Origin of the sequence: Corynebacterium sp. KPL2895, assembly GCF_040225815.1 — a bacterium.
GTDB lineage: Bacteria > Actinomycetota > Actinomycetes > Mycobacteriales > Mycobacteriaceae > Corynebacterium > Corynebacterium rhinophilum.
In genome coordinates this window covers 1-114,619 of the sequence record NZ_JBEHFY010000006.1, presented here as the reverse complement: position 1 = coordinate 114,619, position 114,619 = coordinate 1, and the positions used below count along the sequence as shown (strand labels likewise).

Genomic DNA, 114,619 nt, shown 5'->3' with positions numbered 1-114,619 from the left:
AGGTGGGGTGTATCGTCGCCCCTCGTGAAAATTATCGATCAGTTAAGCCCGCGCAGCGCCCATGAACACCGCATTCACCGTCGGCCTTTGCCCCGCCAGACGGAGATTTCTACTGCGCGCCGCACCATCGTCATGGTGGCGATGGCCCTTGGTGCGTTTGCTATCGGTACTACCGAGTTCGTCTCGATGGGCCTGCTACCGCTGATCGCGGAGGATTTCGGGGTTTCTGAGGATACCGCCTCCACGCTGATTACCACCTACGCACTCGGTGTAGTGGTCGGTGCGCCCCTGATTGCGGCCTTTACCGGCAAGCTCCCGCGCCGCCGCCTCATCCTCTTGCTCATCGGCTTTTTGGTGGTGGGCAACCTGCTCTCGGTCCTCGCGCCGAATTACTGGGTGCTCATGGTGGCTCGATTCATCGCCGGCATGCCCCACGGAGCGTACTTCTCCGTGGCTAACCTGTCCGCGGCGTCGATGGCCCCTCCCGGCGGGCGCGGCAAGGCCATGGCTTTTGTGGGCATGGGGCTTGCCATCGCCACGGTTATCGGCGTGCCCGCGGCACAGGCCCTGGGTTCCGCGCTGGGGTGGCACGCGGCATACCTAGTGGTTGTGGTCATCGGTCTTATTACCGCCGTGGCCCTGTTCTTCCTCATGCCGCACATGACGGAGATGAAACAGACCGATATCCGCACCGAGTTCGATGCCTTTAAAAACAGCCAGGTGTGGCTCACCGTCATCATGGGCGTGGTGGGTTTCGGCGGCATGTTCTCCGTCTACACCTATATCTCCTGGACCATGACCGAGGTCGCTGGCCTGAGCGATAGCCTGATTTGGGTCGTGCTCATGGCCTACGGCATTGGCATGACGATAGGCAATGCCTTCGGCGGTTGGTTGGCGGACCGCAATCTCGAATTCGGGATCATCTTCGCCCTGGCCAGCCTGATCATCATTCTTACGGCCTTCTATTTCCTCTCCAGCCACGCCATCCCCGCCACCATTTGCTTTGGCATGGTGGCGTTTATGGGTTCCACGTTGGTGCCGTCGCTGCAGCTGCGTTTGGTCCACGTGGCAGGCGATGCCCAGACCTTATCCGCCGCGCTCAACCAGTCCGCGCTCAATATCGCGAATGCAGCCGGTGCGACCATCGGCGGCATTGTCGTCGGCGCGGGTCTGGGCTATTCCGCCCCGGCGCTGGCGGGCGCCGGTTTGGCGGCCGCGGGTTGCGTTGTGTGGGCGATAACAATGTGGGATAAAAAACGCCTTGCAGGCCGCAGCTAGAAGTACCACCGCACACGCCTATATTCTGGAGCACCATGAGCCTTACCATCGCTAGCGTCAACGTCAATGGAATCCGCGCCGCGTGCAAGCAGCGCAACGAAAACAACCCCGGCATGAATGCCTGGTTGGAACAAACCCCGGCCGATATCGTGCTGATGCAAGAGGTACGCGCCACCCCGGATCAAGCCAGAAAGGCCCTGGCACCCGCCCTGGAAGCAGGCTGGCACTTGGAGCTTGCCGATGCCGCCGCCAAGGGCCGCGCCGGAGTAGGCATCCTCTCTCGCACGCCGCTTGCCGATGTCGAAATCGGCTTCGGCTCCTTTACCGATGCCGGCCGCTGGATTGCCGCTACCACCCGCGATATCCGCGTGGCCTCGCTGTATCTGCCTTCCGGCGATACCGATTCGCCGAAGCTGGATGAAAAGTACCGCTTCTTGGATGAATTCGATTCCGTGCTGGCAGAAAACGCCGATAAGGACATGGTCATCGGCGGTGACTGGAATATCTGCCACCGTGCCCAGGATTTGAAGAATAATAAGGCCAACGAGAAGAAGGCCGGCCACCTGCCAGAAGAGCGCGCCTTTATGGACCATATCTTCGGCAGCTTTCCGGATGAGGCGCCGCAGGAGAAAAAGAACCTGGGCGAGTGGCTCGGCGTCGTGGACTACGCGGGCACCACCCCGTGGGAGCCGGCCACCGCGCCGCAGTGGTTCGACGTGGCGCGCCGGCTCCACCCAGAGGCCGACGGCCCCTATACCTGGTGGACCTATCGCGGCCAAGCCTTCAATAACGATGCAGGCTGGCGCATCGACTACCAAGCCGCAACTCAGCCGCTGCTCGATCGCGCGCAGCGCACCTGGGTGGATAAGGCCCCGACCGTAGAGCAGCGCTGGTCCGATCACTCGCCACTGCTGGTGGAATACGTCTGATGTCGCCGCTATTTAGCGTCCTGTACGTCATCGGCATTACCGCCGAGTCCATGACGGCTGCGCTATCGGCCGGCCGGCAAAAACTCGACCTTTTCGGCGTGACGATGATCGCCGCCATTACCGCACTAGGCGGTGGCACCGTCCGCGATATCGTGCTGGCGGATCCGCCTCTGACCTGGGTAGAACACCCCATCTATCTGGTCATCGTCATCGCTGCCGCCATCGTCACGGTGGGCATGTCCTTCCTCATGCACTATTTCCGCCACCTCTTCCTCATTCTCGATGCCTTGGGGCTGGCGGTCTTTTCCGTGCTGGGCACCCAGATTGCCGCACACTTGGGTTACGGCTTCATCATCGCCTCGGTATCTGCAGTCATTTCCGGCGTCTTCGGCGGTGTGCTGCGCGATCTGCTTTCGGACCGCATTCCGCTGGTATTTTCCGGCGAGTTTTATGCGGCCATCTCGATCCTTGCGGCCGGGCTCTACATGATCCTCTTGCGCGCCGGGCTATCGGAGGAACCCACGGCGATTATTACTGCCTTGGTCTGCTTTGCCGCGCGCCTTGCGGCCATCTACTTCAAGACGGGCCTGCCCGTCTTTGAATACCGCGATGGTGAGCAGCAGATGGATCCGCGCCTGCGGCTATCGGCGCGCATCGTGCGCGATGGCGCCCGTCGTGCCAAGCGGAAGGCGGGTGCAGCCACCCGCTACGCCAGCCCCATCACCCGGCCGCTGGGCCGCAGCAAGCGCACCGCAAGCGATTTTTCCTCCCCGCTAAGCCTCGAAGAGTTAAATAGCAACCGGATTGCACGGCCGACTGTTCACTCATCGATTACCCGCCCCAGTGGCAAGCACTCGCCTGGGGCGAGGGGAGTGGATGTGCAGCAGCAATGGACCTTCAACAAGGAGGATGTGGGCAGGCAAAGGACCCCCAAGCACAAGCAGTAGTGCTAGTATTAACACGTTAAAAATTTCGAAATCTGCAACGGAGAAAGTTCATGGCTCGCGCAATTATTCCTTTTGTCCTTGGCGCCGTAATCCTCGCCCTGAGCATCTGGTGGTGGACTGCTGTCGGACCGTCCTTCGCCTTCCTCGGCCCCATCGTCCTCATGGGCGTCGGCGGTGCCTTCATGGTGACCGGTTTCGCCATTTTCATGGATATCGTCAGCCCTACCTCCCGCAAGGTCTAAGGGGCCGGTCCAAGGATGAAGGCTATCGATCTCCTCACGGACATGGCGCAACGCCCGCTCGATGCGCTCGCTGCATTGCCGGAGCTCAGCAACGAGACCGCCAATGCGCACTTTGGTGATCATCCGAATTCGATCACGTGGCTGCTGTGGCACACCGGCCGCATGGCAGACCTGCAGCTTGCGCAGCTGACTGGGGAAGAAGAGCTGTGGCAGCGCTACGACCTCGACCTGCCGGATGCCATGGGCTATGGCCAATCGGCGGAGGAAGCGCGTGCGGTAACCACGCAGGACATCGGCAAGCTCCGCAGCTATACCCAGGAAGCATTGGAGCAGGTCAAGGCGTATGTCGCCTCGCTGGAGGATGACAACCTCGATGACGTGATCGATACCTCGTGGACGCCGCACGTTACCCGAGGTGTCCGGCTGGTCTCGATTTTTGATGACGCCGCGCAGCATCTTGGGGCGGCCAATCAACAAGCAAAAATGACGGAGTAATATTACCTGACATGACTGATTCCACTGCATCTAATTCCGCATCCCGCGTACTTTCCGGCATTCAGCCCACCGCTGATTCCTATCATTTGGGAAATTACCTGGGAGCGCTCAAGCAGTGGATCGACTTGCAGGAAGGCTACGATGCCTTTTACTTCATCCCGGATTTGCACGCGATTACCGTGGAGCAGAATCCGGAGGAACTGCGCAACCGCACCATGGCCGGTGCAGCACAGCTCATCGCGCTGGGCATCGACCCGGAGAAGTCCACCCTCTTCGTCCAGTCCCACGTGCCCGCCCATGCGGAGCTGACCTGGGTATTCCAGTGCCTGACCGGCTTTGGTGAGGCCTCCCGCATGACGCAGTTCAAGGATAAATCCGCCAAGCGCGGCGCCGATCGCACCTCGGTGGGCCTTTTTACCTACCCCATCCTGATGGCTGCCGATATCCTGCTGTACTCGCCGGATTACGTGCCGGTGGGCGAGGATCAACGCCAGCACTTGGAGCTCACCCGCAATCTGGCAGAGCGCTTCAATAACAAGTACGGCGAGACTTTCCACGTGCCGGAACCATTCATTCCGGAGGGCGCGGCGAAGATCTATGACCTGCAGGACCCGACGTCCAAGATGTCTAAGTCCGGCCCAAACCCCAAGGGCTTGGTCAACCTGCTCGATGCCCCGAAAACCTCTGCCAAGCGCATCAAGTCCGCCGTCACCGATGACCTGGGCACAGTCGCCTTCGACCGGGAAAACCAGCCGGGCGTATCGAACTTGCTGGTCATCCAGTCCGCGCTGACTGGTGAGTCCGTCGACTCCTTGGTGGAAAAGTACGCCGGCCAGGGCTACGGGCACCTGAAGGTGGATACCGCGGAGGCGCTCGAGGCCTTTACCACCCCGCTCAAGCAGCGCTATGACGAGCTCATGGCGGATCGCGGCGAGCTGGAGCGCATCCTGGAGCGCGGCGCCCAGACCGCACAGGAAGTAGCGCAGCCGCTTGTCGATGCCGTCTATGAAAAAGTCGGTTTCCTTCCCCGCCCGCGCAGGTAGTAGATACCCCTTAACCCACCCCACCAAGGGACAAGTGGGTGTTTGCCAGCTACGCTATACGGGATAAACGCTGTGCGAACAAGAAGGGAAGCACGTGTCCACCACCACGCAATCCTCCTCTAAGAAGACGGACCACTACGGCATCGAGCGCGCGAACGCCGATGACCCGGGAGCGATAGATAAAGTCCGGCGCAAGTCGCCCTTTGTTGACCATCTCATGCGCATGCAGGAGCGCTATGCCGCAGAGGGTGGCAACCAGTTTTCTGCTGGCATTACCTATTACTCGGTGCTGTCCATCTTCCCGTTGGCGATGCTGCTGGTGGCCACCATCGCCGCTGTCCTTGCTAACCGCGAAGACCTGCTCAATGATCTCCAGTCCTATATCACGGACTCCATTGACGGGAATCTCAGCGAATCGGTCAATGAGATCTTGGATACGGCCATCGACCAGCGCGGTGCCATGTTCGGTATTGGTGGTTTGACCACCCTGTGGTCCGGACTGGGGTGGATGAACCACCTGCGCATCGGCATTTCTGCCATGTGGGGCATCGATGCCAACGACGGCGGCTCCTTCCTGAAGAAGAAGTTCTCGGATCTTCTGGGCCTTATCGGCCTGATCGTCGCCTTCGTCGTGGCCTTCAGCGTGACCGCGGCGGGTTCCTCTGGGCTTACGCAGAAGGTATTTGACCTCTTAGGCATCGATTCCTTCCCTGGCATGGGCTACGTGTTCTTCTTTAGTGGCCTGCTGCTGGGGCTTATCGCCAACTTCATCGTCATGTGGTGGCTGATTATGATCCTGCCGCGCACGAAGGTGCCTAAGAAGTCCGGCTTTATCGGCGCCGCCATTGGTGCGGTGGCATTCGAGGCCATTAAGCAGCTGTCCACGGTGATTATGTCCTCTGCCACCGGCAGCCCTGCCGGCGCGGTTTTTGGCCCGGTCATCGTCCTGATGATTGTCATGTACCTGGTGTGGCGCGTGGTGCTGTATATCTCCGCATGGACCGCGACGACCGCAGAATCCCTGAAGTACGCGCACCCGCCGGTTCCAGAACCCGCCGTTATTCGCGTGCGCAATGAGGTGCGCGAGGGCGCACCAGCAGGTGCGGTCTTCGGCGTGGGCGCGGCGCTGGGCGCTGCGGCCGTGGGTGTGGCGAAGCTTTTCCGCCGGAAATAAAAATCCTCCCTACGGGTGAGGATTGCCGCGCTCTTTACCTTTAAGATAGGACACTATGAACGCCGATGATATTGCCCCAGACTTCTAGGAAAAGTGGGACCTCGACCGCAGTGGTGGCGAGGATGAGCTTTCCGTTTTATTGGAAGCAAAAGATATCAAGCTCGGGCAGCAAGGATATAACTCCGATGAGCCGCGGCGCGTACAGCTACGCATAGCGGCCAGCATCTTGGGCTCGGCGAAAAAGAGGGCCGAATATGATGAAGCATTGCGCACCGGCCTTCGCCCGACGTGGGGCGATCTCGGCACGCTGAGTTCGGTGGGGCAGTGGTCTCCGGCACCGCGCTCGCAGAAAAGCTTCCACGATCAACCGCAGGGTGGTCCGGAGCAGGCGCCGGGTTTTGCCCAGCCCAGCCCATATAGCTCCCCGTACGCGCAAAACCCATTTGGTCAGCACGCATCATCGCAGCAGCAGCAGATGTCGCCGTCGTTCGCTGCCCCGCCGGTGCCCTTCCAACAACAGGCACAGGAACGGCCTTCGCAAAGCACGCGCATTGGCATGGGCATCTTGGATTTCTTCTTGGCCGGTAGCATCAGCAGTGCGTTTGGCGCGGGTGTTGACGAGCTCGTGGATGTAGACGCCCTGTCCTTTGTCGTTTTCTGCATCGTCATGGTGGTCTACGTTCTGGGCAGCGAAGTTTGGTTGGGAGCTAGCCCGGCAAAGATTCTTGCCGGCTATACCGTGCGGGATGTGGATACGAAGGAAAAGCTCAGCCTCAGCCAGTCCGCCAAGCGCCAGTGGTGGCGCCTAATTAACCTGATTCCTGGTATCGGGCAATTGGTGGGCTTGGTGGGCGCGGTGGTGCACGCGACCACCATTAATGAGGAAAACAACCTGCGCGGCTCGCACGACGATCTCGCAAACGCAGAAGTGGTAAAGAGGAAACCGCGCAAGTAGAACGCGGGCATGGCGCAACTTCGGGCAGATACCTACGATGGTGCGCATGCACGATGCACCATTAATTAGCCCCGAAAATAAGGATTCCGCCGAGAGCGTGGTGGAACAACTTCCTAAGGTATCCCTGTGGGAGCCGGTCCGCTCGCAGGCCAGCACCGCAGAAGAATTGAACGCGGATATTCGCGAGCAGTGTGCCCAGCTTGCCGATGACCACGTGGTCTACGCCGAGCTGCAGCTCAACCCCGCGGCTTATTCTTTCGATACGTCAGCGGTCGTACGCGAGGTGGCCGCAGAACGCTTCGGCGACCTTGAGGTTCGGTTTGTCCTCGAGGCAGCAGAGCCGGCGGCTAATGCCGAGGACACTGCGGGCGTTGCGGGCTACACCCTGCCGGAAGGTAGCGCTGCCGCAGCGGCGGAATTCCGCGCGAAGTACCTGCCTACCCAGACCGCGGTGGGCGAGGATTTCGCCGATACCGAAAGCGCGGCGCAGGCCGGCGTCAACCGCTTGCTGCGCCCGGTGAATATGATCGATGATTTCACCGCCGATGTCGATGGAATCCGCCCGGGCAAGGCCTCCGGATGGATCCGCGACCGACACATTCCATTGGTATTTTCGCCCGTGGACGACGTTGAGGAACTGACGGATCATCCGCTGCCGCTGTTGCAGCAGCTTGGCTTTACCTGTTCCGTTTCTTCCGGCGATTCCACGCTGAGCAGCCAATTTCTCGCCTTGAGTGAGACCTTTGGATACGGCTTGGAGGAGTTTTTCGATCTCACCGTAAAGGCGATTGAAAATATTTTCGACACCGAAGAGACAAGGCAGCGTATCCTTGAGACCGTTGTCCTTCCGGCCTACGAGGACCTCTCCGATCCGGAACTTGCCGGCCCCGATACTGAGGAGTCGCTCCAAGATTCCGGGTTCTCAATGAACCTGAATGACAACGCTTCCGAAGAGTAATAGATACTTAATCTACATAAAGGAGGAAGACATGCCTTCCGCACTATTCGTTGTTACCGCCGCTGATAAGTGGACGCTGGCTGATGGCAGCGCCCGTCCTACCGGTTACTGGGCCGAGGAGCTCATCGCTCCGCACCGCGTGTTTAAGAACGCTGGTTGGGATATCGACTTTGCTACGCCGAACGCAAAGGCACCCGTGGTAGACGAGTATAGCCTCGAGGTATTGTCTGAGGGCGACCGCGCCGAGCAGGAGAACTACCTCGCAGAAATCGGTCCAGATCTGGAAGACCCACTGAACCTGGCCGATGTTAAGGAAGCCGATTACGACCTTGTCTTTTACCCCGGCGGCCACGGCCCGATGGAGGACTTAGCTTATGACCAGGACTCCGCCAAGCTGCTGCAGGCGCGCATCGACTCCGGCCGCGCGCTATCCCTGGTCTGTCACGCACCGGCTGCATTGCTCGCGCTGGACAATGACAACTGGCCGCTTAAGGGCTACACCATGACCGGCTTTACCAACGCCGAAGAGGGCGAGGAGACCATCGCCGCCGCCAAGTGGGTTGTTGAGACCCGCCTGCGCGAGCTCGGCGCTGATTTCAAGCAGACCGACCCGATGCAGCCTTATGTTGAGGTTGACCGCAACCTCTACACTGGCCAGAACCCGGCATCCTCTGAGCCTTTGGCACAGCGCATCCTGCGCGACTTTTAATGCGGGTGCTGAAAGCTCTCGCTGCAGGTAGCGCGGTAGTAGGGGCGGCGGCATATATAAAGAGCCGTCGTCCTTATCTGCGCAGCGTTGCACCCGAGCTTCGCAGCCCATTACTGTACCTGCCGCTGCACCTGCTCTCGGGCGATCGATTTGCTCGAACGAGCAGGCTATTTGCCAATATGGACGTGGCACGCCCGAAGTGGCGTCCGGTGGATATCGAAGAGCTATCTTGTTCTTTTAAAGACCAACCATTCCGTGCCCGCGTTATTACTCCACCCGAAGATGGAGCGTCAGCCGAGCAACGTCCCGTGGTGATGTGGATTCACGGCGGAGGTCACCTGCTCGGTGGTCCTGCGATGCATGATCCCCAAACTTCGCTCATCGCATCGGAGCTGGGGGCCATCGTCATCGCACCGCGCTATCACAAATCCACGCAGGAACCTTTTCCTGCGGATCTGGAAGAGTGCTATGCCGCTTTGCGCTGGATGCAGGAAAACGGCGAGCTGCTAGGCGCGGATACTTCGCGCATTGCGGTCGCTGGTGATAGCGCCGGCGGCGGCTTGGCCGCTGGCCTCGCCCAACGCACGGTGGATGAAGGTCATTCCATTCGAGCGCTTGGATTGGTCTATCCAATGCTTGATCACCGCACTATTGCTAAAGAGGGTGCGGTGGGGCAGTTTATTTGTCCTCCGAATTTAAATCGCGGCGCTTGGGATATGTACTTAGGCAAGGACCATTTACGAACCCCGCTGCCACCGTATGCATCGCCGGTGACGCGTTCGGATCACTCGGGGATGCCGCCCACGTGGATCGGCGTGGGAGACATCGATCTTTTTCATGATGAATCCGTGGCCTTTGCTACCGCACTGCAGGACGCCGGAGTCGAGACCACACTTGATGTATATGCAGGTGCCTATCACGGCTTCGATCAGGTACGCCCGCGCGCGCCCCAATCGCGCAGAATGCTGGCAGATCTTATCGAGCACCTCGGCTCTCACCTTTAGCCGCACTGTATTCGGAATGAGATGTGGGTGAAAATGCAGCAACCGCCCCAGTCCACGCTCCACTATGAGGAGTGGTTGGACTGGGGCGGTCTTCGGTTAGCGGCGGCTCCCGGCAGCTGACGTAGCTAGAGCCGGTAGACCGCAGGGCAGAGTAAAAACTTAAAAGCGGGAGAAGCGCTTAATCAGCATGTTCTCAAGACCCTTCCAGGACTCGGCATGCTCGTTATAGGGCTTCGACGGCACGTAGCCTGCGTGCTCGGTGGAACCGAGCATGTAGCCGAGGTAGTCCTGCAAGCGTGGGTTCGCCAGCATATAGGAGTTAATGGAATCGTCCCCGGCCCAGTCCGCGGCATCGGCGCAGACCTCGTAGCAGCGGGCTAGTTGGTCGGAGTCGACCGCTTCCGGTCCCTTTTCAATATCGCGCACGATGCCATTAAAGGAATACTGGTTATCCGGGTGGACCTGGACCTCGAGTTCACCGGCATTGGCGGCGGTGACAACGTCCTGCCAGGTGGATACGCGCGCCAAGTCGTGGTCATCATTATCGATGAGCCACCGCACCAGCGTCTTGGAGGAATCGAAGGTAAAGATTTCGCCCCATTTGCCTAAGAAGATGGGCTTGCCGTCCAAGTAGGTGCGCAGCGTGTAGACGGACTTGGACTGTGCGGTGATTTTAATCGGGTCGATTCCGGCGGCGGCCCAAGGGGACTCGTCATAAGGGTCGGCGGCTTCCGCCGCGGCCTTACGCTTTTCTTCAGCTTCCTTGGCGGCAGCGTCGGCGGCGTCCGCGGCCTCGGAGATGCGGGTTTCGGCCTCGGAGATAGCGGAGGCATCGAATTCATCGCTAGGAACGACGCGGACGCTTTTATCCAAATCCGCGATAACCTTCTTCCAATTGGTCAAGATGACCCGTCCGACGCCGGTCCACTCATTCAGCCCCTGCTCACCGGAGTAGTGATCGGCGCCGCGGGAGACGTTGCGCAGGATGGAGTGGGTGGCGAAGAAGATGGTGGTTTGTTCGGCAGCGGCGACATCGGCAAGCGCAGATGCCACCTCGAGGTTGCGCGCCACGGTTGCGACATTGGCGTGGCCGGGGCGGCCAGCGAGGGCTTCCGGCATGCCAATGAGATCGTATTCATCGCGCTTGGCTGGGGTAACGCGGTGCGCTGGGCGGGCGGCAAATTGTTCCCACTGCGGGTGATCTAGCAGGTCATGCTTGGCATTGGACTCCAGGTAGCACAGCAGCTCAGCGGGGGAGTCAAAGACCAAGACGGAGTCATCGTCGCCCAAAAAGGCTTGCCATTCGGAGCCGCCTTCGCGCCACTTGGGCGCCCAGAGGGTATAAAAATCGCCCTCAGTCAGGGAGAGCTTAATAGGCACAATCGCACGGGTACTCATGGCCTTTTAGCATACCCAACGCCCCTGCGGCCCTGCGGAATTGCCGGGCGCTTGTCAGGCAGTCGGCCGCCAAAAGCCCTTAAATTGCATGCCCATATTATTCGTCCGCAGCGGGTTAGTCTGCACGGGGTCGCCGGCCTCCACGATCTCGCCATTGCCGGAATACATCGCCACATGGCCATCCCAAACCACCAGATCGCCGGGCTGGAGCTGATCGGCGCTGACCTGCTTGCCGATGGCCTGTTGGTCCGCCGTGCGCGGAATATCCACCCCTGCCTGGGAATAGGCCCATTGTGTAAGCCCCGAGCAGTCAAAGCCGCCGTTGCCTGTTCCGCCCCAGGTATAAGGTTGGCCCAATTGGCTCTTGGCCGCGGCAACGGCCGCCCGGCCTGCGTCCGATCCAGCTTCGGTACTCGCCGGCGGGTTCGGTGTGGGAGCAGCGGCCAGTTCTGCTGGAGGGGCCACGGCCGTGTGCGTCGCCGCGGCAGCCATGGCTTGCTGGGGCTGGCCCACGGCGGATTCCACCGGGCGCTGGGAGATAGGCAAAAGGGCCGCAGTGGCATTGGTGAGCTCGTCTTTTAGTCGGCTGACCCGGACCATCGCCAAGCCAATATGCTCATCTATCACGGCGCGAAGTGAGGCAAGTGCTGCGGCGCGAGAGGCGGGGTCGAGGGAGATAAGTCCCATCGCGATGGGCGCAGCGGCGCGGATGAGCTGCGTGCCGATGCCGAAGATATCGCCGGCGGCCGCTGCGATAAGGCTGCGCGCCTGGCCAAGTACGGCGGAGACGGTCTCGTTATCGCCGGTGAGGAGATCCGCGGCGGCGATAAGTTGGGAGGCGTCACCGTGCGCGATATCCGCAAGTGGCGGTACGGCGGAGATATCTGGGACGCGGGGAAGCTGGACATCGGGAAGCGGCGAGGGCTGCAGCGCGGCAATATTCTTAATGGCAGTAGCAAGCACTTAAATCGCCGCCTCGAGGGAGTCGCGCAACGCCGCATCGGAGTCTTCCGCCTCGCGTGACATCTGGAAGGAAGACTGCGCAATATGGCCCATATCGCGGCGCAGCATGGTCATCCGCGCCCCAATATTGTCCAAGGCGGCATGAACGGCCTCATTGAACCCGGTAAAAGCCGGATCTTCGGGCAATGCCGGGTGGGGCGGGTTGTCTCCTTGCGCGTTTGAATGCAGGTCACGGGCTAAATGGCGGGCGTGGGCGGTATCGATCTGAAATGGTCTCATGCTCTATTGGACTGGCCAATGGCCCAAGTGGTTCCCAAAAAGTTTAAAGTAGTGGGCATGGATATCCACGTCGTAGACCACCCGCTTGCCGCTTCCCGCCTGACCCTGATGCGCGATGCGCGCAGCGATAACTCCGCTTTTCGCGCCGCGCTCAATGACTTGGGAACCATGCTCGTATATGAAGCCTCCCGCGAATTGGCGGTAGAAAACTTCGATTGCGAAACCCCGGTTGCCACAGCACAAGGCACCCGCCTGCAGGATCCGCCCATCATCGTGCCCATTATTCGCGCCGGGCTCGGCATGGTGGATCCCGCCCTGTCGATGATTCCTGATGCTCAGGTTGGCTTCATTGGTATGGCGCGCGATGAAGAAACCCACGAACCCGTGCCGTACTTGGAGGCGCTGCCGCAAGACCTGACTGGGCGCACCGTCTTCGTCGTTGATCCCATGCTGGCCACCGGCGGTTCCTTGTTGCACGCGTTGCGCCTCCTGGCCGCCCGCGGCGCTACCGATATCACCGCTATCTGCATGGTCTCGGCGCAAAATGGCGTGGATGCGCTGGAGGAATCGGGCCTTCCCGTCCGCCTCGTCACCGCCGCCATTGACCCCGAGCTCAATGCGGATGCCTATATCGTGCCGGGGCTTGGCGATGCTGGCGATCGCCTCTACGGGCCGCGCAATATCGATCTTTAAGCTAGTATTTCTCCCTGAAAGCCCGAAGGTGGCTTTCAAAAAGGGGGAAAAAGATCGTGAGTTTTATTCAACTAATGTGGTCGAGCTACGGCTACGGATTTTCGCAACAACTGCGCCGCGTGCGCGAGCGGCGCGGGGTATCCCAGCAAGTGCTTGCGGATATTTCGGGGGTATCGCGCAGCCAGATCTCCAACTTGGAACGCAACGAAAATGGCATACACACCATGGCGGACCCGCAATTATCCACGGTGTACAAGCTGGCGTTGGCCTTAGAAATCCCGCCGGCGGTCCTCTTGCCGGCCGGTGGGGACGTGGTGGAGGGCCACTTAGCGGATTCCGCGGTGCTCGGGGTAGAAGACGTGGCGCCCTTTCCGCAGGACTACATCAACCAGCGGCGCTTTAGTGATGCGCGGGGCTAACTACCCTGACTTACTGAACCGCATGGTCTAGTTGTAGACTGCCTCCAAGAGATAGTCCAGCAACAGGGAGGCGTGCGCGTGATCTCGGAGTTTATTAACGAGTGGTTCGATGCTCACCGTGCGGAGGTCATCGCGTGGCGGCGCCATATCCACCGCAATCCGGAAACGGCGAACCAAGAGGTGGAAACCACCAATTATATCGCGAATATCCTTGCGGATTATGGGCTCGAGCCGCAGCGCTTCCCGCACACTGGTCTCATGGTGGACATCGGCCCAGACACGGAGCTTGGCCGCCTGGCCTTCCGCGCCGATATCGATGCCCTGCCCATCACGGAGGTGACCGGGCTGGAGTTTACCTCTGAGAAGCCCGGGACCATGCACGCGTGCGGCCACGACGTACATACCACCGTGGCGCTCGGCCTGGCCTGCGCGCTGGCGGATTTTCAGCGGGTTAATGAGCTAAAGCTGGGCGTTCGCGTCATCTTCCAGCCGGCGGAAGAAGTGTGGGTCGGCGGGGCCACCGACGTTATTTCTTGGGGTGCGTTAGAAGGCGTGCATTCCATCTTCGCCATCCACGCCGAGCCGAAGCTGCGCGTGGGGCGCATTGGCATCCGCGCCGGGGCCATAACCTCCGCAACGGACGTGGTGGAGCTCAAGATTAAAGGCCCGGGCGGGCATACCTCGCGCCCGCACCTTTCCGCGGATGTGGTCTATGCGCTGGGCAAGGTTATTACAGAGCTGCCGGCGCTGCTGTCGCGCCGGGTTGATCCGCGCACCGGCACGGTCCTGGTCTTTGGCCAGGTCAATTCGGGCTACGCCCCCAACGCTATTCCGGAAACCGGTCTGCTGACCGGCACGATGCGCACCGCCGATATCACCATCTGGCGCCAGATGCAGGAACTCTTCGCGGAGTTGGTGGAGCAGATCCTCGCGCCGGTGGGGGTAGAACACGAATTGTCCTATAACCGCGGCGTGCCGCCGGTGCTTAACGATGACGTGGCGACCGCCATGCTCGCGTCTGCCGCACAGTCCATCGACCCGCAAGCCGTGGTTCAGGCCCCGCAGTCTTCCGGCGGGGAGGACTTTTCCTGGTATTTGGAAAAGGTGCCCGGTTCCATGGCGCGCCTTGGTTGCTGGTCCGGTGAGGGGGAGCAGCACGATCTGCACATGGGCGATCTCATCGTGGATGAGCGGGCGATTGGTGTGGGCATTAAGCTTTTCGGGGCCGTCGTCGAGCAATTTATGGGGGAGAATGCGCAGGCGGACTAACGCGCTGGGGTTACCTACGGGTTAGACTCGTAGGCGACTTTAAAAGTGGAGCCTATAAAGGAGCAATTGCGTGTTGAACCAGACCAAGCGAATTGTCATCATCGGCGGTGGCCCGGCGGGCTACGAGGCAGCGCTGGCTGGCGCCAAGTACGGCGCGGAAATCACCATCATCGAAGACCAAGGCATGGGCGGCAATAGCGTGGTCTTGGACTGTGTTCCCTCCAAGTCTTTTATTGCCGGCGCTAATATTAAAACGGACTTGCGCCGCGCGGATGACATGGAGCTGAACGAGGGCATCGGCAAGGCGCAGCTTTCCATCAGCGCGCTGAACCAGCGCGTGCAGGACTTGGCGGCTAAGCAATCCGGTGATATCCGCAATACCATGGATTCCCTGGGTGCCCGCGTTATCGATGGCCGCGCGCACTTCCCGGAGGATCAGCAGGCCGATGCGTTTGGTGGGCACAAGGTCACCGCGGTTTTCAATGAGGACGGCCACGAGGAGACGCTGGATGCAGACCTCGTTTTGGTGGCTACCGGCGCCACCCCGCGTATTTTGCCCGGCGCCCAGCCGGATGGCGAGCGCATCCTGACCTGGCAGCAAGTTTATAACCTCACCGAGCTGCCGGAGCACCTGATTGTGGTGGGTTCCGGTGTCACCGGTGCGGAGTTCGTATCCGCCTTTGCCGAGCTGGGTGTCAAGGTCACGATGGTGGCCTCGCGCGATCGCATTTTGCCGCACGATGATGCCGATGCCGCCGACGTCCTCGAAACCGTGCTGAGCGAGCGCGGCGTGGAGCTGGAAAAGAACTGCCGCGTGGAAACCGTTAACCGCACCGAGGACGGCAACGTGCTGGTCACCACGCAGGATGGCCGCGAGATCCACGGCTCGCACGTCATTATGTCCATTGGTTCCGTCCCGAATACCAAGGATTTGAAGCTGGAAAATGTGGGCGTGGAGACCGCGAAGTCTGGGCACATCCAGGTAGACCGCGTCTCGCGCACCAATATTGCCGGCATCTACGCCGCCGGTGACTGCTCCGATCTCTTCCCGCTTGCCTCCGTGGCCGCAATGCAGGGCCGTGTGGCGATGTACCACGCGCTCGGTGAAGGCGTCTCGCCGCTGCGCCTGAAGACCGTGGCTAACGCGGTCTTTACCCGCCCGGAGATCGCGGCGGTGGGCTTTACCCAGGCCGAAATCGAGGCCGGTGAGGTCGCCGCCCGCGCCATTACTATGCCGCTGAATACCAACCCGCGCGCGAAGATGCGCTCGCTGCAGCACGGTTTCGTCAAGCTATTCTGCCGCGCTACCTCCGGCCGCGTGATCGGTGGCGTCATCGTCGCGCCGACCGCCTCCGAGCTCATCCTGCCCATTGCAATGGCGGTGACCAACCAGCTCACGGTGAACCAGTTGGCAGATTCTTTCGCGGTCTACCCATCGCTGTCCGGCACCATCACCGAGGCCGCCCGCCGCTTGGTGGCCCACGATGACTTGGAGTAAACCTCGTTCCTAGAACGTGGAGTAGGCCTGTTCCGCAGTGCGGTTGAGCTCGACTTTGATCGGTCTATCTGCCTCCGGCAGGGCGCGTTGCGGACAGAACTCGCGGGGGCAGGCCGTGCAGCCTGGGCCAATCGGGGTGGCGGCGGACATGTCCAGGTTCAGGGCATCGGCATAGACGATGCGATCCGCCTGGGTGATATCGCAGCCTAGGCCTACCGCGAATTCCTTGCGCGGCGTACCCCAAGACTTGGCCGTTCCCTGCACGAAACGCCCGATCCACAGGTAGGCGTGGCCATCCGGCATGGCCGCGACCTGCCGGGTAATGCGGTTCGGGGTTTCAAAGGCGCGGTGGACCACCCACAGGGGGCAGGATCCGCCAGAGCGCGCGAAGTGAAAGGCAGTAGAGGACTGCCGCTTGGAAATATTGCCCGCACGGTCGGTGCGGATGAAGGAAAAGGGCACGCCCTTCAGCCCTGGGCGCTGGAGCGTGGCGAGGCGCTGCGCCGTTGTTTCAAACCCGGTTCCAAAGTAGTTGCACAGCAGATCGATATCGTAGCGGGTATCTTCTGCCATTGTGAGAAAGCGCTGGTAGGGCATGGTGACAGCCGCTGCGAAATACTGCGCAAGGCCCAGGGTGGCCAAGTCCTGGGATTCGCCTTCGGGCAGTTCAGACACGAGGTTGTCACAGATATCGCCGTAGGCCAGCAGGCAGTATTGCAGGGCCATTTCAAAGACCAATTGGGCCTCAGATAGCCCATCGCGTAGCGAGAGTTCGCGCGTATCCGGGTCGAAGCTACGCCGGGGGCCGGGCCGGGAAAAGCGCACGGTAACACCCAGGTCTTCGTGCATGCGGGAGGCCAGTCGGCCGCGGCGCAGGACGCGATCGCCCAACTGGCCGGCGAGTTCTTCTGCGAGCACATCGAGCTCGTGGATGTAGTTATGCGCGTCATAAAAGAAGTCGCGCACCACTTCAAAGGGGGAGGGGTCCGCGGCAGGGGCGCGCGAAGCAACGTCAACAAACCGCGGCATCAACTCGGGAAAGCGGGAGGCGAGATCCGAAAGCGTTTCTTCAGAGGCATCGGGGAAGATGTGGCGGAGCTCGGTAATCGTATGGATATCGCGGTCTTCGGCGAAGTAGCTGGGGTCCACGGTAAAGCGTTGGGCTAGCTGCATTAACACGGTCACGGTCAGCGGGCGCTGGTCGTTTTCCAACTGGTTGAGGTAGCTCGTGGATAACCCCAACTTCTTCGCCATCGCCACCTGGGTGAGACCGCGTTGCTTGCGCAAAGCGTGAATCCGTGCCCCCGCATAGTGCTTGGTCATGCGTCCTCGCCCTTCCTTTACTGCCCATGCGCTGTGAAAATCACAAGTTTTGCAGATTTCACAAAAGAAGTCCGCTAATTTCCACAAACGTTACCTATAGCGTGCACCACATGCAAGCATTTACTGTGATGTGCAACGCATTCTTGATGAAGGAGGACGCAACTAGTGAAAAACCATGAGGTACGCACTCATAAATCCGCCGAGGACTTCCCGTACGAGGAGCACCTGGCGTACAAGGTGGCCGAGGTGGCCGCGGACCCCGTAGAAGTCCCGGAAGAAACCACCGAGATGATCATCAACCGCATCATCGACAACGCCGCCGTAGCTATGGCCTCCGTTGCCCGTGGCCCCGTCACGTCTGCGCGAGTGATGGCAGAAGCCCACCCCGTGGACAAGGGCGGTTCCACCATTTTCGGCATCGATGGCACGTATTCCGCGGAGTGGGCCGCACTGGCCAATGGCACCGCGGTCCGCGAGTTGGACTATCACGACACCTTCCTCGCCGCCGAATATTCCCACCCCGGAGACAATATTCCGCCGCTTCTTGCCGCAGCGCAGCACAAGGGGCTGAGCGGCCGCGATCTTATCCGCGGCATCGCGACCGGCTACGAAATCCAGGTCAACCTGGTCAAAGGCATATGCCTGCACGAGCACAAGATCGACCACGTGGCGCACTTGGGGCCATCGGTAGCCGCAGGGCTTGGCACGATGTTGGGCCTGGATAAGGTCACGATTTACCAGGCAGTCGGCCAGGCGCTGCACACCACCACGGCAACCCGTCAGTCCCGCAAGGGCCTGATTTCCTCGTGGAAGGCCTACGCTCCAGCCTTCGCGGGCAAGATGGCCATCGAGGCCGTTGACCGCACCATGCGCGGCGAAGGCGCCCCGGCACCTATCTGGGAGGGCGAGGACGGGTTCATCGCCTGGATGCTGCATTCGCCAGAGCGCACCTACACCGTGCCCCTGCCAGAAAACGGTGAGGCCAAGACCGCCATCCTGGATACCTACACCAAGGAACACTCCGCGGAATACCAGGCGCAGGCTCCCATCGACATGGCCTTTGCGCTGAAAAAGACGCTGGAGGATAAGGGACTGAAGACGGCGGATATCGAGTCCATCGTGCTGCACACCTCCCACCACACCCACTACGTCATCGGTACCGGAGCGAACGATCCGCAAAAGATGGATCCATCCGCCTCCCGCGAAACGCTGGACCACTCTGTGATGTACATCTTCGCGGTCGCGCTAGAGGATGGCGTTTGGGACCACGAAACCTCCTATTCCCCTGAGCGCTCCAACCGCCCGGAGACCATCGAGCTGTGGCAGAAGATCTCCACCGTCGAGGATCCCGAGTGGACGCGCCGCTATCACTCCAACGACCTTGAGGAAAAGGCTTTCGGCGGCAAGGCCGTTATCACCTTCAAGGACGGCACCGTCATCGAGGATGAGCGCGCCGTGGCGGACGCCCACCCGCTGGGCGCCCGCCCCTTCGCCCGCGAGCAGTACATCGCCAAGTTCAAAAAGCTTGCCGATGGCGTCGTCGACGAGGCCGAGCAAGAGCGCTTCCTCACCGCCGTGCAAGACCTAGAAAACCTCACCGATCTAACCGAACTCAACGTGCGGGTCAGCGATGAGCACCTCGCCACCGCGCCCGAGAAACCGGAGGGAATCTTCTAATGGCTGGACTATTTGGTTCTACAATCAGCAACGCAGAAAAGCGCGCGAATTTCCGTAAATCCATCGAATCCGGATCGATCACCACGCTGCCGGGCGCGTTTAACCCGCTGACCGCCCGGCTTATCCAGGACATCGGCGGCTTCGACGGCGTCTACGTATCCGGCGCGGTGTTGGCCAATGATTTGGGGTTGCCCGATATTGGCCTGACCACCTTGACCGAGGTGGCCCAGCGCGCCGGGCAGATTGCGCGCGCTACGGACTTGCCCGTGCTTGTCGATGCCGATACCGGCTTCGGCGAACCCATGTCCGCCGCCCGCACCGTCGCCGCGCTCGAGGATGCCGGGCTGGCCGGCTGCCACCTAGAAGACCAGGTCAACCCGAAGCGTTGCGGGCACCTCGACGGCAAGGAAGTGGTGGACAAGGAGGTTATGGTCCGCCGCATCAGCGCAGCCGTCAACGAGCGTCGCGATCCTAATTTCATCATCTGCGCCCGTACCGATGCCGCCGGTGTCAATGGCATCGATGACGCCATCGACCGCGCCAAGGCCTATGCCGAAGCCGGCGCGGACCTCATCTTCACCGAGGCGCTGTATTCCCCCGCGGACTTTGAAAAGTTCCGCGCCGCCGTGGATACACCGCTTTTGGCGAATATGACGGAGTTTGGAAAAACCGAGCTGCAATCAGCGAAAACCCTCGACGGTTTGGGATACAACGCTGTGATCTGGCCAGTCTCCAGCTTCCGCGTGGCCATGGGCGCTACCGAAGAATTCCTGCGCGACTTGCAGGAAACCGGCATCCAGACTGAGTGGCTAGAGCGCATGCAGCACCGCTCCCGCCTGTATGAGCTGGTCCGCTACCAGGAATACAACGAGTTCGACCAGTCCGTATTCACCTATTCCAAAGACAACTATCAACCCACTTTTGAAAGCTAAGGAGCCAGTGACCATGTCCGATAAGAAAAACGAAACCCCAGAAATCCGCAAAGGCCTCTACGGCGTCGTCGTTGATGAAACTGCCGTTTCCAAGGTCGTTCCTGAGACCAACTCCTTGACCTACCGCGGCTACCCGGTCCAAGAACTGGCCCGCTACTGCTCCTTCGAAGAGGTTGCGTACCTCTTGTGGAATGGCAAGCTGCCGGGCCAAGAATCCCTCATCCGTTTCTCCGCGCGTGAAAAGGCATTGCGTCACCTGGACCGCCATCTCATTGACCTCATCATGTCCATGCCACAAAGCTGCCACCCCATGGACGTGCTGCGCACGGCGATTTCCTTCATCGGGGCCCAGGACGCGGAGGAATACACCAGGGACTCCGAGCACGTCCGCCGTACCGCGCTCGAACTCATGGCGAAGATCCCCACCATCATCGCGCTCGACATCCGTCGCCGCCGCGGTGAAGGCTACATCGAGCCTTCCCGTAAGAAGGGCTTTGCCGAAAACTTCCTGTGGATGGTCTTCGGCGATGAAGAAGGCTCCCCAGCGGTAAATCGCGCCGATATCGAGGCCTTTGATAAGTCCCTCATCCTTTACGCCGAGCACTCCTTCAATGCCTCCACCTTCTCGGCACGCGTGGTTACCTCCACGATGTCTGATACCTACTCCGCCATCGTTGCCGCCATCGGCGCGCTCAAGGGACCGCTGCACGGCGGCGCCAACGAGGCCGTCATGAAGAACTTCCTCGAGGTAGACGATCCTGCCAAGGCAGAGGAGTGGACCAAGAACAAGCTGGCTAATAAGGACCTGGTCATGGGCTTTGGTCACCGCGTGTACAAGAATGGCGACTCCCGCGTTCCCACCATGGAGGCCGCCTTCAAGGAGCTTGCCGAGCAGCACGACCAGACCAAGTGGATCGAGATGTACGACATCATGGCCAAGACCATGGAGGAAAACACCTCGATCAAGATCAAGCCGAACCTGGACTTCCCGGCCGGCCCTGCTTACCACATCCTCGGGTTCGATATTCAGTTCTTCACCCCGATCTTCGTCATGGCCCGCATCACCGGCTGGACCGCACACATCGTGGAGCAAAACGAAAACAACTCGCTGATTCGCCCGCTGTCCGCCTACGTCGGCGAAGACCAGCGCTCCGTTCCGCCGAAGTCCTTCTAAACACTTGGCTTCCCGCGCGGTTCGTCCCGCGGCGGACCGTGTAACCCGGGTAAGTGGAACGTAGATGCTCCCCACGCTTGCGTGGGGAGCATTTGTGCATCCCTCCTGCGGTATATCCGCATACATCTGCGTCAAATGTGCATCCTCCTACGGTATAACTGAGCAAACCGCGCCCTTAGATGTCGCATTTTCGCCTCAGATATTGCATAGGAGGATGCACATGTAGCGGCTGCGGCAGCAGATATGGCTGCAGCTGCGGCATCGGTTTCGCCTACGACTCCGGTACCGACTACGGCTGCGACTGCGACACCGACTGCGAAAAATTTGCCAGATGGAAATTTGCAGACTTTGCAGAATTGTTAGGACTGTTATTACTGGTTGGCTGGCAGAAATCGCCTAGGCGGGGTTTAAGTTGCAGGTGAGTGTAGAAAACTCCGTTTTAAAAAAGGGATGATAAAAACTATTCTGATCTCTAAACTGAGAGACGGATCACCCCAGTGGGGACGTTGCAACGCAGCGTCTTCCAAGTTGAAAGGAACACCCAAGTGGCCAATTCCGCCCTTCCATCGTTCGACAAGATTTTGGTAGCCAACCGCGGTGAAATCGCCGTGCGTGCCTTCCGCGCTGCCTTTGAAACGGGGGCGAAGACCGTCGCCGTCTATCCTCGTGAAGATCGCAACTCCTTCCACCGCGCCTTTGCGGATGAGGCAGTGCGCATTGGTGACGAGGGACAGCCCGTCAAGGCATACCTCGATATCGAGGAAATCATCCGCGCTGCCAAGAAGTCTGAGGCGGATGCTATCTATCCGGGTTACGGCTTCTTGTCCGAGCGCGCCGATTTGGCCCGCGCCTGCGAGGACAATGGCATTAAGTTCATTGGTCCTACCCCGGGCACGCTGGATCTCACCGGTGATAAATCCGCTGCGGTTAACGCCGCGAAGGAAGCAGGGCTGCCGACGCTGCAGGACTCGGAGCCGACCACGGACATCGATAAGCTGGTGGCAGACGCCGGTGACTTCAGCTTCCCAGTCTTTGTCAAGGCCGTCTCTGGCGGTGGCGGGCGCGGTATGCGCTACGTGGAATCGGAATCTGAGCTGCGCGAACGGGCGGCAGAAGCCTCACGCGAGGCCGAGGCGGCGTTTGGCGATGGCAGCGTGTACCTCGAGACCGCGGTGATTAATCCGCAACACATTGAGGTGCAGGTGCTCGCGGACTCTCAGGGCAATGTCATCCACCTTTTTGAGCGCGATTGCTCCGTGCAGCGCCGCCACCAGAAGGTCGTGGAAATCGCTCCGGCGCCATCGCTGGATCCGGAGCTGCGCGATCGCATCTGCCAGGATGCCGTGAACTTCTGCGAGCACATCAACTATGAGGGTGCCGGCACGGTGGAGTTCCTCGTAGACGAGCGCGGCAACCACGTCTTCATTGAGATGAACCCCCGCGTGCAGGTGGAGCACACGGTGACTGAGGAGGTTACCGGTGTGGACATCGTCAAGGCGCAGATGAATATCGCCGCCGGGGCTTCCTTGGAAGACATCAACCTGTCGCAAGAAAATATCACCATTACCGGCTCTGCATTGCAGTGCCGCATTACTACCGAAGACCCGAATAACGGCTTCCGCCCAGATACGGGTACGTTGACCGCGTACCGCTCGCCGGGCGGCGCTGGTGTGCGCCTGGATGGTGCGACCTCCGTGGGCGCTGAGGTATCGCCCAACTTCGACTCCCTGTTGGTGAAGATGACCTGCCGCGGCACCACCTTCGAGCAGGCTGTGCACCGCGCTCGCCGCGCGCTGAACGAGTTCCACGTCTCCGGCGTGGCCACCAATATTGGCTTCCTGCGCGCATTGCTCAATGAGTCCGACTTCGTCAACACCCGCGTCGATACCGGATTCATTACCGAGCACCCAGATCTGCTCAAGGCCCCACCGGCGGTAGATGAGTCCGGACGTATCCTGGACTACATCGCGGATATCACCGTGAATAAGCCCAATGGTGATAGGCCCACCGCGTTGCGCCCGTTTGATAAGCTGCCGAAGTTCAATGCGGAAGAGCCGCTCCCGCGCGGTTCCCGCGATGACCTCTTGGAGCTGGGGCCGCAGAAGTACGCGGAAAAGATTCGCGCTCAAGAGCCTTTGATGGTCACGGATACGACGTTCCGCGATGCCCACCAGTCCCTGCTTGCTACCCGTGTGCGCAGCACCGCCTTGGTGTCTGCGGCAGAGGCCGTGGCGCGCCTGACCCCAGACCTCTTCTCGGTGGAGGCGTGGGGCGGTGCTACCTACGATGTGGCCATGCGCTTCCTCCACGAGGATCCCTGGGTGCGCCTGGATCTGCTGCGCGAGGCCATGCCGAACCAGAACATCCAGATGCTCCTGCGCGGGCGCAATACCGTGGGTTATACCCCGTACCCGGATTCGGTCTGCCGCTCCTTCGTGCAGGAAGCAGCCAAGTCTGGTGTGGATGTCTTCCGCATTTTCGATGCACTTAACGATGTCTCCCAGATGCGCCCCGCCATCGACGCCGTGCTCGAGACGAATACCACCGTGGCCGAGGTGGCCATGGCGTATTCCGGTGACCTTTCTTCGCCGAAGGAAGACCTCTACACCTTGGATTACTACTTGAAGCTCGCCGAGCAGATCGTAGAATCCGGCGCGCACATCCTGGCCGTTAAGGACATGGCGGGACTGTTGCGCCCAGAGGCCGCGCACACCCTGGTCACGGCGCTGCGCAAGGAATTCGACCTGCCGGTCCACGTCCACACGCACGATACCGCCGGTGGACAGATCGCTACCTACTTCGCGGCGGCGCGCGCCGGTGCCGATATTGTCGATGGCGCCTCGGCGCCGCTGGCTGGCACCACGTCGCAGCCTTCGCTTTCCGCGCTCATCGCCGCGTTCGCCAACTCCAAGCGCGATACTGGAATCGACCTGCAAGCGGTCTCGGACTTGGAGCCGTACTGGGAGGCCGTGCGCCAGCTGTACGCCCCGTTTGAAAACGGCATTCCTGGCCCGACCGGCCGCGTGTACAAGCACGAGATTCCGGGTGGTCAGCTGTCGAACCTGCGCGCGCAGGCTGTGGCTTTGGGCCTCGCGGATCGCTTCGAGATCATCGAGGATAACTACGCCGCCGTCAACGAGATGCTGGGTCGCCCCACCAAGGTCACCCCGTCCTCCAAGGTGGTGGGTGACTTGGCGCTCCACCTCGTGGGCACCGGCGTTTCTCCGGAAGACTTCGCAGCCAACCCGACGAAGTACGATATCCCGGATTCCGTGGATCAATTCCTCCGCGGCCAGCTGGGTACCCCTCCGGGTGGCTGGCCGGAACTGCGCGATAAGGTTCTCGATGGCCGCGCCGAAACCGGTGCGCAGATTACCGATGTCCCAGCAGAAGAGCAGCCGCACTTGGAATCGGACAACTCGGATGAGCGTCGTGCGAGCCTGAACCGCCTGCTTTTCCCCAAGCAGTTCGAGGAATTCAACGAGTTCCGCCGCAAGTACGGCAATACCGAGGCGCTGACGGATACGACCTTCTTCTACGGCCTGACCGAAGGCGAAGAAAAGGTGGTGCACTTCTTCCCAGAAGATTCCACCGATCGCTCCGACCTTAAGCAGATCGTGGTGCGCCTCGATGCTGTGGGTGAGCCGGATGAGAAGGGGATGCGCAATGTCGTGCTCAACGTCAACGGCCAAATCCGCCCGATGAAGGTGCGCGATGAAAACGCCGAGTCCACCGTGGCTACGGTGGAGAAGGCGGACCCGTCCAACGACGGCCACGTAGCGGCCCCGTTCGCCGGTGTGGTCAACCCCACGGCAGAGCCAGGCGACGAGGTCAAGGCCGGCGACCAAATCGCGGTCATCGAGGCCATGAAGATGGAAGCCTCCATTTCCGCCACCAAGGATGGTGTGGTGGACCGCGTGGCCATTGGCCAGGCCACCAAGGTGGAAGGCGGCGACCTCATTGCCGTAATCAACTAGTCTGCACACTCAAGCGCCCCGCTTCCCTCGATTTATCTCGAGGCAGCGGGGCGCTTTGGTGTCTAGCTGTGCTAAAAATCAACGATTTCGTCCATCCAAATGACCGCAACCGTCGACGAAATCCTTGCTCTAGATGGACGAAATCGTTGATTCGCGAGGATGGCGGAGGCTCGCCTTAACCAAGGATGACGGGCAATGCTAACGAGCCGACCAAGATGAGTACCACGAGGCCGAAAAAGACTTTGGCCTGCCACCGGGCATAATTAAATGACATTCCCGTACCGAAGCGCTTATCTACCAGTACCGCCGGATCATCCGGGTTGTAATATATTACTCCCCATTTATAGAGGTGGTCATTGTCCGGTGATTCTGTGTCTTCATCAGCGAAGTGAATACCGCGCAATTGTTCGGATAACCGGGATTGCTTGTAGAGAAGAAATACAACTAAACCGATGCTGCCACCAATGGTGAGAATCAGCATTGTGGTGATCGCGGCGCCGTTGAAGCGTTGATAATGCGGGATAGGGCCGGTTACCTGCATCAGCGCCATCCCGGCGCTGATGAGCAGGGTGAGGACTCCCATGCCGGTGTTCGTCAGGGCGAGGTTTGCTTCGTTACGCAGCCGCGCTTTAATGCTGCGCTCAGAGCGTGGGGACACCTCACTATGCGCGATAAAAGAGCAGATAATGGCAAATAGGCCCAGCAATGCTAAAGCGACGAATGAGGAGAAAAATACGCTCCCAATTGATTTGTCGCTCCAATTGTCGGCCTCCATGGATTCATTCCAGTGCACGGGAACGGGGTCCGGAATGGCGGACCAGTGGGAAGCGACGATGATGGCACCGGCCGCGATGCACAGCAGGGAAGAGAGCATGGTTACCCACGGAAAGGTCGGGGTAGGGATGCCGCGAAATTCGGGCGCATCAATGGCTGTGGTGGAAACACGGGCAGCGATGCTGGTTTCAACCTCGTCGAACCAGCCGCCCGCCTTTTTAGCCGCGATGATACGGCGGCGTTGGGACGCATAAGCCCACATGCCACCGAGCGCCACCACGAGGGAAGGTAGTGCGGCTAATAACGGCAGTTTCCAGGCAAAGAGGGACATGGCCGTTGCCACGATGCCGCAGCTCCACGTGCGTATCTTGAATCCGGCGAGGGCGGAGGTAACCGCAGGATCAGAAAGATAAGCCTTGGGCACGCGCACTCCGAGCGGTGTGCCAGGTGAGGCCAGGGAGGGGGCTGTGGCCATGATCCAGGTGATAACCAGGGTGGTGGCGGCCATTATGAGTGTGAAAATCATGGTGATACTTCCAGGTCATTAAGGGTGGAGCTGAGTCGAGCGTGGAGCTCATCTGGGCTAAAGCCTTGGGCGCGGGCGAGTGCGACTATGCGGCTTAATTGCTCTTCCAGTTGTTTTTCTTGCGCGGTGGTGCGAGCACCAGGCCTGACGATGGAGCCGGAGCGTCCGGCGGTTTTACAAGGTCCTCGGAAACCAAGAGGTCGTATGCCTTCTTCACGGTGGCAGGGTTAATGCCTATATCCTTGGCAACGCGGCGGACGGGATCTAGCTTGTCGCCATCGGAAAGCTGTCCGCGAGCGATAGCCAAAACGATTTCATCGTGAATCTGTTGAAAACGGGGACGTCAGATTCGGGGTGAAGGGTAATGAACATCTGTCACCTCCAATCTTTTTCTGTATTACTTGCTGTAACACAAGCTGTATTATTTTATGTGGTACAGAAAAGAGGGCAAAAAGAATCCCAGGTACCTGCGACTTAATGCAGTGACGTACCTGGGTTGCGGGGCAGGGAGACTAGAGAAAAAGGGCCCCAGCGATGGCAGCAATACCGTAGCTCCCGCGCATGAAGTAACCGAAGACCTCGGGAGAGAAGGAGGCGCCGAAGCCGCCGGTATCGATGATATTCATGGTGGTAACGCGTGCGGGACGGGAGCGCTTAAAAGCGGTGTAACTAAGCCCCAAACAACATGCTGCGAGCGTGAACAGGGACAGCTTCCACACGGTGGCGATGAAGGCGGTGCCGACAACGGCAGCACCTGCGGTGGCAGCCAGTGGCAGTCCCCAGTCGGGCCACGCACCATCGACGATGCGGCCGAAGGAGGCGGCGCGGCCAGTAGCGGCGCCGACAATGGTCCAAGCGGCAGCAAATCCAATAAGAGCAAGGCCGCCGAGCTGAGGTGCTAGCGCTAGGGTCAGTCCCATGACGGCGACCGCACCGAGGGGGATGTACCACCGGCGAAACAGGCGCCGAGCAAAGAGGAGACTGAGCGAAGCCGTGGCATGTGAGCGCGGGCGCAGGCGAGCGGATTGGGAGGCGATAGCATCGGCAGAAACCTCAGAATCCAGTAGCCCAAAGGAGGACGAGCCGATGGCACGGGTACGGCCCGCGCGGAGGAGCGAGGCGAGTTCGAAGGATCGCCAGCCGATGGCAAACCGCAGCAGGGGGAGGGTTATCGCCGCATAGAGTGGAAGATGCAGCGATGCACACAGGGCAAGACCTAGGAGGCTCACGCCGGCGAGCTGGGCAATAGACAGCTTATCGACGCCTCCCATGCGCCCCCGCGGCCTATCCGCATAGACCCAACGCCCGAGCGAAAGGCTGCGCAGCGGATAGAGCGCCTCGAGGAGGACGATGAGGGCGAGCGAGCCGAGCCCGGCACCAATGGTCGCGGTTGCGGGCAGAGCAGCGGCCGTGCGCTGTGCTAGCGAGGGCAGAAGCGCTGCAGCATTGTGCCAGGCGTAGACGCTGACGCTCGCGATAAGTGCCGCGATGAAGGCGTAATAGATGGCTGAGGAAGCTGTGGAGAGAAGTTTCATGAAATCTTCACTACTTCGTCGCAGGCAGCGAAGATGGCCGGAGAATGGGAAGCGAGCACCACACAGCGGCCATTGGCTGCCAGGTGGCGTAGCTCCTCGGCCAAGAAGGCGGTCCAGGTGTGGTCGAGGTGGCGCTCGGGTTCGTCGATAAGCAAGGCTTTGGCCGGCTGATAAAGCTGGGCTGCGAGGTAGACCCGCTGGCGCTGGCCAGAAGAAAGGCTGCTGACAGTGGAGTTCCGGATGGCGTCGTCGATGGCCCAGAGCTCATGGACCTCGGCAAAGTTTACGCCGGAGCGGCGGGATAGCAAGCTAAAGTGCTCACCCACGGTGAGATCGGGGAGGAAGACTGGGTCCCCGACGGAGATGACGGAACCGGCCGCCGCAGCGCTACCGGGCGCGGCACCGTCGATGAAAACGGTGCCATTTAGTGGGGCAATCTCGCCGCTCAACGTCTGCAGCAGCGTAGATTTACCCGCACCATTCGGGCCTTTTAGGCCGTATACGCGACCGGCATTAAAGCTGCGATTGAGGTGCCCCAAGGCGGCGGAATGTCCGTAGTCTGCATCTATTGTCAACATCGTTGCCAGGTTAGCAGACAGGTGGCTGGCCCTAGGGGGCGGTAGCTTTGATGCGATTCAATTGTTTCAGGAAGTAATCTTGGATTAAAACCTTGGGTATGATTGTGCGTTCCTGTTCTATTGATGGGCTTGGCTCCTTGTGCCTGGCATGTAAGTCACAAGAGCCTGTCTAGAGGTTTTAGGGTGCCGTAATCTCTCATGGCGAATCGGATCACAGGTTTCTCTTTCTCGTCGAGCCCAGTATTTGATTCGGGATAGATTGCCACACACAAACCATTAGACACTCCCACTGCCGAGGTTCTTTTAGGCCGGTGGGGCAAAATGAGCGCGAACGCCGAGGATCCTCCGATGGGCTAAGCTAGCCCGATCTTCGCGCTGAGAATGCTCGTCTGCGCCGTGAGCTGACACAAACTCCGTACGGTTCAAGGTGTATAAAGCTAGAGGACGCAACCAATTAATTGTGTCGCTGCATACCTAGTTCGCGGAAACGTCTAAAAGCAACCGCGTTTGGCCATTTTCGGCCCTGATTTTTGTGGAAACGCGGTTGCTTTTGGGAAATTTTGGCGTGATTAGTTATCGAATCTGGCCGGGCGGGTTAGAGAACCATTGGTGCAACGATGACGCCGACGATGGCGGCATTGAGCATATTGGTAAGGAAGCCACCGAAGAGTGCGCGCGGGCCAAGTTTTGCTACTTCACCGCGGCGCTCAGGGATGAGGCCACCGATGGAGCCAATCTGGATGCCGATGGACGACAGGTTGGCGAAGCCAGCGAGGGCGAAGGAGGAGATCAAGACGGCCTTATCGCTGAGCTCATCGACGCTTTCACCGAATGCGGTGTAGCCAACGAACTCGTTGAGGATGGTCTTTTGGCCGATGAAGTTACCCACCTCGAGGGCCTCGTTCCAAGGCGTACCGATAAGCCAGGCCACTGGGGCGAAGATGATGCCGAAGAGGCCTTCCAGCGACCAGTTATCTTGACCGAAGAGGGAACCAATGCCGCCGAGGATGGCAGAGAGCATCACGATCGAGGCGATGAAGGCGATGAGCAAGCAGGCAACCGAGATGGCGATCTTACCGCCGGCCATGGCACCGCTACTGATGGCGTCAATGATGTTTTTAGATTCGGTATCGCGGACGTCTTTAACGGTGGCGTCGAGGTTCGTCTCTTCCGTCTCTGGCATAAGGCCCTTGGCGACGAGCAGGGAGCCCGGCGCATTCATGAGCGATGCGGCGAGCAAGTATTCCAGGGGCGCGCCCAAGAGCGAATAGCCGATCAACGTGGATCCGGCCACGGAGGCAAAGCCGCCGACCATACAGGTATAAAGCTCGGATCGGGTGAGCTTGGGAAGGTAGGGTTTAATCACCAGTGGGGCCTCGGATTGCCCGAGGAAGATCACGGTGGTGGCCCAGACGGATTCCACCTTGGAGGTGCCCATGAGCCACTTGATGGCGGAGCCGACGTATTCCACGAAGTACTGGATAACCCGGAGGTAGTACAGGGCGGCGATGATGGCACCCAAGAAGATGATCACGGGCAGTACATTGAGGGCAAAGACGAAGTCGTCACCGAAGAGTCCACCGAAGACGAATTGGGTGCCCTCGTTGGTAAATTCCGTGAGCTTTGTCAGCCCATTGGCGATGCCCTTGAGGGCTTTGAATCCAGGATCCCACGCGAGGACTAAGAAACAGAAGACCACCTGCAGGACAAGGCCCACACCAATGGTGCGCCACTTGATATTTTTACGCGAGCTCGACAGGACGTAGATCACTGCAAGAATGGCAATGATGCCGAGCAATCCTTGTAAGCGTTCCATATTTTCTGACCGTTCTTTGAAGGGACTTTTTAGTTAGAGTGACTCTGGGCCAAAGGAATGGGGGAGGATCTCGGCAAAGTCATGGCTACGGGGCTTTCCATCTACGGAAACGATGACGCGCTCGCAGTTAAACTCCCGCAGGACCTGGCGGCAGGCGCCACAAGGGTAGCAAGGTGCAGACTTTAAGCCGATAATAGCGACGGCTTTAATCTGCGGAATGCTGGGCAAGTGGCCATCGGTAGCCGTCACGTCGGCGGTGGTGACCACGTGGGCGGCGGCATTGCGCTCGGCGCAAATGCCTAGCGGGCTGGAGGCGTTTTCGACATTGGAGCCGGTGACAATGCGGCCATCGGCAAGCAGCAAAGCCGCACCGACTGGGAAAGAGGAATAAGGCGCCCAGGCGTGGTGGGCTGCTTCTTCTGCGAGGCTGAGCAATTCGGCATCGGTAGGGGGGCGAATCCGGGGTGGCGTTCATTGCGGTATGGACTTTCTTTCTACGGGGGAAGAGAGATTGGGTTAATCCTCTATTAGAACAAAAAGAAAAACACTCATTGACATCTGTTCTATAGGGAATGATAATTGGACGTGGTGGAGTGTACAACCACTATATATAGTGTGGTAAATCACATCATGTGCTTGTATGTTTCGGTGTCCAAATCATTACAGGAGGAGTCGTCATGGCTGAGAAATTCGATGCGGTAGATGTTATTCGTACCAAGCGCGACAAGGGGGTATTTAGCCCGGAGGAAATCGATTGGGTCATCGATGCCTATACGCGCGGGGTCGTGGGCGATGAGCAGATGACCGCACTCAACATGGCGATTTTCCTCAACGGCATGAACCGCGAGGAAATCTCGCAGTGGACTAAGGCGATGATTGCCTCCGGTGAGACGATGAGCTTTGAGTCCTTGTCCAAGAAGACCGCGGACAAGCACTCCACCGGTGGCGTTGGCGATAAGATCACGCTGCCGCTCGCGCCTCTCGTTGCCGCCTTTGGCGTGGCGGTCCCGCAGCTTTCTGGCCGCGGCTTGGGCCACACCGGTGGCACCCTGGACAAGCTGGAAGCCATCCCGGGCTGGCAGGCGGATATTTCCAATGAGCGATTGATGGAAATCCTGGAGGATCCGGGCTGCATCATCTGCGCGGCAGGCTCTGGACTAGCGCCCGCGGACAAGAAGATCTATGCCCTGCGCGATATCACCTCCACCGTTGAGGCCATTCCGCTTATTGCTTCCTCCATCATGTCGAAGAAGATCGCGGAAGGTACCTCGTCGCTGGTCCTCGATGTCAAAGTGGGCTCCGGCGCCTTTATGAAGGATGAGACCTTGGCCCGCGAGCTGGCGCAGACCATGGTGGACTTGGGCAATGATGCCGGCACCGCCACCACTGCACTGTTAACGGATATGTCCACCCCTTTGGGCCGCAAGGTGGGCAACGCGCTCGAAGTTGAAGAATCCGTCGAGGTCCTAGCCGGCGGCGGGCCAAGCGATGTCGTCGAGCTGACCCTGGCACTTGCGCGCGAGATGCTGGAAGCAGCTGGCGTGCACGATGCCGACGTGGAAAAGGCGCTCAAGGATGGCCGCGCTATGGACAAGTGGAAGCAAATGATTAAGGCACAGGGCGGCGACCCAGACGCCAAGCTTCCTGTGGCGACGCATACCCACGATGTCATTGTTGAATCCGATGGCTACCTGACCGAACTCGATGCCCTGTCCGTCGGTGTAAGCTCCTGGCGCTTGGGCGCGGGCCGCGCGCGGAAGGAAGACCCAGTACAGGCGACCGCGGGCATCGAATTGCACGCAGTCAAGGGTGAGAAGGTATCTAAGGGTCAAAAGCTTTTCACCCTGCACACGGAGACTCCGGAGCGCTTCGAGCGTTCCCTCGAGACTTTGCAGCAGAGCTTTAAGATTACGGACGCCCCGCTGGATAAGGAGCGCCAGATCATCCTGGACCGCATTGGTTAAATCAGAATTAACGGAAGCGCAATCGACCCGATGATGATGATCGCCATGACGGCGAGGAAGACCTTCGCCTGCCACGTGGCGTAGTTGAAGGACACTCCGACGCCTAGGCGCTTGTCCACCAGCACCGCTGGGTCATCGGGATTGTAGTACAGGATCCCCCACTTATAATGCTCGTCATTATCGGGGGATTCTTTGTCGCTATCCGGAAATTTCACCCCGCGCAGCTGTTCCTCGAGCTGCGATTGGGCGCGCAGGATCATCGCCACGATGGCTATGGTGCCGCTAATGGTCATCACCACCATGGTGATAAAGGAGAGCCCAGCCAGGTCCTGGTAGCCGGGTACTGGGCTGGTGATCTGTATAAACGACAGCCCGAGAGACATGAGAAGCAGCAGGGTGCCCATCGCTTCGTTGGAGGCTGCAAGGTTTGCTTGATTCCGTAGCCGCGCCTTGATGGAGCGCTCCGAGCGTGGCTGAACCGCGGTGCGTTGGATAAGCCAGCAGATGCCGGCGAAAAGCAGCCATACTCCCAGCGCGATGAACGTGATGAAAAAGACGCTGCCGATGGATTTATCGCTCCAGCTATCGGGCTCCATAGAGTCATCCCAGTGTACTGGGACGGGATCGGGGATATCGGACCAGTGGGCAGCGACGATGAGCGCGCCGGCGATGATGACCAACAAGGAACCTAGCATGGTGAGCCAGGGAAAAGATGGGGTTGGTACATCAATATCCTGCACAGCGTCGGCGTCTCGCCCCGCTACTCGGGCACTGACCGCGGTTTCTACCCCGTCGAACCAGCCACCGTCCTTCTTAGCCGCGATGATGTGGCGGCGCTGCGAGAGATAGGCCCACGTGCTGCCGATAATGACCAACAGGGAAGACAAGGCCGCCACCCATGAATGGTTAACGTAGAAAAGCGAGATAACCGTCGCGGCGATGCCCACAATCCACGTCCGGGTTTTGAAACCGGAAATTGCGTCGACCACAACCGGATCAGAAAGGTGGCTTTGGGGAACGCGAACGCCGAGCGGGGCACCTTGTGCCGCCAGCGCCGGGATTGTGGTCATTATCCACGTTATGGCCAGCGTAGTGGCGGCCATGAGGATGGTGAGAATCATGATAGCTCCTTCAGTGTGGAGTCGAGATAGCCGTGGAGCTCATCGGTGGAAAAGCCCTGGGCGCGGGCAAGCGCCGCCACGCGGTGAAGGCGTTGCCGTACCTGCTGTTCTTGCGCCGCGGTGTGCGCGCCGAGTCGAACGATTGACCCCGACCGGCCCGCAGTTTCGACGAGGCCATCAGCCACGAGCAGGTCATAGGCGTGTTTCACGGTGGCTGGGTTGATGCCAATATCCGCGGCGACATGGCGCACGGGATCGAGCTTTTCGCCAGCAAGCAGTTGCCCGCGGGCGATGGCCAACACGAGTTCATCGTGAATTTGCTGGAAGACCGGCACATCCGTGTCAGGGTTGAGAGTGATGAGCATGAGCTACCTCCTTCCACTATTTTTTGTACTACTAATAGTAGCACAATCTGTGTCAGTAAAAGTAATACAGAATGGAGGCTAAGATACCTAGATATGAACCTGCGAGGTTAAGTTGAGTTCCTTGCAGAAACCCTCATCGTGGCTGACCAACAAGTATGCGCCCTCGTAGGACTCAAGAATCTGCACGAGCCACTTTATGGTGGTGATATCCAAATTATTGGTGGGCTCATCAAGCAAGAGGAATTGAGGGCTGGGCTCGGCCAAAAGCACCCGGGCAAATTCCGCGCGGAAGCGTTCGCCGCCGGATAGCTGGCCGGTGCGGCGGTGCACTTGGTCATCGCGAAATAGTAGCTGTGCCAGTTGATCGCGGAGAAATTGTGGGTGAGCAGTGGGATTGGCCTCCGTGACCATCTCTAAAAGAGTGCGATCTTCTGGCAAGGTGATTTTCTGCCGCAAATATCCACAGTCCAAGCTGTACTCAACGTCACCGCGCACAACCTTATTAAGAAATGTGGTTTTCCCGCTGCCATTTGGTCCCATAAGGCGTACATGTTCAGGGCCGGTTAAGTCCACGATGCTGCTGGTGAGCACACGTGTGCCATTGGGCAACTGAGTGCCCGGGAGGTCGAGGTGGACGTGTTCGTCTGGGCGGATCTTATTTTGTGCAGCTTGATAGGCGTCAAATGCTTCCTTCACTGACCCTGATGCCTGAGCTGAGCGCTTAGCCGCGGTATTTTGGGAGCGATTCTTGTCGTTTCCCATTGCTAGCCCGGGTTTCCGGTTGTTGTGGGAAAAGGCTTTGCCGCGGCGCTTATCCCTGGAAATGCGCACCTGCATTGCCTCGCGCTCGCGCACTTGCTTGCGGTGTTCGGCTTTGGCCTCGCGAGTTTCTGCTTCAGCAACGCGCTGTTCGTTGTCTATCGCCTCCCGGTAAGCGTGATAATTTCCGGAAAATAATCTCAAATCTCCCGCGTAGAGCTCTGCAATGTACTCGACATGGGAGAGCAGGTCTAGGTCATGGGAGATGACGAGCATGGGCGTAGAAGAACTGGAAATAAGCTCGGTGACCTTGGACTTTCCTTCCGCGTCAAGGTTATTGGTTGGCTCATCGAGGATGACAAAGTCCGGGTGATCAAAAAACGCGGCGTTTAACGCGATGGTCACCGCTTCGCCCCCGGAAATCGTGCCGATGGTGCGATCTAGTGGGTAGGGGATGCCAGCATTATGAAGGCACGCATGAATCCTGTCTTCGATATCCCAGTCGGTGCCAATAATCTTCAGCAGCTCCTCGGAGTAATTTCCCGCTTCTAGTGCGTGGAGCGCGGCAATCGTTTCCGCTGCGCCAAAAACGTCGGCGATGGTTAAAGAGTCATGTAGACCAAGATCTTGGTCTAGGTACGTGACTTCTGGTGCCGAGAATGTGCCCGAGGATGGTGCGATCTGGTGGGACAGGACCTTAGCAAGGGTTGATTTTCCGGATCCATTATCGCCAATCATCCCAGTAACCGAGTCAGGGATTGTTGCGGAAAGTTGAGAAAAGCAGGGCGTGCTGTCTGGCCAGGACAGGCTGAGTTGAGAAAGAGAAATCGGCATGAAGAATCCACCTTTAAAGAACGAGTGTGCAAGGGACGTCGTATTAGGCGGAAATCTTCATAGCTTTCAACAATAGCAGCTGTGGTGCAGAACACAAGAGCCCTAGCTAAAATTCATCTCTTGCAGGAACCGGAGGCCTGCAAGAGACAGACGCCAGATTAGAAGCGGCGGAAGAACTTACCCTGGGTGAGCTCCTCGAACCCCGGTAGTGGCGTGGCGGACGCGATGCCGGGGGCGGTTTGCTCGGCCGCGAGGTCTGTAGCGTTGGCAACGAGCAGGTCGTGGGCGCGGGAAGCCTCGTCGTCGGTGCCATTCGTGGCGACGATGAGCTCGGGGATGTCCTCGGGATCGAAGGGGGTGAGCCAGGTGGCATCGTCAAGCGGGTCAGCGCCCGAGTCCCCAAGGAAGGCTGGGCCCTTGGTGGCGGCGGGGTAGTAGCGCAGGAGCGCGGCCCCCACGGGCTCTACAGTTGGATCCTCATTGGCGGCAAGGGGCAAGGCGATGACGCCGCCATCAACGATGGGGGACCAGTCTGCGATATGGGAGGGGAAGAGGCCCGCAAGGTAGTCGCGGTCCTTTTCCTTGGCCAAGCGAACACCAAGAGAAGAATCAGTCATTCTACCAGGCTAGCTGGCGCGGCTACTTAATTTCCAGCAGCTGCGCGCCCTTGGTGGTGGACGAGCCGGCCTCGACCGCCAAGCCGGTCACGGTGCCGGACTTGTGGGCCTTGACGGGGTTTTCCATCTTCATTGCCTCAAGGACCAGGACGATATCGCCCTCTTCTACCTCTTGGCCCTCTTCTACGTTGACCTTGATGACTGTTCCCTGCATCGGTGCGGTCACGGCATCGCCGGACACTGCGGCCTTGGCGCCGGCACCCTTGCGCTTTTTCCGCTTGCGCGCGCCAGTAATGCCAAAGGTGGCGGGCAAGGCCACCTCGATGCGGCGGCCATCGATTTCCACGGTGTGAACCTGGGAGGCCTCGGGCGCGCCGGCTTCCGCATCGGTGGAATCATCGTGCGGCGGCAGCTGGTTATCCCAGGCCTCCTCAATCCACTTGGTGTAGACATCGAAGGAACCATTTTCCGCGGTAAAGGCGGGATCGGCGACGATGGCCCTGTCAAAGGGCAGCACGGTGGGCAGGCCCTCAACCTGGTATTCAGACAGGGCGCGGGCAGAGCGCCGCAGGGCGGTTTCGCGGTCCGGACCCCAGACAATGAGCTTGGCCAGCATGGAATCGAATTGCCCGCCGATGACGGAGCCCTCGATGACGCCCGAATCCACGCGCACTCCTGGGCCGGCCGGCTCGGAGTACTTGACGATGGTGCCAGGGGCAGGCATAAAACCGGCCGCGGCGTCTTCGCCGTTGATGCGGAACTCAAAGGCGTGCCCGCGCGGCGTTGGGTCCTCGCTTAGCGAAAGCTCTTCGCCCTGTGCAATCCGGAATTGCTCGCGCACGAGGTCCAGCCCGGTAGTTTCCTCAGAAACGGGGTGCTCTACCTGCAGGCGGGTATTGACCTCGAGGAAGGAAATCAGGCCATCGGCACCGACCAAATACTCCACGGTGCCGGCGCCACAGTAGTCAGCCTCACGGCAAATGCGCTTGGCGGATTCGTGGATGGAGGCGCGCTGCTCGTCGCTTAGGAAAGGCGCCGGTGCCTCCTCTACGAGCTTTTGGAAGCGGCGCTGCAGGGAGCAATCACGCGTGCCGACGACCACAACATTGCCGTGCTTATCCGCCAAGACCTGGGCCTCAACGTGGCGGGCCTTATCGAGGTAGCGTTCGACAAAGCACTCGCCGCGGCCAAAGGCAGTGGTGGCCTCGCGGGTAGCGGATTCAAAAAGCTCCGGAATCTCTTCAGTGGTGTGTGCCACCTTCATGCCGCGGCCGCCGCCACCAAATGCCGCCTTGATGGCTACGGGCAAGCCGTGCTCATCCGCGAAGGCTTTGACCTCGTCTGCGTTGGCTACCGGGTCCTTGGTGCCGGGGGCCATGGGGGCTTCGGCCCGCTCGGCGATGTGGCGGGCGGTGACCTTATCGCCCAACGCGCGGATGGATTGGGGAGGCGGTCCAATCCAGGTCAGTCCGGCATCGATAACCGCCTGGGCAAAATCGGCATTCTCGGACAAGAAACCATAGCCGGGGTGGATGGCATCCGCGCCGGATTTGTGGGCGGCATCCAGAATCTTGTCAAAGACAAGATAAGAATCCGCAGAGGTAGAACCGCCGAGGGCAAAAGCTTCATCTGCCAGCGTGACGAATGGTGCCTGCGCGTCCGGCTCGGCATAAACGGCGACTGAGGAGATCCCGGCATCGCGAGCAGCACGAATAACGCGTACGGCGATCTCACCTCGGTTCGCTACGAGAACCTTGGAGATCTTCTTGGTTTCTACTGCCACGGCAGTAACCTCCTGAATACACTTCGTTTACTACGGGATCTATTGTTGCACACCAAAATATTAATTCGTCCGTTTGGCAATAATTGTTACGTTTAAACAAAAATAAACCCACATCGTCACGATGTGGGTAATTAATGACCGGACGAAAATCTACTTTTCAATCGGCATATTGACCATGTTGCCCCACTCAGACCATGATCCATCGTAGACCTGCGCCTTTTTAAAGCCCAAAAGGTAGGTCAGCACGAACCACGTAAACGCGGCCTGCGCGCCCACGTGGGAATACAAAATGGTGGGGGTATCCGGCTCCAGCATGCCGTAGTTGACCTTGAGGTCATCAATGTTGCGGAAGCAAGAATTGGGGTAGGTTGCGCGGTCCCACTCCAAGTTGATCGCACCCGGAATGTGGCCGTGGCACATGGTCGTGCCATACGGCGAGTTTCCATTCGGGTCGAACTCCGTCGCCTCACCCGCGAATTCCTCCGGCGGGCGGGTATCAACCAGGGAACCAGTTGCCTCGCGGACATCGGAAACAAAGGCGCGCAGGACGGAATCGTCCCGGGTTACCTCGGGATAATCCGACTCCGGGAATTCCGGGACCATGAAGGAGGTATCGCGTTCTTCTGACATCCACGCATCGCGCCCGCCATCGAGAAGGCGAACATCCTTGTGTCCAAAGAGGGTAAATACCCACAGCGCATAGGCCGCCCACCAATTGGACTTATCGCCATACAAAACAACGGTATCGTCTTCGTGGATGCCCTTTTCCCGCATCAAGCGGGTAAATTCCTCGCCGCTGATAAAGTCGCGCGTCAGCGAGCTCAACAGCTCGGTGCGGAAATTAATCCGCGTGGCCGTGGGAATGTGCCCGATATCGTACAAAAGGGAGTCTTCATCGACCTCGATGACGCGCAGCCCTTTAACGCCCAGGCGCGCAGACAGCCACGGAGCGGAGACAAGCCGCTCTGGGTGCGCATATTGCTGGAATGGGGGATAGGGGTCTACTTCTGCCACTGCCCGCCTGCCTTTCTAATAAAACGGGATGATTCGCTCCCACCACTCTAACCCGATGAATGCCAAATTGATCACTTGGGAGGCCGTAGTGTGGTATTCCATACAATAAAACAGCCAAGTGGGGGCGGGAAAGCATTAAACATAATAGTGCTTTTACTTGGAGCCGCGATTCTACAAGTTTTCCCGCTGCATTACTTAAGGAGCGCACCCAGCAGCTCTCGAAGATTAATCGGGGCAGCGAATTTTAATCATGTTTACACCGCGCCACGCGCTGAAAAGGTCTATAGTCAGATCGTTCTGTTTCTCCCTAGACCTAGGAATATGGGCTGCGATTATGGCTGATCATAGCGACAACACCACTAACGACAACGAGGAATTCTCGAAGGGCTTCGTTGCCCGTGATTTCTCTGAGGGTCCGCGCAATGACACTACCGAGGATTTCGGTGCTTTTGCGGACAATGACGCGCGAGCTTTCGGTTCCCATGGCACCCCGCAGGCTGGCCAGGAACAAGGCTCGCAAAGCAGCCAAGAGCAGCACCCGCAATCGGGCCAGGAACAGGCGGCTTATCAGCACCCCGAGTACTCGCAGCAACCGGGTCCAGCGCAACCGGGGCCCGCGCAGCCGCCGCATTCCTATCCAGAACAGGGCAATTCTTGGCAGGGACAGCAGGCGTGGAACGCGCCGAATGGGCAGCAGCCAGGATTTACTGCGTATCCGAATAACAGCGGGCAGTTCCCGCCACAGGCTCCGCGCACGAAGACGCCAACCGATGGCTTCTTCTCCGGCCTCTTGGACTTCAGCTTCGATAAATTCATCACCGTAGGCTATGCTTCGGCGATTTATGTCATCGGCATGATCATCCTTGGCTGCACGTGGTTGTTGGGCCTACTTTTAGGATTCGTTTTCTTTGGTCCGTTCGGGATTATCACCGCCATCTTGGTTACGCTTATCTGCTTTGGCGAGCTCATTGGCTTGAGGCTCTTTTTAGAGTTCGCAGTCGCAAATATCCGGACGACGCAATATACCCGCGAAATCCTGCACCGGCTGAACTAGGCATAAGCTACAAGAAAAGCACATTCTCCTCTGGGATTGAACAGGGAGAATGTGCTTTTTATATTGGCCTAATAAGCCGCAGTGTGGGCTTAGTCGAGCAGCTGGGCAACGCTATCGGGGTCGGCATCGGAAAGCATCTGGCGGATGCGGTCGTACTCATCGTCCTCGCCGATGGCCTTGGCGGCGCGTCCGAGGGCGGCAATGGCGCGCAGGACACCCTGGTTGGGCTCGTGGGAGAAGGGGACTGGGCCCCATCCCTTCCAGCCGTTGCCGCGCAGGCGGTCCAAACTGCGGTGGTAGCCGGTGCGGGCGTAGGCATAAGCGGTGATGTACTCGTTGGGATCCGCACCCTCTAGCTTGTCGAGCTCCTGCTCCGCGAGCATGGCCCACAGCAATGGGGAATCCGGGTGGTCTACGATGCCGGTGGCAGGTGCGGCCGCGTCCTTGGTGCCGGGATCGGCGGGCAACTTTATAGGTTCTGGGGCAAGCATGTCTTTCATTTCCATAAGACACACTCTAGCGATGCTCGTGCGGGCCTACCAGAAATCAGAAACGTTAAGCCCAAAAGAGTAGAGCGCGCGGCGCACCACCGGCAGGGACAGCCCGATGACAGAAGAAGGATCGCCGTCGATGCTATCGATAAACCAGCCGCCCATGGCCTCCAAGGTAAACGCGCCTGCGCACTCCAAGGGCTCGCCGCTGCGGGCATAGGCTTCGATATCGGTGGCAGAAGCCTCCGCGAACCGGATGGTCGTGGTGGAGGTTTCCACGTGGCGCTGCGTGCCAAAAATCAGGCAATGGCCGGTAAGCAGTTGCGCGGTGCGGCCTGCCTGTTGGTGCCAGCGCTCGATGGTGGCGTCGATGGTGTGCGGTTTGCCCTGCAAGTGGTCATCCAATAGCAGCATGGAATCGCCGCCGATAACTGGCTCGTCGGGGTACTGGGTGGCTACCTTCTCGGCCTTGGCGGTGGCAAGCTTTGCCACGGTATCGGCAGGTGAGCGTCCCGCCAATTGGGCTTCCAAGGCGCGCTCGTCAATATCGGCGGGCTTGAGCACCGGTTCCACGCCGGCCCCGCGCAGGATGGAGGCTCGCGAGGGGGACTGTGAGGCCAAAATGAGGCGCATTAGTAATACCGCACGGTGTGGAAGGCGGAAGGATTAAAGACGCGCTGCGCGCCGTAGTGGTCGAAACGCTCACCGGGCCTGCCCCAGTGGTTGCGATCCCCAAAGGCGCCGGAATGGTCCTTTTGCATCTGCTTGAGCACCGTCGATAGCGCGGCGCGCTCTTCTTCCGTGGGGTTTCCCTTCAGGACTTTGATTTCGGGTTCAGACATCTTTTCCTAAACAGTTCCGTGCTTCTTTGGTACTTGTGCCACGACCTTGCGCTCTAGCAGGCGCAGGCCTTCAACCAGGTAGTGGCGGGTGGCGGAAGGCTCGATGACATTATCGGCCAGGCCGCGCTCGGCGGCGGCGTAGGGGTGCAAGAAGAGCTCGTCCATTTCTTCCTGCTTGTCCGCATCGCCGTAGATGGCCAGCGCGGTTTGGGCTGCTTCGGCGACGGCGATTTCTGCGGTCGGCCAGGCATAGACCAAATCCGCGCCCAGATCCTTAGAGCCCATAAACGCGTAAGCCGGGCCAATGGCCTTGCGGGTTACCACCGTAAGCTTGCCGACGCTCGCTTCCGCCTGCGCATACGCAAACCCCGCCGCCCGACGCAGAAGACCGGCCCTTTCTTCCTCCGGCGTGGAAACGAAACCGGGCGAGTCCACGAACTCGATGATCGGCGTATTGAAGGCATCGCACAGGCGCACAAAACGCGCCGCTTTTTCCACCGCGGCTGAATCCAGCGCGCCATTGAGGGACAGCGGTTGGTTGGCAACGATGCCCACAGCGCGGCCATCCACGAAGGCAAAGCCCGTGATGATATTGGGCGCGGCCTCTGCCGAAAGCTCAAAGAAGGAGCCCTTATCGACGACCGCGTTGACCACCTCGCGCATGTCATAGGCATCCGCTGCTGAATCCGGGATGACGGAATCCAGATTAAACTCGGCGACCTCGCGCGTATCGATGCGCGTTGCCTCGGCGCGGTTATTAGCCGGCAGGTAAGCCAGTACGTCGCGGACCAAGGCGAGGGCTGCTTGCTCGCTTGGGGCGCTGAGCTGCGCGGTGCCCGATTGCGCGTGGACTGCGGCACCGCCAAAGGTGTCCGGTTCCGCTTGGGCCACGTCGCTGGCTGCCTGGTGCAGGCTGGTGCCGTGGGTGACAATGAGGACATCGGCAAGCGTGGGCGCAAATGCCGCAATGCCGCTGGTATCCCCGGCCACCACGGAGATCTGCGGGATAAGACCGGAGGCCTCGGTCGCGCGGGCGAGGATGCGGGCGTAGCCAGCCAGCGTGACGATGCCCTCTTGTACGCGCGGGCCGGTGGAATCATAGATGCCGACGATGGGCACGCCGGTTTTCAGCGCAAGGTCATAGACCTTGGTGAGCTTTTCCGCATAAACCTCACCCATCGTGCCGTCAAAGACGGTGGCATCCTGGCTGAAGATGCACACGCGACGCCCATCAATCGTGCCGTAACCGGTCACGATGCCATCGGTGTACGGGCGATCGTGCTCGCGGCCAAAGTCGGTGGAGCGGTGGCGGGCTAGTGCATCGGTTTCTACAAAGGAACCCTCATCGAGCAGCTGATTCACGCGAGTGCGGGCGGCTGGCTCGCCTTCCCCCAACGGCGCGCGGGACTCGGCGAGCTTGTTGTCCAGGTCCTCAATCTTGCCAGCGGTGGTCTTCAGGTCAGTCATAGGCGCTGAGTTTACTAGTGGAAGGCCAAAGATGCGGAAATCGTGCGGTTTGGGCATCGTCACAGTGTCGGTGGCGGCGCGCTATCGGTGCGGCATTAGCGCGACCGGAGTATCTGCCAGGCGTTAGGAAATATTAGCTCCCCTTTATGGGGGTAAGGGTGAAATGTGTTGTGCAGCGTTCGTTACCGGTAAGGGGCGTTTTCCCACCGTAACGACGATAAATGCCATAAAGAGAGATAGCTGTAACTGTTGAGGAGCTATAACGAAGAGCTTAATATCAGCTGTGTCTTCATGAATTTTTCTCGTATCCTTAAACAACCACAAGGACGGTCTTCTGGTGATTTCAAAGGGACTGCGACTTGTCGCGCCGCTTGCCATCGCGATACTTCTCGCGCCCGCGGCACATGCGCGCGATATTCCCCCGATGCCACAGGCATATCCCATTACCAACCTCTATAAAAGCTGCAGCGCCGCCGGAGATAACACCGAACGCGAATGGCGGTTTGCTGAAACAGGACGTCGCTACATGAGCGACGGAACCTTGCAATTCAAAAACACCACCGACCAGGAGGTGCCGTACACCGCAGAGGTAGAAACCGGCACCAATCACGAAATTGATGCCAACTCCAAGGCCAAGTTGCCCTCTGGTTGGGACACCACCGCCAAATCCGATATTGGCCTAAAAATGGCCAATGGCTGGCGAGATAAAGAAACCTTCGGGCCCGTCAAACTCAAGCCGGGTGAATCCTTCCGCGTGGAATACGGCGTGGTGGAAAAGGACTTTATTTCCATGTTCGTCGGCTGCAATGATGACCGCCTCGAAAACATTCCCGGCGCCAACGTCATCCGCGGTAAAGGCCCAGCAGAGCGCTATGCCTTTGCCTATATCATCAAGGCCGATGGATCCGTATCGGACCTGGCAATGGAAATTCCGTCTCGATCCGGCAGCACTAATTCTAAGCCCATCGAAGGTAGCTACACTGCGGTTTCCGGCCCCAGCTTGGAAAAGATTGCTGATCCGAACAAAGACGAGATCATGCAACCAGCCGCTGAACCCCAACGCGATCCTGCTTGGCCCAAGGAAGGCGAAAAGTGCGAAGCCAACGATAACTCCTGGTATCCGCTGGATATCACCGCGGTGAAGCCAACCTTCCGCAAGCCCGGTTATTCCACCGACTTCCTCAACTGGTCTCAGGGCGACTATGAATTTGCTCCGGTAACGGACTTCGTGGTTGGTGCCCAGCACGATCCATATACCAATTGGCGAGGCAATAGGGGCGATATCCCTCAGGGGTGGCTCGAGTCCGTGGGCGCCATCAAGCGTGCCTACATGCCGGTCGGTACTGAACTCAAACATGTAAACCTTGCACCCGGAGAGCGCGTTCGCGTGGAGTACGGCACCACCATGACCCGTATCAACTATCGCGAAGTGCACTGCGGAAAATCCGGCAAGTACGACCTCACCTCGAACTATAAACAGACCACCGCCCCGAGCGGTTTCTGGGCCGAAGCCACAATCACTTCCAAAGACGGCAGTACCCGCACCGTAGACGTCACCCCTGACGAATACCGCGATCTGCCCGTACCCACCCAAACCATCTACTAAATACCTGCTAGGAGTACATCTCATGCGCATTTCCAAGATTGCGTCCACCACCGCGGCTTTAGCCGTTGCCGCCGGCGTATTCGCTGCCCCAGCCGCCAATGCATTGCCGCAGCGCGACCTGGGCCCTGCAAACCCCACTACGATTGGTGAACGTTGCGCCAATCCTGGCGATACCGGCCAGACCATTGATATTAAGCGCACCTATTTCGACGGTTCCGCCGGTACCTGGACCGTTTCCAACTACAACGACGAGCCGCTTCCCGTAACCCGCTCCATCAAGGAAACCAAGTCCAAGACCTGGAACGTTTCTGCTGGTGTGGACTTCAAGCTGTTGGATCTGATTCACTTCACCTTCTCCTCCAGCTACACCTCTAGCCAGACCTACGAGGTAGGCGAGCAGGTTGGCCCATACGATATCGCCCCGGGAAAGACTGCCGTGCTGAAGGCTGGTTGGGTAGTCTCTGACTTCGAGGGTCAAAAGACCGTGTGCGGTTCCGACCACACCTGGCAGGCCAATGGCGGTAAATTTACCGCAACTCTGCCCAAGGAACGCCACGTCGCAGTCTCCACCCGTGATAACAACGATTGGGGTTAAACCGTGAAGGTGAAGACCATCGCTAGTGCAATCGCAGCGCTGAGCTTGGTGGCCGTTCCCGTAGCCCATGCCTCTGACTTCGGCGGAGACTTTGAACTGCCCCAGCGCTGGAACGATGACTTTAAGCCCGGCACGCATTGCGCAACGCCGGGGGAGAACTCAACCTATGTCACCGCGAAGCGCCGCTGGTTCAAGCAAACCGATGCCGCAAGCGTGGCAAACCACAATGCTGAGCCGGTGCCGGTCAAACACACCGTATCCAAAGCGCGGACGGAAACCGTTGAGGTTTCCGGCTCCGTGCAGGGAGAGGGAGATTTGGCCAAGATCCTGACTAAGACCTACGGATTCAACTATGTAAGCGAACAACACTGGAAGATTAACCAGGTAGTTGGGCCATACACCTTGCCTGCAAATTCCCAAGGCAAGTTGGTGTGGGGCTTTACCATGCTGGATACCGATGGCCAGGATGTGCGCTGCAACCGAGATCAAGTATGGGAAACGGTAGGAAAACCATATTCGGCCACTGTCCCTGAAGCTCGCTATTCCGAGCTGCGCTTAGAAGACGCTCCGGACTGGAGTTAGTTCATCAGAAAATGAGCCCAGCCGCACCCTGTGAATGGGGTGTGGAGCTGGGCTCTTTTTTGTAGCAGCTACGGCGCGCACTGCTTGGTTTGTAGAAGTGCATCCTCCAAAGTGCATCCTCCAAAGTGCAGGGTCCTCTGCAACATTTGAGGAAGATTTGCGATATCTGAGGGCCGGGTTTGCTCAGTTATCGCAGTGGAGGATGCACAAATTGCAAAAGCAGGCCCATCCACCGGCATGGCTGGCCGTGCAGCGGTCATGCCGGGCCAAAGACAGCCGCTCTAGGCCGGCAACCAGGCGTATCCGTAAGGTCCGAGCTCGACGGGGCCTAGGTCAACGGAGCGGTCGCTGAAATTGTGCAGGCACAACAGGTCGCCGCGCTGGTAACCGAGCACACTTTCCTTACCGGTTTCCACTGGCTCGCAGGGTGCCGTTCCCAGGTCGGGGTGCGCGTGGCGCTCTGCAATCATGGTGCGCACGCTGTGGAGCAGGGAAGTGGCATCGTTGAGCTGAGATTCCACGGACGTGCCGCCGACGATAGGCAGCCGCGCCGGGGTGCGCGCGCTAAAACCCGCGGTTTCGCTATCGTCCCACTGCATGGGGGTGCGAACGGCATAACGATCCGGCAAAGAGGTGTCATCGAGCATGCCGATTTCATCGCCATAATAAATAAATGGCGCTCCCGGCAGGGTCATCAGCAGCGAAAACATCAGCTCCACCTTGCGGCGGTCCCCACCCATCAACGGCATGAGCCGCCTGGCGATGCCCACGTGCGCCCGCATGCCTTCCTCTGGCAGGTAGGTCTGATACATCAGCTCACGGACATCATCGTCAACCATTTCCAAGGTCAATTCGTCGTGGTTGCGCAGGAAGGTACCCCACTGGCAGCCCTCGGGCAGCGGCGGTAGTTGGTCGAGGATGTCGTAGACGGGGGTGGCATCGCCAAGCGCGAGCGCTTGGTACAGCCGCGGCATGACCGGGAAGTTGAAGACCATGTGGAAGCGGTTGCCGGAGCCGTAGAAATCCATGGTCTCCTTGGGCGGCTGGTTGGCCTCCGCAATGAGGACGGCCTCGGGATAGTGGGTATCCATAAAGGAGCGAATCTTTTCCACGAACTCCACCGTCTCCGGCAGGGATTCGCCGCCGAGCTCATCGCGCTCGAAGAGGTACGCAATGGCATCGAGGCGCAGGCCATCAAGGCCTTTGTCCATCCAGAAGGACAAGATATTAAAGACCTCATCCTGCACGTCCGGGTTATCGTAATTGAGATCCGGCTGGTGGGAGTAAAAGCGGTGGAAATAGTACTGCTGGCGCTCCTCGTCCCAGGTCCAGTTGGAGGTCTCGACGTCGGTGAAAATGACGCGGATTTCGGGGTAGCGCTCGGGGTCATCGCCCCAGACGTAGAAATCCCCAAACGGGCCATCCGGATCGGAGCGCGAGGCCTGGAACCACGGGTGGTCGGAGCTGGTGTGGTTGAGCGCCAGGTCCGTCATGATGCGCATATCGCGGCGGTGCAATTCCTCAACCAGTTCCTCGAAATCCGCCATCGTGCCGTAATCGGGGTGGATGGAGTAATAATCGGCGATATCGTAGCCGTCATCGCGCAGCGGCGAGGCATAAAACGGCGAGAGCCAGAGGCAGTCCACGCCCAACCACTGGAGGTAATCCAGCTTGTCGATGACCCCGCGCAGCGTACCGATGCCCTTATTTTCGGCCTCGTTATTGCCAGAGTCCTTAAAGGAGCCCACGAGGGCTTGATAGAAGACGGCGTTGTGGTACCAGCTCATTGCAGATCCTTTCTTTTTGCCCGCCACGCAAGATAGGTCAGTGCGCACAGCGCGCCGGCCACTAGGCCGGGCCATACGGCGGGAGAGTCTTCAAATAGGTTCACCACGGCTTGGATAACCGCAAGACACGCGAAGAAGCCGAGGAATCCGAGAAGCGAATCCCACAGCAGGGACCGGCGCATTAGGCCTTGACACCTCCTGCGGTAAGCCCGGCGACGATGCGGTGCTGGAAAATGAGCACCATGATGATAAGCGGAATGGTCACCAATGCACCAGCCGCCATGGTTGCGGCATAAGGGTACTCGAAGGCCGAGGGGCCAGAGAAACGGGCGATGGCCACCGTGACCGGCTCGGTCGCAGTCGTGGACAGCTGCTTGGCCAACATGAATTCATTCCACGTGGTGATAAAGGCGATGATCGCGGTGGTAAACAGTGCCGGTGCGGCCAGAGGCAGGAGGATGAGGCGGAAGGCCTGGGCACGTGAAGCGCCATCCACACGGGCAGCCTCCTCAAGCTCCCACGGCAGCTGCCGGAAAAAGCTGAGCAGGGTATAGACCGTTAGTGGCAGGGCGAAGGAGATATTTGGGATGATCATCGCCCGGTAGGTGCCGATCCACTCTAGGCGGCCAAAGAGCTGGAAGAGCGGGGTAACCAGCGCGATGGCAGGGAACATGGAGGCCGCCAGGATGATGCCGGTGACAATACCCTTGCCGGGAAAGTCATAGCGGGAGAGCGCATACGCGGTAAATACGCCGACTAAGACGGCTACCGTGGTGGTTGCGAGCGAGATGAACAGCGAATTGCCCAGCGCGCCGAGGAAGTCATTGCCCTTATCCGTTGCGAGGGCATCGCGGAAATTATCGAGCGTGATATGCGTTGGCCAGGGCGTGGTATCGAAGGTGAATTCCTGGCTGCGCAGGGCGGTGACCACCATCCAATAAAAAGGGGCAAGGCCCCAGAACATGATGAAGATAATGCCCGCGTAGTGTCCGAATTTACGCATTATTTTGCACCCTTTCTGCCGGAGACATCCGCGCCTAGGAAGCGGATGAGGATGAAGGCGACGAAGAAGATGAGCAAGAAGATAAGGGTGGATAGCGCCGAGGCGGAATTGAAGTTACCTTGGCGCATATCTTCCACCACCAGCTGGGAAATGGTGGCGGTAGGGGAGTTGGAAGAACTCGAAATCATGATGACGGGAAGGTCATACATGCGCAGCGCATCCAGGGTACGGAAGAGCACGGCCACCATCAGGGCTGGGCGCACTAGCGGCAGGGTGATGCGGAAGAAGGTTTGGATGCGGTTAGCGCCATCGACGCGGGCGGCATCGTAGACATCCTTGGGGATCATCTGCAGGCCAGCCAGGATGAGCAGGGCCATAAACGGTGCGGTCTTCCACACGTCTGCGATGATGACGGCAAAGCGCGCATAAAACGGGTCCGTGGTCCAGGCGATATTCGCGCCCAGCAAGGAATTGACTATGCCGTCCGGGGCGAACATGAACTGCCACAGCTTGGCCGTCACGGCGGTAGGAATGGCCCAGGGGATAAGCACGGCAGCGCGCACTAAGCCGCGGCCGCGGTACTTGCCGTTCATGATGATGGCCATGAACATGCCGAGAATGGTCTCCAGGGCGACCGTGACCACGGTGAAAAACAGCGTGATTTTTACGGCGGGCCAAAAGTCGGTGGCGATAACTCCGGGCGGACACGTCGTGATTTCACCCGCACCGGACACACAGCGGTTATTGATCCAGTACAGGTAATTGTCTATGCCGGCGAAACCGCCTTCTTCAAAGAGACCCGTTTTGGGGTTGAGCTGCCGGTTTCCCTGGAAAGACAGGATGACCGCGCGCACGATGGGATAGCCGATGATAATGCCCAGCACGATGAGCGCCGGGGCGATCAGCGCGGCCGGGCGCCCGAAATTGGCAAACCTGGAGGTGCTAGAGGCGCGCTTGGGCTTTTTCGATCGAGGGTGCTTCTGTTGCGTCGGCGAAGTGGTGACCACGGGAGTTCGCCTTTCTGATTCAGATGATTTCTAGTGCGCTAGATTCTATCCCCAACTGGGACGGGAAAACCACAAAGGGTGAGGCAGTGGCATATGCGCCTTCCTCACCCATTTGTGTACTAGCGGTTCGCTATATATTTCTCGCTTTTCAGCATGCTCCCTGCCCGTAGGATACGAGGTCCAGGGAGGGCTTCTTTAACCCTGCGAAGCAGAATCGATGGCCGCCTTCATATCGGAGGTGGCATCCTCGACGGACTTGCCATCGGTAAGCGCGGCATAAGCGTTGTCCTGAATGGCCTTAGAGATGGCGGAATAGAACGGCGATACCGGACGCGGTGCGGCGTTTTCTAGGGATTCCTTCAGCGCTGGCAAGTAGGGGAATTCCTCCTGCAACTGTGGATCATCGTAGATGGAGGAAAGAACCGGCGGGAAGGACTGCTCAGCAAAGGACTTCTGGTTCTCCTCATTGATGATGAAGTTCATGAAGTCCAGGGCGGTGCCCTTGTTCTTGGAATTGATGTTGATGCCGTTGTTGTAGCCGCCCAAGGTGGACACGCCAACGCCATCCTTGCCCAGCGGTGCTTGGACCTCAACGTCAATGCCGGCATCTACGGCATTGGTGTACATGTAGGGCCAGTTCACTGCGAAGGCGGTCTTGCCTTCGGTGAAGGCCATGTTGGTCTCTTCCTCGGTGGCGGCGGTGGAGTCCTTGGAGATGATTTCGTCTTCATAAGCATCCACCATGGCCTGCAGGCCTTCCTGGGCTTCCTTGGAGTCGACGGTGGCATTGCCGTCATCGTCAAGCACCGAGCCGCCCCAGCCCTCCATGAAGCCGGCGGTGTTCAAAGCCAAGCCCTCGTACTGCTTGAGCTGGGTGGTCAGGCACTTCTTGTCATCTTCCAGGGCCTTGCAGGCGGATTCGAGGTCAGCGAATTTCTCCGGGGTAGCGTCCGCGAGCTCAGTATTGCGGAAGAGGAGCTGGCCGTTGGTGTTTTGCGGGAGCGCATACAGCACGTCGTTGTAGATGGCCGATTCCACGGTGGCGGGCAAGAGCTCCGAGGTATCGGTCTCGAAGTTACCGTTAAGCGGCTGGAGCCACTGGTTGGCGGCGAATTCCGCGGTCCAGACCACGTCGAGGGCCATGACATCGTAGTCATCATTGCCAGCCTGGAGGGACTGCACCAGGGTTTCGCGCTGGGCATCGGCCTCGCCCGCGAGCTCCTTGAGGGTGACCTTTTCATCCGGATTTTCTTCATTCCACTTATCGATGATGGGAGTGATCTTATCCGTGTCGTTCTTGCCCATGGCAAAGGTGATGGGGCCGTGGGAGTCAGCGCCGGAACCGGATGCGGAGCCATCCGCGTTATCTGCACCGTCGTCAGACGTGGAGCAGCCTGCCAGCGCCAATACTGCCGTGGTGGCGACTGTGGTGCGAATGAAGTACTTCTTCATGGGAATTCACCTTTCAGAAAGCTTGGGTGTTCCTTAAAAATAATTTACAAACACCGCGCGCAGAATAGATTTTGATTATTCACCTCTAAATGGGGGGTAATTTAGGAGGTGGAGATACGTCGCCCGGTTTCTGGGTCAAAGCGGTGTGCAGCGCTTGCATCAAAGGTCAATACAACCTCCTCACCGCGCTGCGGCGGGGTGCCTTCACACCGGGCCACGAACCGTGCGCTACCCACCGTGGCGTAGACAAAGGATTCGGAACCCAACTCTTCAACCAGGTCGACCACGCCGCGCAGTCCCTCAGCCCCCTCATTGAGGTGCATATTTTCCGGGCGCACCCCCAGGCGCTCGCCGTCGTGGTCAAAGATATTCATTGCAGGCGAACCAATAAAGCCGGCGACGAACTCGTTGGCCGGTTCCGCATAAAGTTCGCGCGGCGGGGCAACCTGTTGCAATTCGCCATCTTTCAGCACCGCGACTCGGTGCCCCAGCGTCATGGCCTCGACCTGGTCGTGGGTGACATAGACCGTGGTGGTACCAAGTCGCTGCTGCAGGCTCGCAAGCTCCGTACGGGTTTGCACGCGCAGCTTCGCATCCAGGTTAGAGAGCGGCTCATCCATGAGGAAGGCCTTAGGGTTGCGCACAATAGCACGGCCCATGGCAACGCGCTGGCGCTGACCGCCCGAGAGGTCCTTGGGCTTGCGCTTAAGGAACTCGCTCAACCCCAGCATCTCTGCGGCTTCCTGGACCTTTTGCTTGATTTCAGCCTTGGGGAGCTTCGCCAGCTTGAGCGAAAAGCCCATGTTTTCTTCCACCGAAAGGTGCGGGTAGAGCGCATAATTTTGAAAAACCATCGCAATATCGCGATCACCCGGTTCAAGGCCCGTGACATCCGTATCATCGATGAGAATCCGGCCACTAGACGTTGGTTCAAGGCCGGCCAGCGCGCGCAGCGTCGTGGACTTGCCGCAGCCAGAAGGGCCCACCAAAACGAGGAACTCGCCGTCCGCGATTTCTAGGTCCAATTCCTTCACGGTGGGCGCCGCCGCGCCGGGGTAAGTGATATTTACCTTTTCAAAAGTGACCTTTGCCATGCGCAACACACTAGCACCACCAGCGGACGGTATCTTGGAATCTATGACTGCACTTGATAAGCACCGCATCCGCACCGCCCTGGCAGAGGACTTCACCACCATCGATTTTGTGGATCAGACCGGTTCCACCAATACCGATCTGATGCAGGCCATCAATGTCACCGATGGCACCGTGCTGCTTGCCGATGAGCAGTTGTCCGGCAAAGGCCGCCTCGGCCGGGCGTGGACGGCGCCAGCCGAATCCCAGGTGATCTTTTCCGTGCTGCTTTTGCCCGATTCTCTCGACCACTTGGGCACGCTTCCGCTGGCTGCGGGCCTGGCCGTGACCGATTCCATCGAGGGCTCCGTGCTGAAATGGCCGAATGACGTGCATATCGATGGCAATAAACTCTGCGGCATCCTTGCCGAGGCCGGTCCCGTGGGCCAAGCCTTCAAGTCCGCACCGAAGACTGAGGTCAATAAGGCAGAACTGAATAAAACTGAGTTGAACAAGGCTGAGGTCAACAAAGCTGAAGTCAATAAAGCCGAAGTAAATAAGGCCGTCGGCGGGCAGGCGCCCTCTGCGCGCGTGGTCGTAGGCATGGGTATTAATGTCACGCTCAGCCGCGAAGAATTGCCCATTGAAAAGGCCACCTCGTTGGCTCTGGAAGGCCGCGATACCGACCGCACCGAGCTGGCCATTACCGTGCTGAAAAACCTGCGCCGCCGCATTACGCAGTGGGAGAACCAGGATCCGCAGCTTATGCAGGATTACCGCGCGGTGTGCTCATCTATTGACCAGGAGGTGCGGCTGGAGACCCCGACTGGCGATGTCATCGGCCGTGTTGAGGGCATTGGTGAGGACGGCCGCATTAACGTCGCAGGCGAGTACTACTCCGCCGGTGACGTGACGCATCTGCGTCCGGCGCGATAGGCGCCGCACGTTAGATGTCGCACGATCGGCGCCGCGCGATAGTCGCCGCGCGATAGGTATCGCGCGGCAGGCGACGCGCAGCAGGCGTCGGGTGGTAGTTCGCGCAGTCCGAGTAGCGCTGCCTCGCACTGGTACTATCCATGGCTATGGGATTGATGAAGATGGGCCAAGGCGAGGTCAAGCGCGCGGATGTATCCGCGCCATTTCGCGCGCTCGTTTTCCCATTTCTGGAGCTCATCCTCATTACGGGCGTGCTGTGGATTGCCATCGGCTGGTGCGATGCCCAGGGAGTAGAACCCATGCTGCGCAACGGGCTCGTCGTCTTGTGGGCCGGGCTGAGCACGTGGCGCTTTCTCATTCCGTTTTATAAGGCTCGCCGCAAGCGGTTCATCGTGACCAATCGCCGCGTCATTGTGCGGGAAGGCCGCCACATCGATTCAATTCCGCTGGAAGATATTCGCGGCGCCCGCAAGCGCCGCGGCGGTATCTCCATTGCGCTCAATGGCTGGGACAGGGCCATGTATTTTCCCATCGTAGCCAAGTCAAAGCAGGTAGCAGAGATTATTAATGATCGCCCTTGGTTTTAACCTCGGTCGAGTGTAATTGCTTATCAAGATCCTCCGGTGCGAGGTTAGCGCTGCTGAATTCTTGGGTCAGCGGCAGGCGCAGTTCTAGATCGGAACCGGGGCAGAGCTCGATTTTCGCCTCATCCACGGTGTAATCCAGCACATATCCGCCGGATTGCCGCGCGGCGTCGATAAAGTGCACGTGGCATCCTGGCACCGAAATCCCGCGCTCGTACACGGGAGTGCGGAAGCCGCCGATGACGCCTTCGACATCGCTAAAGTGCAGCTCTTTATCGCCACCGACCGCCTTGGTCATTGGGGGATAGGGCTTGGTTTGTTTGACCACGGTGCGCGTGGTGACCTCAGAGAACCTGCCCGTGATACGGACCGCGTACATGTAGTTGGCGGAAGGTTCCACCTCATCGATGAAGGCGGAAAGCTCGTCGCGGCGCAGGCCCCGTGGGGCATCGACAAGAATGCGCGGCACAAAGTTGGTGGCCACGGCATAAGGGGTTTGCTGGTCCAAGTCCGCAACCCGTGCGGAGCCATCGCCGCGCAGTTGGTAGCAGGTCCCGTCCAGGATAATCATTTCACCATCGAGGCCATTAAAGGTACCGATGCCGAAATTGCCCTTTCCTAGCAGCTCAGAGATGGTCATCTCGCCGTCATAAATGCCATCAAGGAGGGCGCTCATGAGGGAGTTCTGGAAGATCGAATGACGGGTAAACATGGTATCCAAGCTAATATTGTGGGCGTGAGTGTCTCAAAACCTATTGTAACTGTCTGTGGCGATGGTCAGCTGGCGCGCATGATGCAGCCTGCCGCCGCTGAACTCGATATTCATCTGCGGATTCTTGCTGGTAGCCCGGATTCTTCGACCGCGCAGGTCACCCCGGACATCGTGGTGGGCGATTATCACAAGTACGAGGATCTGCTCGCGGCAGCCCGCGGCGCGGATGCGGTTACCTTCGAGCATGAGCATGTGCCCAATGAGCATTCCGCCGCGCTTATCGATGCCTCCTTTAACGTCCAGCCCCAGCCCAGCGCCCTGCGCTATGCCCAGGACAAGCTGGACATGCGGGAAAAGCTCTCCGCACTGGGGGCGCCCGTTCCGCGGTTTAGCGCAATCGAATCCGTTGCTGATGCCCGCGCTTTTTTCGATGCCGTAGACGGGCGCGTTTGTCTCAAGGCCCGCCGCGGTGGCTATGACGGCAAGGGCGTGTGGTTTCCCTCGGATGCCGATCTTGATGAGCTCGTCGCCGAGCTATTAGACGCCGGCACGCCGCTCATGGCCGAAGAGAAGGTGGATCTGACCCGCGAGCTGTCCATCTTGGTAGCGCGCCGCCCATCCGGTGAAGCCAAGGTCTGGCCCATTACCCAGTCCCGCCAGGCCAACGGCATCTGTGCCGAGGCCATCGCGCCCGCGCCCGATCTCTCGCCTGATCTGGCCGAACGCGCCTCTGCGCTGGGGCTAAGCATTGCCGAATCCCTCGGCGTGACCGGCGTGCTAGCCGTGGAGCTTTTCGCCTTCAACGGTGAAAATGGCGAGGACATCTCCGTTAATGAATTGGCCATGCGCCCGCACAATACCGGCCACTGGACCCAGGATGGCTGCGTGACCTCGCAGTTCGAACAGCACCTGCGCGCCGTACTCGACCTGCCCTTGGGTGCGGTGGACGCCCTAGCCCCGGTGACCGTTATGGCAAATGTTCTCGGCGCGGACGAAGATCCCAGGATGCCTATGCCGCAGCGTGTGCGCGAGGTCATGGAACGCTACCCGCACGCCAAGATTCACCTGTACGGCAAGGACCACCGCGCTGGCCGCAAGATCGGCCACGTCAATGTCGCTGGTACATCACTCGATGAGACCCGCGATGCCGCCCGCCAGGCCGCGCACTTTCTCATGCACGCAACGTGGGCATAACTCTTAAAACCTAGAAAGGACATTATGGAACCGCAGGTAGGAATCATCATGGGCTCGGATTCGGATTGGCCCACCGTCGAACCCGCCGCGGAAGTCCTCGCGGACTTCGGCATCCCCTTTGAGGTCGGCGTGGTTAGCGCCCACCGCACCCCGGAAAAGATGCTGGCCTACGCCAAGGGAGCGCACTCCCGCGGCCTTAAGGCCATCATCGCCTGTGCCGGTGGCGCCGCCCACCTGCCGGGCATGGTTGCAGCGGCCACGCCGCTGCCCGTTATCGGCATTCCGCGCGCACTCAAGGACCTCGATGGCCTAGACTCCCTGCTTTCTATCGTGCAGATGCCTAGCGGCGTTCCCGTGGCCACCGTCTCCATCGGCGGCGCAAAGAACGCCGGCCTGCTGGCCGCCCGCATCCTGGGCGCCGGAGACCTCGCGCTGCAAGACAATATGGTCGCCTACCAAGAAAAGATGGCAGAAGAAGTCGAGCAGAAGGATAAGAACCTGCGCTCGAAGCTGCTAGGGGAGTAGTCACTAGCACGCCGTGTCCAAAACAACCGCGTTTCTTCATTTTTCGGCCTGATTTTTATAAGAACGCGGTTGTTTTGGACATTTTTGTATGATTGCGTAGGTTTCCTGGCTCCTAGGGCGTTCATCGGGCGGCGCTGCGTTCAAAACAACCGCGTTTCTTCATTTTTCGGCCTGATTTTTAGAGGAATGCGGTTATTATGGACGCCTCAGGGCTGAGGTCGGTGGCACGTGGCCCTGCGAGTCCGCGCTGCCTCACTTACACTTCCACTCGGGGCGTAAGTGCTCCGAGGGGGAGTAGATGAAGGAACTTTTAGTATCGGGGTTGAATCAAAGGCAACTGAGGTCCGGTCTGGCCAGCGGCAAGATAATTAAAATTCGCCGTGGGCTGTATACGTGGCGGAAACCTACGCCATTCGAGCTTGCTCGCATCGTGCATGAAAAATGGCCTGGAATAATGCTCGCGGGGAAATCTGCGGTTGAGCTCTATTCCAAGAAGGAACTGACCTTTCCGCTGCATTGTGCCTACGAGCACCCGCTAGCCAACTCCACTTGGTTAAAAGTGCAGCGTACGCGTCAGACAACGACCTTTAGCCATGAAGGCGTTCCCGTGCAGAATCCGCTTTTGGCTGCGGGAGAAGTAAGCGAAGCGGACGCAGTGGCGATGCTAGAAGCGCGCTATCAGACGCGACGCGGGAAACAAGCCCTAGAGAAGGAACGGGGCGCTATCTCTCGGGTACCAGCAAGGGTTAAAGAATTGGTGAAAAAGGCCGCCATCGGTGCCGATAGTGAAGCGGAGAGAAAGGTGACCCGCGCATTGCAGGAGCGCGATAAAAAGGTGCAGGTTAACCACCAAATCGGTCCGTACCTGTGGGACATTGTGGTGGGTAAGGTGGCGGTAGAGATTGATGGTTACGACTACCACAAGGCTGAAGACCTAGGTACCTTCATTAAAGACCGATGGAAGGGAAATAACGCTGCGGTGAAAGGCTATACGGTGTTGCGGTACTCGGGGAGCTGCGTGAAGCACCACTTAGTTGATGTAGTGCAGCAAATAATCGAAGCAGACGAGGGCCGCACCAACTTCACGTCGCACGTTCACAAGCCCGCGTGGCAGTGGCATTGGATTCTCGCCGGATTTGAGTCCGAACCAATCTACGGCTAGATACCACCGAACACAGTTCTATTTCTGCGTGACCTCTGGCAACCTCGAAGAGGTCGTGGGATAGGACGGCTGGGCGCCGGCGCTGGTGGCGGCGAAGGCACCGACGCGGGCGGCGAAGGTGGCGGCATCGACAAGCGTGGCGCCTTCAAGGAGCTTGGTGCAAAAAGCACCGGCAAAGGCATCGCCGGCGCCGGTGGTATCGACTGCGGTGATCTGTGGGGTGGGGATGCCCGTGTTGGAATCGGGCGTTGCTACGTAGGCGCCTTCGGCCCCGAGGGTCAGCACCACCGATTTAAAGCCGGCGGAGACGAGGCGGTGAGCGAGCTCGCGCGGGGTGCCGGTGGAAGAAAGGCCCAGTTGCTCAAGGATGAGGCCAGCCTCGTGCTCGTTGGCCATGAGGGGATCGGCCTGCAGGAGGGCGTCGCGGTCCACCTCGATGACTGGGGCGAGGTTGACGACCACGCGTCCTTGGGCGGCATCGACTGCGGCTTTGAAACCGGAGGCGGGGATTTCGCCCTGGAGCAGGACCACGTCCGCATCGGCGATGGTGGATTGGCGGGCGGTGACGAAGGGGGCATCGACAAGAGCGTTGGCGCCGGGGAAGATGACGATGGTGTTTTCCCCATCGGCGGAGACCGTGATGACCGCCAAGCCGGTAGTGGTATCGGACTGTTCCACCGCGCTGAGATCGATGCCGGAGCTGTGCATGTAGTGCATGGCGGGCTCGGCGTAGGGATCGGAACCGACCGCGCCGACGAAAGCTACATTGGCGCCCAATTGCGCAGCGGCGACCGCTTGGTTCGCGCCCTTGCCGCCAGCGAGGATCTCGCCGCCGGAGCCCAGCAGCGTTTCGCCGGGGTGCGGGTGGCGTTCGGCATGGACAATAAGGTCAGCATTAATCGAGCCGACGACGGTGAGTTTGCTCATTGGAAATCCTCCTATGAATCGGATTCTACGGTGAATGCAGTGGACATGCGGGGGATATATCGCGTATCGATTATCGATCCTTGAGGCGGGCGCTTATTTTTGATGGCCGCGATGAGTTCTGCGGTGGCTATCTTGCCCATGTGGTCGACGTTTTGGTCCACTACGGATATGGGCGCCGGCTGGAAGCGCAGGTAAATGAAGTCATCGAAACCGACGAGTGCGACTTCCTCTCCAATGGCCTTGCCGGAATTATGACAGGCTTCTAATGCGCCTGCAGTCATCATCGAGTCAGCGGCAACGATGGCCGTGACCCCTGCATTAAGTAGTTCGATCGCGCCCTTATATCCCTCGCGGTGCCGGAAGCTGCCGTGGTGAATGTGGATATCAAGGTCGCGGGCTGCTTCTGCGAATACAGAGAGGCGCTGCCTGCCGGTAGAGGTTTCTTGGGGGCCGGAAAGATAGCCAATCGAGGTATGGCCTTTGTCCTTGAGCTGCGCAATTGCCTTATGCATTCCCGGACCAGGATCAGAAATCACGGCGGGAAATTCTCCCAGTGTTCGGTCAATCAATAGCAACGGCCGATGGGAATGGGCCTGGCGGATGGCGTCTTCTGTGCCATCGAAGGGAACAGTAATTATTCCATCAACCTGCCGCTGCGTGAGGGCATCGAGGGCGCGTTCCAAACGCGCAGGATCCTCGCCGCAGCTGGTAATCATGGTGGCGACACCGTGAGCATTAGCTTCTTGTTCAATTGCGGCGGCCATGGCGGCGAAATACGAGTTATCCAGGCTTGGTATGACGAGGCCGATGGCGTTGGACCGTGCGTTGCGCAGCGCGCGTGCCTGGGCATTTGGGCGGTAATTGAGCTGTTCGGCTGCTTGTTTTACGCGCCTGCGGGTGGCTGCGGAAATAGCTGGATTTCCTGCCAGCGCGCGCGAGGCGGTGGAAATGGACACCCCAGCTGCGGCGGCTACGTGCTTGAGGGTGGTTGCGGCCAATTCGGCTCCTAGGGTTAGAGCAGCTTCGATGGGTCGTGCAATCGATTGCACACTTGTGTCTCAATCTACGGTTCAGTACCTGTGTCTGTCAAGGGCTCGCGCCGGTCTAAGCTAATGTGCATGGAAGATTCCCCGCGCGATCCGCTCCTTGTTTTGGGCTCTCGTGTTACCCACGGTCATCCGGGCGCCATGCTGCGGTCTCGTTTGGATAAGACGCTTGAGCTCTATTCTGGGCAGACAGTTATCGTCTCTGGCTGCGGGGAAGCGGGCGCGATGGCTGAGTACCTCATCAAGCGAGGCGTTGATCCTGGGAATGTGCTTGTGGAACCGGCTGCTACCAGTACAAATGAAAATTTAGAAAACGCACATAGCCTTGCACCAGATGCCGTATTGCAGGTGGTCACCAACGATTTCCATGCCCTGCGCACCACATTGTGGGCCTGGCATTTGGGCATTGCGATTAATGTTCACCCCGCGCGCACGCCGTGGCTGTCGATGCCGCGCAATTACCTACGCGAGGTTGCGGCGACCCCGCATTCCGCAGCGCGAATCCTGTGGCGGCGACTGCGGAGGTAACCGAGGCTACACTGCCTTGAGCGCCTTGCTGATCCCGCTTTGCAAGGTAGGCCGCGATTGCTTCATGGGGTGCGCAATGGCGCGCAGCCCCATATACGCAATCTGATCGGCGGCGCGATTGAGCGGATCCCCGGCATGACCGAGCACACGGCGAATATCCACTTCGCAGGTGCCTTCTAGATCGCCCCAGGCCTGTTGGAATCGGGAGCGCGCACTAGACGAGACACCGCGCCACCTGCGTCCCGGCCGTGCCGCCTTCGAGCCTTTCTTGTGCACAATGTGGTTGACAGCATCCAATGCCGCAACAGAATCGGATTCGATCACGGCCTTCGTCGCACCTACCTTGAGCAGGTACTTTAAGGCGAGCGTGAGCGCTTCTAACTCCAGTTCATCCGTGCTAGCTTTCGTCTCGCGGGTGTGCAGGCGGTAGTCACCGTTTCCCGCCACGAAACACATCGACCCCTTGAATACGGTATCGGAGGAAGCATCGGTAGCGATGCGCACCACCGCGCCCGTCGGCCAGGATGTCGTATGCGAGAAATTCGGCCACCATTTCGCCTCTGGCGTTTCGACCTTGTTTGCTTCCTTCTTCTTCGGGGCCTCGCCCAGCTTGCGGGCCTTCCGCGCGGTCAAGCCAGCTTGTTTGCGGCGTGCGGAGCTCGCGCTTGCCGATGCCCGATTCTCCCCCGCAAAGCTCCCCGTCACCGTATAGCCGCGCTTCTCGAGTGCCGATCGCAGCGCATTTTGCCTGCGACCAGTGACAATCCAGGTACGTCCATCGATTCCGCGCAGGGCGCGCTGTAGCTCGCTAACTGCAACTTTGACGATATCGCCCTTTTTGATCTGGCCTTTGCGTACAAAGCGTGCCTGCGGAGTGTTGACCGCGATGACCCAGCCCTCGATGGTTCCGTCCTCCGCTGAGTCCCAGCGTTCGTCCCACAGGGCGATCGCCACATGGACCGGCGCAGACACCATGTCCTTGGTGATTTTGCGGGTGCCGTAGGTACGCGATTGCGTGCCGGTGAGTGCTGAGAGCTCGAGGGGTTCCATTGGTTCTAGTAAATCACGCCCCATTCCAGCGGTGAGCTGCACGCGCCTGATGTGGACTCGATTCGTGACTGTTCGCGATAGTTTTAGGACTCGTTGCGGCCCCTCCCGCAACAGTGCAACAAAGAGCTGTCCACTGGGCTGCTCAAAGGGCTCTTCAGGATGCCTTGCATAAGCTGCTTCAAGAAGCTCTGCAACCGGCTGCTCAAAGGCCTCTTCCGGAAGCGTGGCAACGGGCACTGAGAAAGCCGTTTCAGGATGCTCCGAAAGTGCAGGGTCCCATGCAATATTTGAAGAGAATTTGCGATATTTGAGGAGCGAGTTTGCTCAGTTATTGCAGTGGAGGTTGACCATAGGAGGCTGACCTTCCAACCCTGACCAAAGCGACCGACTACCTATCCTTCGCAAAAGGTACTAGTCGCCCGTTCCGTGGGATTAGACCCGTTCAATGCGGATGCCCAGCGGGGAGCTCAGAATATGACCATTTGGAGCATCACGCTCAGCAGTTTCTCTAGGAAGCAGCGAAGATAAAGAGCATGTTAAATCATGAGTTAATTAATCTTCGCTATGCAGGTTCAACTAGTCCTTACTATCCCGCGCTGTACACGGGAGAATTAAAGCGAGTCGCTCCATGGATTGCAGTGAAAACAACGACGTGGGAAAGCTGGCCATGGCATAAGCAACAGCTTGCCCTTACTTTAGCGGCCGGCTTAAGTGCGCACCGCGCGTCATTGGTGGCTAAGTCAGCTGCGCGTATTTGGGGAATTTGGGTGATTCCCCGGAGAAAAGAGCTCGTTGAGCTCGCTTCACCTTCAGGAAGCATTCCACCGCACACGCAGTGGCCGCGAAAGTATTACCGAATGTCACGTATAGGGGAGACGTCGGTGGAAAAGTCCGGGGTTCGGGTGACTAATCCGGCACGAACGTGCTTGGATATCGCTAGGCTACATGGGTTTGCGCAGGGGCTTGTAGCGGTCGATTCCGCATTGCGTGCGGGCCTGGTTTCGCTAGAAGATCTGAAGGAAACTCGGGCAGCAATGGCTCGGATGAAGGGGCCTATCCCCATGAGAATGGTGGTGGAGCATGCGTATGCCGGTTCTGAATCACCGTACGAGTCGCTGTTGCGGGCGTTGATTATTGAAAGGATTCCCACGGCCACTGTGTACCCACAGTTTCGCGTATTGGGAAAGTACCGGGCTGACTTATGTATCGATGGGTGGCTCATTGTCGAGGTCGACGGGGATACCAAGTACGACGGTACTTATGGGAAAGCACCGGAAACAGTGGTCAAGGAACAGATGCGCAGGCAACGAGAAATCGAAAATCAGCAATTTACCGTATTGAGATTCGGGCCAAAAGAGCTGGTCAATGAGCGGAATAGGGTAGTGGAGACAATAGTTGAATATCTGGGGCGAAAGGCGGGAAAAGTAGCGTAGATCACCCCCGAAGCACCCCTAGCTATAGACGTTGTTGAACAACCTCCGTAATAACAATTATGATGATGCGAATCACATTTAAGAGAGACCGGCGTCACGAAAGGTGAAACTAGTGAGTGCTGAAAAACAAGCTTCCGCCTCGGCACAGGCGGATGCGCAGGCGGATGCGAAAACCCCGCCCAAGGGCATTGGCGCCATGGCGGGCGCCATGTTCCTCATGGCTACCTCGGCCATTGGCCCGGGCTTTTTGACCCAGACTTCGGTCTTTACCGTCCAGATGGGCGCTTCTTTTGCCTTCGCAATCGCGCTGTCCATCTTGGTGGACATTGCCATCCAGCTTAATGTGTGGCGCGTGCTCTGCGTGACGGGAATGCGCGCCAATACCTTGGGCAATACAGTCCTGCCCGGATTGGGCTGGGTGCTCGCAGGCTTCGTCTTTTTCGGCGGGGCGATTTTTAATATCGGTAATATCGCCGGCGCAGGCTTGGGCCTGAACGCGATGCTGGGCATCGATGCCCGCATCGGTGGCGTCATTGCAGCGGCGATTGCGGTGTTCATCTTCCTCTCCCGCCGCGCTGGAATGGCGCTGGACCGCCTCGTGGCCGCCTTGGGCGCGGTAATGATCCTGCTTATGTTGTATGTGGCCATCGTCAGCCAGCCGCCGGTAGGGGAGGCGCTTAAGAATACCGTCGCGCCGGGTGAAATTGATTTCTTTGTCATCACCACCATCATCGGCGGCACCGTCGGCGGCTATATCACTTTTGCCGGCGCGCACCGGTTGATCGATGCGGGCTTATCTGGCGTTGAAAACGTCAAGAACATTACGCGGACTTCCGTCAGTGGCATCATCGTCACCGGTATTATGCGCATGCTGCTCTTCTTGGCGGTATTGGGCGTGGTAGCTACCGGCGTCACGCTAAAAGAAAATAATACTGCCGCCGATGCCTTCTACCACGCAGCTGGTGAATTCGGCCTCCGCGCATTCGGCATGGTGCTCTTTGCCGCAGGCCTTTCTTCCGTCATCGGTGCCGCTTATACCTCGGTATCCTTCGTGACCACCCAGGAAACTTCGTCCCGGACCCGCAATATCTTCACCGTCATCTTCATTACGGTTTGTACGATCATTTTTGTACTAATCAACTCCGCGCCGCAAAAGCTCTTGATCTTCGCCGGTGCGATTAACGGGCTCATCCTTCCCATCGGCTTCGCGCTGGTGATGTGGGTGGCCTGGCGCCGCAAGGACCTGCTGCAAGGTTATAAGTACCCAAAGTGGCTGCTTATCCTTGGCAGCCTGGTCTGGTTGCTCACCATCTTCATCGGTCTCCGAGCAGTCTCAGGAATCACGGCGATATGGGCATAATGCATACGCCAGAAGAGGTGCGCGAGTTTGCGCGCACCCACGAGATGACCACCACCGCCGGGCACGCGCGAGGCTACATGCAGGCCAACCTGCTCTCGCTGCCCAGCGCATACGCCTTCGACTTCCTGCTTTTCGCCCAGCGCAACCCCAAGCCGTGCCCCATCGTCGGCGTGCTTGAGGCAGGCCAGTACACCTCGGATCTGCTACCTGGCGGCGATATCCGCACCGATATCCCGGCCTATCGCATCTTTGAGCATGGTGAGCACACGGCCACGCTTGCCGATGCCACCTCCCATTACACCCCTGACATGGTCAGCTTCCTTATCGGCTGCTCGTTTACCTTTGAAACAGCGCTGGTGGATGCGGGCATAGAGATCGCGCATATCAAACAGCAACGCAATGTGCCGATGTACCGGACGAATATTCCTACTACTCCTGCGGGCGTATTTTCCGGACCGATGGTGGTATCGATGCGCCCGATTCCGGCATCGCAGGTCTCCGATGCGGTGCGCATTACCTCCCGCTATCCATCCGTGCATGGCGCGCCGGTGCACGTGGGGGACCCAGCGGCTATCGGCATTGCGGATTTAGCGCACCCAGACTTTGGTGATGCGGTGGATATTCCAGAAGGCTGCTTGCCCGTCTTTTGGGCGTGTGGGGTCACCCCGCAAGCCATCGTGATGGAATCAAAGCCGGAGCTGGCCATTTCCCATGCGCCGGGCAAGATGCTGGTGACCAATGCCCGCGATGCGGAGTACCTCATCCCTTAGGCATTGTCCCCGCTACTTTCTTAGTCCGTGAAGGACAAGATGGTATCGCAGGTTTCTAAGAGGCTATCGCGCAAGCGCGTGGTGGCCTCTTCGCGTTTTCCCTCCGCGATGAGCGTGGCCACATCAACGTTGCCTTGAATGTGCTCGGCGTGCAGCTGCGGGTAGCGGGGAATGACCAATAAGAAGGTAAGCCGCATGCGCGCGAGCAGGTTGCTCATCTGCTCATCCAAGGTGGGAGAATCAAGTCCTGCTACCAGTGCTTGGTGGAAGCGCTGGTTAATGGAGGAGACTTCCTGGTGTTTATCGCGCCTTGCGCATTCGAAGGCGGAGGATGCGAGGGAGATGAGCGAGGGGGCATCGGCAAACGCGCCCCACCGCGCGGCAGCCGGCTCGATGGCGGCGCGGGCGGCGAATAAATCGCGGATATAGGCGGCATCCGGGGTGGCGATGAAGACGCCGCGGTGGGGGATGCGTTCAACCAGGCGCTCGGCTGCGAGCGTGGTGAAGGCCTCGCGGAGGGTATTGCGGGAGCAACCGAATTGCTCGGCCACCTTTACCTCGCTGAGCTGCTCGCCGGGTTGAAAATTGCCGGCCGATATCTCTTGGCGCAAAGCGGTGGCGACGGACTGGGAAAGCATGCCCCTCACCTTACTGAATGGGTGAGGCGTCAACGGCCATTCCGTATGACTTAAAGATCTAAAAGTTCTAAAGAGGCGGCGAAGTTCTAAAAGATCTAAATGGAAGGTCTGGCATAGTGATTCCAGATAAGAATCCTTTTCGCCCCAGTTTTGGCGCGTCGCCGGTGCAGCTGGCTGGGCGCAAATTTGAAATCAGCTCGTTTAACTATGGGCTCGTGGGTGGTGTGGGCAGCATGCAGCGCGCCTTGCTGGTCAGCGGTACTCGCGGGGTGGGCAAAACCGTGCTGCTCAATGAGTTCGAAGAATCCGCGCGCCGCCTAGGGTGGGTTGTTATCCGCGCCTATGCGGATGCCCAGATGGTAGCGCAGCTGCGTGATTCCACGATTCCGGAAGCCATCGAGGAGCTGGACTATACGGTGAATCCGGGCCGCAAGATCACGGGATTCTCTGTGGCGGGCGTGGGATCTGTGACGACACAATTGCCCCACAACCAGGCCCAGCCCAGCTTGGTCTCGCGGCTGCGTAGCCTCTTGAAGGCCGCGCGTGCGCATGATGCTGGAGTCTTGTTGACTGTCGATGAGGTGCAAGCGGCTTCCGTGGGCGAGCTTGCGCAGCTTGCCACCGCCATCCAGGATCTCATTCGGGACGAGTACGATATCGCCTTCGCCGCCGCGGGATTGACCTTCGGGGTAGAAGAACTATTGGACCACGAGGGCACTACCTCTTAGCGCCGCGCTCAAAGGCTGGATTTGGGGCTGCTTGATGATGCCACCGTAGCTGAGACCCTGCATAGCACCGCCACCGTGGCTGGGCGCGGTTTCAGCGAGCGCGCTTTGGAAGAGGCGACCGCATTGGTGCAGGGGTATCCGTACCTAATGCAGTTGGTCGGCGCTTTGGCGTGGACCCATGCGGTACTCGATGGCGCGCGAGATTCCAGCGCATATGGGCAACCAGGTGCACAAGATTGCGTTGAAGAATGTTCCTGACGCCCAGCGCGCTTTTCTCAACGCCATGGCGGAGCTGGAAGCCGAACACGGACCTGATATTCCCACCGGTGCCATCGCGGCGCACCTGGGCAAGACTCCCAATGCCATTTCCATGGCCCGCAAGCTGCTTTTAGAACGCGATCTCATCGCCAGCCACCGCTATGGAACCGTGCGCTTTCTCTTGCCCTACCTGGGCGAGTATCTGCGCGGCCAAGCACCCAGGTAGGCAGCACGCGCTAGTCGATGGTCGCAATCACCGTCGCGGAATCCAGGCGGTCGCCCTCCTTAGCGAGGATCTTGATGGTGCCGCCGCGCGGGGCCTTGATGGCAGATTCCATCTTCATGGCCTCGACCGTGGCGATGGAATCGCCCTCGGAGACGCTATCGCCATCGGATACATTCCAGGCCACGAGGTTGGCCTCGAAGGGGGAGGTGACCGCGTTATCGTCGGTGGACTGCGCCCCGGCCGTCGAGGGAGCGGTGGCACCAGAACCGTCCGCGCCGCCCGCACCAGCGCCGGCACCGGCACCGGCGCCTGCGAGGAAGTCCATGGGCACGCCGATATTGACGAGCTTGCCATCGATTTCCACCGCGACCGTCCGGCGCTTGGTGTAGATGGCCTCGACCTTGTCTACCTGGTTGGCGGCAGAGGGACGGTAGTTGTGGTCGAGCCAGTCAGTAAAGACGCCGATTTCGCTGGCGCCGGCATCGGCCTCAGCGGAAGACGCAGTGCCAATAAGTGCTGGCTCGTCCATCATGTCGCGGTGGAAGGGCAGCACGGTGCGCACGCCGGAGACGTCGAATTCGCGCAGCGCCTGGCGCGAGCGGGCGAGGGCTACCTCGCGCGTGGGGCCCCACACGATGAGCTTGGCAATGAGCGAGTCATAGTACGGCGGGATAATGGATCCCGAGCGGACAGCCGAATCGACGCGAATGCCGGGGCCAGTGGGCGGCTCGAAGGAGACGATGGTGCCGGGGCAGGGGGCAAAACCGTTGAGGATGTCTTCGGCATTGATGCGGAACTCAAAGGCGTGGCCGGTGGAATCCGGATCCTCAGAGATAGACAGGGGCTCGCCCGCGGCGATGCGGAATTGCTCGGCGATGATATCGGTGCCGGTCACGACCTCGGTTACGGGGTGTTCGACTTGGACGCGGGTATTGACCTCCAAAAAGGAGATGGTGCCGTCCTCGGAAACGATGTATTCCACGGTGCCGGCGCCGGTATAGCCCACGTGGGAACAAATGGAGCGCGCGCCTTCGATGATGCCGGTGCGCTGGGCATCGGAAAGCGCGGGCGCAGGGGCCTCCTCGATGAGCTTTTGGAAGCGGCGCTGGGTGGAGCAATCGCGGGTGCCCAGCACGCGGACGTTGCCATGGGTATCCGCCAAGACCTGCGCCTCCACGTGGCGCGGGTGGGTCAGGAACTTCTCCACGTAGCACTCGGCGCGGCCGAAGGCCTCCATGGCCTCGCGCCCGGCGGAGTTAAACGCGCCCTCGATCTCATCCATGGAGTCCACGACCTTAAGGCCGCGCCCGCCGCCGCCATAAGCGGCCTTGATGGCAATGGGTAGGCCATGCTCCTCGGCAAAAGCGCGGGCCTCCTGCCAATCATCGATGGGATCTGAGGTGCCCGGAGCCAGGGGCGCACCGACCTCTTCAGCCACGCGGCGCGCGGCAATCTTATCGCCCAACAGCTCGATGGACTCCGGGGATGGGCCGATCCACACCATGCCGGCATCGGTGACGGTGCGGGCGAAGTCGGCGTTTTCGGAGAGGAAACCGTAGCCCGGGTGGATGGCATCGGCGCCAGCGCGCACGGCGATATCCAGCAGCGCCGGGATATTCATGTAAGTATCGGCGGCGGTATTGCCGGGCAGCGCATAGGCTTCATCGGCAACCTGGGTGTGCAGGGCACCGGCATCGGCCTCGGAATAAATGGCGACGGACTTAATGCCCAAGTCGCGGGCCACGCGGGCAATGCGCACGGCGATTTCGCCGCGGTTAGCAATGAGGACGGTTTTAATCTGCATTTTCTTCTCCAGTATTTAAAGCTTGAGGTGTCACGAGGCGGAAGGTCACGCGCGCGCCGGGCGGGAGCTGCGCGGCGATGTCGATATCTTCTTCCAAGACGGTGGCGATGACGGGATAGCCGCCGGTGACGGCATGGTCGCGCAGGAAGACCACCGGCTTGCCATTCGGCGGGATCTGGATGGAGCCGGCCACCATTCCCTCGGAGGGCAACTCGCCGTCTTTCACGCGTTGCACGGTGATGTCCCCATCTGCGGAGGCTTCAGAAGCCTCCGCGCCGTCTTTCGCCCCGGAAAGCCTGAGGCCAACGCGGTTGGAATCAGAGGAAACGACCCATTCGGTATCCAGGAAGGTAGAGATATTATCGCCAAACCAGTCATCGCGCGGACCCAGCACGCAGCGCAGCGTCGCGCGCGTTTTGCCAGTGGAATCGGCGGATACGCGCAGAGGATTGACCAATTGCGCATCCGTCATGCCGGTCGAGCGCGGCAGCACGCCGATGACATCGCCAGTGGTGACGGGATCGGGGCCGAGGCCAGAAAGCACGTCGGTGGAAGAGGACCCCAGTTCGGATTCGGCAATGATGCCGCCGCGAATGGCAACGTAGTTGCGCATGCCTACCGTTGCGGCACCGACCGTCACGGTCTGGCCAGCGGTAACGAGCACCGGGCGGGCGAGGTGCACGGGCATCTCCCCCAGGCGGACGCGGGCGGTGGCGCCGGTAACGCAGATGACGGTATCGGTCAGCGCGCGCAGCTTAATGCCGCCGATATTTTCTAGCACCGTCGCACCCCGCGGATTGCCCACGGCGACATTCGCGGTTGCCGCGGCGGCGTGATCGGCGGCACCGGAGGGTGTTACGCCAAGGTCGCCTACGCCGGGGCGGCCAAGGTCTTGAAAAAGCGTGAGCAGGCCGGCATCGAGGACCTCCATGCGGGGCAGACGGGCCGGCGAGCGCTTGGATTCCGCGCTGCGATCCACCAAGTCCGGTAGCTCGTCCACCGCGCGGTAGCGCACGCGGTCACCGGGCTGCACCAATGCGGGTGGGTTAGCGTGCGAATCCCACATCGGGGTATTGGTGGTGCCGAGCAACTGCCAGCCACCTGGTGAAACGCGCGGGTAGACCGCAGAGAACTCGCCCGCGATGCCCACGGCGCCAGCCGGAACGGCCGTGCGCGGATCGGAGCGGCGGGACACGGCCTTGGCCTGGGCAGGATCGGAGGGCGCGCAGTAGGTAAAGCCGGGAGCAAAGCCGCCAAAGGCGGCAGTCCACTCGGTAGAGGTATGCCAGTCAATTAAGGCCTCGCGCGACATGCCGAGGAGCTCGGCGGCGGCGTCGACATCTTCGCCATCGTAAAGCACGTCGATGTCTACCGTGCGCGCCTCTTTTGCGGTAGCGGCGGCAGGGGAGAAGTCCGTCAGGAACTCTGCGGCCGCGCGCGCGGAATTAGGCGCCTCAAAGGTAATGAGCAATGTGGTGGCAGCGGCAATGCAATCCACCTGGTTCTTGAGCGGTTTAGCAGACAGCGCAGCATGCCACGCCATGACCTGCTCGAGCCCGTCTAAATCAACGAGCAGGGCGCGGGTGCCAACGAAGTGAATATGCGGCATTAGATAAAGCTCCGAATGTCGATTCCTTCCGCGCTGAGGCGCTCGACCACACCGCGCAGCAATTTCACGGATCCCGGTGAATCACCGTGGGTGCACACGGATTGGGCATCGACATCGAGCGTCGTGCCGTCGATGGCGGTAATGGATCCGGTTTGGGCGACTTCTAGCACGCGCTTGACGACATCCCCTTCATCCCCCAATACCGCATTGTCCTGCTTGCGTGAGACCAGCGTGCCATCGGGGTTGTAATTGCGGTCCGCAAATGCCTCGCGGATGACGGTGAGGCCTTGCGATTCTGCAATATCGACCGCGCGGCCGCCCGGCAGCAGCATCACAGGTAGATCCCCGAAGGCCTTAATGCCCGCGATGACACCCTTGGCCTGTGCCTCGTCCTTGACGATGGTGTTGTACATCGCCCCATGCGGCTTCACGTAGGACACCCGTGTGCCATTGGCGCGCGCCAGCGCGTCAAGCGCACCAATTTGGTAGGTGATCTCGTCCGCGAGCTCCGCCGCGTTGTAGTCGATGAAGCGGCGGCCGAAGCCGGCCGGATCGTTATAGCCCACGTGTGCACCGACCGTTACTCCCGCACGCGCCGCGGCCTCAAGGGTCTGGGCAATGGAGTGCGGGTCACCGGCGTGGAAGCCGGTGGCGACATTGGCAGAAGAGACCATCTCCAGCATCGCGGCATCATCGGCTACCGGGTTGCCAGCGGTGGTTTCACCCAAGTCCGCGTTGAGATCAATGTGGAGCGAAGCCATTCAACACCGTCCTTAATTGTTGAACAATAAGTGTGAATCTTAGTGTAACCCGTGCCACTGCCATTTGTGAAGGCGGTTACGTTTTCGGGGGCGTGGTATCGGTGGAACAGCTCCTTGCTGGGCAGGCTGAGGCCAAGGCAGAAGACTAAGACTCCACGGCGGCTTGTGGCTCGACTTGGAGGACAGAGGCGATAACCTCTTCTGCTTCTTCACGAGAGCTGGCCGCGTGCAGTTGGGCGCGGAAATCTTCCTTCATGATGGCGCGGGCGAGGGTGGACAGTAGCTTCAAGTGCTGTTTCCCAGCGTCATCGGGCACGGCGATAAGGAAGGCTAAGCTCGTGGGTCCTTCTCCGGTGCCCCAGGTGATGCCACCTTCGGGAAGCCGGGCGAAGGCCAGCGTCGGTGTGGTAACCCCAGCGGAACGAGCGTGCGGGATGGCCACGCCGTGGCCCACGCCGGTGGAGTGTTGGGACTCGCGGTGAAGGGCGGCATCGGCAACCGCAGCGGCGTCGCTAATGCGGCCATCGGCTGCGGCGAGGGAAACGAGCGACTTGATGACGGCCTCGGAGTCATTACCGAGTGGCTCATCGAGGCTGATGGTAGAGGTACCGAGAAGCGGGAGCACTGTGGGCTCCTCCGTGTTCTCCTCTGTTTCCGGGGAGCGTTGGGTCAGGCGAATGAGCAGGAGCATGAGCGCGGCACACACGGCAACGCCGCAGAGCATGGACAGGAAGAACCAGGCCACCTGATCCACCGCGCCGAGAACGGCGACGATGGGGCCGCCGTGCATGACATGATCTCGGACGCCAAACGCGCCGGCCATGGCACCGGCGACGGCACCGCCCACCACGTTGGCCGGGATGACCTGCAGGGGGCGCGCCGCGGCCAGGGGAATGGCGCCTTCGATGATGCCGAAAAATCCCATAAATAGTGCGGCGATACCGGAGTCCTTTTCCGCCTTATTGAACCAACCGCGGCGCAGGAGGGTAGCCACGCCCACGGCGAGCGGCGGGACCGCAATCGCGGCGGCGGTCATACCCATCGGGGCGGCATTTCCCGCGGCGATCATGCCGCCGCCAAACAGGAAGGCAGTCTTATTGAACGGCCCACCCATATCGAAAGCGATCATCGCGCCGATGATAAGACCCAGCACAATCGCCGATGAGCCTTCCAGCCCGCTGAGGTATTCGGTCATGGCCTCAAAGGCGGTGGCAATCGGTGCGCCGATGAAATAGATGAAGGCCAAGCCCACTATCAACGTGGTGAAAATCGGGATGACGATAATCGGCCAAATCGGCGCGATGAATTTGTGCACCGGAATCTTCTTGATCGCAAGTGCCACGTAGCCGGAGAGGATACCGGTGACGATACCGCCCAAGAATCCAGCGCCAGCCTCGGACCCGTACAGCGAACCGGTTGTGGCGATGAGCCCGGTAATAAGGCCCGGTGCCAACCCCGGCCTATCCGCGATGCCAACAGCAATGTAGCCCGACAAGACCGGCACCATCAGCGAAAATGCCAGGCCACCGAGCTCATTGAGCGTATTCCAGAAGCTATCTTCAGGAATCGACAGTCCTTCCGGCGTGGGCGTGCCACCCAATGACAGCGCCACGGCGATGAGCAATCCGCCGGTAACCACGAAGGGAATCATGTGGGAAACGCCGTTCATCAGCGCCTTGTACATGGTCTGCCCAATACCGCGCAGCCCAGCATCTTCCGCGGTGTCCTCTGCCTCGCTTGCCGATGTCCCCTTATCCTCCCCCTTCCACTCTGCTGCCTCCAAGGACTTGGTCAACAGCTGCTCGGGGTGCTTGATGGCCTCGTCCACGCCGGTGGCCACCAAGCGCTTGCCGTGGAATCGGTCCTTTGTGATGACGGTATCGGCACCGATGACAATGGCATCGGCTTGCTCAATGTCTTGTGCGCTGAAGTTGCCCTCCACGCCGATGGAACCGTGCGTTTCAATCTTGATGAGGTAGCCCAACTTCTCGGCGGCGGCCTCTAAGTTCTCGGCGGCCATATAGGTATGGGCGATACCCGTTGGGCAAGCCGTGATGGCGAGAATGAAAGGCGAAGAATCTGATGTGCTCATACTCTTATTAAAGGCACCCGGTTAAACGAGCACAAGAGAATTGGAAGGTTCTTTGCGCAGGGGCCGGCGTGCAAGGGCCCTATGCGCAACCTCCTCTATGCAGGGTCCGATGTACGGGAGCTAATGTGCAGGGTCCTATGCGCAACCTCCTGTGTGCAGTGTCCGATGTGCAACCTCCTCTGCATCAACTGAAGGCGCGATGCGATTTTTGAAGGGCGAGTTTGCTCAAACTGTGCAAAGGACCTATAGCATCGCGGAGATCGCACAAGCGCTGACCGGCGGTACCCTAGAAACAGAACTAGAACTAGAAACAGAACCGAAACCGCCCGCACTTGGGGAGCACGAATGAATCGTGCCCACTTGAAACGAAGAAAGCCGCATCGTGAGTACAGCATCGCCGGATAATATCCTGCTCTACCTGCCAGGAAAGCAGGAAGAGCAGATTCGGGAGATCTTTGCCGGTCTGGCCGAGCGCGGATTCCCCGTGCAGAACCAGCGCCCGCATATTACGGTGCCCTTCGCGCCGGAGATGGACCCCGACGTTGTAGAGCTTGCCGCGGAGCTTTTACCGGCGGTTATTCCGGCGACGTTTCGGCGCGTGGGAAATGTCATCTTCGGCACCAAGCGGAAACGAACCGTGGCGTGGTTATTAGAAACTAGCGATGAACTCGAAATGGCAGCGCGGAAGATTAGCGCCGCCAATCCTGAGGGGCGCGGTCCGCGCTGGACCCCGCACTTGACGATGGGCCTGCGCTTACCGCGCGAGGATGTGGGTGGCTATTTAACCGCGATGGATGAACTGACGTCCTCGCACTTCAAGGAACTTAACGCAGTAGAAGCTGCGTATTGGCGCCCGCGCACGCAAGAAAAGACGGTGCTAGCGGGAGGCTAGCCAGCGCGAAATCGATTTAACGTATTGCGTATATACATCTAATACTCGCGGGATTGAATTGGAGACGATTCCCAAGTCCACTTCAACGTAGTGGTGAGTAATGACATTGCGCAAAGCCAGACTCTTATAGAAATCTTGCTCTAGGTCGGCGGGTAAAACGCTCGCGCGAAGGAGATCTTCGAAACCGCGACGGCTACTAGAGTCCGCAACGTTTAAGGTCGTTGCCGCAATGTGTTGGTCAATATCCGTGGCAAGATCGATTCCTTGCTGCAGCATGAAAACACGGCATACATTTGTGAAAGATCAGAGCGCAGTTGTTTCGCATCTGAATCCCGGTATTTTTCAAGCTCGCCAAGTATGCGCCGGAGGGAGACAAGCCTTTTGCGGATAGTGTCAGATTGGAAATCCCGTGGACTCATGACATTAAGCTCCTGAGCTCGAACTCGCGACGGTACGCCGTATTGATGTACTCCCGTGCCGCCATCATTTGCAGCGTTCCATACTTGGAATTGGACGGATCGACCAAGAGCTCGCACTTTTGCAGAGCTTCATGTTGCGCCACCGTGTCTGCGGTATCCAGGCACATGAGATCGATGCCGTCGCCATAGCGGGCGTAAAACGCCGTGGCAACGTCGAGCACGTTGGGACGCTCAGCTTTTGCGCGCGAGAAATCGACCGAATAGGCAAGGTCAACATCATTAGCATTGGTGGCATCTACGTGCGCGCTGCCAAAAAGAACCAGCAGGTCAATGCCGGTATCCAAGCAGAATGACTCCAAGGAGCCGTCATCGGCCTCAGCGCGCAACCGCGCGGCAAGCTGTGCTGGAGTGCTCATAACGATCACCTTACCAACGACGTCAGCAGGCAGAGACGCGCAGAATTGCGGTGTGCTTAAAGCAGTGCCTGAATTTCGCGGGCGACGCGCAAGACGGTGAGATCCTGGCCCGGCTTGCCGATGACCTGCACCGCATCACCCACTCCCGTGGTGTCCCTCGTGCGCAGTGGGATAGTGATCGCCGGCCAACCCAACACATTGAAAGGCTCGGTCCAGCGGCGCAGGCTGGCGGCGGAGTCGGCAGTATTTTCTGCAGTGATGTCGTCCCATTTGATGGGGCCGGCGTCGAGGGTGGGGGTGAGGATGATGGGGGAGGCATCGAAAAGCGCCAGTGCTTTCGTACGCAGTTCTTCTACCTGCTGCGCTGCAGCGTCGTAGTCGGCCTGAGAAATATCCTGCCCGCCGAGGACGCGCTCCAAGATGACATCCTGGTACTTATCCCACTGGTCAAGGTAGGGCTGGTGGACGTCATAAGCCTCCTTGAGGCGCATCGACGCGTAGAGCTTCGCGGTGGTAGCGAGGGTGGATTCGAGCTGGGAGTAATCGAGGCGCTCCACGGCTGCGAACGTGGAATCCTGCAGCACAGACAGCAGACCAGCGAAGCGCTCACCTTTGGTTTGCAACGCAGAGACATCGATGGTGGATACAGTCTTGGCCGGAGTGGGTGCCTCATCCACCGTGGCTAGCAGGGCCTGCTCGATGAGCTCGATGGAGCTGGTGAAAAATCCTATGCAATCGAAGCTCGGCGCGAAGGGGAAGACGCCATCGAGCGGGATTATACCGGTGGTGGGCTTAAAACCCAGGACGCCCTGGCTGGCGGCCGGGACGCGCACGGAACCGGCGCTATCGGAACCCACCGTGAGATCTAGCGCCTCGCACGCAACCAGCGCCGCCGACCCAGAGCTGGATCCGCCGCCGCAGACCTGTGGATCGCGAGGATTGATCACGCGCCCATACGCGGAGGCGTCACCCAAGATGCCATAGGAAAACTCCTGGAGGTTGGCCTTGGCAACGGGAATCGCGCCGGCATCCATTAGCCGTTGTGCCACCGTGGCATTCTTGGTCGGAGCCGGTCCCATATCCACGTTGGTGCCACAGGTCGTTGGCACCCCGACGATATCCATGATGTCTTTAAAAGCAACAGGCAATCCGCGCAGCGTAAGTGCAGTATCTACGGCATCCTCATCAAAAGGAATGGTGGAAATCACCGCGTTAAAATCTTGCTGTGCCTGGGTCAGGCGGTCAGAAATTGAAGGCATGGTGGGGCGAATTCCTTTCCACGACGGTTTATACCGATCACGGGGTGGGTTACTGCTTTTCAGGGTACAACTGGTGAGCTCGGAGGAATTGAAGCTGCGCCGCACGATGAGACCGTGGCAGTCTTCACCGACCAAAAGTAGGCTCGAGACATGACGCAAAAAATTATTCTGGACTGCGATCCCGGCCACGATGATGCGGTGGCTTTGCTCCTGGCCATGGGGAACCCGGACATTGATTTGCTGGGCATTACCACCGTCGGCGGCAATCAGACCTTGGACAAAGTCGCCCGCAATGCGCTGGTGGTCAAGGAGATCGCCGGCCACCCAGAGATTCCGGTCTACGCCGGCTGCGTTCGCCCGCTCGTGCGCCCCGTGGAAGTCGCCGAGGCCATCCACGGCTCCACCGGCATGGATGTCAATGGCGTCGAGCTTTCGGACCCAAGCACCGCGCTTGCCGATGCCCACGCCATCGACTTCATCATCGACACCATTATGGCCCATGAACCCGGCACCATTACCTTGGTTCCAACGGGTCCGTTGACCAATATCGCTATGGCCGCGCGCAAAGAACCGCGCATCGTAGAGCGTGTCAAAGAGGTTGTGCTTATGGGCGGCGGCTACCACGAAGGCAATTGGTCCCCAGTCGCCGAATTCAATATCAAGATCGATCCTGAAGCAGCACATATCGTCTTCGAAGAGCCGTGGCCAGTCACGATGGTGGGGCTAGATCTGACCCACCAGGCACTGGCCACCGCCGAGGTCGAAGCCGAAATTAAGGCGTTGAATACGCCCGTCTCAGACTTTGTTGTCGGCCTCTTCGGCTTCTTCCGTGAGGCGTATCAGCAAAACCAAGGATTTACGGATCCTCCGGTTCACGATCCGTGCACGGTGGCTTACCTCATCGATCCGAGCATCGTGCGAACACGCAAGGCACCCGTGCATGTCGAGCTCGCCGGCGTACTTACCACCGGCATGACCGTGACTGACCTGCGGGAACCCGCTGATGACAGCTGCCATACCCAGGTCGCTACCAAGCTGGACCATGCGGGCTTCTGGAAATTGGTAACCGAGGCCCTCAAAAATCTTGCTTAGCTCTCTGTGCGCTTGGCCCAACGTAAGCTGCTTCAGTGTGGTCAATCGAACTGGGGGACTGGTGGAGAAGATGGGCATTGCTTTATAAACACCGATACAGGGAGGCTGCGTTTGATGGCGAAGAAAATGAAGGAGTACTACTTCTCACTTTAAAAAGCCGGTTATGGGGTCAAGGATCTTTGTAGACTTCTTCGGAATTGAGAAGTCCTCGCAAATTTTGGGAAAGAGGCTGCTCCTCGTCAAGATCCACATCCGCAAATTCACAGTTCGGGTCTTGTGACTCTAAGCGGATAAACTGAACAGGAAAACCCAACTCGAGGAGCCGCCATGGACCAGAACAAATTCCGTCATGTCGTCGTCATGGGAGTCTCTGGCTCGGGCAAGACAACGGTGGGGCAGGCCCTGTCTCCGTTGGTGGGGCTAGAGTACCGCGACGGCGATGATATGCATCCGCAGGCAAATATCGACAAGATGGCCGCAGGAACGCCGCTGAATGATGAGGACCGGGAGCCGTGGCTAAAACAGATTGGTCAATGGCTGGCGGATAGGCCAGAAGGCGCGATGGTGGGGTGCAGTGCACTGAAGCGAAAATACCGGGACCTGATTCGTGAGTACTGCCCAGGCGTGGCATTTGTGCACGTACACGGGGACTTTGATGTGTTGTATAAGCGGATGCAACACCGGCCGGGACACTTCATGCCAGCGTCGTTGTTGCAGTCGCAGTTCGACACCTTGGAGCCGCTGGAAGAGGACGAAACTGGCCGCGTCTTCGATGTGACGCGGCCAGCGGAAGATATTGCAGAAGACGCTGCTGCTTGGATAAAGACCGGCGCTTAAAAGACTGCAGCCGCGCCGTAGAGGACTAGGACGAGTGCGAAGCCGATGACGGAGATAAGCATCTGGTTGACGGTCCATGTCTTCAGAGTTGTCACGGTATCCATGCCCATTAGGCGGCCGACGAGCCAGAAGCCGGAATCGTTGACGTGGGAGCCAAAGACAGAACCGGCTGCGGTGGCCACAACGATGAGCGCGAGTTGGAGTTCGTTGAAACCGCCAGCTTCCACGGCGGGGACCATCAGGGCAGCAGCAGTGGTGAGTGCGACGGTGGCTGAACCTTGTGCCAGGCGGAGGGCTACGGCGATGAGGTAGCAGGCCAGGATGACGGGGATGCCGAGGCCGGAGAGGGAATCGGCAAGCGCATCGCCAATACCTGAGGTGCGAAGCACGCCGCCGAACATGCCGCCCGCGCCGGTGATGAGCACGACGGAACAGATAGGTCCAAGCGAGGAGTCAACGAGCTTTTCCAGCGCCGTCTTTTCCACGCCGCGGCGCAGGCCGAGGACTACCAGCGCGATAAGAACCGTAATCAGCAGTGCGATTGGAGTTTGGCCGAGCATGACGAAGAACCTGACCCACGTGGCATCAGCATCGATGGTGCCGTAGGAAGCTAGGGCATTGAGTCCGGTATTGAAGAAGATAAGCACCATCGGGATGAGCAGGATGGAAATCACCGTGGCGGCAGAGGCTGGTTTTAAGGGTTGTTCTTCCTTTTCAAGGACAGGCCCGGCGATGGCATCGGTGACCTTGAATGGGAACTTCTTGCCGGCATAAAGTCCAAAGCGGTAGCCAGAGATATACCAGGTAGGCAGGGCCAACAGCAGGCCGACGAGCAGCACCAGGCCGAGATCGGCGCCGTAGAATTCACTGGCGGCGACAGGACCGGGGTGCGGTGGCAGGTAGACGTGCATGACAGAAAATGCGCCGGCGGCTGGCAGGCCAAAAGCAAGGACTGGGCCATTCAAGCGGCGGGCGACGGCAAAGATAACTGGCAGCATCACGATAAGACCAGCGTCGAAGAAGATAGGAAAGCCCATAATCAGCGAGGCAATGCCGAGTGCAAGGGGTGCTTTATTTTCGCCAAAGCGGCGAACCATGGCATCGGCAAGCGACTGAGCACCGCCGGAAGCTTCCACGAGCCGGCCGATCATGGCGCCGAGTCCCACCAGAAGCGCCACCGAGCCAAGGGTCGAGCTGAAACTTTCCGTCATCGTAGGGACAATGCCTTCGAGCGGTATGCCAGCTGCAAGTGCTGTCAGCGCGGAGACCACCAGCAGAGTGAGAAAAGCGTGGAGCTTGAAATATATAACCAGCACCAAAATCACAGCGATTGCAGCGACCGCAATCCCTAGCAGCGGACCAGTGGACAATGTGGGTTCCCACGTCTCCATAGAGAAGGCTCCTTTTCTTGTGCAAACCTTTGAATACGGGCAACGTTAGCAGTAGCTCTGCTAGCCGATGCCCACATTTCCCCAACGTGGCTTATCCACCGCCCCGAAACTGGGCATATAAAAATCCCCTGGTTCCAGTGAAGGACCAGGGGAGAAGCCGAGGCGTGCTTAGTCGAACTGACCTTGGATGATGGCGGCCGCATCGAGCGGGGTTACGTGATAGGAGATCGGGTTCTGGTTGGAACCTGCCATAAGTGCGCCGGCGCAGGAATGTCCCGCGCCCATCATGTGGCCTAGCTCGTGAGCAATGGTGCCTTGGAGCGCCTCAGGGTAGGTGGCGTTGGGCATCTTGATGGACACAAACTTGTGATCTGGGTAAGCCGAGCCTTGGACGTAGCCGCGGGGATCCGGATTGTAGATGATGGAAATGGTGTCATCATCAGCTTCGGAAGGCTTTACTTCCTTAAGGGAGGCTTTTCCCTCGAGAGCCTCGTTCCACTCGGCAACGGCGGCGTCCAGCTGCTTGCGGTATGGGAAGTTATCCGCCACTTTGTACTTTAGTACGCCATCGCTGAAATAAGGTTTCACAGAGTCCTCATCGTGGAGGATAGAAGGATCTGGAACCGGCTTGCCCTCGTTAGCCAGCTTGGTGATGGCCTTGCAGGTTCCAGGATCGATGATGGAACGTACTGGGTCGCTCTTTGCGTTCGCGGCCGGCGCGGCGATAGTGCCGAGAATGGCGGTGGTGGCAAGGGCGGTGACAGATATCTTCTTCAGAGAGCGCATCGGCAGTTAGTTACCTTTCGATTGGCTTTATCGTTCGTGGAGTGCAGTTGGCCTTAGCAATATCCGCGGGAAACAGAATTGCGTGGATGCCTCAGGCAAGCGAGTAACAATCAATTTTTGCTACACCGGGCAAAATAAAAATTTACATTGTTAGCTTCGCTTTGTCGACTCTAATTTAGACGCTCACCAGTAGTAGAGCTAAATAGGTGGATACGGTCAGGATCTGGGGAAATGCGGAAAGTGTCACCAATCGTGTAATCACGGCGAGCACTTACCAACATCCCAGTTTGTCCGCCCATGCGGGTCGTCGACTGGAGATTTTCGCCCGAGTCTGCCAAGTCGCCATAGAGGTAGGTTTGATTGCCTAGCTCTTCAACGTGCTTAACGGTAAATTCCGCGCCTTCCTCTGTGTGCACCCAATCTTCAGGGCGAACGCCAACGGTAACGGATTGCGCACCATCGAAGTCGTAATTGGCCAAGTTGATGCGAGTAGATCCAAGTGAAAGCTGACTAGAGGTGTGCGCGAGGTTGTAGATATTCATGGCAGGGGAGCCGATGAAGCCGGCAACGAAGACGTTCTGGGGGCGGTCGTAGATTTCACGAGTGGTATCTACTTGTTGTAGGACACCTGCATTAAGCACCGCGACGCGGTCACCCATGGTCATTGCTTCGGTCTGGTCGTGGGTTACGTATACCGTGGTCGTGCCAAGACGACGTTGCAAAGTTGAAATCTGCGCGCGGGTGGATACGCGCAGTTTTGCATCTAGGTTGGATAATGGCTCGTCCATGCAGAATACAGCTGGTTCGCGCACGATGGCGCGGCCCATCGCTACGCGCTGGCGCTGGCCACCTGAAAGATTTGCGGGCTTTCGGTCAAGCAGATCCTCCATCTGCAAGATTTTCGCGGCTTCTTGCACCCGCGTCTTAATCTGGTCCTTGGGTACTTTCCGGTTCTCCAAAGCGAAGGACATATTCTGCGCGACCGACATATTCGGGTACAGGGCGTAGTTCTGAAAGACCATGGCTACGTCTCGATCTGATGGGCTGACTCCAGTGACGTCTTTTCCTCCGATCCGAATGGAACCTCGGTCGGTCGGCTCAAGGCCCGCGAGCATTCGTAGGCTGGTGGATTTTCCGCAGCCAGAAGGCCCGACGAGGACCAAAAACTCGCCATCGGAAATATCTAGATTAAGACGGTCAACTGCGGGGCGCTCCGCGTCTTTGGAGTAGATGCGGCTTGCTCCATCAAATGTGACAGTAGCCATGGTGTTACCTTTCAGATACTAAGGAAAATTGGCAAGATTAGCCGTTAATGACGGGCTTTACCTGGTTGTCATAAATGGACTGCAGAGTCTTTTCCAGATCCGTGAGCACCTTGGTGACATCGTCGCGGTTGGTGACGATCTTCTCGAAGGCACCACCAATCTCCTGATCTGCACCGGGGAGGAATACACGGGCGTTGTCCTGTGGGCGTGTTTCTGGAAGCTGCTTGATAGCAGTCTCGAAGTTCGGGTTCTCTTCCATGAATTTCTTCTGTTCTTCGTTGTCGGCAGCAGAAGAGCGGACTGGCATATAACCCACATTTTGGGACCAGTACGAGGTGTTTTCCTCGTTCGTGATGAAATCAATCAGCTTAATGGCTGCCAACTGGCGGTTCTTGCTAATACCGGAAGGAATGGCGAGGCCGGCACCTCCGGTGGGGCAAGCGCCGTCTCCCTTTGGATTGGGAAGGAATGCGGTTCCTAACTCGAAGTCAGCGGTATCAGAGATACCTGCAAGATCGCCTGTGGATAGGACAGTGGCTGCAGCGCGTCCAGTACCGAATTCCATGGCCATGTCATTGCCCATGTAGGAATAGCCATTCTTGCTATCGGTAACATCCTTGAGCCATTCCACAGCCTCGATGGTTTTGTCATCAGTGAACTTCAAATCCCATTCATCGGAGTAGGCGCCGCCCTTAGACCACAAGGGGCCTTGGAAAATCCATCCCAAGTAGCCGACGGCATCGCCCCAGCCAAAGGGCTTCATTTTAGAATCAGCGCTGGCGAGCTTTTTAGACCACGCATCCATTTCGTCCCAAGACTCTGGTCCGCGGTCCGGCAAGCCAGCCTTCTTCCACGCGTCCTTGTTGTAGTAGAACAGGGGAGTCGACCGGGCAAAGGGAAGCGCGAAGTGGCCGCCGTCGTAGTTGTAGTCCTCATAGAGCGGTTGGACATAGCTTGAAAGGTCAATATCGGCTTCTTTGGCTAGATCATCAACATTGGCAATCTGCCCATTGATGGCGAAGTTATACCACCACACATCAGACAGAACCACGATGTCTGGAAGATCAGATCCTGTGAGTGCAGCATTAAACTTTTGTGCTGCTTCCTCGTAGTTCTTTCCTGCGTCAACAAGGTTGACCTTGATATCAGGGTTTTCCTTCTCGAAGCGAGAGATGATTTCTTTTTCGATGTCCTTTGAGGAAGCTGGGTGGTTGGACCACCACGTCAATTCCGTGACCTCGCCACCATCGCTACTGCCTTGGGAACTAGTAGATGAGGTGCCAGCACAAGCGGCAAGAAATGTAGCGGTAGAAGCAGTGGAAGCTAGCGCGAGAAACTTACGGCGAAGCATGGGTATCTCCTTATATAGAAGTCAGATTGAGAAGGATAGGGTGATAACGGCGAGCGTGATAGGGATAGAAGCCTTCTAACCTTTGACGGCGCCAGTGGTGAGACCTTGAATCATGTATTTCTGCAGGCCAAGGAAGATGACGACCATTGGAAGAATGGTGAGAACGGTTGCTGCCATTACTGGTCCCCAGTTAGTAACGCCATCATTGTTTTGCAGCATGGTTAGACCCACCTGCAAGGGAGCAACCCGTTCCGTATCCGCCATCAGGAATGGCCACAAGTAGGTATTCCATTCGTTTACTAGTGTGATCACGGAAAATGCTGTCAGTGTTGGCCAAGAGACGGGAAGCAGCACCTTGGTGAGCAAGCGAATGGGGCCGGCACCGTCCATGCGAGCAGCTTCCACAAGCTCATAAGGCAAGGAAAGGAAGTGATTGCGCATGAGGAAGGTGCCGAATGCAACACCAGCCAGTGGGACGATGATGCCGACAAAGGTATTACGCCATCCCAAGGAATTGACCAAGGCGTAGTTGGAAATCACCGTGATTTCTGCAGGGACCATCAGGGAAGAAATCACCACGATGAAGACTAGATTGCGTCCTGGAAAGCGAAGGATAGATAAGGCGTAGGCGGAGATGACACCAAGCACAATCTTTATAGCGGATAGGACCGCGGTAATGAAGACGGAGTTGCGCAGGTAAGTCCAGAAGGGAACGCGCGTTGTGGCGTCTGCGTAGTTTTTGGTTTCCCACGTCGGCGGTAGCCAGTTAACTGGGTCGGTGTAAATATCACCTCTGGCCTTGAAAGAGGTCATTAAGATCCAGAACAACGGCAGTCCCACGAGCAGGAGGACGAGGATAATTCCTACGTAGCCACCGATGAGCTTGGCACGCCTTGATACAAGGGAAGAGTCTGTGATCATGTGAAGATTTGAATCAGCCATAGGGTGGGTTAACCGCGCTTATCCATGATGCGGACCTGAATCAACGTAACGACGAGCAGGATGAGGAATAGGATTGTCGCAGCAGTGGCGCCGTAACCAGCACGGAAGTTGACAAAGGTTTCGTTATAAATCTGAAAAACCAGCGTCTGGGTGCCGTTTCCTTGAGGGCCGCCTCGGGTCATGACGTTGATGATGTCGAAGACCTGCACAGAGTTGAGCAGTACCGTAATGGAAAGGAAGAAGGCGGTATTGCGCAGTTGTGGCATTGTCACGCACCAGAATTTGCGCCAACGCCCAGTTCCATCAATGGCGGCAGCTTCGTCTAATTCTTTATCTAAGCCTTGTAGAGCAGCCAAGTAGATGACAAACGTGTATCCCAAGTTCTTCCACACGAATGTGAATGTCACCATGAACAACGCCCAGCTAGGCACGGCGTAAAAGTTTGGAGAACTAATGCCAAACCACCCAAGGATTTCTTGAATCAATCCGAAGTTGGGGTCGAATACGAATTGGAAGGCGATACCAATCGCGGCACCGGAGATGGCATAAGGCGCAAAGACCACCGAGCGTGCAAAGTTGCGGCCTCTGATTTTTTGATTGAGAAGAAGCGCAAGCGCGAGCCCAATCACCATGGAGCCGATGACCGCGAAAAAGGTGAAAATGACGGTATTTAAGACGATCGTCTTTGTATCGTCACGCGTGAACCACTCCACGTAATTATCAAAACCAACAAAAGTGGAGCTTGTACTAGAAATATTCCAGTTAAAAAAGGAAAGCCGAATATTATCCAGCAGCGGCCGGTAGGTAAAAATGGCCAGCAAGATGAGATTGGGCGCCAAAAGTACGGCAGCCAGCAACCATTCCTTATGCCGGCTCTTTGTAGCCTTTCGCACGAGCTCCGATGAATTATCGTTGCTCGGGCCGGTGGCCGTGGCAGTCGCGATGCCGTTCTTAGTGTCGGCGTGGTCATCCCTGAGAGTCACCCAGTCAACGTAAACCGCGTAGATTACGGGGTGTTTCACATAGTGGAAACTCTTGATGAATTGCAAACGTCGAGCTCGTAAAGACTAGGGGACTGTTGCGTACTCGATGGAAAAACAACTCCAGCGCCCGGGCCTCAGTAAAGGGCCGCAGGGCGCTGGAGCTGGTTCTCTCTATCTCTCTTGCGTTCTCTCAAACGCTAAGGAAAGTATGGCGCTAGACCCTGTTATAGACATTGAAAAAAGCTGAAATTTTCCTGAAAGTTAGTGGAGGCTAAGAAGGCCACGGGGTAGGTACGCGGTGCGCTAGTCTGGAGGGTAGAAGAATTAGCCAAAATGTGGGTGGAAGCTGGGGCAATGGCCGCCGAGAAATGGCCTGGATCGCAGCTTTCCCGCGAGGTAGAGGTGGAAGATTTGTCGTCGCAGTATGATCCGAATTTTCACCGGCAGATGGGCGTGGAAGCTGACGTCGTCTTGCGCGTCGGAATGATGCTGATGGGGGCTGGCACATCGGGGTACCGCGTGCTGCGCGGCATGAAGCGCAGCGCCCGAGCGCTGGGGTTTGATCACTTGGATGCCAACGTGGGGCTGACCCAGATTACCTGTACCTTTCACCGGGGCGATTCCTTTCGCACCGTGATTGCGCGCACGCATTCGCCGGCCGTCGATGCCTCCCGCATTGAGGCATTGGAGGATCTCACCCATAACCACCTGTATTCCGGAATTACCGCGGAAGAGCTTTCAGGGATGCTCGATTCCATTGAAAGTGACGTGAAAAAGCGCTGGAGCGTGTGGGTCCTATCCACAGCGGCCGCGGTCGCGTGCGCAGCGTTTGCATTCCTGAACTTCTTTCCGGTACAGGCGGTAGGGCTCGTGGCGCTGGCCGCATTCGTGGGGCAGTTCGTGCGATATGAGGTGCTCCACCAGCACGTGCACCAAATTGGCGGGATCATCGCCGGTGGCGCGGCAGCTAGCATCACGTTCTTTATCCTCATCGAGCTCCTAGGATTTGCCGGGGTGGTAGAGCCGAGCTCGCTTTCCTCGGGCTATGTAGCGGCGGTGCTCTTTTTGATTCCGGGGTTCCCGCTGTTCTCGGCCCTGATTGATATTGCGCGCTTTGACTTTGATGCGGGCATCGCCAGGCTAGGGTATGCGTTTACGGTCATCTTTACCGCTACGTTTACCGTCTCCATGGTCAGTTGGCTGACAGATCTCAGCCCAGATCCGCCGGTTCCCGCACCGGATACGCGGTGGTATCTACTGGCTTCTGTCGCCAGTTTCTTCGGCATCGCGGGCTTTGCCTTCCTTTTTAATTCCTCGCGCCGCATGGTCCTAGTGGCCGCAAGCGTGGGGACAGTGGCCAACGCGGTGCGCCTGGGTCTGCTCGAGCTGGGTACGACCATCTACTTTGCGGCTTTTATTGGCGGGCTGATCATCGGACTCTTGGGTGCGGTGGCCTCGCAAAAGGCGCGGTTGCCGCGCATTACCACCACCGTGCCTGCCGCCGTCATCATGATCCCCGGGGTGACGATGTTCCGCGCGGTCTATTACCTCAATGATGGCCAGATGGATCAGGCGGTGGCGAATGTGGCCACCGGCTTGATGGTGGTAGGCGCCATCGGCGCAGGGATGGTATTTGCCCGTCTGCTTACGGACCGCGACTGGGCGTTGGGGCGGCTCATTGACTTCGATAAGGAAATCCCACGAAAGAAGCCCGCCTAGCGCGGGTGGCCCGGCTTTGCGGCAGCCACCCGCAATGGCAGCCAGAGACGGCGGCCAGAGGCACTAGGCAATGCGGCTGCCAAAAATACGGATAGGAAAACGCCAGCGGCACCCGGTTCCTTTCGGTTCCGAGTGCCGCTGACGTCTCTCTCTACAAGGGTGTTTCCATGTATCGGTGTTCACCGCCCTCTGGAAACTGAGGGGTTCTCTCTATCTCTCTCGTATGCGCTCTCTCAAACGCATGATTTAAGTATGGGGCATGTGACTGGAACAGCCATGGAATCTGCCTGAAAGGTTGCTGCTAAGTGCTGTGAGTTAGGTGGGGAAGGGAGGCATCGGCAAGCGAAGCTTATAGGCGAGGCTATAAAAGCAGATAAAGGTGATCTAAACCATAGTTATTTCTGTAGGCTCGTCGTTATGGGTGCAGATGATGCTGCGCCATTTTTGCGAATGATGCTCAACAGAAACGAGGTGAGGAGCATGGCTCCTCTGATAGCCCCACCGCCAGCGAGCGATGAATCTGCCCCAACGGACGTGGACGTTCCTGGTACTTCACACGAACAGCGCGTTTCCGCTATCAAAGCTGCATTCATCGGCACGTTTATTGAGTGGTTCGATTATGCGGCCTATATCTATATGTCCGCGATTATCTCGCGCGTCTTCTTCCCAGAAATGGAAGGTCGCCGCGCGCTGATTTTGACCTTTGCGCTCTTCGCGCTGTCATTCCTGGTGCGCCCCATCGGCGGAATCGTCTGGGGTCATATTGGTGATAGGCACGGCCGCATCCACACGTTGACCTATTCCATCGTGCTGATGTCGCTGGCGACCGCCTGCATCGGTCTATTGCCTGGGTATGCCACCATCGGCTTTGCCGCCACGCTATTGCTCCTGCTGTGCCGCATGGTGCAAGGCTTTTCCGCCGCCGGTGAATACGCCGGCGCCGCCACGCACTTGGCTGAGATTGCCCCACCTGGGAAACGCGGGATTTATGCTGCGGTGGTGCCCTCGGCCACCGCATCCGGGCTGCTCTTGGGCTCGCTCATCGCGGCATTTCTTACTGGCGTGCTTGATGATGATGCCCTGCATTCCTGGGGCTGGCGCGTGCCCTTCCTGGTGGCGCTGCCGCTGGGCTTGTACGGGCTATGGATTCGCCACCACACGGAGGAATCCACCCGCTTTGAAAAGCACGCGGAAACCGAGCTTTCGCCCCTGCGTCAGGTGCTGAAATACCCCAAGGCCCTGGCCATTGCCTTTGCCGGCGCGGTGCTCAACGCGATTGGTTTCTACGTCATCTTGACCTACCTGCCTACCTATCTTTCGGAGGAGCTGGGCATGGCAGAAACCCCGGCGTTTATTGCTTCCTCGGTGGCCTCCGCGTTCTACGTGGGCTTCGCGCTATTGACAGGCCTGCTGTCCGATCGCCTTGGCCGGCGCACCACCATGCTGTGCGCCGCGCTCTTTATGGGCCTTGCCATCATTCCGGCATTCATGCTTCTCGATGGCGCAGGCATCCTGCTTGTCATCATCATTCAGGTGTGCCTGGGTGGGGTGCTGGCGCTTAACGATGGCGTCTTGCCCTCCTTCCTTTCCGAGCAGTTCCCCACGCACGTGCGCCTGTCTGGTTTCGCGTTGACGTTTAATACGGCCAATGCCATCTTCGGTGGCACCGCTCCGATGATCGCGACGTGGCTGATTGATACCACCGGAAATAAACTCGCCCCAGCCTTTTACCTTGTGACCGCTGCAATCGTGACGGGTACCGCCGTGCTCTTCGCGCCGCGCAAGAACGACCTGGTGGCATAGCCCTTACCCCGCCCCCCAGAACCAGTAAAACGCCAGCGGCACCCGGTTCCTTTCGGTTCCGAGTGCCGCTGACGTCTCTCTCTACAAGGGTGTTTCCATGTATCGGTTTGCACCGCCCTCTGGAAACTGAGGGGTTCTCTCTATCTCTCTCGTATGCGCTCTCTCAAACGCATGATTTAAGTATGGGGCATATGGCTGGAACAGCAATGGAATCTATCTGATAGGTCGCTGAAAATTACTGAAAGTTTCCTGTGGGGATGAAGCTAATAAAATGAGACCGAAACAGATGCAACTTCTAAGCTATAGATCTAGCTAGACCAGTTGGCCCGAGAGCAGGAATAAGCTATACATTTTACAAATCCTCGGCTGAGGCTAGAAGTCTTATTTTCTGAGAAGACTATTCTGGGTAGAATCGCCATGTCTTCCCAGCTCCATTGCCGTAGGCTTCTAATGACTGAAGTAAAAGATCTAACTGTGAAGAGGCAAGCTTTAAGACGTCTTCAAGTAGGTTGGCTCTCACCAAAGCGCCATCACTGATGTCTTCAATAAAATAAGATTCCGATTGGGATGAAGCAATCGGAGCCGAGGTTAAATAAAGAATTTGATCATGGTACGCCTTTGAAACCTTTGGGGGCTGTACAAAAAAAGCACCGCGAATCAACTCACCTTCTCGCGATTCTAATTCAGAACAGATTTGGGCAGTAGCGGATCGAAGATATGAAGATGTTACTTTTATGGCTTCAATAGCTGAACCTATTGCATTGGAGAGTTCGAAATTTAGGAATGAAGAATTCGAGTAGGAAGCGAGGGTGCTTGAGTCCCCCGACCTTCGAAATAGAGGGTTTCCAGATGGTAGGTTTGCGGAATTAGAAAGTTCGTTAGCTAACCTTTCTTTCGCGAATTGGTTAAACCTTAAAATAGGTGAAATGTCTCTCAGGGATACGGAAGTTTGAACGTTTCCGAAGTTTATTGATTGAGAGGCTTTGTTAAGGCAATCTTCCGAACGGGCAATGAAATCATCGAATGATTTATAATTGTAAAGTGCTATACCTGCCGCTACGAATTGCCCATTTATTAGCGAAATTATATCACCGTCGGCAAAGGAGTAGTGGTCATTAAAAATAGAATTTACCCACCAAGAGGCGGGTACCACATCACCACTACCATAGGAGGCGCGCAAGTCTATCGATCCTGATTCCATCTTAGAAAAATGTAAAATCAAATCTAAATATGTTTTTGATGAAATGCCATTTTTTCCATGACTTAACTGGCAAATTTTAATGGCTGTTATAGCACGCATCTTTCGAATGGAGATGGAATCGGGGCTTCCAACTAAGTGTGCGTCTAGTACCAAGTCTTGGGTATTTTGTTCGACACTAAAACGGTCTAAATGCCCGAGAAATGTAGTAAATCCATAGGCCGAACCCCCGTCGTCAATGAACCGTTCGACTTCTTTTCTGTGATTGTAGATTAAATCTGAGGATAGTTTCCACTCTGGAATAGAATTCCCATCCAACGCGGATAATAGTTGATTCAGTTTATAAATAGACATTTATTATTTCTCCGTTTCTTCTTTCCGGGTGGCGCTTCCTCTATTTTTTGTTACAATAATTATTAAAAATATAGAAATTAGCGCAGTTATGATTAATATAGTATCTAGATTCCATGATCTAAATATATTGATGATTTGACTGTCGGGGTACCAAGGAACTCCATCCTCGCCGCTTTCTCCTGAGTATGCCGTGCCAATGAATGAAAGTGTCAGTGATACGAGTCCGGTAGCTGATAGGACGAAAAGGACAAATTCCATCACTCTATTAGATCGTCTGATCAGGATATCAGCTCTAGCGTTCAGAATGTTCTCTAACCGCGATAGTCGAGCTGAAATATTTTCTATAACCTGACGGTACCCCCAAGCCTCTAGAATATGATACACCGCTTCACGGTGGATGCTATTAGCTTCAGTTCCCAAGCGTTCAAAGAACATAGAGGCAACGGCTAGGTTATAGTTTATCCTTACTAAAGTTTCTAAAGCCTTGTCTTGCTCTGTCCTCCCCAATTTTACGTGACCTGCTCTGCGGAGGAGATCGATTGACTTAGTGTCAATATCATTTACAAAACACCACAGATACTGTGCAAACACGGCACTCTTTTGTAAATCTTGGAATTTATACTCGGACAAGGGTGACCAGGCGACGTTGTTTCCCCAGCTTATCTCCACGGTGACATCCGTATCTAATTTTACTCGTGTAGCGCTGTCTTCTTGTTGGAACCACGATTTGGGCACCGTTGTATCTCTTTCGGTGTCCATAGAAGTTGAGCCTTCCCGAGGGGGATTTTGGCCTAGGATGAGAGTTCTTCCGACCCAGCGAACTATATGGTTATGGTCTGCATAGTTGAGTTTACATATATCTTTCATTAAGTAACTGGTGGCTTCTTCAAATTGTGCTATGTCGAAGGCGGAAAAATATTGGAAGCCGTCTCTGTCAGACAACGCAGGCTCAGATAGCTCAATGAATGCTACGATGAAGTCCATTTCAAAGTGCCTGTATATATCGGCGGCCAGAATTTTAAATTTAAACCCTATTGGTCCTTCGGTTCCATCATCGTTTGAGCCGTGGTAGCGCTGATTTTCTAGGTATTCAAGTTTTCGTGCGGAAACATGCTTGGGGTTTCCCAAAGAAGTGAAGGGAGAATTTGGTTTTCTTCTTCCAGTGAAATTCTGGTGCAGCGTTTTTGTTTCTACGAATTTTCCCGGTTCGAGGAGGTTTTGGGGCGGCGAATATAAAATTGGCTGGTCCTCGGCGGCTCTTTGAACTGGGGCGACAAGCATGAACCGTTCTTTTCCGAGTTTGAGGGGTGGCATATCTTGGCGTTCGAAGGGAATATCCATTACTCCAGTCTATTTTATGCCATGAACGATTGCAGCTCGATTCACTTAGTCTTTGAGTCGTGCGATAGTGATTGACTAGACCGCAATTTTCCATCTTCCGGCTTAGGCGCTTACGCGTATTTGGTTTACATCTAGAGTATCTACGAAGCGGAAGTGTTCCTACGCAAGAGTATGTCGCCGCTAGAAGCATAATGGGTGGAGTTGGGGTGCTTTCACGAAAGCACCACTTGGCCGATAAGGGCAAGGGCGGCGGTAATAGCTACCACCGTGACAATGCGGTTAAGGCGCTTGGTATCGATGAAGTGGTTGAGGTAGTTGGCAATGAACAGGCCGATGACCATCAAGGGGCTATACGCCGCTGCGGCATAGACCTGCGGCTGGGTGACCTGGCCGCTAAAGCCCAGGATGAAAAGGGACATGACGGTACCGATCACAAAGGTTCCGGCGAGACTTCCGCGGGTGCGCTGTGGGTCAAAGCGCTTCATAATCAGCGCCATCGGCGGGCCACCGATGGAAGTAGAGGTTCCCAGGAATCCGGAGGTAAGCCCGGCCAGGACGGTATTGCGCTTGGTGGGCTCGGGGCTCCAGCCGAGGCTGGAGAGGGACATCGCCAAGAGCACCGCGCAGCCGATGAAGATGGAAAGGCCATCGTGCGAGAGAGAAGCGATCGCCCACGCGCCGGCAAACGAGCCAGGAATGCGGGCTATGACGGATATGCCAACTAGGCGCCATGAGGTTTCGCGGTACGTCCGCGCCAGCGTATAGATGGAAATGCACAGCGCGAGGAGCAAAATGAGCGTGGGGACTAAATCCGGGCGCAGGAGCGCGATGATGGGGGTGGCGATGGTGCCGAGCCCAAAGCCGATCGAGCCCTGAGTGATAGTGCCGACCAAAATGAGCACACCAATAAAGATGTAGACCCACGCGTCTGAAGAGATTCCCAAGAACATGATGGAAGGCAAGTATAGGGCACTTGGCCTAGAGCCGGGCGGTTACTTTCTCATTCGCTGCAATTTCATCCAGGCGGGACGCGGGGCAAAGTCCTGCGACGATGACGGCGGAGCCGCCGGCCGCTAAGGGCTCGAGGACGGCGCGGGTGAAGGAAGATTTATCGCTCCAACCGGTGGATAGCAGCCGCTCGGCGCCGCCGGGCGGGGTCACCAATTCCGGCAGGGGTTGGGTTTCACCAAAGTACTGATCTCCATAAAAACGGACGGTGGGGCCGAAGTCAATGGCACCGGTGGGCAGATCCCCGCCGGATTCGACGATGCCGCGGCCAAAGGGATCATCGCTGATGAGCACGATATCGGCCTGTGGCTGTCGCTCTTGGGCAGCGAGGTAGCGGGAGGGGGAGGTAAAGACGACATCGGCAAGCGCGGCCGATTCACCGAAATCAAAGGTGGGCCCGGCGGCAAGGGCGCCTAAGGCAATGACGGCGGCCTGCCACGAGGTGGGCACGTCGATGGCGATGGTGGAATCCGGCTCTAAGTCGAGCTCTTCTTCCAACATATTGGCGATCTTGGCCACCCAGTTATCGAGCGTCTGGGCGGAAAAATCCATGCGCGCGCCGGTGGATTCGTTATAAACAGTCAGCCGCGGGGTGGCGGCATCGGCGTTTAAAAGATGGGCGAGTAGTTCCATACCCGCCCATCGTAGGCCAGCCTGCTTAGTTCACGCAGCGCGGACCGTGGCCGCCGGCGTCGATTTCAGGCGCGACCTTGTTGGCACCGAAGTCATTGCCCGGTGTTCCTACCAGGTCGGTATCTTCTTCGGCTGCGGATTCCTCGGCGCTGGCCTCCTCATCGGAAGGGCCCTGGTAATCATCGGTGGCCACGACGAGCAAGGTATTGTCATCGAGCTGCGGATTTTCTACCACAGGAAGGCCACCGAGCTTTTCCGCCAGCTTCTTGGCATCTTCGCTCTCCGGGTCTGCGGCCACGACCTGGGACTCGGAGTAGATACCGGGCTGGGCGTTGGCGGAGCGCTCAACGGTATAGCCGGTGTTTTCCAGCCAGGTGCCAATGCCAGCGGCCAATCCATCGATATTGCCGGCATTGAGGACGTGGACCTCGTTATCGGAGTTGATATCGGCATCGTGCTCCGGCGCGTTTTCGGAGTTTTCCTCCTTGTTGGCCGCGTCCTCTTCGGCTTCCTCGTGCGACATGGCCAGATCCTCCATGAAGCGGTGGACCTCATTGGTATCGATGGTGACGATGGATTCGCCGTAATCGCCGCGGCCATCGATAGAAGTGACCGGGATAGTGGTGAAGGTGACATTGCCGCCGGCCAGGCCGGCCAGCTGGGTGACAAAGCCCATGATGTCCCAGCCATCATCGATGACCACGGAGCGCTCCACAGCCTTCGCAATCTTGGATAGCTTGGACGGGCTGGTCAGCGTGTCATTATCGAGCACCTTATTGACCAGCGAGGCCATATACGCCTGCTGGCGCACGATGCGGTCAAGGTCACCGCGCGGCAGGTTATAGCGCTGGCGCACAAAGGTCAGCGCCTGCGCGCCATCGAGGGTCTGGGTGCCCTTATGGAAATTGGCGCCGGACATCTCGTCCTCAACATCCTCGTTGAGGCACACCTCGACGCCGCCGACGGCATCAGTAAGCAGCGTAAAGCCCAGCAAGCCCACCTCGGCGTAGTGGTCAATGGACACGCCGGTCAGGGAGTGCACCATCTTGAGCAGGCCTTCGCGGCCGGCTTCCACGCCGTGCTTTTCGATGTCCTTATCCGAATACGGTTTCTTTTCGCCCTGCGCCTCCGCCTGGGCGTTTTCCTGCTGGAGCTGTTGCACCTTGTCGTTTTTGTGCGAGGCGTAGACGGCATTGATCTTCATATTGCCGTAGTCCGGATCGTTGACATAGGTATCGCGCGGAATGGAGACCGCGGTAGCGCGCGAGCCGTCTTCTGGAATGCGCACGAGCATGATGGTGTCGGTATTTTCCTCGCCCTCGGCAACGCCGGCGTGGAGATCCGCCAGCTCCTTTTCGGAGAGCGGATTGCCCTGGGCATCGGTACGCGAGTCCTTGCCCACGAGCAAGATATCGGCGGCGCCGTCCAAGGAAGGATCGGATAAACCATCCTCGCCCAAAGATAGGTCCGAGGCGGAGGACATGCCCGTATCCAGGCGCCCCACCGTGGCATAGCCCACGCCGGAGACAGCTAGGATGAGGGCAGAAATGACGGCCACGATGGTTTTGGTGGCCGTGGAACCCTTTTGCTTAACCGCGCTAGCGGCAGAGGGCGCGGGTTGGATATTGCGCGCCCGGCGAGTGTTCTCAGAAGTCACAAGTGAAGGCTTTCTACTTTCCGGGGATCTGGAGATAGTTTAGGGGAGATCTCGCCGAAATTAGGGATCCGTGACCAGTTTCGCGTGTTTGAAACAGTGTCTGTCTCCTGACGTGGCCTCTGGCATGACTAAGCTTGGGGCCCATTGTGACTACTGAAACTACAGCTCCGCTCGCCGTTATCACCGTGACCTACAACCCCGGTGAGTACTTGGCGCGCTTTATAGACTCCCTGCCGGACGCCGGTGCTAACGGCACCCAGGTGGTGCTGGCGGATAATGGTTCGACCGACGGTATCCCGGAAGCCGCCGCTGCGGAAGAAGAGGACGTGCACTTCCTCGATACCGGCGGCAATATCGGCTACGGCGCCGGCATGAACGCCGGTGCGCGGTGGGTGCGCGAGAACCAGCGCGTAGATGATGAGTTTTTCCTTATCTCTAACCCGGATGTCACCTTTAGTGAAGGCGCCATTGACCAGATGATCGCGTGCGCACGCCGCTGGCCGGATGCCGCGGCGGTAGGCCCGCGCATCGTGGAACCAGATGGCAGCAACTATCCGTCTGCCCGGTCGGTGCCCAATATATCCACCGGCATCGGCCACGCGCTGTTTTCTAACCTATGGCCCTCTAATCCGTGGACACGCACGTACCGCAACGATGCCGATATGTCCGTCCAGCGCCCCGCCGGGTGGTTATCCGGATCCTGCCTCTTGGTGCGCTGGGAGGCCTTCGATGCCATCGGCGGTTTTGATGAGCGCTACTTCATGTATTTGGAAGACGTGGACTTGGGCGATCGCTTCGCGCGCGCCGGGTATCAAAATATTTTCTGTCCGGAAGCCGTCATCAGCCACGCCAAGGGGCATTCCACCCAGGCGCACGCCGGGGCGATGCTGCGCGCGCACCACAGTTCCGCGTATCGCTTCCAGGCGGACCGTCACCCGGCGTGGTGGCAGGCCCCGCTGCGCGCCGCGCTGTGGCTGGGATTGCAGGCGCGGGGAGCGGTAACGGCCGCACGCGCCAGCACGGCCAAAGATTCGGAGGCCTGAAGCGCGTGCCGTTGACCTGGTTTCTGGCCGCGGCCGCATACACTGACCTTCGAAAAACCTCAGAATAAGATTGTCTGCATACAAAGGATGACTATGACTGAAGCAGCCACCACTCATGGTGCCACCACCGATGCGGTGATTTTGGTGGGCGGGCGCGGTACCCGCCTGCGCCCACTGACCATTGGTACGCCCAAGCCCATGCTGCCGACGGCAAATTACCCGTTCCTGCAGCACCTGCTCGCCCGCATCAAGGCCGCGGGCATTGAGCACGTGGTGATGTCCACCTCGTATAAGGCAGAGGTTTTCGAGGAATACTTTGGCGATGGATCCGAGCTCGGCCTAGACATTGAATACGTGGTGGAAGAAACCGCGCTGGGCACCGGCGGCGGTATCCGCAACGTCTATGACAAGCTGCGCAATGACACCGTCATGGTCTTCAACGGCGATGTTCTTTCCGGCATGGATCTAGAGGGCATCTTGACCACGCACCACAACAAGGGTGCCGATGTCACCATGCACCTGCTCAACGTGGCGGATCCGCGCGCCTTTGGCTGCGTGCCCACGGATTCTGAGGGCCGGGTCACGGCCTTTTTGGAAAAGACCGAGGATCCACCAACCAACCAGATCAATGCCGGTTGCTACGTCTTTGACCGCTCCGTCATCGAGTCCATCCCTGCAGACCGCGTGGTCTCGGTAGAGCGCGAGACCTTCCCGGGCTTGCTTGCCGATGGCCGCTTGGTCGTCGGCCACGTCGATAACTCCTACTGGCGCGATATGGGCCGCCCGGATGACTTCACCCGCGGCTCCTCCGACCTGGTGCGCGGCATCGCCCCATCGCCGCTGTTGGAGGGCCGCACCGGCGAGTCCCTCGTGGAATCCTCTGCGGGAATTGCCGGCGGCGTGCTGCTGCTATCTGGCACCGCGGTGGGCCGCGGATCCGAGGTGGGTGCGGGCTCCCGCTTGGAGGGAACGGTGGTCTTTGATGGCGTTCGCATCGAACCGGGCGCCATCATCCACAACTCCATCATTGCCTCGGGCGCCCACATCGGTGCCAATGCGGTCATCGAAAACTGCGTCATCGGCGAAGGCGCCCACGTGGGTGCCCGCTGTGAGCTCGTGGACGGCATGCGAGTCTTTCCCGGCGTGACCATCCCGGATGCCGGCATTCGCTTTAGCTCCGACGCCTAAAGCGCCCGCCGCCTTCCCTCCGCACCGCCTGCAGCTCGGTAACGCCGCGCGGTGTGGAGGGCTTTGTGATCCCTGCCCGGTCGAGATTTGGGAGACACGCCGAAAGTTCCTGAAAATTGTTGACAGAAAAACCGGGTACCACTATATCTAGTACCCCCTACCTACACCCCCGGATGGCACCGGGTGTTACTAATGTGACGGATGGGGATCGTGTGCAGCGTTTTTGCGATAAAGCGCGAAAAAGGCACTAATTCAGGTTGACGATATTTAGTGATCCGGTGTGAAATTACATCAGTGCAAGAAACGGCGACCGACGCACTTGTTTTCACGGATTGGTTCGCGGATTGACGGCGATTTAGCCGCACTTCAGCCTCGTGTACAGTCGGTTGCACTGATTAGGATTACCCAACCTCGGAGAAAGGAAAAGGCGTGGACAAAATGGCTAATAACAACGCCATTCTCCGTGGCGGTGCTGCTGCAGAGGTATCGCTCGATGAACTCTTCGGTGCCGTCGAGCAGGAGTGGCAGGATCAAGCGTTGTGTGCGCAGACGGATCCAGAGGCATTCTTCCCTGAAAAGGGAGGTTCCACCCGTGAGGCAAAGCGTATCTGCCAAGCCTGCGCGGTGCGCGATGAATGCTTGGAATACGCGCTGGAGCACGATGAACGCTTCGGAATTTGGGGCGGGCTTTCGGACCGCGAACGCCGTCGCCTTAAGCGCGAGATTGGTTAATTAAGTTGTGTGCTCTAGCCCTTGGCTGCGCCCCCTGAGTGGTGCGGTCAAGGGCTAGAGTTTTCTTTGTGGTGCGAAAAGGTGTCCCTACCAGCTATAGCGCGGGTCTACCTCCTCTGGGGCGAGGTTTAAGTAATTGGCCACCAGGGCGGTAATGACCGTGCCGAGGAGTTCCGCGCGCTCGGCGGAGGTGACGGCACGCTGCTCAATGGGCATGCGGAAGATAACGAGCCGGGCGCGAGTGGGGGTGCCAGCAGGGTCGACACCGGCGGGCACGATGCGGCCGAGCGGCACTGGGCCATCAGCAATGATCTCATCTGGCAGCACCGTCATATCCGCCGAAAGTCGCATGCGCGGGATGGTATCTACCGCAAGGTCGAGCCCGCGCAATTGCGGGGCGAAGGCGTGCTGAATGGGTGCGTAGGCCTCGAGGACGGCGGCATCGAAGAGCTCGCGGGCGCTGCGGTAGCGCGGGGTTTGCTGCGGTAGCAAGGGCCCGTGCAGGCCGCGCCCGTGGCGGTCGCGGGCGGGACGAATATGCGGGCGGGGGCGAGCGGCGGTCATGGCGTTGATTCTAAAGCTCGGTGGCGGCGCAATAAGTGCAGCCACGCCGGGGAAGTACTATCTAAATCTCAACCAAGGGTTTAGACTATTGTCCGTGACTGAATCTCGCCATTGCTCCCGCCCAGGCTGCGGCCGACCCGCCGTGGCGACGTTGACCTATGCATATGCGGATCAAACCGCAGTGGTTGGTCCGCTGGCAGAAGAGGATAACCCGCATAGCTGGGATCTGTGCAGCACCCACCGCGACCGCATCTCTGCGCCGGTGGGGTGGGAGCTGGTGCGCGTAGACCGCATTGAGCTGGACGAGGATGATGACCTTATGGCACTGGCCCAGGCGGTCAAGGAAGACGGCAGGGTAACAACGGGGCTTGTCGATGACCGCAGCGCCGGCTCCGGGGCAGATCCCATCGATTACACCGCCACCTTCGATGGCGCTGATCCTGCCAATTCTAATCACCCGGTATTTCGCACTCGCCGCGTGGCCTATGCCAAAAAGGCCCGCCGCGCTCACCTGTCCGTCGTTCCCGATGCGCACAGCGAAGATAATTCTGCCGAGAAGCAGGACATGGACACCGAGTCTGATTAAAGCAAGGGCGCTGAGCACAGCGCCTGAGAAAGCTCGCGCTAGCTAGCTGCAGACACGGAAGGAGCACTGCGCTAGTTGCCCGCAGGCGGGGAGTATTATTGCGAGGTATGCGAACTCGTGAGCATCTTGATGCAGTGATTAAGGCCTATGACGTCCGTGGCGTGGTGGGCGAAGATATCGATGAAGACTTCGTGCGCGATACTGGCGCCGCTTTCGCCGCAATCCTGCGCGAAGAAGGCGAAAACACCGTGGCCGTAGGCCACGATATGCGCCCGTCTTCTCCCGCGCTGGCGCAAGCCTTTGCTGAGGGCGTGGTGAGCCAAGGCCTCCACGTGACGCTTCTGGGGCTTACCTCCACCGATGAGCTCTACTATGCCGCGGGTTCTATGGAGTGCGCGGGCGCGATGTTTACTGCCTCCCACAACCCGGCGAAGTACAACGGCATCAAGCTCTGCCGCGCCGGTGCCGTCCCCGTTGGACAACAGACTGGGCTGGAAGAGATTAAGCAGATGCTTATCGATGGCACCCCAAACTACGACGGCCCCAATGGTGCTATCGCCGAGCAAGAAATCCTGACCGGATACGCGGACTTCCTGCGCCACCTCGTGCCGCTGGAAGAATCCAAGCCGCTGGTCGTGGCCGTCGATGCCGCCAATGGCATGGGCGGGCACACCGTCCCGGCCGTCTTTGATGGCCTGCCCTTCGATGTCCGCGATCTTTACTTTGCGCTCGATGGCACCTTCCCCAACCATGAGGCGAACCCGCTGGATCCCAAGAACCTAGAGGATCTGCAGAAATTCACCGTAGAGCAAAAGGCCGATATCGGCCTTGCCTTTGACGGCGACGCAGACCGTTGCTTCGTGGTGGATGAAAAGGGCCAGCCGGTATCGCCGTCTGCCATCTGTGCGCTGGTGGCTAGCAGCTACTTGGATAAATTTCCAGGCGCGACCATCATCCACAACCTAATTGCCTCCAAGACGGTGCCGGAGCTCATCGCGGAAAAGGGCGGTACCGCAGTGCGCACGCGCGTGGGTCACTCCTTCATCAAGGCTCAAATGGCCGAGCACAGGGCGGCCTTTGGCGGCGAGCACTCCGCGCACTACTACTTCCAGGAATTCTGGAATGCCGATTCCGGCATGCTGGCCGCCATGCACGTTCTGGCCGCGCTGGGGCAGACGGATAAGCCGCTTAGTGAGCTCATGGCGGAGTACTCCCGCTATGAGGCCTCCGGGGAGATCAACTCCACCGTGGCGGATCAACAGGCCGCCACCCAGGCGGTACTCGATGAGCTGGCGGATAAGATTGAATCCGTCGATGAGCTAGATGGCGTTACGGTCGAGCTCAAGGGCACGGATGCTTGGTTTAATGTGCGCGCTTCCAATACCGAGCCGCTGCTGCGACTCAATGTTGAGGCGAAGACCTCCGAAGAGGTGCAGCAGATCGTAGACGAGGTCCTCGCCATCATCAGGCGCTAATTACTGAATTACTGCGCGCGGGAGTGGGCGACCATGTCTTCCCACTCCACGTACTTCTTTCGCTCGCGGCCTTCGCGCTCGCCCAAAGCGCGCTCAGCGGCATCGAGGCGCTGCCAATCCTGCCACGTGAGGTAGTCGATGCCCTTATCTGCGAAGGCCTCGGTGATATCGCCGGCGGTGGGGGACGGTAGGGTGCCCGCGGCGGCATCATCAAGCAGCATGCCAATGGTTTCACTGGCATCGGACTTGGTATTGCCAATCAGGCCCACGGGCCCGCGTTTTACCCAGCCGGTGGTGTAGAGGCCGGGCACGATGGCGCCCTCTTCGTCGATGACGTGGCCGCCGTCATTGTTGATAACGTTTTTCTCGCTATTAAATGGCACGCCATCCACGGCGTCTGAGCGATAGCCCGTGGCAAAGTAGACCGCTTGCACTGGCCACGTGGTGAATTTACCCGTCCCGCGCACGCTGCCATCGCCGGTCAGCTCTGTGCGCTCCGTTTTGATCCCGCTGACTCGGCCGTTCTCACCGAGGATCTCCACCGGCTGCTCGAAGAGGTGGATCTGCAGCGTATGCGGGGCCTGTTTGGGATCGCGAATGGCATATTGCTCAAGAACCTGGCACACCAAATCCGTAGACTTGCTGGAAGCGCGAGCCTCTAGCGAGGCCTCGTCGTAATCAATATCTTCCGGGGAGACGACCACATTGATGTTCTCCGAATGGTCGAGCTCTTTGAGCTCTTGCGGGGTGAACTTGGCTTGGGCGGGCCCGCGGCGCCCGAAGACGCGTACGGTTTCTGCCTTATTTTGTGCCAGCGAATCGTAGACATTATCGGCGATTTCGGTCACCTTGAGTTCATCGCCCGTCTTGGCCAAGATGCGTGAGACATCCAGTCCCACATTGCCCACGCCGATGACGGCGACCTCGCTGGCGGAGAGATCCCACTCGCGCTCAAAGCGCGGATTTCCGTCATAAAAGCCCACGAACTCACCGGCGCCGTGCACTCCCTGCAGTTGTGCACCAGGGATATCGCGGTGGCGATCGCCTACTGCGCCGGTGGCGAAGACGACGGCATCGTAGTGCTGCTGGAGCTCGTCTACGGTGATATCGCGGCCGATGTGCACGTTGGTAAGCAGGCGAATCTGCTCCGTATCTAAGACGCGGTGCAAGGATTTAATGATGCCTTTAATACGTGGGTGGTCAGGGGCCACGCCGTAGCGGATGAGACCGAAGGGCGCGGGCATTTGCTCAATGAGATCGATGCGCACGTTTCCGCCGGTCTTTTTCACCAGAATGTCGGAGGCGTAAATGCCGGCGGGGCCGGCACCAATGACGGCTACGTTTAAGGGTTTATCTGACACGGTAAATCTGCCTTTCTAGTGTGCGTATTCTCCCGCGGCGATGCGAGGAGGAAATGGAGTCCTCAACGGATATGCGCAAATAGACTGAGTGGTCTATTTCCGGCAGGTGAGTACGGAATTTCTCTTAACAGAGTGAACCGTATGGTCTGTTTGCGCACAAGTGGGATAATTAGATTCTTTATTAAATGCCTTTAATGCGCTGGTCACGGCGCTGGCGAGGGTGAAAATAAAACAGACCGCTTTGTCTGCGATCTGTAGACGGGTAGGTTTTCCTTCAACGCTTTGAAAGGGAGGTCTACACCACATTATGGCTACCGCAACGACGACCAAACGCAAGCCACGCGCCAATAAGCCCGAGGGCCAGTGGAAAATTGACGGTAAGGAACCGTTGAATAACGATGAGGCCATCAAGCAGGACGATGGTGGTCTCTCAGCCAAGCAGCGCGTAATAGACATCTACTCCAAGCAGGGATTTTCCTCTATCCCACCGGAGGATTTAGCGCCGCGCTTTAAGTGGTTGGGGCTGTATACGCAGCGCAATCAGAACTTGGGTGGGGAGATGACCGCCAAGCTGTCCAATGCAGAATTGCAAGATGAATACTTCATGATGCGCGTGCGCTTCGATGGCGGCCGTGCTGATCCGGCCAAGCTGCGCGCGGTGGGAGAAATCTCGCGCGATTATGCTCGCTCTACCGCGGACTTTACAGACCGGCAGAATATCCAGCTGCACTGGATTCAGATCGAAGACGTACCCACCATCTGGGACAAACTCGAATCCGTGGGCCTGGGCACCTTGATGGGGTGCGGCGATGTGCCCCGCGTCATTTTGGGCTCGCCGGTCGCGGGAGTGGCTGAAGATGAGATTATCGATGCCACCCCAGCTATCGAGGAAATCAAGAATAATTACTTACCGCGCGAGGAGTTCCATAACCTTCCCCGCAAGTTCAAAACCGCTATTTCCGGCAATGCGCGCCAGGACGTTACGCACGAAATTCAAGACGTTGCCTTCGTAGGCGTCAACCACCCCGAATATGGGCCCGGCTTCGATTGCTTCGTGGGCGGGGGACTGTCCACCAACCCCATGCTCTCGCAGTCATTAGGCGCGTGGGTGCCACTCGAGCGCGTTCCGGAAGTATGGGCCGGCGTGGTCAGCATCTTCCGCGACTATGGCTTCCGCCGCAACCGCAATCGCGCGCGCCTGAAGTTCTTGGTGGCTAAATGGGGCATCGAAAAGTTCCGCCAAGTGCTCGAGGAGGAGTACTTGGACAAGCCGCTGGCCGATGGCATCCCGCTCGAGGTCAATCCCGGCAGCCGCGATCACCTAGGTGTGCACAAGCAAAAGGACGGCAAGTTCTACGTTGGCGTGAAACCCACCGTGGGCCATGCAACGGGCGAACAGCTCATTGCCATTGCTGATGTGGCAGAAAAGTTCGGCATCTCGCGCATCCGTACCACCCCGATGAAGGAATTGCTCTTCCTCGATGTGGAGGAAGACGATATTCCGGCGCTCTCGCGCGCGCTGGATGAAACGGGCCTGTATTCCCAGCCCACGGAGTTTCGCCGCGGCGTCATTTCCTGCACTGGTCTGGAATTTTGCAAGTTGGCGCACGTGACCACGAAGGCCCGTGCCATCGAATTGGTGGACATCCTCGAAGACACCCTGGGGGATTTGGATGTACCCATTTCCATCGCATTAAACGGCTGCCCGAATGCGTGCGCGCGCTCCCAGGTATCCGATATTGGGCTCAAGGGCCAGATCGTCACGGATGCCGATGGCAACCGCGTCGAGGGCTTCCAAGTCCATTTGGGTGGCGCCTTAGGCCTTTCCCCTGACTGGGGCCGCAAGCTCCGCGGACACAAGGTCGTGGCCGATGAGGTCCCAGACTACGTCATACGGCTGGTCAATAAGTATAAGGAACAACGCGAAGAAGGCGAGCAGTTCCGCCACTGGGTACTGCGCGCCGAGGAGGAAGATCTGCAGTGAATTTTCGCCGTAAGCCTAACCCCAATCGCAATCACCCCACCTTTTGCCCCTACTGCGCCGGCACCGATCTCTTCCCGGATGAAGAAGACGACTTTGCCTGGAATTGCCAGGAATGCCTGCGCGTATTTTCGGTCCGCTTCCACGGACAAGACGATGCCCCCGTAGCACCGGCCCCAGCAGTCTCTTCCACCGAGGCCCTGCAGCGCTCCCTAGCCCGCCGCGGACACTCCACGGCTCCAGTGGATTAAGGATGCACCATGACCGCACTCATTACCTTGTCCCACGGCTCGCGCCACCCGGGCGCCGCCGCCGGCGTTGAACAGCTCACCCAGGCCGCTGCCGCCGCGATTCCAGACCGACCTGCTTATCGTGCGGCACACCTGGAGTTCAATACTCCCGATCTCACCGCCGCTGCGGTCGATCTCGCTCGTTGCGGGGAGGATACGGCCGTAGTCATTCCATTGCTCTTTACGCAGGGTTACCACCAGCGCGTTGACGTTCCCCGGGTTATCGCTGCGGCCGAACAGGCTTCAGGCCTGCGCTTGGTGCAAGGTGAGTGCTTGGGCGGAGGGCGTGCCGTACCAGATGTGGGCAGGCGGGAAGCCGCTGAAGCCGAATTGGCGGCGGTGCTCGCGGCACGCGCCAGGTCTGGGGATACCCACCACGTCATCTACTCCGTTGGTTCCTCTGCTGCTGCGGCCAATGACTCCGTCCGCCGACTTGCGGCTCAGGTATCCCGAATCACCGGCGTTCCCGCTACGGCCGCATTTGCCACCCGCGGTGGCAGCAATGACATTCATGCATTGGCAAGAAGCACTGCGCGAATGCGGGTTATCCCGCTGTTTGTTACCGCAGGACTGCTCCTTAAACCACTGTCATCTACCCCCAGCAATGTCACCGTCGATCCCGTTCTGGGTACCGACCTAGCTGGTATCGTTGCTGCTCACTATCACATCGCCCAGGAGGTCGGTGTTCCATGCTAACCCTTATTTTAATCGCCGTGGCCGGTGCGGCCGCTCAGCTTGTCGATGGCGGCATCGGCATGGGCTTCGGCGTCACTTCAACCACCATCCTCCTCCTAGCAGGCCTAGGACCCGCCCAAGCCTCCGCCGTAGTTCACACCGCGGAACTGGGGACGACTGCAATGTCTGGCCTCAGCCACGCTCGGTTTGGCAATGTGGATTGGAAGACCGTCTTCCGGCTGGGCGTTCCGGGTTCTATCGCGGCGTTTATCGGCGCCACTGTGCTCTCCAATATCTCCACCGATGCGGCTGCTCCCATTACCGCGCTCATCTTGGTAGCCATCGGCAGCAACCTCATCTGGCGCTTTTCCCGCCCGCGCCGGGCGAAGTTTGTGCAAAAACGCAGCCATTCCACCCCATTTTTGATTGGCCTTGGTTCCGTCGGCGGATTCGTCGACTCCACCGGTGGTGGTGGCTGGGGTCCGGTGTCTACCTCGACGCTTATGGCAATTGGCCGCGAGCAGCCTCGCCGCATCGTCGGCACGGTAAATACCGCCGAATTCCTAGTCACACTGGGGGCCACCCTCGGTTTCGTCGTTGGATTGTGGCAGGATATCGTCGCCAACCTCTCCGCCGTGTTGGCCCTGCTCATCGGTGGTTCCATTGCCGCGCCGATTGCGGCATGGGTGATTTCCCGGATTGAGCCGGTCGTCCTCGGTGGCCTCGTGGGTACGGCTATCGTGGCGCTGAATATCGGCAAGGTCTTAGGCGGGCTAGAAACCTACTTCGGGCTGACGGTGCCGGGCTCCGTCTCCCCGCTGCTCATGGTCATGATTCTCGTCGTGGGTATTTCCGCCACCATCCACGGCGCGCGGGCTACCCGGGCTGCTCGCGTAAGGGAGCTGGAAGCCGAGAACGCCGAGACCAAGGCACACGCGGAATTTCATGCCGCAGGCTTTGCGCACAACGCTGCCGGTGCCTCCAAGGACGTGAGCATCGTGGAGGACTCCGCACCGCAGGCGGATAAGGCCTAATCCCCGGCTGGGTCGAGGCCGGCAACCTCGCCAATGACATAGACGGCGGGGGAGGAGACATTATGATCCTCCATCGTCTGCGCAAGTTGCGCTAGTTCACAGCGAAATTCCCGCTGCGTGTTCAGGGTGCCCTCCTGGATAATCGCGCACGGTGTCGAGCCAGCGAGCCCGCCGTCTTGCAATGCCCTGGCAATCGCCGGGGCATTTTTCACACCCATGATGATGGATAAGGTCGCGCCGGACTGGGCCAGGGCGTGCCAATCCACGAGGGACTTCTCGTGCCCGGGAGGCAGGTGGCCCGATACAACGGTAAAGCCGTGAACCATGCCGCGCTGGGTGACAGGGATGCCAATACCTGCGGGCACGGAAATGGCGGAGGTCACCCCTGGGATCACGGTGGTGGGGATAGATGCCTGGGTTAGGGCCTGTACCTCTTCAAAGCCGCGGCCGAACACGAAAGGATCGCCGCCTTTGAGCCGCACCACCTTCTGCCCGGCTTGAGCGTGCTCGATGAGCAGCTCGTTGATCTTGTCCTGGGTGATCGACTTTTTGTAGGGCAGCTTGGAGACATCGATAAGCTCCTTTGCGGAAATATCGCAGAGCTTATCCAACTGCGGGGCAGGGCCTAGGTGATCGGTCAAGATGACCTCGGCCTCCTGTAAGGCGCGCATGCCGCGAACCGTAATCAGGTCCCACGCGCCGGGGCCGCCACCGATAAGGGATACGGGATGAATCTGTACTGACGTCATGCCGCACCATCTTAGTGGGAGCCAGACTATGCTAGAGCGATATGGATAACGGTTTCACTGATGGTTCCGCCTATGACACCGAAACGGTGCGATTTTTTGATGTCGCCCACGAGGGCGCGCAGATTCGTCTGCTCGCCGGACAAGTGGAGCGCTGGGGTGAAATCTTAAACGGGCTCAACCCGCGCTCCCTGGTCATATTGCCCACCGACGCCATCGCCCGCGAGGCAGCGCACCTCGGAGTCGGCTTGGCCGAACCACTGCGCATTCCCTTGGTGGTGACGGAATCGCTGCCGCAGTACGTGGGCGCGCTCGATATCGTCGTAGCGGTAGGCGAGCCCGCAGAATGCGATTGGGCCTCCCGCGCGCTCATTGCGGCAAGCCAGCGCGGCGCCACCACCATTCTGGTGGGCCCGGCAAGCGGCCCCCTGGTAGAGGATTGCCCGGAAGACACCCTCATTGCCCCGTCGCTTCCCACCGCGGAGGGCTGCTCGCCGGCGCGGTTTATCACTGCCCTGTACGCGCTGTGCAGCATCGTGCATACCTCCCCACACGCGGTGCGCGAGGAGCTAGAGGACCTCGCCGCCGCCGTGGACCGCGAAATCGAGCAGCTTTCTCCAGAGCGCGATGATGCCATCAACCCGGGACGGCAGCTGCGCGAATACGCAGAGGGCGCGCGGATTATCCATTCTTGCGTTATCGATCCCTATGCGTATGCCGAGCGTCGCGAGCGCGTGCACATCGATACCCTGGTCGCCCGCATGGCCGCGACTATCTGGGCCGTGCACGGGCTGCCCGGGACCTTCGTCGAGCCCGCTGACCTGAGTGGCGCACTCGATCGGGGTACCGAATCCAGCACGGCGTCCACGCCTGCCGATGACCTTTTCTACGATCCCTTCATCGACGGTGCTGGCGCGGAGGCACCTTTGATACCCTTAAAAGTGATTTTCTGGGGGCAGGAAGAGGCGAACCTGCCCAACTCGCTTGCAGTCCGCAGCACCGACCCGGAACCGGGCCTTGGGCACCTTGCCCGCTCGCTGCAGCTTATTACGCGGAGTTTTGCCGCGACCGCCTACGAGATTTCTAAAGGATAGAAATAAATGCAATTACTGGAAGGCGCAATCCGCAACTATTCGTGGGGCTCGCGCACCCTCATCCCTGAGCTGCGGGGCGAAGAAGCCGCAGGAAAGCCGGTAGCTGAACTCTGGTTTGGCGCCCACCCAGGCGATCCTTCCACGGTGGATGGCCAGCTTCTCAACGAGGTGATTGCGGAGGATCCAGAAGGCCAGTTGGGTACGCGAGTCTACAAAGAATACGGCGAAAAACTGCCGTTTTTGTTGAAGATTCTCGCCGCCGAAGACCCGCTATCTTTGCAGGCCCACCCCTCCAAGGAGCAGGCCGAAGAGGGCTTCTCCCGCGAAAACGAGGCGGGTATTGCCCTGCAGGCCGCAAATCGCAATTACAAGGACGATAACCACAAGCCGGAACTTATCGTGGCGCTCTCGGATTTCTATGCCATGGCCGGGTTCCGTCCCCTGGCACAAACCCGCGAGCTCTTTGCCGCCTTGGAGTGCCCAGAGCTTGAGCGTTATCTTGCCATGCTTGACGATGACCCCGCGGAATCCTCCGAATCCGCCAACCTCCGGGTGCTTTTCACCACGTGGATTACCATCCCTTCGGCCAAGCGCAAGGAGCTTATTAAGGCCATCGTTGCCGCCGGCGAGCGCCTGATTTCCGCCGACCCGAAGGATTGGAAAGCGCGGGTCATGGCTACGGTGGTGGACCTTAATGATCGCTACCCTGGCGATATTGGCGTGCTTGGCGCGCTCTTGCTCAACCACATCGAGCTTGCCCCAGGCGAGGCCGTCTACCTCGACGCTGGGCAGCTCCACGCGTATGTCTCCGGACTTGGCGTAGAAATAATGGCCAATTCCGATAACGTCTTGCGCGGCGGATTGACCCCGAAATTCGTGGATGTGCCGGAGTTGGTGAAGGTCCTGACCTATGCGGCCGCCAATGAGCCGCGGGTGCAGCAAAAAGATAAGCGGAACCAGGATAACGTCCATGGTGCCGAGGCTTGGTCCTATCCGGTGCCCATCGATGAATTTCTGCTTGATCGCGCCGAGCTCGGGCCCGATTCTTCTGTCGACCTCGATTATGACGGCCCCACCATCGCCTTGTGCACCGCTGGTTCCCTCAACCTTCGCAATGCCGCGGGCGAGGAATTGATCCTTTCTCCGGGCCAAGCCGCATGGCTGCCGGCCTCCGACGGTGTGGTTACCGCCCAAGCTCACGCTGTACATGAGTCAAGTCCTGAGGGCTGCACGGCGCAATTATTCGTCGCCCGAGTCTAATAGGCCTTATAACTGTGCCCCCTTGCTAGAAAATCCCAGCAAGGGGGCACTTTTAGGTGCTGGCGGCATTTGGGCCGAGGCTAACTCCCTGGTACCAGTTGCGCTAGCCGCATAGAGGACTTAGCGCGCAGCGGAAGATCCCGCGGCAGAGCTTCCCGTTGCAGGGAGATCCGTGGGCTCTTGGTTTCCCGTCTGTTGCGTAGTGGCAGGCTTCCCGGTTGCTTCCGGCTCGGCGTGGGATTTATTTTTCGCCTGCGGTGCGCTAGAAGGCGCGCCCGTTCCCGCACCGTGTCCCTCTGTGGTGGCATTACGAGCAGACGGGGTGCGCTGCGCGCTCCCGTTGGTATATGACTTTTGTGGGGCCTGCGTTGATGGCGGCTCCGGGTTATCGGATCCGGCTGGCTCTACCGGTTTTCCGGACTCTCCACCCTGATCACTTTGACCTGGCTTCCCCTCGCTTGGAGCAGAAGATGGAGCTGGTGAGCTTGGTGCCGGGGAAGACGGTGCTAAGTTATCCGGCTTGCTGGGATTATCCGGCGCTGCCTGCATGGTGCCGGCACCGTTACCATTCTGCGGAGCCTGGCCCCCCTGGGCGGACGGGGCGTTATTAGCGGAAGCGTCTGGAGAGTAGACATTTCCGGGGCGGTACACCTTGGTAGGGCGGGTAGCCGCGTGGGGATGCGTGACGGCATTGGGCGCCAAGTATGGGTCCGTCGATTGCGGGCGCTGATGGTCCGATTCACCAGCGCCTGAATTAGACTCTGCGGAGGTGGAGTTTTCCGGCGAAGGCTTCTTATGTGTCGACGATGTCGTCGATTCTTCAGCGGAAGTATTTTTTGGTGCCACGCTAGAGGTAGGGGACTCATTCGCGGCGTTGGAGTAACGGGCGCTCGGCGTGCTCATGCGCCACACGCCCACTCCCACGACGACGGCGGCGATAAGGCCGAGCACGATGAACACGTACACGCGACGTGAATCTGGCTTCATCGTGCTCTCCTTTCTTAGTTACATAGGGTGGGTAACAAGTTGATAACGAGAGTATCATGCATTGGAATTTTCGCGACAGCCTTTAGAATCCGTGATATGTGAACAAAGCTCAAATGGGAAAGTGGATTTTCAATGCAATCCTTTTCATGCCCGATTTTTCTGCGCCGCAAAAGCGTGTATAAATGGCGCTAAACCCGTCGAAGGAGTGAGAAATGAGCAGCTGGGACGAAGAGATTTTTAGCACCGATCTCAACGTGGATTTTCTAGATGAATTGGCAAACCTCGATGAAGAAGGGGTAATCCGCGCAGTACAGGATGCCTGCGAGGTGGCTCGCAGCAAGAACGATTTAACCGAGGAAGAACAGCTCAACGCCCACGCTGCGGCCACGATCGCCGCCATTTGGGCAGGCGCGCCGTTCAGCGCCAGCGAAACCGTTGAAGACTACCCCTATATTAGGGACTTGGTGGGAACCGTTGACGATACCCTGACCGAAAATGCCCTTGAGATCCTGGATACCGTCGAAGGAGACTACGACGTGGAACCGTTTATCGAGGCACTTTCTTAAAAACCACCTCCCTCGGTGCCGCTGGCGCCGCCTAGGAGCAGAAAGGATTCTGCATATCTCACCATGCTTATAAGCATTGAAGGCATTGACGGCGCCGGAAAAAATACACTTGCGACCGCAGTGCGGGACGCCCTCCAAGTCCCAGTAAAAACCGTTTCCTTTCCGCGTTATGAGACCTCCATCCACGCGCAACTTGCGCGCGAGGCGCTCTACGGAAAGATGGGCGACCTTACGGATTCGGCCTACGGTATGGCCACGCTTTTCGCCCTCGACCGCTTTGGGGTAAAAGAGGAATTGCTGGCGGCGAAGCAAACGCGCGAGGTAGTGATCTTAGACCGCTATGTAGCCTCCAACGCTGCCTATTCCGCAGCCCGGTTGCGCGACGATAGCCTCTTCCAATGGGTCTATGACCTAGAATTTGGCACCTTGGGCCTGCCACAAGCAGACCTGCAGGTGTATGTGGATACGGCGGTGGAGGTGGCATCGGCAAGAGCGCAGTCCCGAGCCGCCAGTGATTCCACCCGCGAGCGCGACCACTATGAACGCGATGGGGGATTGCAGGAGCGCACCGCCGCCGCTTACCGGCGCCTAGTCGAGTCCGGGTGGGGCGGGCGCTGGATCGCCACCGCCGATGCGGATACTATTACGGCAGCAATAGATGACCTTGTAGGAGATTAAAACGTGGCGCCAACGATTTTGGTTGTGGATGATGATCCAGCGATCTCGGAAATGCTGACCATTGTCCTTGAATCTGAGGGACTCAATCCCGTCCCCGTCATGGATGGCAACGATGCCGTTCCTGCCTTCCGCCAGCACGAACCGGATCTCATCCTTTTGGACCTCATGCTGCCGGGTATGAATGGTGTGGATATCTGCCGCACCATCCGGCGCGAATCCGCGGTGCCCATTGTCATGCTTACCGCCAAGACCGATACCGTGGATGTGGTCTTAGGCCTTGAATCTGGCGCGGATGACTACATCACCAAGCCCTTTAAGCCGAAAGAGCTCATCGCCCGCATTCGGGCGCGCCTGCGCCGCACTGACTCCGCGGAACCGGAAACCCTTGAGGTTGCCGATCTGGTCATCGACGTGCCGGAACACACGGTGCGCCGTACCGATGGCACCGAATTAAACCTGACCCCGCTGGAGTTCGATCTCCTGCTGGAAATGGCGCGCCACCCGGGGCAAGTGCATACTCGCGAATCGCTGCTGGAATCCGTCTGGGGCTACCGCAATGCCTCCGATACTCGTTTGGTTAACGTGCATGTGCAGCGCCTGCGCGCCAAGATCGAGCACGATCCGGAAGATCCGCAGATCGTGCTGACGGTGCGCGGCGTGGGGTATAAGACCGGCAAGGCCGGTGCCGGGGAGTAAGGAAACATCAGAATTCTGGACCGCGTGCGGCGCATTCGTGACGCCATAGTAGATACGCTGCGCACCTCATTGCAGGCGCGCGTTATCGGCATGATTGTGGTCGCCTCCTCGGTGGTCATGATCATCTTGGCCTATGCCTTGGTCTCCGTGCTGACCCAGCGGTTAGTATCCCAAAAAGAAGACGTGGCGCTGCAGGAACTCGAGCGCGCCCGCACGGCGGTGGAGCAGCAAATCGATGCCACCAGCTCGGCAAACTCGGTGCAGGTGCGCATCAATTCCGCGCGCGCTTCCTTGGATCAGCTCTCTGCACAACAAGGCGATGCGCAGGCCGTATATGAACCCGTCATCGTGGTGGAAAACCAAGATGGATCCATCACCACCTCGCCGGAGGATTTCCCGGTGCCGGAACAAATGCGGCAGATGGTGGGCCAGGACCAGATTGCGCAGCAGTATTACCCTGTCCCGCGCGGCAATGGCGATTACTATAATGCGCTCATGGTGGGCACTCCCACTGATGCAGAGATTCCGAATTTGCAGGTCTACCTGGCCCTTTCCATGGAGTCGGAAGAATCCACGATGGCGCTTATGCGCGGGTTGCTCTCTGCTGCCGGCGTGGTGGTCGTGGTCTTGTTGGTGGGCATTGCCTGGTTGGCTACCCAGCAGGTCATTACCCCGATTAAGTCCGCGTCCCGCATTGCCCAACGCCTAGCCGCGGGCCACCTTAAGGAGCGCATGGCCGTGGACCGGGACGATGAGATGGGCCGCCTTGCCGCTTCCTTTAATAATATGGCGGATAAATTGTCCTCCCAGATTGCGCAGCTGGAGGAATACGGCGATTTGCAGCGGCAATTCACGTCCGATGTCTCCCATGAGCTGCGCACCCCCATTACCACCGTGCGCATGGCCGCAGACCTCATTGAATCCGAGGCCGATAGTCTGCCCGCGGGCGCCCAGCGCGCCTCCAAGCTCATGTCCAGGGAGCTGGACCGCTTCGAGGAACTGCTCGCGGATCTGCTAGAAATTTCCCGCCACGATGCCGGCGTGGCGGATCTATCCACCACGGCCATCGACCTGCGCTCCTGCGTGGATGCTGCCTACCGCCAGGTCGAGCACCTGGCCCAAAAGCTCGACGTGGAGGTCGTTCGCAATATGCCGGACGAGCGGATTACCATCCAGGCCGATTCGCGCCGGATCGAGCGTATCCTGCGCAACCTTTTAGCCAATGCTATCGACCACTCCGAGGGCAAACCCGTGGTGATCGATATTGCCACCACGGATAAGGCTGTCGGTGTGGCTGTTACGGATCACGGCGTGGGCCTGAAACCCGGGCAGGAAGAACTAGTATTCAACCGTTTCTGGCGCGCGGATTCTTCCCGCAAGCGCCACTCCGGCGGCACCGGGCTAGGCCTTGCCATCGCCCGCGAGGATGCAGCCCTGCATGGCGGCACGCTCGATGCCTTTGGCGTATTCGGCTATGGTTCCCGTTTCCGCCTCATCATCCCGCGCGAGCCGAATACCGAGATTGGTGATGAGCCCATCTCCCGCGAGATTCCAGGTGCCCCAGGCACAGCTTCAGACTCTGGACACGCTGCGCTTTCCGATGCCCCTGCTACCGCCGACCCCAGCGGCGCAACTGGCGCCGCGAATGCTAGTAACGCGGATATTAGTACCGAGGAAGCTGGGGAAGCGGAAGCTGATGCAACGGAGGATGGTGCAGCAGAAGATAAGGGCGGAGTGTCCGCTGGTGGGGCATCGCCAAGCAATAGCTCAGTGGTGGGCCGTGGAATTGGCATCGACGATGACTCCGCCGACGCAGCCGAGTCAGATGGTGACGGCATCCTGTGGCCCTCAGAACGCGAGCACAATCGCGGGGCCGCGTCGCCAGAGAGGCGCTCTTATAAGGCGCCAGATTTTAAGGGGGATATATAAATGAATTCGGTCGTACGCAACGGATTGTGGCGGCGGAGCACCGCAGTGGGCGCGGTGGCGGTGCTGTGCTTTGTTACCGGTTGCTCAACCTTGCCGCACGATACGAGCCCTCAGGTCGTAGGCACCTACCACAATCAGCCCGATGGCCCGGAAGAAGTCATTGCCCCAGAGGTGGGAGCAGACCCGGACCTTACCCTGCGCGATTTTTACCGCGCTGCGGCCGTTCCCACCAATGATCACGATGCGGCCCGTGGATTCCTCACGGAGACCGCCCGCGGGGCGTGGGATGCCTCGGGCGATGTCATGGTGGTCGATAGCCTGGATATTGTGACCGCGCCCGATAAGAAACAAAACACAGCGGAGGATGTGCGCTCATTTAATGTGCGGGGCACCATCATTGGACGGCTTAAATCCGGTGGGGCGTATGTGCCGGAAAATGAAGGCTACGAAGCTACCATCGATATGAAAATGGTGGATGACCAGTGGCTTATTAACGGGCTGCCGGCAGGATTGGTTATTGAGCGCAATGAGCTGCGCAATCATTACACCCCGCAATCGCTCTATTTTTATAAACAAACCGATGACGTCCTCGTCCCGGATCGCCGGTGGCTCTATAAAGGCAGCGAAGAATCCGAGTCCACGCTGATTACCCTCTTGATGGAAGGCCCATCCAGCAGCATCGCCCCGGCTACCCGCCGGGCAGCGGATGAAAAGGTCACCTTTGCTGGCTACGACAATGAAAACGGCTACCAGTTCGAGGGCTTGTCAGATCTGGATGAAAATGACCGCACCCGCTTTGCCGCGCAATTGGTCTGGACGCTTTCCGATGCCGGGCATATCGGCCCCTTTAAGGTCAAGGCCGATGGCAGCAACTTGGTGGAAGGCATGGATACAGTCAGCGTGGATGATTTTGCTGACTATAACCCCAAGATCAATAGCAATTCCCTGTCCACGCTGTACGCCTTGAACGAGGGCAACGTGCTGGAAGTCGATAGTGGGGTGGCCGAGCCGATCACTGGTGCCTTGGGCTCGAGCGGCAATGTGCAGTCAGTCGATGTCACCGAATCCGGCATGATTGCGGCGGTCAGCCGGAAGTCTAGTGGTGACTTCAAGCTGCAGATGGGCGAAATCGGCTCGGTCATGCAGGACTCGGTCGACGGCAAGACGTTGGCGCGGCCCACCTTTGAATTCAACGGGCAAGCAGCCTGGACGGTGGTCGATGGTGACCGCATCGTGCGCGTCGTGCGCTCCAAGACTACCGGGCGGATTTCGGAATCCGAGGTCGATGCCCGCAGCATTGACGAGATCGAAGGCGAAATCTCCGTTATTCGCCTCTCCCATAGCGGTGCACGCGCGGCGATGATCATTGATGGACACGTCTATATCGCCGCGGTGGCCCAATCCAGCAGCGGCGAGAAGCGCATTGTTAATGCCCGCGAGGTGGGTCCAGAGGTTTCCGGATCGGCATTATCGCTGGATTGGAATAATGATGGCTCGCTCATCGTGGGTACGTCCTCTGGGCAGTCGCCGGTATGGCGCATCGAGCAGGATGGTTCTTCGGCTTCTACCATGCCGACGGGTAATATCACCGCCCCGGTAGTCGCAGTGGCGACCTCGCCGTCAAAGCTTTATATAACGGATTCCCATGCCATGTTGGAACTTCCCGCCACGGTTGTCGATGAGGTGAACTGGCGCGAGGTGCCTGGCCTGCAGGGTCGGCGTTCTTCGCCTATCGTGTCCGATTAGAAGGCGGTTGCGCTCTAGGTGGCGCCGCCGCAAAGGCCTTTCGGGGGATGGGGCGGTGGCGCGCAGTGAGCCTGCGAGAACTGATTTTTCCGCGTGCGTGTGCGGGGTGCCGCGCGCCCGGACATGTCTTGTGCCCGCAGTGCCGGGAGCACCTGCGCCAGCCTCCTTACCTGGTAAGCCGCCCGCGGCTTTTGGGAGCACCGGTATTTGCCCTAGGGCCCTATTCCGATATTCGCCGCAATATCATCATCAGCATCAAGTAAAAACACGCAACCAGGCGGACAAAACACCAGCTAAGCGGGGGTTCCCTGACCCCCACG

108 protein-coding genes and 1 pseudogene are annotated in these 114,619 nt (G+C 58.7%); 56 read left to right on the top strand and 53 right to left on the bottom strand.

Annotated elements, in window-relative coordinates:
• Positions 1-24 precede the first annotated feature (24 nt).
• The 11 genes from ABRP95_RS04250 (at position 25) to ABRP95_RS04200 (ending at position 9,734) form a co-directional block, all read left to right on the top strand.
• Positions 25-1,278 carry an MFS transporter gene (locus ABRP95_RS04250; RefSeq protein WP_284784431.1) on the top strand — a complete coding sequence of 418 codons (1,254 nt, stop codon included), beginning with the start codon at positions 25-27 and terminating at the stop codon, positions 1,276-1,278.
• Between the two features lie 35 nt (positions 1,279-1,313).
• Positions 1,314-2,207, top strand: a complete 894-nt coding sequence (locus tag ABRP95_RS04245) for an exodeoxyribonuclease III (RefSeq protein WP_284784433.1) — start codon at positions 1,314-1,316, stop codon at positions 2,205-2,207.
• Complete coding sequence (locus ABRP95_RS04240; RefSeq protein WP_284784435.1) at positions 2,207-3,154, top strand: trimeric intracellular cation channel family protein; 948 nt, start codon at positions 2,207-2,209, stop codon at positions 3,152-3,154. The genes ABRP95_RS04245 and ABRP95_RS04240 overlap by 1 nt, the downstream gene beginning before the upstream one ends.
• 50 nt (positions 3,155-3,204) lie before the next feature.
• Positions 3,205-3,396 carry a hypothetical protein gene (locus ABRP95_RS04235; protein ID WP_023025362.1) on the top strand — a complete coding sequence of 64 codons (192 nt, stop codon included), beginning with the start codon at positions 3,205-3,207 and terminating at the stop codon, positions 3,394-3,396.
• A 15-nt stretch (positions 3,397-3,411) separates the two neighbouring features.
• A complete protein-coding gene (locus ABRP95_RS04230; protein ID WP_284770118.1) occupies positions 3,412-3,891 on the top strand; it encodes a DinB family protein in 480 nt (159 codons plus the stop codon).
• Positions 3,892-3,902: 11 nt separating this feature from the next.
• Positions 3,903-4,934 carry a tryptophan--tRNA ligase gene (gene trpS / locus ABRP95_RS04225; protein ID WP_284770117.1) on the top strand — a complete coding sequence of 344 codons (1,032 nt, stop codon included), beginning with the start codon at positions 3,903-3,905 and terminating at the stop codon, positions 4,932-4,934.
• Positions 4,935-5,028: 94 nt separating this feature from the next.
• Entirely contained in the window at positions 5,029-6,108 is a 1,080-nt protein-coding gene (locus ABRP95_RS04220; RefSeq protein WP_284781867.1) for a YhjD/YihY/BrkB family envelope integrity protein, read from the top strand.
• A 139-nt stretch (positions 6,109-6,247) separates the two neighbouring features.
• On the top strand, positions 6,248-7,063 hold the full coding sequence (locus tag ABRP95_RS04215) for an RDD family protein (protein ID WP_349838991.1): 816 nt from the start codon (positions 6,248-6,250) through the stop codon (positions 7,061-7,063).
• Positions 7,064-7,100: 37 nt separating this feature from the next.
• Positions 7,101-8,021, top strand: coding sequence for an amidohydrolase family protein (locus tag ABRP95_RS04210; protein WP_284849862.1), 921 nt, complete (start codon positions 7,101-7,103; stop codon positions 8,019-8,021).
• Positions 8,022-8,052: 31 nt separating this feature from the next.
• Positions 8,053-8,730: a type 1 glutamine amidotransferase domain-containing protein gene (locus tag ABRP95_RS04205; protein WP_023030183.1), complete on the top strand. Its 678-nt coding sequence runs from the start codon at positions 8,053-8,055 to the stop codon at positions 8,728-8,730.
• Positions 8,731-8,909: 179 nt separating this feature from the next.
• On the top strand, positions 8,910-9,734 hold the full coding sequence (locus tag ABRP95_RS04200; RefSeq protein WP_349838156.1) for an alpha/beta hydrolase fold domain-containing protein: 825 nt from the start codon (positions 8,910-8,912) through the stop codon (positions 9,732-9,734).
• A gap of 159 nt (positions 9,735-9,893) precedes the next feature.
• Here the strand turns inward: ABRP95_RS04200 and ABRP95_RS04195 are convergent, their stop codons facing one another.
• The 3 genes from ABRP95_RS04195 to ABRP95_RS04185 are packed head-to-tail and all read right to left on the bottom strand — an operon-like array spanning position 9,894 to position 12,374.
• The gene (locus ABRP95_RS04195; RefSeq protein WP_284864446.1) at positions 9,894-11,132 is read right to left on the bottom strand and encodes a SatS C-terminal domain-containing protein; all 1,239 of its coding nucleotides are present in this window, start codon (positions 11,130-11,132) and stop codon (positions 9,894-9,896) included.
• 54 nt (positions 11,133-11,186) lie between these two features.
• Positions 11,187-12,095 (bottom strand): C40 family peptidase, encoded by a 909-nt coding sequence (locus ABRP95_RS04190; RefSeq protein WP_284849865.1) that lies wholly within the window; start codon positions 12,093-12,095, stop codon positions 11,187-11,189.
• Positions 12,096-12,374 carry a chemotaxis protein gene (locus tag ABRP95_RS04185; protein ID WP_284849866.1) on the bottom strand — a complete coding sequence of 93 codons (279 nt, stop codon included), beginning with the start codon at positions 12,372-12,374 and terminating at the stop codon, positions 12,096-12,098. It lies immediately after the preceding gene.
• 57 nt (positions 12,375-12,431) lie between these two features.
• Here ABRP95_RS04185 and upp point away from each other — a divergent pair, with 57 nt between their 5' ends.
• From upp to ABRP95_RS04165, 4 genes are all read left to right on the top strand, one after another.
• On the top strand, positions 12,432-13,067 hold the full coding sequence (upp, locus tag ABRP95_RS04180) for a uracil phosphoribosyltransferase (RefSeq protein ID WP_284770107.1): 636 nt from the start codon (positions 12,432-12,434) through the stop codon (positions 13,065-13,067).
• 56 nt (positions 13,068-13,123) lie between these two features.
• Positions 13,124-13,486, top strand: coding sequence for a helix-turn-helix domain-containing protein (locus ABRP95_RS04175; RefSeq protein WP_284781855.1), 363 nt, complete (start codon positions 13,124-13,126; stop codon positions 13,484-13,486).
• Between the two features lie 78 nt (positions 13,487-13,564).
• Positions 13,565-14,755, top strand: a complete 1,191-nt coding sequence (locus tag ABRP95_RS04170) for a M20 family metallopeptidase (protein ID WP_284781961.1) — start codon at positions 13,565-13,567, stop codon at positions 14,753-14,755.
• Positions 14,756-14,825: 70 nt separating this feature from the next.
• Positions 14,826-16,253: an NAD(P)H-quinone dehydrogenase gene (locus ABRP95_RS04165; protein WP_005281545.1), complete on the top strand. Its 1,428-nt coding sequence runs from the start codon at positions 14,826-14,828 to the stop codon at positions 16,251-16,253.
• Between the two features lie 9 nt (positions 16,254-16,262).
• Here ABRP95_RS04165 and ABRP95_RS04160 read toward each other — a convergent pair whose 3' ends face one another.
• Complete coding sequence (locus ABRP95_RS04160) at positions 16,263-17,576, bottom strand: short-chain fatty acyl-CoA regulator family protein (RefSeq protein ID WP_284781852.1); 1,314 nt, start codon at positions 17,574-17,576, stop codon at positions 16,263-16,265.
• Positions 17,577-17,741: 165 nt separating this feature from the next.
• On the opposite strand from ABRP95_RS04160, the gene prpD reads away from it, so the two are divergent.
• The 4 genes from prpD (at position 17,742) to ABRP95_RS04140 (ending at position 25,336) form a co-directional block, all read left to right on the top strand.
• On the top strand, positions 17,742-19,253 hold the full coding sequence (gene prpD / locus ABRP95_RS04155; RefSeq protein ID WP_284781851.1) for a 2-methylcitrate dehydratase PrpD: 1,512 nt from the start codon (positions 17,742-17,744) through the stop codon (positions 19,251-19,253).
• Positions 19,253-20,185 carry a methylisocitrate lyase gene (gene prpB, locus ABRP95_RS04150; RefSeq protein WP_284770104.1) on the top strand — a complete coding sequence of 311 codons (933 nt, stop codon included), beginning with the start codon at positions 19,253-19,255 and terminating at the stop codon, positions 20,183-20,185. Before prpD ends, prpB begins: the two co-directional genes overlap by 1 nt.
• 13 nt (positions 20,186-20,198) lie before the next feature.
• Positions 20,199-21,359: a bifunctional 2-methylcitrate synthase/citrate synthase gene (locus tag ABRP95_RS04145; protein WP_284796211.1), complete on the top strand. Its 1,161-nt coding sequence runs from the start codon at positions 20,199-20,201 to the stop codon at positions 21,357-21,359.
• Between the two features lie 545 nt (positions 21,360-21,904).
• Positions 21,905-25,336, top strand: a complete 3,432-nt coding sequence (locus tag ABRP95_RS04140) for a pyruvate carboxylase (RefSeq protein WP_284781849.1) — start codon at positions 21,905-21,907, stop codon at positions 25,334-25,336.
• A 253-nt stretch (positions 25,337-25,589) separates the two neighbouring features.
• Here the strand turns inward: ABRP95_RS04140 and ABRP95_RS12075 are convergent.
• From ABRP95_RS12075 to ABRP95_RS04110, 6 genes and pseudogenes are all read right to left on the bottom strand, one after another.
• Positions 25,590-26,210, bottom strand: a pseudogene (locus ABRP95_RS12075) (DUF1648 domain-containing protein); the annotation flags it as partial.
• Positions 26,211-26,730: 520 nt separating this feature from the next.
• Positions 26,731-26,943: a GntR family transcriptional regulator gene (locus ABRP95_RS04130; RefSeq protein ID WP_284781846.1), complete on the bottom strand. Its 213-nt coding sequence runs from the start codon at positions 26,941-26,943 to the stop codon at positions 26,731-26,733.
• Between the two features lie 205 nt (positions 26,944-27,148).
• Positions 27,149-28,171 carry an ABC transporter permease gene (locus ABRP95_RS04125; RefSeq protein WP_284781845.1) on the bottom strand — a complete coding sequence of 341 codons (1,023 nt, stop codon included), beginning with the start codon at positions 28,169-28,171 and terminating at the stop codon, positions 27,149-27,151.
• A complete protein-coding gene (locus ABRP95_RS04120) occupies positions 28,168-28,749 on the bottom strand; it encodes an ABC transporter ATP-binding protein (RefSeq protein WP_284781844.1) in 582 nt (193 codons plus the stop codon). The genes ABRP95_RS04125 and ABRP95_RS04120 overlap by 4 nt, the downstream gene beginning before the upstream one ends.
• A 595-nt stretch (positions 28,750-29,344) precedes the next feature.
• Complete coding sequence (locus ABRP95_RS04115; RefSeq protein ID WP_284781843.1) at positions 29,345-30,565, bottom strand: NupC/NupG family nucleoside CNT transporter; 1,221 nt, start codon at positions 30,563-30,565, stop codon at positions 29,345-29,347.
• A gap of 33 nt (positions 30,566-30,598) precedes the next feature.
• Positions 30,599-31,000, bottom strand: coding sequence for a cytidine deaminase (locus ABRP95_RS04110; protein WP_284770095.1), 402 nt, complete (start codon positions 30,998-31,000; stop codon positions 30,599-30,601).
• 242 nt (positions 31,001-31,242) lie between these two features.
• Here ABRP95_RS04110 and ABRP95_RS04105 point away from each other — a divergent pair, with 242 nt between their 5' ends.
• Positions 31,243-32,529 (top strand): thymidine phosphorylase, encoded by a 1,287-nt coding sequence (locus ABRP95_RS04105; RefSeq protein ID WP_284770094.1) that lies wholly within the window; start codon positions 31,243-31,245, stop codon positions 32,527-32,529.
• On the opposite strand, the gene ABRP95_RS04100 is transcribed toward ABRP95_RS04105, so the two are convergent.
• The 6 genes from ABRP95_RS04100 to ABRP95_RS04075 form a co-directional block, all read right to left on the bottom strand.
• On the bottom strand, positions 32,526-33,650 hold the full coding sequence (locus ABRP95_RS04100; protein ID WP_284852089.1) for a DUF1648 domain-containing protein: 1,125 nt from the start codon (positions 33,648-33,650) through the stop codon (positions 32,526-32,528). The two genes, ABRP95_RS04105 and ABRP95_RS04100, sit on opposite strands and share 4 nt — an antisense overlap.
• Positions 33,647-34,015 (bottom strand): GntR family transcriptional regulator, encoded by a 369-nt coding sequence (locus tag ABRP95_RS04095; RefSeq protein ID WP_284770092.1) that lies wholly within the window; start codon positions 34,013-34,015, stop codon positions 33,647-33,649. Before ABRP95_RS04095 ends, ABRP95_RS04100 begins: the two co-directional genes overlap by 4 nt.
• Positions 34,016-34,102: 87 nt before the next feature.
• The gene (locus ABRP95_RS04090; RefSeq protein ID WP_284770091.1) at positions 34,103-35,608 is read right to left on the bottom strand and encodes an ATP-binding cassette domain-containing protein; all 1,506 of its coding nucleotides are present in this window, start codon (positions 35,606-35,608) and stop codon (positions 34,103-34,105) included.
• Between the two features lie 158 nt (positions 35,609-35,766).
• A complete protein-coding gene (locus ABRP95_RS04085) occupies positions 35,767-36,225 on the bottom strand; it encodes a hypothetical protein (RefSeq protein WP_284770090.1) in 459 nt (152 codons plus the stop codon).
• 22 nt (positions 36,226-36,247) lie between these two features.
• A complete protein-coding gene (locus ABRP95_RS04080) occupies positions 36,248-38,008 on the bottom strand; it encodes an acetyl-CoA carboxylase biotin carboxylase subunit (protein ID WP_284770089.1) in 1,761 nt (586 codons plus the stop codon).
• Positions 38,009-38,158: 150 nt separating this feature from the next.
• Positions 38,159-39,022, bottom strand: coding sequence for a sulfurtransferase (locus tag ABRP95_RS04075; RefSeq protein WP_284770088.1), 864 nt, complete (start codon positions 39,020-39,022; stop codon positions 38,159-38,161).
• Between the two features lie 334 nt (positions 39,023-39,356).
• Here ABRP95_RS04075 and ABRP95_RS04070 point away from each other — a divergent pair, with 334 nt between their 5' ends.
• The gene (locus ABRP95_RS04070; RefSeq protein WP_005281597.1) at positions 39,357-40,076 is read left to right on the top strand and encodes a DUF4282 domain-containing protein; all 720 of its coding nucleotides are present in this window, start codon (positions 39,357-39,359) and stop codon (positions 40,074-40,076) included.
• Positions 40,077-40,165: 89 nt separating this feature from the next.
• Here ABRP95_RS04070 and ABRP95_RS04065 read toward each other — a convergent pair whose 3' ends face one another.
• From ABRP95_RS04065 to ABRP95_RS04050, 4 genes are read right to left on the bottom strand one after another with little or no spacing between them, the layout of a single operon-like run.
• A complete protein-coding gene (locus tag ABRP95_RS04065; RefSeq protein ID WP_284770086.1) occupies positions 40,166-40,582 on the bottom strand; it encodes a DUF3151 domain-containing protein in 417 nt (138 codons plus the stop codon).
• Between the two features lie 30 nt (positions 40,583-40,612).
• The gene (locus ABRP95_RS04060; RefSeq protein WP_284770085.1) at positions 40,613-41,200 is read right to left on the bottom strand and encodes a Maf family protein; all 588 of its coding nucleotides are present in this window, start codon (positions 41,198-41,200) and stop codon (positions 40,613-40,615) included.
• Positions 41,200-41,409: an acyl-CoA carboxylase subunit epsilon gene (locus ABRP95_RS04055; RefSeq protein ID WP_284628984.1), complete on the bottom strand. Its 210-nt coding sequence runs from the start codon at positions 41,407-41,409 to the stop codon at positions 41,200-41,202. The genes ABRP95_RS04060 and ABRP95_RS04055 overlap by 1 nt, the downstream gene beginning before the upstream one ends.
• Before the next feature lie 6 nt (positions 41,410-41,415).
• On the bottom strand, positions 41,416-42,876 hold the full coding sequence (locus ABRP95_RS04050; RefSeq protein ID WP_284770084.1) for an acyl-CoA carboxylase subunit beta: 1,461 nt from the start codon (positions 42,874-42,876) through the stop codon (positions 41,416-41,418).
• 337 nt (positions 42,877-43,213) lie between these two features.
• On the opposite strand from ABRP95_RS04050, the gene ABRP95_RS04045 reads away from it, so the two are divergent.
• Genes ABRP95_RS04045 through ABRP95_RS04035 form a run of 3 tightly spaced genes read left to right on the top strand, consistent with a single transcriptional unit; the run spans position 43,214 to position 45,659 of the window.
• A complete protein-coding gene (locus tag ABRP95_RS04045; RefSeq protein WP_284770083.1) occupies positions 43,214-44,482 on the top strand; it encodes a hypothetical protein in 1,269 nt (422 codons plus the stop codon).
• Positions 44,483-44,504: 22 nt separating this feature from the next.
• A complete protein-coding gene (locus ABRP95_RS04040) occupies positions 44,505-45,077 on the top strand; it encodes a hypothetical protein (RefSeq protein ID WP_284770082.1) in 573 nt (190 codons plus the stop codon).
• A 3-nt stretch (positions 45,078-45,080) separates the two neighbouring features.
• A complete protein-coding gene (locus ABRP95_RS04035) occupies positions 45,081-45,659 on the top strand; it encodes a hypothetical protein (RefSeq protein ID WP_284781831.1) in 579 nt (192 codons plus the stop codon).
• Positions 45,660-45,940: 281 nt separating this feature from the next.
• On the opposite strand, the gene ABRP95_RS04030 is transcribed toward ABRP95_RS04035, so the two are convergent.
• The 6 genes from ABRP95_RS04030 to ABRP95_RS04005 form a co-directional block, all read right to left on the bottom strand.
• A complete protein-coding gene (locus ABRP95_RS04030; protein WP_284770080.1) occupies positions 45,941-47,446 on the bottom strand; it encodes an alpha-amylase family protein in 1,506 nt (501 codons plus the stop codon).
• Complete coding sequence (locus ABRP95_RS04025) at positions 47,443-47,628, bottom strand: hypothetical protein (RefSeq protein WP_023028381.1); 186 nt, start codon at positions 47,626-47,628, stop codon at positions 47,443-47,445. Before ABRP95_RS04025 ends, ABRP95_RS04030 begins: the two co-directional genes overlap by 4 nt.
• Complete coding sequence (locus tag ABRP95_RS04020; protein ID WP_284770079.1) at positions 47,628-48,449, bottom strand: carbohydrate ABC transporter permease; 822 nt, start codon at positions 48,447-48,449, stop codon at positions 47,628-47,630. The genes ABRP95_RS04025 and ABRP95_RS04020 overlap by 1 nt, the downstream gene beginning before the upstream one ends.
• Positions 48,449-49,456 (bottom strand): carbohydrate ABC transporter permease, encoded by a 1,008-nt coding sequence (locus tag ABRP95_RS04015; RefSeq protein WP_349838990.1) that lies wholly within the window; start codon positions 49,454-49,456, stop codon positions 48,449-48,451. The genes ABRP95_RS04020 and ABRP95_RS04015 overlap by 1 nt, the downstream gene beginning before the upstream one ends.
• A gap of 195 nt (positions 49,457-49,651) precedes the next feature.
• Complete coding sequence (locus ABRP95_RS04010) at positions 49,652-50,908, bottom strand: ABC transporter substrate-binding protein (RefSeq protein WP_349838989.1); 1,257 nt, start codon at positions 50,906-50,908, stop codon at positions 49,652-49,654.
• Between the two features lie 101 nt (positions 50,909-51,009).
• Complete coding sequence (locus ABRP95_RS04005) at positions 51,010-52,002, bottom strand: ABC transporter ATP-binding protein (protein WP_349838988.1); 993 nt, start codon at positions 52,000-52,002, stop codon at positions 51,010-51,012.
• 43 nt (positions 52,003-52,045) lie between these two features.
• Between ABRP95_RS04005 and ABRP95_RS04000 the strand changes: the two genes are divergently transcribed.
• Positions 52,046-52,915, top strand: a complete 870-nt coding sequence (locus tag ABRP95_RS04000) for a biotin--[acetyl-CoA-carboxylase] ligase (protein ID WP_284770075.1) — start codon at positions 52,046-52,048, stop codon at positions 52,913-52,915.
• 146 nt (positions 52,916-53,061) lie between these two features.
• On the top strand, positions 53,062-53,502 hold the full coding sequence (locus tag ABRP95_RS03995; RefSeq protein WP_349838987.1) for a YdbT family protein: 441 nt from the start codon (positions 53,062-53,064) through the stop codon (positions 53,500-53,502).
• On the opposite strand, the gene budA is transcribed toward ABRP95_RS03995, so the two are convergent.
• The gene (budA, locus tag ABRP95_RS03990) at positions 53,480-54,211 is read right to left on the bottom strand and encodes an acetolactate decarboxylase (protein ID WP_349838986.1); all 732 of its coding nucleotides are present in this window, start codon (positions 54,209-54,211) and stop codon (positions 53,480-53,482) included. The genes ABRP95_RS03995 and budA overlap by 23 nt on opposite strands.
• Between budA and ABRP95_RS03985 the strand changes: the two genes are divergently transcribed.
• The 3 genes from ABRP95_RS03985 to ABRP95_RS03975 all read left to right on the top strand — a co-directional run bounded on the left by ABRP95_RS03985 (position 54,197) and on the right by ABRP95_RS03975 (position 57,092).
• Positions 54,197-55,405 carry a 5-(carboxyamino)imidazole ribonucleotide synthase gene (locus ABRP95_RS03985; protein ID WP_284781823.1) on the top strand — a complete coding sequence of 403 codons (1,209 nt, stop codon included), beginning with the start codon at positions 54,197-54,199 and terminating at the stop codon, positions 55,403-55,405. The two genes, budA and ABRP95_RS03985, sit on opposite strands and share 15 nt — an antisense overlap.
• 24 nt (positions 55,406-55,429) lie before the next feature.
• Positions 55,430-55,930, top strand: coding sequence for a 5-(carboxyamino)imidazole ribonucleotide mutase (gene purE / locus ABRP95_RS03980; protein WP_284852101.1), 501 nt, complete (start codon positions 55,430-55,432; stop codon positions 55,928-55,930).
• A 298-nt stretch (positions 55,931-56,228) separates the two neighbouring features.
• On the top strand, positions 56,229-57,092 hold the full coding sequence (locus tag ABRP95_RS03975) for an endonuclease domain-containing protein (RefSeq protein ID WP_349838985.1): 864 nt from the start codon (positions 56,229-56,231) through the stop codon (positions 57,090-57,092).
• Between the two features lie 18 nt (positions 57,093-57,110).
• Here ABRP95_RS03975 and ABRP95_RS03970 read toward each other — a convergent pair whose 3' ends face one another.
• On the bottom strand, positions 57,111-58,019 hold the full coding sequence (locus ABRP95_RS03970; RefSeq protein WP_349838984.1) for a ribokinase: 909 nt from the start codon (positions 58,017-58,019) through the stop codon (positions 57,111-57,113).
• 11 nt (positions 58,020-58,030) lie between these two features.
• The gene (locus tag ABRP95_RS03965) at positions 58,031-59,017 is read right to left on the bottom strand and encodes a LacI family DNA-binding transcriptional regulator (RefSeq protein ID WP_284781816.1); all 987 of its coding nucleotides are present in this window, start codon (positions 59,015-59,017) and stop codon (positions 58,031-58,033) included.
• Positions 59,018-59,137: 120 nt separating this feature from the next.
• On the opposite strand from ABRP95_RS03965, the gene ABRP95_RS03960 reads away from it, so the two are divergent.
• Complete coding sequence (locus ABRP95_RS03960; RefSeq protein WP_284781814.1) at positions 59,138-59,593, top strand: YdcF family protein; 456 nt, start codon at positions 59,138-59,140, stop codon at positions 59,591-59,593.
• A 6-nt stretch (positions 59,594-59,599) separates the two neighbouring features.
• Here the strand turns inward: ABRP95_RS03960 and ABRP95_RS03955 are convergent, their stop codons facing one another.
• Complete coding sequence (locus tag ABRP95_RS03955) at positions 59,600-60,643, bottom strand: RNase H family protein (protein ID WP_284784459.1); 1,044 nt, start codon at positions 60,641-60,643, stop codon at positions 59,600-59,602.
• Positions 60,644-61,176: 533 nt separating this feature from the next.
• Between ABRP95_RS03955 and ABRP95_RS03950 the strand changes: the two genes are divergently transcribed.
• The 3 genes from ABRP95_RS03950 (at position 61,177) to ABRP95_RS03940 (ending at position 64,206) form a co-directional block, all read left to right on the top strand.
• Positions 61,177-62,076, top strand: a complete 900-nt coding sequence (locus ABRP95_RS03950) for a DUF559 domain-containing protein (protein WP_349838983.1) — start codon at positions 61,177-61,179, stop codon at positions 62,074-62,076.
• 196 nt (positions 62,077-62,272) lie between these two features.
• A complete protein-coding gene (locus ABRP95_RS03945; RefSeq protein ID WP_284781960.1) occupies positions 62,273-63,436 on the top strand; it encodes an NRAMP family divalent metal transporter in 1,164 nt (387 codons plus the stop codon).
• Positions 63,427-64,206, top strand: a complete 780-nt coding sequence (locus ABRP95_RS03940; RefSeq protein WP_284770064.1) for a putative hydro-lyase — start codon at positions 63,427-63,429, stop codon at positions 64,204-64,206. Before ABRP95_RS03945 ends, ABRP95_RS03940 begins: the two co-directional genes overlap by 10 nt.
• Before the next feature lie 20 nt (positions 64,207-64,226).
• Here the strand turns inward: ABRP95_RS03940 and ABRP95_RS03935 are convergent, their stop codons facing one another.
• The gene (locus ABRP95_RS03935; RefSeq protein WP_349838982.1) at positions 64,227-64,844 is read right to left on the bottom strand and encodes a GntR family transcriptional regulator; all 618 of its coding nucleotides are present in this window, start codon (positions 64,842-64,844) and stop codon (positions 64,227-64,229) included.
• 116 nt (positions 64,845-64,960) lie between these two features.
• Here ABRP95_RS03935 and ABRP95_RS03930 point away from each other — a divergent pair, with 116 nt between their 5' ends.
• Positions 64,961-65,572, top strand: a complete 612-nt coding sequence (locus ABRP95_RS03930; protein WP_349838981.1) for an ATP-binding protein — start codon at positions 64,961-64,963, stop codon at positions 65,570-65,572.
• 178 nt (positions 65,573-65,750) lie between these two features.
• Positions 65,751-66,056 (top strand): DUF8462 domain-containing protein, encoded by a 306-nt coding sequence (locus tag ABRP95_RS03925; RefSeq protein ID WP_349838980.1) that lies wholly within the window; start codon positions 65,751-65,753, stop codon positions 66,054-66,056.
• Between the two features lie 10 nt (positions 66,057-66,066).
• Here ABRP95_RS03925 and ABRP95_RS03920 read toward each other — a convergent pair whose 3' ends face one another.
• From ABRP95_RS03920 to ABRP95_RS03905, 4 genes are all read right to left on the bottom strand, one after another.
• On the bottom strand, positions 66,067-67,860 hold the full coding sequence (locus tag ABRP95_RS03920) for an ATP-binding protein (RefSeq protein WP_284770060.1): 1,794 nt from the start codon (positions 67,858-67,860) through the stop codon (positions 66,067-66,069).
• Complete coding sequence (locus ABRP95_RS03915; protein ID WP_349838979.1) at positions 67,850-69,469, bottom strand: 5-oxoprolinase subunit B/C family protein; 1,620 nt, start codon at positions 69,467-69,469, stop codon at positions 67,850-67,852. Before ABRP95_RS03915 ends, ABRP95_RS03920 begins: the two co-directional genes overlap by 11 nt.
• The gene (locus ABRP95_RS03910) at positions 69,469-70,230 is read right to left on the bottom strand and encodes a LamB/YcsF family protein (protein WP_284849874.1); all 762 of its coding nucleotides are present in this window, start codon (positions 70,228-70,230) and stop codon (positions 69,469-69,471) included. Before ABRP95_RS03910 ends, ABRP95_RS03915 begins: the two co-directional genes overlap by 1 nt.
• 145 nt (positions 70,231-70,375) lie before the next feature.
• Entirely contained in the window at positions 70,376-72,322 is a 1,947-nt protein-coding gene (locus ABRP95_RS03905; protein ID WP_349838978.1) for a fructose-specific PTS transporter subunit EIIC, read from the bottom strand.
• Positions 72,323-72,704: 382 nt separating this feature from the next.
• Here ABRP95_RS03905 and ABRP95_RS03900 point away from each other — a divergent pair, with 382 nt between their 5' ends.
• A complete protein-coding gene (locus ABRP95_RS03900) occupies positions 72,705-73,214 on the top strand; it encodes a 2'-5' RNA ligase family protein (protein ID WP_349838977.1) in 510 nt (169 codons plus the stop codon).
• Here the strand turns inward: ABRP95_RS03900 and ABRP95_RS03895 are convergent.
• From ABRP95_RS03895 to ABRP95_RS03885, 3 genes are all read right to left on the bottom strand, one after another.
• On the bottom strand, positions 73,200-73,490 hold the full coding sequence (locus tag ABRP95_RS03895; RefSeq protein WP_349838976.1) for a HepT-like ribonuclease domain-containing protein: 291 nt from the start codon (positions 73,488-73,490) through the stop codon (positions 73,200-73,202). The two genes, ABRP95_RS03900 and ABRP95_RS03895, sit on opposite strands and share 15 nt — an antisense overlap.
• Positions 73,491-73,629: 139 nt before the next feature.
• The gene (locus ABRP95_RS03890; RefSeq protein ID WP_284781797.1) at positions 73,630-74,049 is read right to left on the bottom strand and encodes a hypothetical protein; all 420 of its coding nucleotides are present in this window, start codon (positions 74,047-74,049) and stop codon (positions 73,630-73,632) included.
• A 56-nt stretch (positions 74,050-74,105) separates the two neighbouring features.
• Positions 74,106-75,308, bottom strand: coding sequence for an amidase (locus tag ABRP95_RS03885; RefSeq protein ID WP_349838975.1), 1,203 nt, complete (start codon positions 75,306-75,308; stop codon positions 74,106-74,108).
• Positions 75,309-75,458: 150 nt separating this feature from the next.
• Between ABRP95_RS03885 and uriH the strand changes: the two genes are divergently transcribed.
• Complete coding sequence (gene uriH / locus ABRP95_RS03880; RefSeq protein ID WP_349838974.1) at positions 75,459-76,400, top strand: uridine-preferring nucleoside hydrolase UriH; 942 nt, start codon at positions 75,459-75,461, stop codon at positions 76,398-76,400.
• Between the two features lie 327 nt (positions 76,401-76,727).
• On the top strand, positions 76,728-77,237 hold the full coding sequence (locus ABRP95_RS03875; RefSeq protein WP_349838973.1) for a gluconokinase: 510 nt from the start codon (positions 76,728-76,730) through the stop codon (positions 77,235-77,237).
• Here the strand turns inward: ABRP95_RS03875 and ABRP95_RS03870 are convergent.
• From ABRP95_RS03870 to ABRP95_RS03845, 6 genes are all read right to left on the bottom strand, one after another.
• Positions 77,234-78,628: a GntP family permease gene (locus ABRP95_RS03870; RefSeq protein WP_284781784.1), complete on the bottom strand. Its 1,395-nt coding sequence runs from the start codon at positions 78,626-78,628 to the stop codon at positions 77,234-77,236. The two genes, ABRP95_RS03875 and ABRP95_RS03870, sit on opposite strands and share 4 nt — an antisense overlap.
• 168 nt (positions 78,629-78,796) lie before the next feature.
• The gene (locus ABRP95_RS03865; RefSeq protein ID WP_349838972.1) at positions 78,797-79,414 is read right to left on the bottom strand and encodes a zinc metalloprotease; all 618 of its coding nucleotides are present in this window, start codon (positions 79,412-79,414) and stop codon (positions 78,797-78,799) included.
• A gap of 170 nt (positions 79,415-79,584) precedes the next feature.
• On the bottom strand, positions 79,585-80,679 hold the full coding sequence (locus tag ABRP95_RS03860; protein ID WP_284770047.1) for an ABC transporter ATP-binding protein: 1,095 nt from the start codon (positions 80,677-80,679) through the stop codon (positions 79,585-79,587).
• Positions 80,680-80,716: 37 nt separating this feature from the next.
• Positions 80,717-82,030 (bottom strand): ABC transporter substrate-binding protein, encoded by a 1,314-nt coding sequence (locus tag ABRP95_RS03855; RefSeq protein WP_349838439.1) that lies wholly within the window; start codon positions 82,028-82,030, stop codon positions 80,717-80,719.
• A 75-nt stretch (positions 82,031-82,105) separates the two neighbouring features.
• Positions 82,106-82,951, bottom strand: coding sequence for a carbohydrate ABC transporter permease (locus ABRP95_RS03850; RefSeq protein ID WP_284770045.1), 846 nt, complete (start codon positions 82,949-82,951; stop codon positions 82,106-82,108).
• A gap of 29 nt (positions 82,952-82,980) precedes the next feature.
• Positions 82,981-83,865 carry a carbohydrate ABC transporter permease gene (locus tag ABRP95_RS03845; RefSeq protein WP_284770100.1) on the bottom strand — a complete coding sequence of 295 codons (885 nt, stop codon included), beginning with the start codon at positions 83,863-83,865 and terminating at the stop codon, positions 82,981-82,983.
• 537 nt (positions 83,866-84,402) lie between these two features.
• Here ABRP95_RS03845 and ABRP95_RS03840 point away from each other — a divergent pair.
• On the top strand, positions 84,403-85,674 hold the full coding sequence (locus ABRP95_RS03840; RefSeq protein WP_198010391.1) for a threonine/serine exporter family protein: 1,272 nt from the start codon (positions 84,403-84,405) through the stop codon (positions 85,672-85,674).
• Positions 85,675-86,154: 480 nt separating this feature from the next.
• Positions 86,155-87,477 (top strand): MFS transporter, encoded by a 1,323-nt coding sequence (locus tag ABRP95_RS03835; RefSeq protein ID WP_349838438.1) that lies wholly within the window; start codon positions 86,155-86,157, stop codon positions 87,475-87,477.
• A 397-nt stretch (positions 87,478-87,874) separates the two neighbouring features.
• On the opposite strand, the gene ABRP95_RS03830 is transcribed toward ABRP95_RS03835, so the two are convergent.
• From ABRP95_RS03830 to ABRP95_RS03810, 5 genes are all read right to left on the bottom strand, one after another.
• Positions 87,875-89,029: an aromatic amino acid lyase gene (locus ABRP95_RS03830; protein WP_349838437.1), complete on the bottom strand. Its 1,155-nt coding sequence runs from the start codon at positions 89,027-89,029 to the stop codon at positions 87,875-87,877.
• A 3-nt stretch (positions 89,030-89,032) separates the two neighbouring features.
• Positions 89,033-90,370, bottom strand: coding sequence for a hypothetical protein (locus ABRP95_RS03825; RefSeq protein WP_349838971.1), 1,338 nt, complete (start codon positions 90,368-90,370; stop codon positions 89,033-89,035).
• Positions 90,371-90,582: 212 nt separating this feature from the next.
• Positions 90,583-91,320 (bottom strand): sulfite exporter TauE/SafE family protein, encoded by a 738-nt coding sequence (locus ABRP95_RS03820; RefSeq protein WP_349838435.1) that lies wholly within the window; start codon positions 91,318-91,320, stop codon positions 90,583-90,585.
• A gap of 28 nt (positions 91,321-91,348) precedes the next feature.
• A complete protein-coding gene (locus ABRP95_RS03815) occupies positions 91,349-92,011 on the bottom strand; it encodes a TIGR03089 family protein (protein ID WP_284849888.1) in 663 nt (220 codons plus the stop codon).
• Positions 92,012-92,036: 25 nt separating this feature from the next.
• Positions 92,037-93,668, bottom strand: a complete 1,632-nt coding sequence (locus ABRP95_RS03810) for an LCP family protein (RefSeq protein WP_284781770.1) — start codon at positions 93,666-93,668, stop codon at positions 92,037-92,039.
• Between the two features lie 134 nt (positions 93,669-93,802).
• Between ABRP95_RS03810 and ABRP95_RS03805 the strand changes: the two genes are divergently transcribed.
• The 3 genes from ABRP95_RS03805 (at position 93,803) to ABRP95_RS03795 (ending at position 96,631) form a co-directional block, all read left to right on the top strand.
• Entirely contained in the window at positions 93,803-94,711 is a 909-nt protein-coding gene (locus tag ABRP95_RS03805; RefSeq protein ID WP_284781769.1) for a glycosyltransferase family 2 protein, read from the top strand.
• Positions 94,712-94,804: 93 nt separating this feature from the next.
• On the top strand, positions 94,805-95,899 hold the full coding sequence (gene manB, locus ABRP95_RS03800; RefSeq protein ID WP_284609975.1) for a mannose-1-phosphate guanylyltransferase: 1,095 nt from the start codon (positions 94,805-94,807) through the stop codon (positions 95,897-95,899).
• Between the two features lie 438 nt (positions 95,900-96,337).
• Positions 96,338-96,631, top strand: a complete 294-nt coding sequence (locus ABRP95_RS03795) for a WhiB family transcriptional regulator (RefSeq protein ID WP_005277485.1) — start codon at positions 96,338-96,340, stop codon at positions 96,629-96,631.
• Between the two features lie 87 nt (positions 96,632-96,718).
• On the opposite strand, the gene ABRP95_RS03790 is transcribed toward ABRP95_RS03795, so the two are convergent.
• On the bottom strand, positions 96,719-97,195 hold the full coding sequence (locus ABRP95_RS03790; RefSeq protein WP_284785068.1) for a metallopeptidase family protein: 477 nt from the start codon (positions 97,193-97,195) through the stop codon (positions 96,719-96,721).
• Positions 97,196-97,289: 94 nt separating this feature from the next.
• Here ABRP95_RS03790 and ABRP95_RS03785 point away from each other — a divergent pair, with 94 nt between their 5' ends.
• Together ABRP95_RS03785 and ABRP95_RS03780 are read left to right on the top strand one after the other, a co-directional pair.
• Positions 97,290-97,781, top strand: a complete 492-nt coding sequence (locus ABRP95_RS03785; RefSeq protein WP_410758107.1) for a DUF3499 domain-containing protein — start codon at positions 97,290-97,292, stop codon at positions 97,779-97,781.
• Between the two features lie 107 nt (positions 97,782-97,888).
• Complete coding sequence (locus ABRP95_RS03780) at positions 97,889-99,256, top strand: phosphomannomutase/phosphoglucomutase (RefSeq protein WP_349838970.1); 1,368 nt, start codon at positions 97,889-97,891, stop codon at positions 99,254-99,256.
• Between the two features lie 8 nt (positions 99,257-99,264).
• Here ABRP95_RS03780 and ABRP95_RS03775 read toward each other — a convergent pair whose 3' ends face one another.
• Positions 99,265-100,617, bottom strand: coding sequence for an FAD-dependent oxidoreductase (locus ABRP95_RS03775; protein WP_284785063.1), 1,353 nt, complete (start codon positions 100,615-100,617; stop codon positions 99,265-99,267).
• Between the two features lie 307 nt (positions 100,618-100,924).
• Here ABRP95_RS03775 and ABRP95_RS03770 point away from each other — a divergent pair, with 307 nt between their 5' ends.
• From ABRP95_RS03770 to ABRP95_RS03755, 4 genes are read left to right on the top strand one after another with little or no spacing between them, the layout of a single operon-like run.
• The gene (locus tag ABRP95_RS03770; RefSeq protein WP_284770033.1) at positions 100,925-102,601 is read left to right on the top strand and encodes a nitrite/sulfite reductase; all 1,677 of its coding nucleotides are present in this window, start codon (positions 100,925-100,927) and stop codon (positions 102,599-102,601) included.
• Positions 102,598-102,849 carry a hypothetical protein gene (locus ABRP95_RS03765; RefSeq protein WP_005277497.1) on the top strand — a complete coding sequence of 84 codons (252 nt, stop codon included), beginning with the start codon at positions 102,598-102,600 and terminating at the stop codon, positions 102,847-102,849. Before ABRP95_RS03770 ends, ABRP95_RS03765 begins: the two co-directional genes overlap by 4 nt.
• A 9-nt stretch (positions 102,850-102,858) precedes the next feature.
• Positions 102,859-103,584, top strand: a complete 726-nt coding sequence (locus ABRP95_RS03760; protein ID WP_284849891.1) for a sirohydrochlorin chelatase — start codon at positions 102,859-102,861, stop codon at positions 103,582-103,584.
• Positions 103,578-104,597: a sulfite exporter TauE/SafE family protein gene (locus ABRP95_RS03755; RefSeq protein ID WP_284849892.1), complete on the top strand. Its 1,020-nt coding sequence runs from the start codon at positions 103,578-103,580 to the stop codon at positions 104,595-104,597. The genes ABRP95_RS03760 and ABRP95_RS03755 overlap by 7 nt, the downstream gene beginning before the upstream one ends.
• Here the strand turns inward: ABRP95_RS03755 and cobA are convergent.
• Positions 104,594-105,346 carry a uroporphyrinogen-III C-methyltransferase gene (gene cobA, locus ABRP95_RS03750; protein ID WP_284849893.1) on the bottom strand — a complete coding sequence of 251 codons (753 nt, stop codon included), beginning with the start codon at positions 105,344-105,346 and terminating at the stop codon, positions 104,594-104,596. The genes ABRP95_RS03755 and cobA overlap by 4 nt on opposite strands.
• Positions 105,347-105,387: 41 nt before the next feature.
• On the opposite strand from cobA, the gene ABRP95_RS03745 reads away from it, so the two are divergent.
• Together ABRP95_RS03745 and manA are read left to right on the top strand one after the other, a co-directional pair.
• A complete protein-coding gene (locus tag ABRP95_RS03745; RefSeq protein WP_284849894.1) occupies positions 105,388-106,437 on the top strand; it encodes an exopolyphosphatase in 1,050 nt (349 codons plus the stop codon).
• 6 nt (positions 106,438-106,443) lie between these two features.
• Positions 106,444-107,697 (top strand): mannose-6-phosphate isomerase, class I, encoded by a 1,254-nt coding sequence (manA, locus tag ABRP95_RS03740; RefSeq protein WP_284849895.1) that lies wholly within the window; start codon positions 106,444-106,446, stop codon positions 107,695-107,697.
• A 120-nt stretch (positions 107,698-107,817) separates the two neighbouring features.
• Here manA and ABRP95_RS03735 read toward each other — a convergent pair whose 3' ends face one another.
• On the bottom strand, positions 107,818-108,684 hold the full coding sequence (locus ABRP95_RS03735; RefSeq protein ID WP_284849896.1) for a hypothetical protein: 867 nt from the start codon (positions 108,682-108,684) through the stop codon (positions 107,818-107,820).
• A 212-nt stretch (positions 108,685-108,896) separates the two neighbouring features.
• On the opposite strand from ABRP95_RS03735, the gene ABRP95_RS03730 reads away from it, so the two are divergent.
• The 5 genes from ABRP95_RS03730 to lpqB all read left to right on the top strand — a co-directional run bounded on the left by ABRP95_RS03730 (position 108,897) and on the right by lpqB (position 114,299).
• Positions 108,897-109,250 (top strand): DUF4259 domain-containing protein, encoded by a 354-nt coding sequence (locus ABRP95_RS03730; protein WP_239269408.1) that lies wholly within the window; start codon positions 108,897-108,899, stop codon positions 109,248-109,250.
• A 63-nt stretch (positions 109,251-109,313) separates the two neighbouring features.
• Complete coding sequence (locus tag ABRP95_RS03725) at positions 109,314-109,928, top strand: dTMP kinase (protein ID WP_284770026.1); 615 nt, start codon at positions 109,314-109,316, stop codon at positions 109,926-109,928.
• 3 nt (positions 109,929-109,931) lie between these two features.
• Positions 109,932-110,624, top strand: a complete 693-nt coding sequence (mtrA, locus tag ABRP95_RS03720) for an MtrAB system response regulator MtrA (RefSeq protein ID WP_284770025.1) — start codon at positions 109,932-109,934, stop codon at positions 110,622-110,624.
• Positions 110,625-110,714: 90 nt separating this feature from the next.
• Positions 110,715-112,553, top strand: coding sequence for an MtrAB system histidine kinase MtrB (mtrB, locus tag ABRP95_RS03715; RefSeq protein ID WP_410758206.1), 1,839 nt, complete (start codon positions 110,715-110,717; stop codon positions 112,551-112,553).
• A complete protein-coding gene (gene lpqB / locus ABRP95_RS03710) occupies positions 112,554-114,299 on the top strand; it encodes an MtrAB system accessory lipoprotein LpqB (RefSeq protein WP_284849897.1) in 1,746 nt (581 codons plus the stop codon).
• Positions 114,300-114,619: the final 320 nt, after the last annotated feature.

Coding starts and splice junctions, on each gene's coding strand:
- ABRP95_RS03895 (WP_349838976.1), bottom strand. CDS start 73,490: ATGCTGCAGCAAGGAATCGATCTTGCCACGGATATTGACCAACACATT.
- ABRP95_RS04000 (WP_284770075.1), top strand. CDS start 52,046: ATGACTGCACTTGATAAGCACCGCATCCGCACCGCCCTGGCAGAGGAC.
- purE (WP_284852101.1), top strand. CDS start 55,430: ATGGAACCGCAGGTAGGAATCATCATGGGCTCGGATTCGGATTGGCCC.
- ABRP95_RS03910 (WP_284849874.1), bottom strand. CDS start 70,230: ATGGCTTCGCTCCACATTGATCTCAACGCGGACTTGGGTGAAACCACC.
- manA (WP_284849895.1), top strand. CDS start 106,444: ATGCAATTACTGGAAGGCGCAATCCGCAACTATTCGTGGGGCTCGCGC.
- ABRP95_RS03725 (WP_284770026.1), top strand. CDS start 109,314: ATGCTTATAAGCATTGAAGGCATTGACGGCGCCGGAAAAAATACACTT.
- ABRP95_RS04210 (WP_284849862.1), top strand. CDS start 7,101: ATGGTGCGCATGCACGATGCACCATTAATTAGCCCCGAAAATAAGGAT.
- ABRP95_RS03885 (WP_349838975.1), bottom strand. CDS start 75,308: ATGCCTTCAATTTCTGACCGCCTGACCCAGGCACAGCAAGATTTTAAC.
- budA (WP_349838986.1), bottom strand. CDS start 54,211: ATGTTTACCCGTCATTCGATCTTCCAGAACTCCCTCATGAGCGCCCTC.
- ABRP95_RS03940 (WP_284770064.1), top strand. CDS start 63,427: ATGGGCATAATGCATACGCCAGAAGAGGTGCGCGAGTTTGCGCGCACC.
- ABRP95_RS04230 (WP_284770118.1), top strand. CDS start 3,412: ATGAAGGCTATCGATCTCCTCACGGACATGGCGCAACGCCCGCTCGAT.
- ABRP95_RS03935 (WP_349838982.1), bottom strand. CDS start 64,844: ATGCTTTCCCAGTCCGTCGCCACCGCTTTGCGCCAAGAGATATCGGCC.
- ABRP95_RS03755 (WP_284849892.1), top strand. CDS start 103,578: ATGCTAACCCTTATTTTAATCGCCGTGGCCGGTGCGGCCGCTCAGCTT.
- ABRP95_RS03860 (WP_284770047.1), bottom strand. CDS start 80,679: ATGGCTACTGTCACATTTGATGGAGCAAGCCGCATCTACTCCAAAGAC.
- uriH (WP_349838974.1), top strand. CDS start 75,459: ATGACGCAAAAAATTATTCTGGACTGCGATCCCGGCCACGATGATGCG.
- ABRP95_RS03975 (WP_349838985.1), top strand. CDS start 56,229: ATGAAGGAACTTTTAGTATCGGGGTTGAATCAAAGGCAACTGAGGTCC.
- manB (WP_284609975.1), top strand. CDS start 94,805: ATGACTGAAGCAGCCACCACTCATGGTGCCACCACCGATGCGGTGATT.
- ABRP95_RS03890 (WP_284781797.1), bottom strand. CDS start 74,049: ATGAGCACTCCAGCACAGCTTGCCGCGCGGTTGCGCGCTGAGGCCGAT.
- ABRP95_RS04060 (WP_284770085.1), bottom strand. CDS start 41,200: ATGCGCCTCATTTTGGCCTCACAGTCCCCCTCGCGAGCCTCCATCCTG.
- ABRP95_RS03835 (WP_349838438.1), top strand. CDS start 86,155: ATGGCTCCTCTGATAGCCCCACCGCCAGCGAGCGATGAATCTGCCCCA.
- ABRP95_RS04040 (WP_284770082.1), top strand. CDS start 44,505: ATGCGCATTTCCAAGATTGCGTCCACCACCGCGGCTTTAGCCGTTGCC.
- ABRP95_RS04235 (WP_023025362.1), top strand. CDS start 3,205: ATGGCTCGCGCAATTATTCCTTTTGTCCTTGGCGCCGTAATCCTCGCC.
- ABRP95_RS04085 (WP_284770090.1), bottom strand. CDS start 36,225: ATGACTGATTCTTCTCTTGGTGTTCGCTTGGCCAAGGAAAAGGACCGC.
- ABRP95_RS03745 (WP_284849894.1), top strand. CDS start 105,388: ATGGATAACGGTTTCACTGATGGTTCCGCCTATGACACCGAAACGGTG.
- ABRP95_RS04115 (WP_284781843.1), bottom strand. CDS start 30,565: ATGGAACGCTTACAAGGATTGCTCGGCATCATTGCCATTCTTGCAGTG.
- ABRP95_RS03920 (WP_284770060.1), bottom strand. CDS start 67,860: ATGCAGATTAAAACCGTCCTCATTGCTAACCGCGGCGAAATCGCCGTG.
- ABRP95_RS04030 (WP_284770080.1), bottom strand. CDS start 47,446: ATGAGCTGGTACCACAACGCCGTCTTCTATCAAGCCCTCGTGGGCTCC.
- ABRP95_RS03815 (WP_284849888.1), bottom strand. CDS start 92,011: ATGGAACTACTCGCCCATCTTTTAAACGCCGATGCCGCCACCCCGCGG.
- ABRP95_RS03850 (WP_284770045.1), bottom strand. CDS start 82,951: ATGATCACAGACTCTTCCCTTGTATCAAGGCGTGCCAAGCTCATCGGT.
- ABRP95_RS04240 (WP_284784435.1), top strand. CDS start 2,207: ATGTCGCCGCTATTTAGCGTCCTGTACGTCATCGGCATTACCGCCGAG.
- prpB (WP_284770104.1), top strand. CDS start 19,253: ATGGCTGGACTATTTGGTTCTACAATCAGCAACGCAGAAAAGCGCGCG.
- ABRP95_RS03790 (WP_284785068.1), bottom strand. CDS start 97,195: ATGACCGCCGCTCGCCCCCGCCCGCATATTCGTCCCGCCCGCGACCGC.
- ABRP95_RS04100 (WP_284852089.1), bottom strand. CDS start 33,650: ATGATTCTCACCATCCTCATGGCCGCCACTACGCTGGCCATAACGTGG.
- ABRP95_RS03840 (WP_198010391.1), top strand. CDS start 84,403: ATGGGCGTGGAAGCTGACGTCGTCTTGCGCGTCGGAATGATGCTGATG.
- ABRP95_RS03780 (WP_349838970.1), top strand. CDS start 97,889: ATGCGAACTCGTGAGCATCTTGATGCAGTGATTAAGGCCTATGACGTC.
- ABRP95_RS03995 (WP_349838987.1), top strand. CDS start 53,062: ATGGGATTGATGAAGATGGGCCAAGGCGAGGTCAAGCGCGCGGATGTA.
- ABRP95_RS04095 (WP_284770092.1), bottom strand. CDS start 34,015: ATGCTCATCACTCTCAACCCTGACACGGATGTGCCGGTCTTCCAGCAA.
- ABRP95_RS03735 (WP_284849896.1), bottom strand. CDS start 108,684: ATGAAGCCAGATTCACGTCGCGTGTACGTGTTCATCGTGCTCGGCCTT.
- ABRP95_RS03820 (WP_349838435.1), bottom strand. CDS start 91,320: ATGTTCTTGGGAATCTCTTCAGACGCGTGGGTCTACATCTTTATTGGT.
- ABRP95_RS04090 (WP_284770091.1), bottom strand. CDS start 35,608: ATGCCGATTTCTCTTTCTCAACTCAGCCTGTCCTGGCCAGACAGCACG.
- ABRP95_RS04025 (WP_023028381.1), bottom strand. CDS start 47,628: ATGCGCCGGTCCCTGCTGTGGGATTCGCTTCTCGGATTCCTCGGCTTC.
- ABRP95_RS03770 (WP_284770033.1), top strand. CDS start 100,925: ATGGCTACCGCAACGACGACCAAACGCAAGCCACGCGCCAATAAGCCC.
- ABRP95_RS03830 (WP_349838437.1), bottom strand. CDS start 89,029: ATGTCTATTTATAAACTGAATCAACTATTATCCGCGTTGGATGGGAAT.
- ABRP95_RS04020 (WP_284770079.1), bottom strand. CDS start 48,449: ATGCGTAAATTCGGACACTACGCGGGCATTATCTTCATCATGTTCTGG.
- ABRP95_RS04120 (WP_284781844.1), bottom strand. CDS start 28,749: ATGTTGACAATAGATGCAGACTACGGACATTCCGCCGCCTTGGGGCAC.
- ABRP95_RS04010 (WP_349838989.1), bottom strand. CDS start 50,908: ATGAAGAAGTACTTCATTCGCACCACAGTCGCCACCACGGCAGTATTG.
- ABRP95_RS04125 (WP_284781845.1), bottom strand. CDS start 28,171: ATGAAACTTCTCTCCACAGCTTCCTCAGCCATCTATTACGCCTTCATC.
- ABRP95_RS03905 (WP_349838978.1), bottom strand. CDS start 72,322: ATGAGCACATCAGATTCTTCGCCTTTCATTCTCGCCATCACGGCTTGC.
- ABRP95_RS03945 (WP_284781960.1), top strand. CDS start 62,273: ATGGCGGGCGCCATGTTCCTCATGGCTACCTCGGCCATTGGCCCGGGC.
- ABRP95_RS03730 (WP_239269408.1), top strand. CDS start 108,897: ATGAGCAGCTGGGACGAAGAGATTTTTAGCACCGATCTCAACGTGGAT.
- ABRP95_RS03865 (WP_349838972.1), bottom strand. CDS start 79,414: ATGCGCTCTCTGAAGAAGATATCTGTCACCGCCCTTGCCACCACCGCC.
- ABRP95_RS04245 (WP_284784433.1), top strand. CDS start 1,314: ATGAGCCTTACCATCGCTAGCGTCAACGTCAATGGAATCCGCGCCGCG.
- ABRP95_RS03925 (WP_349838980.1), top strand. CDS start 65,751: ATGCGGTACTCGATGGCGCGCGAGATTCCAGCGCATATGGGCAACCAG.
- cobA (WP_284849893.1), bottom strand. CDS start 105,346: ATGACGTCAGTACAGATTCATCCCGTATCCCTTATCGGTGGCGGCCCC.
- ABRP95_RS03915 (WP_349838979.1), bottom strand. CDS start 69,469: ATGCCGCATATTCACTTCGTTGGCACCCGCGCCCTGCTCGTTGATTTA.
- ABRP95_RS03955 (WP_284784459.1), bottom strand. CDS start 60,643: ATGGAACCCCTCGAGCTCTCAGCACTCACCGGCACGCAATCGCGTACC.
- trpS (WP_284770117.1), top strand. CDS start 3,903: ATGACTGATTCCACTGCATCTAATTCCGCATCCCGCGTACTTTCCGGC.
- ABRP95_RS03795 (WP_005277485.1), top strand. CDS start 96,338: ATGGCTAATAACAACGCCATTCTCCGTGGCGGTGCTGCTGCAGAGGTA.
- ABRP95_RS04005 (WP_349838988.1), bottom strand. CDS start 52,002: ATGGCAAAGGTCACTTTTGAAAAGGTAAATATCACTTACCCCGGCGCG.
- ABRP95_RS03760 (WP_284849891.1), top strand. CDS start 102,859: ATGACCGCACTCATTACCTTGTCCCACGGCTCGCGCCACCCGGGCGCC.
- ABRP95_RS04205 (WP_023030183.1), top strand. CDS start 8,053: ATGCCTTCCGCACTATTCGTTGTTACCGCCGCTGATAAGTGGACGCTG.
- ABRP95_RS04185 (WP_284849866.1), bottom strand. CDS start 12,374: ATGAGACCATTTCAGATCGATACCGCCCACGCCCGCCATTTAGCCCGT.
- ABRP95_RS04160 (WP_284781852.1), bottom strand. CDS start 17,576: ATGACCAAGCACTATGCGGGGGCACGGATTCACGCTTTGCGCAAGCAA.
- ABRP95_RS04200 (WP_349838156.1), top strand. CDS start 8,910: ATGGACGTGGCACGCCCGAAGTGGCGTCCGGTGGATATCGAAGAGCTA.
- ABRP95_RS03960 (WP_284781814.1), top strand. CDS start 59,138: ATGGAAGATTCCCCGCGCGATCCGCTCCTTGTTTTGGGCTCTCGTGTT.
- ABRP95_RS03825 (WP_349838971.1), bottom strand. CDS start 90,370: ATGGATATTCCCTTCGAACGCCAAGATATGCCACCCCTCAAACTCGGA.
- ABRP95_RS04065 (WP_284770086.1), bottom strand. CDS start 40,582: ATGGAAATGAAAGACATGCTTGCCCCAGAACCTATAAAGTTGCCCGCC.
- ABRP95_RS04145 (WP_284796211.1), top strand. CDS start 20,199: ATGTCCGATAAGAAAAACGAAACCCCAGAAATCCGCAAAGGCCTCTAC.
- ABRP95_RS03875 (WP_349838973.1), top strand. CDS start 76,728: ATGGACCAGAACAAATTCCGTCATGTCGTCGTCATGGGAGTCTCTGGC.
- ABRP95_RS04195 (WP_284864446.1), bottom strand. CDS start 11,132: ATGAGTACCCGTGCGATTGTGCCTATTAAGCTCTCCCTGACTGAGGGC.
- ABRP95_RS04105 (WP_284770094.1), top strand. CDS start 31,243: ATGGCTGAGAAATTCGATGCGGTAGATGTTATTCGTACCAAGCGCGAC.
- ABRP95_RS03985 (WP_284781823.1), top strand. CDS start 54,197: ATGACGGGTAAACATGGTATCCAAGCTAATATTGTGGGCGTGAGTGTC.
- ABRP95_RS03950 (WP_349838983.1), top strand. CDS start 61,177: ATGTTAAATCATGAGTTAATTAATCTTCGCTATGCAGGTTCAACTAGT.
- ABRP95_RS04055 (WP_284628984.1), bottom strand. CDS start 41,409: ATGTCTGAACCCGAAATCAAAGTCCTGAAGGGAAACCCCACGGAAGAA.
- ABRP95_RS04070 (WP_005281597.1), top strand. CDS start 39,357: ATGGCTGATCATAGCGACAACACCACTAACGACAACGAGGAATTCTCG.
- mtrB (WP_410758206.1), top strand. CDS start 110,715: ATGATTGTGGTCGCCTCCTCGGTGGTCATGATCATCTTGGCCTATGCC.
- upp (WP_284770107.1), top strand. CDS start 12,432: ATGGATATCCACGTCGTAGACCACCCGCTTGCCGCTTCCCGCCTGACC.
- ABRP95_RS03855 (WP_349838439.1), bottom strand. CDS start 82,030: ATGCTTCGCCGTAAGTTTCTCGCGCTAGCTTCCACTGCTTCTACCGCT.
- ABRP95_RS03970 (WP_349838984.1), bottom strand. CDS start 58,019: ATGAGCAAACTCACCGTCGTCGGCTCGATTAATGCTGACCTTATTGTC.
- lpqB (WP_284849897.1), top strand. CDS start 112,554: ATGAATTCGGTCGTACGCAACGGATTGTGGCGGCGGAGCACCGCAGTG.
- ABRP95_RS03870 (WP_284781784.1), bottom strand. CDS start 78,628: ATGGAGACGTGGGAACCCACATTGTCCACTGGTCCGCTGCTAGGGATT.
- ABRP95_RS04050 (WP_284770084.1), bottom strand. CDS start 42,876: ATGACTGACCTGAAGACCACCGCTGGCAAGATTGAGGACCTGGACAAC.